Below are 113943 nucleotides of genomic sequence, written 5' to 3'. Positions count from 1 at the left end.
AGCTTCAATGCTGCGATCCAGAACCCGGTTGAGCAGGTTTTCGACAGACCAGGCAAGTTCTCCAATGACCAAAGCACGGACCATTCGCCCGCTGCCCTTGAGGGTATGGAAGGCACGCCGCACCTCGCCGAGCGCCTCCTTGTCCATGGGATCTTCACACCAGCGCGGCAGGTAATCACTGATGGTTTCGAGAACCTCGGCAGCCTCCTCGATGAACACCTCCAGCAAGTCATCATCAACTGCCTCTTCACCCTCAGGAGGCGGCAGAAGGCTTGGCGGAACATCCCGTGCAGGGGGATTGACGGAAGCAACAGGTGTTGCCAATACGTCCGCCACGGTCATGACCGGCTCGTCGTTAGCCGACTGAATCACCGGGTCGGGCAACAAGACTTCGGGCATATCGAGTGCCGTCATCTCCGCTTCGCACCAATCGACTTCGTAGCCGATCTCGTCATCGGCAGGCTGACCTTGGGAATCGCTCAACGTCTCGACAGTCTCAGTGCTAATCGCCTGCGAGGGCTCTGCCTCGGTCAGCTCGGCATCCTCTCCCGACCAGTCGAACGCTTCAACCTCAACGACATCGGCGACGTTCAACTCTTCGTCGTGGATCAGATCGACATTGGTCTGCGAGTCGAACCCGATCTGCGCAGGGTCTGACCAAAGCGAGCTCGCGTCCTGAGTCTCAGGGGTACTTATAGACTCTGATGCCGGTTCGAGAGAGAGCACTTCGATTTCATCGAGCGGATCTGACAGCTCGAAACTCGTCTCCGAGTCCGTTTGTTCAAACTGACTTGGAGCCTGCACGCTGAGCGGATAGCCCAACGCCTGCAAACTCTCTTCAGCCACATCGAGAATCAGGTCACCCTGTGAGCCGCAGTCTTCACTGAGGCGCTCCAGGTAGTATTCGACGCTGGTGATTGCATCAGCAAGCGTATCCAGGCTTTGCCAATCAGGGATTGCCTGTTTAGCTAGCAGCTGTTCTTGGATGTACTGGTTACAGGCATCCAGCAAGGCCGCGGCGCGGGCAAGGGGAACCATTGCAAGTCCGCCGCGGGATTGGGTCAGCAACTCCGGAACACGCGCCAGGTGTTGATGATTCCATTGGGAGGCAATGAACTCGATGATGGCGTCTTTCGCCTGCTCCAGCCCCGTACGCGCCTCGCGGATAACCAGGCGATGGATCTGCCCGACATCGGTGGTTGGGAGGTGACTGTCCTCGCCAATATGCTCAGCTGAAGTGCCGCCCACCATGCCGGCGAGCGTCGCTTCGACGTACAGCAGCGCGCCTGCGACATCCATCAGAGCTGCGTCGTCAGGCTGCTGGCGCCCATTCGCCAAACCTTCGACCAGGCTGATCTGGTCCAGAATGATCCGCCGTGGTTGACCGAAACCGAGCACAGCGAGCGTATCGGCTATCTGCTTGAGCGGCGACTGTAGCGCTCCGAGATCCGTGAGGCCCGTACGATCGCTGCGTACGAACAGATCCAAGCTGTCCTTTACCCGAACCAGCTCCTCGCACAATGCAGCCACCACCGAGCGCATGGCGCCGCGGTCCGGTCCAGCAAGCTGGGCCCGCTCTTCGTCGACCAGCGTGCTATCGGGTAGCGCATCATCCAGGCTGTACTCAGCCTTCAACGCCTGGATTCGCGGACTCTGGGCCGGCGCCTTGGCTATATAGAACAGAAGATTTTTGGTCAGCTCGTCAGGAGCTGCCTGATTGATGCCCTCAGCGCCCTCCGCGACCAGACGCTTGAGCTCTCTGTCTACCTGACGTAACAGGTTTCGAACCGTGGTGCCGTTAGCGACAGCGCCGCTGGCGAGCCCCTCCACCACACCGGATGCGATCTGCCATAGCGCGCCCAGGGGCGCATCCTTACAGAGCATTTCCAGGCGCGCAAAGACACGTGCCATGTAGCTTAAATTGGTGGATAGATCCTGGTTACGAATGACCCCGACCAACGCGACCTGCAACATCTGCCGTAGTTTTCGAAGCAGCGTTGGCAAATCCTCGGTCTGTCGCTGCGCCAAAAATTCGCCCGAAAGCGCCGGCGCTCGCACGGACATGTCTGGCGAAAACAGGCTGGTTTCTGACAACAGCTTCTCGCCACGTGCCGCTCGAAGATCGTTGAGCAGCGGCAGGACCACCATGGGTAGATCGCGCCGAGCACTCTGGATACGATCCAGATAAACCGGCATCTGAAGAATCGCCTGCATGAGCACTTCAAGCGCTTCGGTCTGGCTGGCGACGCTTTCATCCAATAGCGCACGAGCTAACTGCTCCATTTCTTCGGCAAGCAGTGCAGCGCCATAGAACTCAACCATCTGCAAGGTGCCATGCACCTGATGTACATAGGTCAGACAGAAGCGCATCCGCGTCGAGTCTTGCGGGTTTTCGACGAACGCTTCCAAGGCCTGCCGTGCCTGCTTCAGCGTTTCGGCAATCTCGCCTTTCACCCACTCCAGGGCGACATAATCGTGCCGATCACCCATAGCGACTCCGCTCATAAACATTTCCGGGTAAAGGCCAGAACCTGACTATCAGCCACCGGAACCAGCTCCGGGTGCTGCCAACCGACCACCTCACCCGCGCCAATAACCAGCAACCCTCCCGGCGCCAGGCGCTCGGCAAGACGATTGAGGATTTCGCGGCGGCGCCAGCGACGGAAGTAGATCAACAGGTTCTGACAAAAAATGACGTCCACATCGGACATTGGTGCACCGGCCAGCTCCAGCACGTTAAGTCGGGCAAAGCACACCCTCGCTGCCAGACTGGGTACCACCTGAAAACGATCACCCGCCAGTGGTTGGAAATACCGCTCGCGTAGGTCGGGGTCCAGATGTTCGAGTCGACGTAGACCATAGAGGCCCTCACGTGAACGGCTCAACGCACTGAGACTGATATCGCTTCCTATCACACCAAACTGTGTTTCGCCGTCGGTGCACTTAAGCGCCTCAGCTGCACAAATCGCCAACGAGTAGGTTTCCTCGCCGCTTGCACAACCAACGCTCCACAGCGACCAGGGCCGAGCAGCATTCCGCGACTCCACACGCTGCTGTATGTAATCGGAAAGCATTGCAAACGACGGCGGATGACGAAAAAAACGGGTCTCTTGTACAGTCAGACTGTCCATCAGGGTGGACCATTCAACAGCCCCTCTAGGACCGTCGGTGACCTGGCGGTAGTAACTCGCATAATCCTGCGCCCCGACTTCGCGCATGCGGCGGCTCAGATTGGTCTGGAGAAAGATCCGTCGTTGCTCGGTCACAACCAGGCCAGAACGTTCCTCGAGCAGGGTCTGCCAGTCATTGAATTCCGCTGCCGACATATCAGCCAAGGGTCTCAGTGACCAATCAACACCTGGCTGCATACCCTGCCCCTTATCCATGAAATTCCACAGCGGCCCGTTTCAGGCCGCCGCGCTCTCAAATCAGGCCTGATCCTGCGTTTCCGGCAGAGTAAAGCCGGATACCGAATGCCGCATCTCATTGGCCATCTTGGCTAGGTTACCGATGCTCTTCGCGGTAGCTGTGGTACCGGAAGATGTTTGCGAGGTAATTTCCTGAATGACGTTCATGGTGTTGGAAATATGACCAGCCGACGACGCCTGTTGGCGAGCCGCGTTGGAAATGTTCTGGATGAGCGCCGCAAGGCTCTTGGATACCTTTTCGATTTCCTCCAGAGCGACCCCTGCGTCCTGGGCCAGGCGGGCACCTCGAACCACTTCGGACGTGGTCTGCTCCATCGAGATAACCGCTTCGTTCGTGTCTGTCTGAATGGTCTTAACCAGCGCTTCGATCTGCTTTGTTGCAGCAGAGGAACGCTCCGCAAGACGCTGTACTTCGTCCGCAACGACCGCAAAGCCTCGACCGGCGTCGCCGGCCATGGAGGCCTGAATCGCGGCGTTCAGTGCGAGGATGTTGGTCTGGTCGGCGATGTCGTTAATCAGGCTGACGATATCGCCGATCTCCTGCGAGGACTCGCCGAGACGTTTGATTCGCTTAGAAGTGTCTTGAATCTGCTCCCGGATGTTATCCATACCGGTAATGGTGTTATGCACCACCTCGTTGCCCTTGTTTGCGATCGCTACCGACCGCTCGGCTACTGCCGAGGATTCGGCGGCGTTAGCCGATACCTGGTCAATCGACACGGCCATTTCATTGATCGCTGCGGACGCACCAGCAATTTCCTGAGCCTGGTGCTCGGATGCTTCGGCCAGATGCATTGCGGTTGCCTGGGTTTCCTGGGCCGCACCGGACACCTGTACGGCGGTCTGGTTGATCGTTTCAACCAGGTCGCGCAACTGGTCAATGGAGTAGTTGATCGAGTCAGCGATAGCACCAGTGAAGTCTTCGGTAACAGTGGCGGCTACCGTCAGGTCACCGTCAGCCAGGTCGCCGATTTCGTCAAGCAGACGCAAAATCGCTGTCTGGTTACGCTCGTTCTTTTCCGCGGTTTCGCTCAACCGACGACGCGTAACCTGAACCATGACCATGCCGATCAGCAGAATCGAAGCCAGTGCCAATGCACCAAGGACATAGCCAGCGAGGGTATTGACGTAACGGGCTTCGGCACGACTTTGAAGCCCCTGGGTCAGCTCGGACGTTTTGTCGAGCAGTGTCTGCGAAACCTCGAAGATGCTGTTCGATGACTCACGTACCTGGAACAGTTCCGGTGAGGTTTCCAGAATCTCGTCTACCGATCCGGAAACGAACTGGAACAACTCTGAAATGGCGGCCAACCGATCCAATGCTTCGACGTCGCTGACCCGGGTAATGCCCATGGCCTCGTTGCCTTCCAGCATGGCGCTGAGCACGCGACCGAACAGGCTGGCGTCGCGACCAAACATGTCTGCGGCCTGCACAGAGTCCTGATCACCGGAAAGCACCTTGTTGACCGACCCCAGGATACGTTCCGCGAGCAGCGATTGACGCTGGGCCACGGAAACCTGAGCGGCTGGAGCGCCACTTTCCAAAAGGATGTCCACGACCTCCTCATACTCAACCTGCAGCTGAGGGATCGTTTCGGCGAGGGTGGCTGCCACCTGATGCAAGGACAGTACTGTTTGTTCGCTGGCAAGGATCGCGTCGGTGTTCTGCCGCAGCGTATCCCAATCCTGCTGCACTGCTGCCACTTCGGATTGCAGCGCTTCAGGTACCGCAGGCAATCCGATGCGATCATCGCCAACCGAGAGGTAACTCCAACGCTCGCTAAAGTCGTTGCGAGCATCTTTCAGCGAGTCGAATGCCTCGGGGGTACCGGTGGCCGCCTCAACCGCGTTCTTCGCGATGCGCTGGGAGAGAACTCGCAGCTCACCTGCGTGTCCAACGTATTCGTTATCGTAGTCGGCCTGTGTATTGATGTACGCGAAGTTCACGAACAGCAACACCATCGAGACGATCAGAAGGATAAACAGGCCGGCGATCAACGTATTGCTACGTACCCCTGCCAGCAATGCATTCGCGTTCATTTTTTTCATTTTTCCGGCCCCCGCCTGGACCACCTGTACGTTTCCTTCCAAGAACCAAAAGGCCGGCATCAGCCGACCCCACCTAAATCAATACGCCACGTCCAGAAATTTCTGATGCGCAGCAAGCGCGTGCGGACTGAAAACCAGCCAGGGCTGCTCGCGCTGAAAGACACCGTGAATGAATGGCTGAATCGAGGCTTCGACAGGAGGCAACTGTTCGGAGAATGCATCTACCGGAAAATGCTGCATGCCGAACACTTCATCGACCGTCAGTCCCGCGAACACTTCCTGGTGGTCCACCACCAACACACGCCGCTGCTTGCGTAAAGGCGACAACTCGAGCCCTAGGTAGCCGCACAGGTCCATAACCGGCAAAAGCCTGCCACGGACGTTGGCCACTCCCTTTACCCACGCCTTCACACCGGGAAGCAGGGTATAACGCGGCTCATGGAGTATTTCGCCAACCTCTCCCATAGGCGCAACGAACAGTCGGCCTCCCATTCGGAAACCGATACCAGCCCATGTCTGGACAGCTTCTTGCTGCGACGGCAATCCGGCAGCCGAGGCCCTGCAACGGCTGTCGATATCCAGGAGTCGCTCAAAAGGCGTAGGCGTATCCGACATGCTGGTAACTTCCTTCGTCCGAATCCCGAAACCGCTAATCAACCGGTAAGTACGGCGCTCAGGGTCTTCAGCAATGTCGCTTCGTCCACCGGCTTGGTCAGGTAATCTTTGGCTCCCTGACGCTTGCCCCAGACCTTATCGGTTTCCTGGTCCTTGGTCGTCACAATGATCACTGGAATGTGACTGGTTTCAGCATCTTTGGTCAGTTGACGAGTCGCCTGAAAACCGTTCAGGCCGGGCATGACGATATCCATCAGCACCGCGTCTGGTTTCTCCTGGCGCGCAAGCGCTACGCCATCGGCGCCGTTTTCGGCCTTGAGAACGACGTGCCCGTGCTTCTCCAGCATGGCCGTCAGCTTGTACATTTCGGTCGGCGAGTCATCAACAATCAGAACGCGAGCCATGGTTTCTCCGTAGGAAAGGCTTCAGCGGCACAATGGGCCGGACTTCAGGATACTTGCTCTACCGGTGCAAAGTCAGGCACATGTGCTTTGATAGCACCGAGCAATTCTTCTTTGCTGAACGGCTTGGTGAGGTACTGGTCAGACCCCACAATCCGCCCCTTGGCCTTGTCAAACAAACCATCCTTTGAGGACAGCATGATCACCGGCGTGGACTTGAAAGAACTGTTGTTCTTGATCAGCGCGCAGGTCTGATAACCATCAAGCCTGGGCATCATGATATCGACGAAGATGATGCGCGGATGACTATCCGCAATTTTGGCAAGCGCATCGAAGCCATCCACCGCCGTGATCACATCACAACCTACTTTTTTCAGCAGCGTTTCGGCGGTGCGACGAATCGTTTTCGAATCGTCGATCACCATGACCTTCAAGCCCTCGGAGTGCTGTTCCATTTCGCCCTACCATCGCCTCGGTGAGTCGTAGTTTATCGTTATGTCAGTGCGCTGGAGGCCCTGTCATCGATGGGCTGCACCCAATCGCCGGACCTTTTTAGCACACTCCTTAAATGCAAGCTATCTGCCGCCGGAGCAGCGGGATTTTCCTTGACCCAGCGCACAACCGCCGCCAATCTGCGTCGGTATTTCAAGCCTCTGGCAGCGCTTGCCTGCCCCTCGTTGGAGACCACCACATGACTGTTCGCGTCGGGATCATCATGGACCCAATCGCGCAGATCGCATTCAAGAAAGACAGCTCCCTGGCCATGCTGCTGGCAGCCCAGGACCGCGGCTGGACGATCTACTACATGGAACAACGCGATCTCTACCAGCTTGCCGGCGAGGCGCGGGCCCGCATGCGCCCGATCCAGGTCTTCACCGACCCCCAGCGCTGGTACGAAACAGGGGAAGAAGTAGACAGCGCTCTTGCCGACCTCAATGTCATCCTGATGCGCAAGGATCCGCCCTTTAACAGCGAGTATGTCTACGCCACCTATCTGCTGGAGCTTGCTGAGCAGGCCGGCACACTGGTGGTAAATCGCCCGCAGAGTCTGCGCGACTGCAACGAGAAGTTCTTTGCCACCCAGTTTCCGCAATGCACCCCACCGACCCTTGTCAGCAGGCGGTCCGACATTCTGCGGGAGTTTGCTCGCGAGCAGCGTGACATCATTCTCAAACCGCTGGATGAAATGGGTGGCGCATCGATTTTCCGCCACCGCGAAGGCGACCCGAATCTTTCAGTGATCCTTGAGGTACTGACCGAGCATGGCGGCCGTCAGATTATGGCGCAGCGCTACATTCCGGCCATCACGGAAGGCGACAAACGCATCCTGATGATAGACGGCGAGCCGGTGCCCTACTGCCTGGCGCGCATACCCGCAGTAGGCGAAACCCGCGGCAATCTCGCCGCCGGGGGACGCGGCGTCGCGCAGCCACTTTCTGAGCGCGACAAGGAGATCGCCGCGATTGTGGGGCCGGAGCTGCGCAAACGCGGGCTGCTTTTTGTCGGCCTGGACGTGATTGGTGAGTTCCTCACCGAGATCAACATCACCAGCCCGACCTGCATCCGCGAGATTGACAGCGCCTTCGATACCCGCATCGGCGAGCGCCTGATGGACGCCATCGCAGCAAAACTGAGCGAATCCAACGTTTAGCCCAAATGCGGTTGGCGCAGTGCCAACCGCCTCTCTTTCAATTGCCTGCTTCGCTTCGGTCGACGCATCGCCGTAGCCACCCATCAAAGCTGCCGCCTGGTTCATAGACTTTTACAGTCACGCTGGGCAGACTGCGCGCACTTCAAGCCGACTGAAATGCGATGAACGCCGCTACACGCCAACCCTCTCTTGCCCCTACCGGAGTCCGTCCGGCAGACCGTCTCGGCTTTACGATATTTCTCGCAGCCGCGCTTCACGGTGCCCTGATTCTAGGGCTCGGCTTCACGCTCTCAGAACCAAAGCAGACCAGCAAATCGCTGGAAATCACTTTGTCCACGTTTAAGAGTGAAAACAAGCCAAAGGAAGCGGATTTCCTGGCTCAGGACAATCAGCAAGGCAGCGGCACGCTGGAGCACAAGGCCTCGCCAAAAACAACTGAGCAAGCGCCATTCCAGGACACCCAGGTAAGCAAGGTCTCGCCCGCTTCGTCGCCCCCGCCAAGCAACCCTAGCGAGGCGCCCAAGACAGCCGTAGCGACGCGCGCCCCGCAACCTGAAAAGACACCGGCCAAGCCACAAAAGAATAAGCCGCAGCCACAGGCGCAACCGGCTCCCGTCTATGACAGTTCGCAGCTCAGCGCAGAAATCGCCAGCCTCGAAGCCGAACTTGCCCAGCAGGTCGAGCAATATGCCAAGCGGCCTCGTGTCAGCCGCCAGAACAGCGCTGCCACCATGCGCGACATCAGTGCCTGGTACCGCGACGAATGGCGCAAGAAAGTCGAGCGCATCGGCAACCTGAACTATCCAGATGAGGCGCGCCGTCAACGCATCTACGGGAGTCTGCGAATGTTGGTCGTGGTTGACCGAAACGGCGCGGTACAGGAGCTCCGAGTACTCGAATCCTCAGGCCAGGCGATGCTAGACGAAGCCGCCATGCGCATCGTCAGACTTGCGGCGCCCTTTGCGCCTTTTGCCGGCGAGCTGGCGCAGAACTACGATCAGGTCGAAATCATCCGAACCTGGCGCTTCGAGCGCGGCGATCGCCTGTCAAGCCGCTGACAAGGGACGCGGGCGCCGCGTCGGATATGGCATTTGGTGCAGCCGCTTCACGGCTCTGGCCGCAACGCTTAAGCTAGCACCCATGAACGCGACCTCGCCCAGCTACCTCAAGCATCACTTTCTGATCGCCATGCCACATATGGCGGACCCCAACTTCGCCCAAACCTTGATCTATCTGGTTGAACACAACCGGGATGGCGCGATGGGGCTCATTGTCAACCGCCCGAGCGGATTGAACCTGGCCGACATACTTGAGCAGCTCCGCCCGGAGCAACCAGGAAATGCAAGCAGCCAGCACCTGACGATCTTTTCGGGCGGACCAGTACAGACCGATAGAGGCTTCGTGCTGCATGCTGCCGATGCGCAATTCCAGGCAACACTTGATCTGGGCCCGCTCGGTGTGACGACTTCCCAAGATGTGCTCTTCGCCATCGCCGACGGCTATGGCCCAAAACAGCAGTTTATTGCTCTCGGTTATGCGGGCTGGGAGGCTGGCCAGCTGGAAGCGGAGCTGGCGGAAAATGCCTGGCTGAGCTGCCCGGCGCAGCCTGAGATCCTTTTCGACCTGCCCTACGATCAGCGTTTGACGGCCGCTGCCGCATCGCTGGGTGTCGATCTCACGCTGCTCAGCAGCCAGGTCGGCCACGCATGAGTACGCTGCGACTACTGCTCGGCTTCGACTACGGCACCAAGCAGATCGGCGTCGCCGTCGGTCAGGCGGTGACCGGCCAGGCGCGAGAGCTCTGTGTGCTTAAGGCGCAAAACGGCGTACCTGATTGGACACAGATCGAAGCGCTGCTACGCGAGTGGCAACCGGATGCGCTGGTGGTCGGCCTGCCGCTAAACATGGACGGCAGTGGCAGCGAGATGAGCGCTCGTGCAGAAAAGTTCGCACGCCGCCTCAACGGTCGCTTCAACCTGCCAGTGCATACCCATGACGAGCGCCTCACCACATATGAAGCCAAAGGCGAGCGCCTGCGTGGCGGCCAGAACGGCGGTTACCGTGAACGCCCCGTCGATGCCCTCGCTGCGGCTCTTTTACTCGAAGGCTGGCTGAGTGCCCAGCAAACCGCCTGAAGCGGCCCCAGGAGAAATCATGACCCTGCCCAACCCCGACCAGTTGCTCCCAGAAATGGCTGCAACCCTGGATCAGCACCTCAAGAGCCGGAGCATAAGCGAGCCTCGTTTCATCGGCATCCGCACGGGTGGCGTCTGGGTCGCCCAGGCACTTCTTGAACAACGGGCCAAGAACGAAGCACTGGGGATACTGGACGTCTCGTTCTACCGCGACGACTTCACCCAAAACGGTCTGCATCCCCAGGTTCGCCCCTCGGAGCTACCATTCGAAATCGAAGGCCAGCATCTAATCCTGGTCGATGATGTGCTCATGAGCGGCCGCACCATTCGTGCAGCGCTGAACGAGCTGTTCGACTACGGCCGGCCAGCCAGCGTCAGCCTGGTGTGCCTGCTGGACCTCAATGCCCGCGAGCTGCCGATCAGGCCGGACGTGGTGGGTGCCACACTCTCACTGGCGCCCGAACAACGGGTAAAGCTCCTTGGCCCAAGCCCGCTAACGCTCGAACTCCAGACCCTCGCCTCCGCCAATTGAGACCCTCGCGATGACGCCTACCGACGCCAAGCGCCCGCTACAGCTGAACGATAATGGTCAGTTGCGCCATTTCCTCTCGCTGGATGGCCTGCCCCGTGCCCTGCTAACTGAAATCCTGGACACTGCCGATTCGTTCCTCGAGGTCGGCGCCAGAGCGGTAAAAAAGGTACCGCTGTTGCGAGGCAAAACCGTTTGCAACGTGTTCTTCGAAAATTCGACGCGAACGCGCACCACCTTCGAGCTGGCGGCCAAGCGGCTCTCGGCGGACGTCATCACCCTGAACGTCTCGACCTCCTCGACCAGCAAGGGCGAAACACTTACCGACACCCTGCGCAACCTCGAAGCGATGGCCGCCGACATGTTCGTAGTGCGCCACGCTGATTCGGGCGCCGCCCACTTCATCGCTGAACATGTGTGCCCGGATGTAGCGGTCATCAACGGTGGCGATGGGCGCCATGCGCATCCGACCCAAGGCATGCTCGACATGCTCACCATTCGCCGGCACAAGGGTGACTTCGAAAAACTCTCGGTGGCCATTGTCGGCGACATCCTGCATTCGCGCGTAGCCCGCTCCAATATGCTCGCGCTGAAAACACTGGGCTGTCCCGACATTCGTGTCATAGGCCCGAAGACGCTGCTTCCCGTTGGCCTGGAACAGTACGGCGTGAACGTCTACCACGACATGAACGAAGGCCTGCGTGACGTCGATGTGGTGATCATGCTGCGTCTACAACGCGAACGCATGCAGGGCGGCCTGCTGCCCAGCGAGGGCGAGTTCTATCGCCTCTATGGCCTGACCACCCAGCGCATGGCGCTGGCCAAACCGGACGCTATCGTCATGCACCCCGGCCCGATCAACCGCGGCGTCGAGATCGAATCGGCGGTGGCCGACGGTGCCCAGTCGGTCATCCTCAACCAGGTCACCTATGGCATCGCGATTCGTATGGCGGTGCTGTCCATGGCGATGAGCGGGCAGACCGCACAACGGCAACTCGAACAGGAATACGCGGCCGAGGAGCAGAACTGATGCCTACCCATATCCTCGGTGCTCGCCTGATCGACCCGGCCAATGGACGCGACGAAATCACTGATATTTACTGTCAGGACGGCAAAATCATCGCTCTCGGCCAGGCGCCTTCGGGATTCAGCGCGGCAAAGACCATTGATGCACGCGGCTTGATTGCTGCGCCCGGCCTGGTCGACCTATCGGTGGCACTTCGCGAACCGGGCTATAGCCGCAAAGGCAACATTGCCAGCGAAACGCTTGCGGCAACCGCTGGCGGTATCACCAGTCTGTGCTGCCCACCTCAGACCAAGCCGGTACTGGACACCGCAGCAGTTGCCGAACTGATCCTCGACCGTGCCCGCGAGTCCGGCCATGCCAAGGTTTTCCCGATCGGCGCACTGACGCGCAACCTGGCAGGCGAACAACTATCGGAATTGGTCGCCCTCCGAGACGCAGGCTGCGTCGCCTTTGGCAATGGCCTGGCCAATTTCACCAGCAACCGCAACCTGGGCCGAGCGCTGGAATACGCTGCAACATTCGACCTCACCGTTGTCATCCATTCTCAGGACAGCGACCTGTCCGAGGGTGGCCTGGCCCATGAAGGCCCCGCCGCGGCCTTTCTCGGCCTGGCCGGGATTCCCGAAACGGCGGAAACCATCGCCCTGGCTCGTAACCTGCTGCTGGTGGAACAAGCTGGTGTGCGCGCGCACTTCAGCCAACTCACCACGGCCCGCGGCGCCCAGATGATTGCCGATGCACAAGCTCGTGGCCTGCCGGTCACCGCTGACGTGGCGATGTATCAGCTGATCCTCACCGACGAAGCGCTGCACGGCTTCTCAAGTCTCTACCATGTGCAGCCGCCTCTGCGCAGTGCCGGCGACCGTGAGGGCCTTCGTCAGGCGGTGAAGAGCGGTGTCATCTCGGTGATCTCGAGCCATCATCAACCGCATGAAGCGGACGCCAAGCAGGCCCCGTTCGGCGAGACCGAGGCGGGCATCAGCAGCGCCGAGATTCTCCTGCCTCTCGCCCTGACCCTGGTTGAAGACGGCCTGCTGGACCTGCCGACCTTGCTGGCTCGCCTGAGCAGCGGCCCGGCCGCGGCGCTGAAGCTGCCGGCCGGCCAACTGTCGATTGGCGGAGCCGCGGATTTGGTCCTTTTCGACCCGAGCAGTTCGACCCTGGCCGGCGAGCGCTGGCACTCGAAAGGCCGCAATTGCCCGTTCATCGGGCATTGCCTGCCCGGGGCCGTGCGCTACACCCTGGTTGACGGCCGAGTCGCCTTCCAAGGCTAGGCCGCTTACCCAGCCGTTCGCAGCCGAGCAGGGCTGCGAACGGTAAGCGTCTGATCACCGATCAATGCGTTTTTCCATGTTCTGCATCGACACCTGACTGTTCAGCGTCCAGAAGTCATAAAGGATGCCGACGAAAAACAGCCCACCGGTGCAAAGATAAATCAGCCCGGTGATCCATTTGCCTTGGTACATCCGGTGCACGCCGAATATCCCCAGAAAGGTCAGCAGAATCCAGGCGACGGTGTAGTCGATCGGACCAGGCTGGAAGCGCATGTCCGCTTCACGATCCATTGACGGAATCAGGAAAAGGTCGATGATCCAACCTACAAAAAACAATCCGAGCGTGAAGAACCAAATGGTGCCGGTGATCGGCTTGCCATAGTAGAAGCGGTGCGAGCCAAGAAAGCCGAAGATCCACAAAAGATAGCCAATCAGGGTGCTATGGGTGTTTTGACGCATCTGAGCCTCGCAGTCCGGTTTGGGTATTTCGTGAGCTTATCCGATTCCCACTCAATTGCAGCGCCTGCCGAGCGGACACCACGCACCTGAGCCGCCATGATACTGTATATCCAACCAGCACCATGGTGATCTATGCAATTGATCGAGAAGCTCAGCGTCCTGGCCGACGCCGCCAAATACGATGTGTCCTGTGCCAGCAGCGGCGCGCCCAAACGCAGCTCAAAAGGCCGCAGCGGACTTGGCGCCACGGATGGCATGGGCATCTGTCACAGCTTCACGCCGGACGGTCGCTGCGTCGCGCTGCTGAAGATTCTGCTGACCAACTTTTGCCTGTACGACTGCCAGTACTGCGTCAATCGGCGCTCCAGCGATGTTCCGCGAGCACGCTTCACTCCAGAAGAAGTGGTAACGCTGACACTGGACTTCTACCGCCGCAATTGCATCAGCGGCCTGTTTCTCAGCTCCGGGATCATCCGCTCGGCGGACTACACCATGGAGCAGCTCAACCGTGTGGCCAGGCTGTTACGCGAAGAGCACGAGTTTCGCGGCTACATCCATCTGAAAACGATTCCCGATGCCGACCCGCAACTTATCGCGGAGGCGGGCCGTTACGCTGACCGCCTCAGCGTCAACATCGAACTGCCGACCGAGGCCAGCCTGATCCGCCTGGCGCCAGAGAAACAGGTGGTGACCATCAAGCAGGCGATGCACGCCATTCATGAAGGCGAGACTGAAGCCAAAGCAGAACAGCGCGCACCACGCTTCGCACCGGCCGGTCAGAGTACGCAAATGATCGTCGGGGCTGACGCCACCGATGACAGCACCATTCTGCACACCGCCCAATCACTGTATGGCGACTTCAGACTGCGGCGCGTCTATTACTCCGCCTTTAGCCCCATCCCACATAGCCCCAAAACCGTGCCGGTTGAGGCACCGCCACTGCTGCGCGAGCATCGCCTGTATCAAGCGGACTTCCTGATGCGCGGCTATGGCTTCAAGGCCAGCGAATTGCTGGCGGGCCCAGGCAACCTGCCGCTGGACATCGATCCGAAGCTGGCCTGGGCGCTGTCCAATCGTGAGCATTTTCCAGTTGACCTGAATAGCGCCGAGCCGACACTGATCGCGCGCATCCCCGGTATCGGGATCCTGAGCGCCAAACGGCTGGTCGCCCTGCGTCGGCAGAAGCGCATCCGCTTCGAAGACCTGACACGGCTTCGCTGCTCGCTTGAAAAGGCTAAACCCTTTGTCATCACACAAGACTACCGACCAAGCCTTGCCAATCGGGAGTCTGCGACCTTGCGCCGGAGCCTCAGTGACGGCCCGGTACAAATGGGCCTGTGGTGATGCAGGTGCGGTTTGATGGGGGCTTTGATGGCTGGCGCGACAGGGCCCGTGAACTGCTCCAAAGCGGCGTCGCGCCGCATCAAGTCGAGTGGCTTGGCAAGGACGAGCTAGGTGGCTTGTTCGATGAGCCAGATACGTCCGAACCAGTCGATGCCGGACCGCCAGTTCGCATTCCGCGACAGCTGATCGATGAGCTCGAAAGTGCTGCCCGCTTTCGTACGGCAGATCGGTGGAGCTTGCTGTATCGCGTGCTCTGGCGGGTCGCAAAAGGCGATCAAACAGCCAGGCTGGTCGGCGACATCGACGGAACTGAGCTGCACGCACGGATCAAGGCCGTGCGCCGTGAAGCGCACCACATGCATGCCTTTCTGCGGTTCAGCCCGACAGGCTGCGGCGAGTCGCCGAACTATGCCGCCTGGTTCGAGCCTGCCCATGATGTTCTCGTAAGTGCAGCACCACACTTTGCAGAACGGATGGGGCTAAATTCCTGGCTGATCGCAACGCCAATCGATGCGGTGCTTTGGGATGGAGTGGTCATGCACCATGCCGCCGCGTGCCCGCCCGCCTGGCGACGGCTTGCGCAAAATGCGCAGGATCCAGGGGCGGAGCTGTGGAGGACCTATTACGAAAGCACCTTCAACCCAGCGCGGTTGAACCGCAACGTCATGGAAAGCAACTTACCGGTCCGATTCTGGAAGAACCTGCCGGAGGGCGCCCTAATTCCTCAACTGATGAGCCAAGCGCGCGCCGGAGCACAACGTGACGGTCAGGCCGAGCGCGTGGCCAACCAGCCAGGCAAGCGAATCAGCCGGCCTGGCTAGCCATATCAACGGAAGCTGCGTCCCGGATCGTCGTCGCTGACTTCCAACGTCAGCCCTTGTGAAACGCTGGTGAGGTGTTCACCGTCGGTTTCCGACCCCAGCTTGATCATCAGTCGCAGATCGTTGGAGGAGTCGGCATGCGCCAAGGCGTCTTCGTACGTGATCTCGCCCTGGACATAGAGGTTGTACAGCGCCTGATCAAAGGTCTGCATACCAAGGTCGGTGGAGCGTTTCATCAGCGACTTGAGCTCGTGAACCTCGCCCTTGCGGATCAGATCAGCCGCCAGCGGCGTGTTGATCAGCACCTCGATCACCGCGCGGCGGCCTTTGCCATCGGGCGTCGGGATCAGCTGTTGGGCAACGATGGCTTTGAGGTTCAGTGACAGGTCCATCCAGACCTGCTGCTGCCGATCGGCCGGGAAGAAGTTGATGATTCGGTCCAGCGCCTGGTTGGCGTTGTTGGCGTGCAGGGTCGCCAAACACAGGTGCCCGGTTTCAGCGAAGGCCACGGCATAGTCCATGGTCTCGCGGGTCCGCACTTCACCGATCAGGATCACATCCGGCGCCTGGCGCAGGGTGTTTTTCAGCGCCACATCGAAGGAATCCGTATCGATCCCCACTTCACGCTGGGTGACGATGCAGCTCTGGTGCTGGTGAATGAATTCGATCGGATCTTCGATGGAGATGATATGGCCGCTGGAATTCTTGTTGCGGTAGCCGATCATCGCGGCCAGCGAGGTGGATTTGCCGGTACCAGTCGCACCGACGAACAGCACCAGGCCGCGCTTGGTCATCGCCAGCTTTTTCAGCACTTCGGGAAGTTTCAGGTCTTCCAGCGTTGGAATGTTGGTTTCGATTCGGCGCAACACCATGCCGGCGAGGTTGCGCTGATAAAAGGCGCTGACCCTAAAACGGCCGATACCGCGCGCGCTGATGGCGAAGTTGCATTCGTGGTTCTCAGCGAATTCACGGCGCTGCTGCTCGTTCATCACCGCGTGTACCGTTTCGCGGGTCATTTCGGGCGACATCGGCGTTTTGTTCACCGGAAGGATCTTGCCGTTGACCTTCATTGAAGGCGGCACACCAGCGGTAATGAACAGATCGGAGCCGCCCTTTTCGACCATCAGGCGCAACAGTTTCTCGAATTCCATCGTCGTTCTCGTAGTCCGGGCGTAGCCGCGCAATGCAAAGCGAAGGGACCCGGCATAGCGCCAAGCCCCGATAGGTTTTAGAAGTTTTCCGGCTGCTTGGCTTTTTCCTTGGCGCTGTCGCGGGAGACCAGCCCCTTAGCCAACAAGCCTTTAAGGCAGGCATCCAGCGTTTGCATTCCCAGCGAGCCGCCGGTCTGGATAGACGAATACATCTGCGCCACCTTGTCTTCACGGATCAGATTTCGGATCGCTGGGGTGCCAATCATGATTTCGTGCGCCGCCACCCGACCACCGCCGACCTTTTTCAGCAGGGTCTGGGAAATCACGGCCTGCAGGGATTCCGACAACATCGAGCGGACCATGGACTTCTCTTCAGCCGGGAACACGTCGACTACCCGGTCGATGGTCTTGGCCGCCGAAGTGGTGTGCAGGGTGCCGAATACCAGGTGGCCGGTTTCCGCTGCAGTCAACGCGAGGCGGATGGTTTCCAGGTCGCGCATCTCGCCGACCAGAATGATGTCCGGGTCTTCACGCAGCGCCGAGCGCAGCGCTTCGGAGAAGCCGAGCGTGTCACGATGCACTTCACGCTGGTTGACCAGGCACTTCTTCGACTCGTGAACGAATTCGATGGGGTCCTCGATGGTGAGGATATGGTGATACTTGGTGTTGTTCAGGTAATCGAGCATCGCCGCCAGGGTGGTCGACTTGCCCGAACCGGTCGGCCCGGTGACCAGCACCAGCCCGCGTGGTACGTCGGTGATCTTGCGGAAGACTTCGCCCATGCCGAGGTCTTCCATGGTCAGCACCTTGGACGGAATGGTCCGGAATACTGCACCAGCACCGCGATTCTGGTTGAAGGCGTTGACCCGGAAGCGCGCCACACCAGGCACCTCGAACGAGAAGTCGGTCTCGAGAAACTCCTCGAAATCCTTGCGCTGCTTGTCGTTCATGATGTCGTAGATCAGCGCGTGCACCTGCTTGTGGTCCATCGCGGGGAGATTGATCCGGCGCACATCGCCGTCGACGCGGATCATCGGCGGCAAGCCGGAAGACAGGTGCAAATCCGACGCACCCTGCTTGGCACTGAAGGCCAGCAGCTCTGTGATATCCATGGGACTCCCCAATTACAAGCAAGCAGGTAGAATGCCGCGCAGACCCTAAGGTGGCAGGCGCAGGTAATGTCCACGATAGCGACGAATATTGCAAAGGTCGGAACGCGCATCCGTGAGGCGGCGCAAGCTGCAGAGCGCGATCCCGACGAGGTGCTGCTGCTTGCGGTGAGCAAGACCCAACCGGCCGAGGCCATCCGTGAGGCCAGCGAAGCGGGCCTGCACGATTTTGGTGAAAACTACCTGCAGGAAGCGCTGGAAAAACAGGCCGAACTCGCCGACCTACCGTTGGTTTGGCATTTCATCGGCCCCATCCAATCGAACAAGACCAAGCTGATCGCCGAGCATTTCGACTGGGTGCACTCGGTGGACCGTTTGAAAATCGCCCAGCGTCTTTCGGATCAGCGTCCCGACCACCTGGCGCCTTTGAACCTCTGCCTGCAGGTCAACGTCAGCGGTGAAGCCAGCAAGTCCGGCTGCGACCCGCAAGAGGCTCACGAACTGGCCCAGGCGATCGCCGCCTTACCTCGCCTGCACCTACGCGGCCTGATGGCGATACCCGAACCAACTGACGATCCAGCCGAGCAGCGCGCAGCGTTCGCCCGCCTACGCCAACTGCAGTCCGAGCTGCCGCTGGATCTGGACACCCTTTCCATGGGCATGAGCCAGGACCTGGAGGCAGCCATTGCCGAGGGCGCCACCTGGGTTCGCATAGGCACTGCCCTGTTCGGCGCCCGTGCCTACCCCTCGCAGGTGGCTGCAGACGCCCCACCGCATGACTAACAAGGAATCCCACATGAGCACTCCCCGTATCGCCTTCATCGGTGGCGGCAACATGGCCGCGAGCCTGATTGGCGGCCTACGCGCCCAAGGCATCCCGGCCTCCTCGATTTGCACCAGTGATCCCGGCGCCGACAAACGCAGCGAACTCGAAGCCGCTCATGGCATCGAGGCTTTTACCGACAACGCCCAGGCTGTTGCAGGCGCGGACGTAGTGGTCCTCGCGGTCAAACCGCAGGTGATGCAGGCGGTCTGCCGCGACCTGGCTGCACACCTGCAAGCGAATCAGCTGGTCGTCTCGATTGCCGCGGGCATCGATTGCGCCAGCCTGCAGGCTTGGCTGGGTGACATAACACCACGGGCCATCGTTCGCTGCATGCCGAACACCCCATCCCTGCTGCGTCAGGGTGTGAGCGGGCTGTTCGCCAATGATCAGGTGACCGATACGCAAAAGCAGCAAGCCGAACAGCTGTTGTCGGCGGTTGGACTGGCACTCTGGCTGGACAAGGAGTCGCTGATCGACGCCGTGACCGCCGTGTCGGGCAGCGGCCCGGCGTATTTCTTCCTAATGATCGAGGCGATGACCGCTGCGGGTGAGCGTATGGGCTTGCCGCGCGATACGGCCGCGCAGCTGACCATGCATACCGCGCTGGGGGCTGCACGAATGGCCTGCGAAAGCGATGTTGGAGCGGCCGAATTGCGACGTCGTGTCACCTCGCCGAACGGAACCACCGAAGCGGCGATCAAAGCCTTCCAAGCGGGCGGTTTCGAAAGCCTGGTTGAGCGAGCGATGACTGCAGCCGCACAACGCTCGGCCGAACTCGCCGAACAACTGGGCAACTAAGGAGCCTTCATGTCGCAACTCTCGCAAGCCCTGATCCTGATCGTCCAGACGCTGGGCAGCCTGTACCTGCTGATCGTCTTGCTGCGTTTCATCCTGCAGCTGGTCCGGGCAGACTTCTACAACCCGCTTAGCCAGTTCATTGTCCGCGCCACGCACCCGCTGCTCAAGCCGCTGCGCCGCATCATCCCCAGTATCGGCGGGCTGGACCTGTCCTCGCTGGTACTGGCGATCATCGTCCAGATCCTACTGATGGCGGCGATCCTGATGATCGCGTTCGGCACCATCGGAAACCCGCTGCAGCTTTTGGTCTGGGCCGTCATTGGCGTGACCGGGCTGTTCATCAACATCTTCTTCTACGCGCTTATCATCAGCGTGATCCTGTCCTGGGTCGCACCTGGCAGTCACAACCCGGGCGCCCAACTGGTCAGCCAGATCTGCGAACCGGCATTGGCACCCTTCCGCCGTCTGCTGCCAAGCATGGGTGGGCTGGATATCTCGCCGATTTTCGCGTTTCTGGCGATCAAGCTGATCGACATGCTGGTCATCAATAACCTGGCAATGATGACCCACATGCCCAACATCCTGCGCTCGCTTATCTGAGCCTGAAACCGCCTTAAGCCTTGTGCAGGCTTTGGGCGGTGGTTCACAAAAGGCTTGATTGACCCGCATCGGGTGGCAGGGATAATCGCCTCCTACGCCTTTCAGGAAGCACCACGACCATGGAACGACTCGACCGGCAGGTGGATGCCTATGTCTCCTGGAAACGCGACCTTATCCGCGAAATAACCCGTTACCGCAGCTGGCTGGCGCACAACCGGCTGAACTCGGAGGTGGTTGAAACCCGCCTGGACCGTTCGCTGAAACTGCTGCGCACCGACCATATAACCCTCGCGTTTGTCGGCGAGTATTCCCGCGGTAAGACGGAGCTGATCAACAGCCTGTTCTTCTCGGAGTATGGCCAGCGCATCCTGCCGTCGCGTGCCGGCCGGACCACCATGTGCCCGACCGAACTGTTCTTCGATCCCCGTGCGGAACGTTCGTACATTCGCCTGTTGCCGATCGAATCCCGCCTTGAAGACACCAGCATCGCCCAGCTCAAGCGCGCCCCACGCTTGTGGACAAACATTGCGCTGGATCCCACGAATCCTGACGCCATGGTCGAAGCGTTCGGTCAGGTAGCTTCCGCGAAATCCATGCCAGCCGAGCAGGCTATCCAGCTGGGCTTCCACCCCGATGTGCTGGAAGCGTCCGAAGTCAGCGGTGAAGTCTTGGTGCCGGCTTGGCGACACGCCATGGTCAGCTTCGACCATCCGCTACTGCGCCAAGGCCTGCGCATCCTCGATACACCCGGCCTCAACGCGCTCGGCAGCGAGCCGGAGCTGACGCTGTCGATGCTGCCTAACGCCCACGCGGTAATTTTCCTGCTGTCGGCCGATGCCGGCGTGACGGCCAGCGACATGGGTATCTGGCAACAGCACATTCGCCAGCTCAACGACGGTGGGCGAAACCGTCTGTTTGCCGTGTTGAACAAGATCGATGTTCTGTGGGACGACGTCTCCGGTGAGACCTTTGTCAGTGAGGCGATTCAACGGATGCAGGCCGCTACGGCGCAACAGTTGGGCATCGCTGTGGAGGATGTGCTTCCCCTCTCAGCCAAGCAGGCCCTGCTGGCCAAGATTCGCGGCGATCAAAGTCTGCTCGAGCGCAGTCAACTGGTTGCACTGGAACATCTGCTCAGCGAGCGCATCCTTGCCCAGAAGGAGCATCTGCTGGAACAACAGGTGGTGCGCCAGGTGCTAGCCTTGCTGCAGAACAGCCAGCATATCCTGACCCAGCGGCTGGCCAAGGTTCGCGAGCAATGCCAACTGCTCGATAGCCATCGCCAGGACAGCGGCCAGATGCTCCTCGAGCTGACGGCCCGTACCCGCCATGACCATAACCAGCACCACAAGCGTCTGCTGCAGCTGAAAACCAACCAGCGTCTACTGCAACGCCAGGGCGAGCTTCTGCGTTCGACGGTGCGCCCGGACCGGCTCGAGGAACACCTCTCGCGCCTGCGACGCAGCCTGACCGGCAGCCTGACCACCCTGGGAATCAACCTCAGCATCGTGCATTTTTTCCGCTCGGTAGAACAGGATATCGCTGCGCTTGAGCACGAGGCGGCATTGGCCAACAAGATGGTCTCGGCCATCTACAGGCGCCATAACGACGAAAATCCGCTACACGGCGTGGACGCCCCGCTGTTCCGTCTGGCGCAGTACCAGAAAGAACTCAAGGATCTGCAAAGCAAGGCCGACCAGTTCCGCCTGCAGCTCAAGACGCTGCTCACCGAGCAGCGCACCTTGACCCGTCGCTTCTTCGCCACCCTTGTTCAGGAGGTGGTCGCCATGCATCAGCGCTTACGCCAGGAAGCCGAGCATTGGGCCAATGAAGCGCTGCTGCCGCTGATGCAGCATTCGCTGGAACACAAGCAGCAATTGGAAGCACACATGCTGCGCCTCAAGAGCCTGGCGCAGGATAGCCAGCAAAGCAGCCAGCGCGGGCGCGCGCTCGCGCGGTACAGCCTTGAGCTGGAGCAACAGCTGGCCCAGGCGGGTGAAATGCTGCGAGTGCTGCGAAAACCGGCACCGATTCGCCGCCAAGGCAAGGTCGTCAGCCTTACCAGCGCCAACTTGGGCTGACACCGGCGTTGCGATTGAGGATGAATTGAGGCGCGCTAACCTTTAGACTTTGCCGCCTTCTTCCAGTACGAGCCAGGGTCGATGCCCACAGCTATCCCAACCGATTCCGTTGGTCTGGTGAGTCCGAAGGTCGCGCATTTCGCCGAGCCGCTGGCACTCGCCTGTGGCCGCACGCTGAACGATTACCAGCTGATCTACGAAACCTACGGCGAGCTCAACGCCTCGTGCAGCAATGCCGTGCTCATCTGCCACGCGCTGTCAGGCCATCACCACGCCGCCGGTTACCATGACGCGGAAGACCGCAAACCGGGGTGGTGGGACAGCTGCATCGGTCCGGGCAAAGCCATCGACACCAACCGTTTCTTTGTAGTCAGCCTGAACAACCTCGGCGGCTGCAATGGCTCAACGGGCCCCAGCAGCATCAATGCAGCCACGGGCAAACCTTATGGCGCGGATTTCCCGGTTGTTACTGTCGAGGACTGGGTCAACAGCCAGGCCCGCCTGGCCGACATGCTCGGCATTGAGCAGTGGGCTGCTGTAGTCGGTGGCAGCCTAGGCGGCATGCAGGCCATGCAATGGACCATGAGTTACCCCGAGCGCGTGCGTAATTGCGTGGCGATTGCTTCTGCACCCAAGCTGTCAGCGCAGAACATTGCGTTCAATGAGGTCGCGCGCCAGGCCATCCTCTCCGATCCAGAGTTTCATGGCGGCCACTTTCAAGAGAAGGGCGTGATTCCCAAGCGGGGCCTGATGCTGGCACGCATGGTCGGCCACATCACTTACCTGTCCGACGACGCCATGGGCACCAAGTTTGGTCGTGGGCTCAAGAGCGAGAAGCTGAACTACGATTTCAACAGCGTAGAATTTCAGGTCGAAAGCTATCTTCGTTATCAGGGCGAAGAGTTCTCCGGCCGCTTCGATGCCAATACTTACCTGCTGATGACCAAGGCGCTGGATTATTTCGACCCGGCCGCAGCCTACGAAGATGACCTGGCCAAGGCCCTGTCGACGGCTAAGGCAGACTTCTGCGTGATTTCGTTTACCACCGACTGGCGCTTCTCGCCTGAGCGCTCGCACGAAATCGTCGACGCGCTGATGGCGGCGCGCAAAAACGTCTGTTACTTGGAGATCGACGCTCCTCAGGGCCATGACGCCTTCCTGATTCCGATCCCTCGTTATCTACAGGCCTTTCGCGGTTACATGAACCGCATCGCCGTATAAGGAACCCATATGCGCGCCGACCTGGACATCATCCAAGACTGGATCCCGGCGGGGAGCCGCGTGCTCGACCTGGGCTGCGGCAACGGTGACCTGCTGGCCTGGCTTCGGGACAACAAGCAGGTCAGCGGCTATGGCCTGGAAATCGACCCGGACAACATTGCCGCCTGCGTCGAGAAAGGTGTCAACGTCATCGAGCAAGACCTCGACAAGGGCCTCGGCAACTTCGCCAGTGATAGCTTCGACATGGTTGTCATGACCCAGGCGCTGCAAGCGGTCCACTACCCGGACAAGCTGCTCAAGGAAATGCTACGGGTCGGCCGCGAATGCATCATCACCTTCCCCAACTTCGGTCACTGGCGCTGCCGCTGGTACCTGGCCAGCAAAGGCCGCATGCCGGTGTCGGATTTTCTGCCCTACACCTGGTACAACACGCCGAACATTCACTTCTGCACCTTCGAGGACTTCGAGCGACTGTCCCACGAACTCGGCGCACGGGTGCTTGAGCGCCTGGCCGTGGATCGCCATCACAAGCACGGCATGGCGAGTCGCTTGTGGCCTAATCTGATTGGTGAAATCGGTATCTATCGTGTCACCGGAGCCGTCCGCTGACCGCTATTGCTGGAGGTAACTCATGAAATCTAGCTTGTTATGCCTGCTCGCCCTGCTATTCGCTTTGCCCGCCGTGGCCGAGCGCAAACACAGCGTCGGCGAATACGATGTGCACTACATCGCTTTCAATTCCGGCTTCCTGCAGCCTGACATCGCCGCCGCAGCTGGCCTGGTGCGCAGCAAGACTCAAGGCGTGCTCAACATATCGGTGCTCAAGTCCGGCAAACCGACCGCAGCGCAGGTCAGTGGCACGGTGAAAAACCTCCTCGGACAGGATTACACCCTGAACTTCAAGCAGTTGAAAGAAGGCGAGCAGGCCATCTACTACCTGGCTCAGTTCCCCTTCGACTCGCAAGAAACCCTGCGCTTCAACCTGAACGTGCAGCCTGCCGGCGCCCCGGCGATCAACTTCGACTTCAGCCAAGAAGTCTTCCCGGACGAATGATGCTTTTCAACGAACTGGTGCTGGCCAGCCATAACACCGGCAAGCTCAAGGAGCTGCAGGCCATGCTCGGCGACGCCGTGCGTGTGCGCTCGATTGGTGAATTCAGCGACATCGAACCAGAGGAAACCGGGCTTTCCTTTGTCGAGAACGCCATTCTCAAAGCACGCAACGCGGCGCGCATATCCGGCCTGCCGGCGCTGGCCGATGATTCCGGGCTGGCTGTGGATCATCTGGGCGGCGCACCCGGCATCTACTCGGCACGCTACGCCAATGGCCAGGGCGATGCGGCAAACAATGCCAAACTGCTCGATGCCCTGAAGGACGTGCCGGACGCCGGACGTGGCGCACAGTTCGTCTGCGCGCTGGCACTGCTGCGGCATGCTGATGATCCACTGCCGATTCTCTGTGAAGGACTCTGGCAGGGCCGCATTCTGCACAGAGCCCAAGGGGAGCATGGCTTCGGTTACGACCCGCTGTTCTGGGTGCCGGAACGTGACTGCTCCAGCGCTGAGCTGGCACCGAAGGACAAGAACCAGCTCAGCCACCGCGCCCGCGCCATGGCCCTGCTCAAGCAGCGGCTGGGGATCGCATGACCGCAGTTCCCAGCGGCGGCGCTCCGGAGCCGCCTGCGGCATCGCGCCTGGGATTGCCGCCGCTGGCGGCGTACGTTCACATTCCCTGGTGCGTGCGCAAATGCCCGTACTGCGACTTCAACTCCCATGCTGCCGGTGCCTCGCTGCCCGAGGACGCTTATGTCGACGCGCTGCTGGCTGACCTGGATGCCGATCTGGAGCAGATCCAGAGCCGCCGGCTGACGTCGATCTTTTTCGGCGGCGGCACGCCGAGCCTGTTCTCTGCCAGCGCACTGGAGCGAATCCTTGACGGCATGCGGCAGCGGGTCGGGTTCGCCGAGGACATCGAAATTACCTTGGAGGCCAACCCCGGCACTTTCGAACAGGCAAAATTCCGTGACTATCGCAGTCTGGGCATCAACCGCTTGTCGATCGGCGTCCAGAGCTTCCAGCCCGCCAAGCTGGAGGCCCTCGGTCGTATCCATGATGGCGACGAAGCGATCCGGGCCGCCGACATGGCGCGCGCGGCGGGCTTCGACAACTTCAATCTGGACCTGATGCATGGCCTGCCTGAGCAGAGCCTGGAGGACGCGCTGAGCGACTTGCGCATTGCCATTGCCCAGCAGCCAACGCACCTGTCCTGGTACCAGCTTACGGTCGAGCCGAACACCGAGTTCTGGAACAAGCCGCCCCGATTGCCGGAAGACGAAACCCTCTGGGACATCCAGGAAGCCGGACAGGCGCTGCTCGCCGAACACGGCTATCGCCAGTATGAAACCTCGGCTTATGCGCAACCGGGTCGGCAGGCGCGGCACAACCTCAATTACTGGACCTTCGGCGACTTCCTCGGCCTCGGTGCGGGTGCCCATGGAAAGTGGACCGCAGCAGACGGCGAGATCTACCGGCACTGGAAAACCCGCCTGCCCAAAGACTATCTCGACCCGGACAAACGCTTCCGTGCGGGCCACAAGCAGCTCGCACGGGACGAATTACCCTTCGAATTCCTGATGAACGTGCTGCGCCTCACCGACGGCGTGCCTTCATTGATGTTCACTCAGCGCACCGGCCTCTCGTTGGGCCTGCTGGCCGCCGGACGACTCGACGCTGAAGCGCGCGGCCTGCTGGAACCTGACCCGCAGCGGCTGGTGGCTACCGCCAAAGGCCAGCTTTTTCTCAACGACCTGTTGCAACTTTTCCTGCCCTAAGGACCCTGCATGGATCTCGTACTGGACCTCATCGCCACCTTGTCGCGCTGGAGTCGCCACCACCTGTTTGATATCTCCCTGGCGATCATGGCCACGCTGTTTGTCCTGTTCGGCCCCGCCTTGAATGCGTGGGTGCAGAAAAACATCGGCGGACTCAACTTCGTCCTTCGAACACTGGCCTTTGTGATCTTCTGCGCGCTGGTCTACGGTCTAGGCATCATCTATCTCAGCCCTTGGCTGGCTAAGGGCTTGGCGCAGTTCAACAACTACACCCTGGCGCCGGTACTGCTGCTGGTGTTGTTCATTATCGGCGTCGTCGCCGACCGCAACTGATCAAGCAAAGCCGCCAGATCCAGGCGCAAAAAAGCCGCCATTAGGCGGCTTCTTGTTTACTGGCACTCTGTCAGTTGCCACCACGACGCAGCGCTGCCGGCGAGAAGTCACGCGGACCAAGCCTGGCGCCGAAGTCATACATCGGCTCGTTGTTATCCAACCCATCGACGAAGTAGTTGCCCTCTTTAAGGTGGTATAGCGTTTCGACCGTGCTGTTGAACATCGGAAGCTCGTAGTAACTGATCGGATGGCTCTCCTGCAGGCCGATCAGCTCCCCCTGTTCGTCGTACAGGTCGACCGCCAGGATCGACCAGCTGTCCTCATCGACATAGAACCGGCGCTTGCTATAGGGATGGCTGTAGCCCTTGCGTAGAGTGGCATCGACGACCCAGACCCGATGCAACTCATAGCGCAGCAGTTCCGGATTCAAGGTACGCGGACCGACGATGTTGTCGTAGGGAATGCCCTGCTGGTGGACCGCGTAGCTGTTGTACGGCACCAGCATTTCGCGCTTGGCGACCAGCTTCCACTCATAGCGGTCCGGTGCGCCGTTGAAGGAATCCACCACATCCGCTGTGGCCAGACCGCTGGTGTCGGGCTGCAGCGAATCGTAAGCGAGCGACGGCAGCCGCCGAACGCGGCGGTCAGCCGGGCTGTAGCGCCAGGCCTTGCGCACCGCCAGGACCTGATCGAGCGGGTCCTGAACCACCAGAGCAGTTCCCGAGAGCTTGGCCGGCGCGGTCACACGGTATTTGTAGTACAGCGAAGTATTGTCCAGGTCGGCCTGGGTCATGCCTTCACGGTTGTAGACGTAGTAGATCTCGCGATCACGTTTGATATAGGTCGGGCTGCCGTTGATGACGACGGCCTGATTGTTGACGAAGTGAGTCTGGTCGCCTTTGTAGTGCAAGACATGGTTCCAGATCACTTCCATCCCGTCCTGAGGGATGGGAAATGGAATGCCAGCGAAGGCACCCTTGATCCCGTTGCCGTTGGCAATCAACTCGGCATTGACCGCGTTCAGCCGTGTAGCGTCATAAATGCGCTGCGGGTTGCTGGCGCTGCGACGTGTTGGAAATACCCGCAGGTGGAAGTCAGGATACTGTTCGACCAGCGCTCGCAGACCCTCTGGCAGCAAGGCAGCGTACTGCCCGACGTTGCTCTGATCCACTTGGTAGAGCACCGGGTCTGCCGCATAAGGGTCCGGGTGGTGCATGCCCACTTCGTAGCCTGCCGGTGGCTGCACGCCCCCCGTCCAGGCCGGAATGGTGCCAGCGGCGTTGCCAGCGCGCTCGGCACCCAGCGGGGTCAGATCCTGGCCGAGGCGCACAGCCTGCATGTCGTCGACCTTGGCTTGAGCCTGGCTGGCGCAGGCCGCCAGCAGCAGAATTCCGAATTTTCTGTACATCTGTTTGCTCCTTGCAGCGCGGCTGGCGCGGCAGATGACGGCTCTGACCCGCAGGCAGAGCGCTCGTTGAGGCGTTGGGAATCGTGCCTTCCTGGCATTTCTCGTTATTGGATCGTCCCTGGGCCGCTGGGTCGCGGCTCTGCCGGATGTAACGGTGACGCGTATTTCAATGGATCAGTCGATGCGCTCGAACTTGAGGTCCCAGACGCCGTGGCCTAGTCGCTCACCGCGCCGCTCGAACTTGGTCGTTGGACGCTCCGAGGGACGCTCGATGTAGCTGCCACTCGTGGCCTGGTTACGATAACCAGGTGCAACGCTCATGACCTCAAGCATGTGCTCCGCATAGGCTTCCCAGTCGGTCGCCATGTGCAACACACCACCGACCTTGAGTTTCTGCCGTACCAGTTCGGCGAATGCCGGCTGGACGATGCGCCGCTTGTGGTGGCGACTTTTGTGCCAGGGATCGGGGAAAAACAGCAGGACCCGATCCAGGCTGGCATCGGGGACGCATTCACGCAGCACTTCGAGCGCATCGCAACTGTAGATGCGTACGTTGTTCAGATTTTGTGACAGAAGTCCGCTTAGCAGCGCCCCTACGCCTGGCGAGTGCACTTCAACCGCAATGAAGTCCTGCTCAGGAGCCGCCGCGGCCATTTCCAGGGTGGAGTGGCCCATTCCAAAGCCGATCTCGAACGTACGCGGTGCCTGTCGCCCGAAGACCTCATCGAAATCTCGCAGGCCGTCCGCCAGCTCCAGACCGAACCGGGGCCAGCCCTGATCCAGACCACGCTGCTGCCCTTCGGTCATGCGACCTGCACGCATCACGAAGCTCTTGATGGTGCGCATGCGCCGTTGGCCCTCGGCTGGGGTTGGAATGTCACTCATGAACGAACCTACAGTTAAAAAAGGCTGGCCGCGTGATCGAGCGATCACGCGGCCAGAAACAGGAAAGGGAGAACTAGCGAATCAGGCCTTCCAGAGGCGAGGAGGCGCTGGCATAGAGCTTCTTCGGCATGCGGCCGGCCAGATAGGCCAGGCGGCCAGCGTCAATCGCGTATTTCATCGCCTCAGCCATCAGCACCGGATTCTGCGCATGGGCAATCGCGCTATTCATGAGTACGGCTTCGCAGCCGAGCTCCATGGCGATGGTCGCGTCGGAGGCAGTGCCTACCCCGGCGTCAACCAGAACTGGAACCTTGGCCTCTTCAAGAATGATGCGCAGGTTGTATGGATTGCAGATACCCAACCCCGTACCAATCAGACCAGCCAGGGGCATGACCGCGATGCAACCCATCTCGGCCAGCTGACGGGCGATGATCGGGTCGTCGCTGGTGTACACCATGACGTCGAAACCATCCTTGACCAGCACTTCCGCGGCCTTGAGGGTTTCAATCACGTTGGGGAACAGAGTCTTCTGATCCGCCAGTACTTCCAGCTTGACCAGCTTGTGCCCATCGAGCAGTTCACGGGCCAGGCGGCAGGTGCGCACGGCCTCTTCGGCGTCATAGCAGCCAGCAGTGTTCGGCAGGATCGTGTAGCGGTCCGGCGAGATCACATCCAGCAGATTGGGCTCGCCTGGGTTCTGGCCGATGTTGGTACGGCGCACCGCAACGGTGACGATCTGCGCACCGGAAGCTTCGATGGCGGCTCGGGTCTCGTCGAGATCTTTGTATTTACCGGTGCCTACCAGCAGGCGCGACTGATAGGTGCGGCCCGCAAGCGTGAAGGGTTTGTCGTGCGGAACTGGGCTCATGCGACCATCCTGTACAGATCAATGAAGCGTGAAATACGCCGCTGCACGGGCGACGTCCGGGAATTATCGACGCGGCGGGCTCGTCAGCCGCCGCCAATCGCATGTACGACTTCAATCTGGTCGCCCTCGACCAGCGTCGTCGCGGCATGTTGGCTACGCGGCACGATCTCGCGATTGAGCTCGACCGCCAGTCTGCGCCCAGTCAGCTCCAGGCGCTGCAGCAGATCGGCCACCGACTGACCGTCAGGGAGCTCGAAGCGCTCACCGTTCAACTGGATGTGCATAGTGATCGCCACCATTGCAAAAGGGCCAGCATTCTAGCCCGATCGACTCGGTCCACCAAGGCAGCCGCAGCCACCATTCATCTCCGCCGCATGCATGCGGTCCGCATTAGACGCGCAGGTTCCAGGCGGCCACCATCAAACAGATCCAGCCGGCCAGAAACGCCGTGCCACCGATGGGTGTGATGATTCCAAGCTTGCCGACGCCCGTCAGGGTCAGCAGATAGAGGCTGCCGGAAAACAGCAGGATACCCAGCGTAAACAAGCCTCCTGCGGCGACCAGCAGACGGCTCGGCGCATGCAGCGCCAGCAAGGCGATGCCGAATAACGCCAACGCGTGGATCAGTTGGTAGTGCACGCCGGTCTGAAACACGGCGAGGTAGTCAACAGCCAGACGACTTTTCAATCCATGGGCTGCAAAGGCGCCAAGCGCGACGCCAGTCAAGCCGAAGAATCCAGCTAGCATAAGAAACGGGCGAATCATTCGGGGGCCTTCCGGTCAGGGACTGTATGCACCGTTATAATGCCCGTTCTCCCCGGTTGCGACCACGCCCCATGCTTCGAGCCCTGCTACGCCGACTCACCAAACTGCTGCTATGGCTGACGGCTTTGTCCGTATTGCTGGTGCTGGTGCTGCGGTGGGTGCCGCCGCCCTTCACTGCGCTGATGGTTGAACGCAAGATCGAATCCTGGACCAGCGGTGAAAGCGTTGACCTGCAACGCAACTGGCGGCCTTGGAAAGAACTGCCGGACGACCTGAAAATGTCGGTCATCGCAGCCGAAGACCAGAAATTCGCCGACCACTGGGGCTTCGATATCGCCGCGATTCGCGCCGCATTCGAGCACAACGAACGTGGCGGCTCGCTCCGTGGCGCCAGCACCCTGAGCCAGCAAGTGGCGAAGAACCTGTTTCTCTGGTCCGGACGCAGCTGGCTGCGCAAGGGACTGGAAGTCTGGTTCACCGGCTGGATAGAACTGCTGTGGCCGAAACAGCGGATTCTCGAGGTCTATCTGAACAGCGTCGAATGGGGCAATGGGATATTCGGCGCCGAAGCCGCTGCGCAGCATCATTTCGGCATTGGCGCACCCTACCTGTCTGCCAGCCAGGCCAGCCAGCTGGCCGCTGTACTGCCCAATCCTCGCGAGTGGAATGCCGGTCGACCCGGTCCGCATGTGCGCAGTCGCGCCGCCTGGATACGGAAGCAGGTGAGGCAACTGGGCGGCAGCGGATACCTGAACAAACTATCAGCGAGTCAGTCACGCTGAAGGCAACCCGAAACATACCGTGACGGGCCGGCTTTAGAGCTCGCCCAGCCACCAAGGAAACAGCCGGTGCGCTCTGTCGGGGCGTTATGGCAGTACGCCATCCCAGCGAGTAAGCTGCGATGAATATATGGGATGAATGCCGGGCTACGCCCCGCATGTGAGGAAGGTCGCCGAACCAGGCGACGATACCTTCTCGCCATTCGTCACTCACGCACGGCAGATAGCATGAGCGAAACAAGTGCACCTTTCAGCAAGGTGCGGCAATTCTTTCACTGGCGTAACAGCATCGCGTGGCTCGTACTCGGGTTGGCGCTGTTGGTACAGCTGGCCCTTCTCAATCATCTGCAGATGAAAGAGGAGCGGGCCGCGCTCAAGCAATTCGACCTGTTGGTAAACACCACCATAGAAGCTATTCATAAACGCATGACGGACCACGAGCAAATCCTGCTCGGGGCGGCTGGACTGTTTGATGCCTCTGGAGAGGTCTCGCGCGCGGAGTGGCGTGAATACAACGAGCGACTGCATCTGGCCGAGCGCTACCCAGGCATTCAGGGGGTCGGCTTTGCCAAGGCGCTGCTGCCGTCTGATCTCGAGAACCATGTGCAGAGCGTCCGGGCTGAAGGCTATACCGACTACGATGTCTACCCGCAAGGGACGGACCGCTCGCTATACACCCCCATCGTCTTCCTCGAACCTTTCCGCGATCGCAACCTGGCCGCTTTCGGCTTTGACATGTTCTCCGAGCCGGTTCGCCGGCAGGCCATGCTCAGCGCTGCCGAAACCGGAACAACCCAGATCACAGGGAAAGTCACGTTACGCCAGGAAACTCACGGCAAGGTACAGGCGGGCATCCTCATGTATGTACCCTTCTACCATCCTGATGAGCCGTTAACGTCGGTGACTCAGCGTTTGCAAGCGTTGAAGGGCTTCGTCTACAGCCCCTACCGCCTGGACGACCTGATGCGAGGAATCCTAGGCGCAGCCAACCCCAACCTGAGCTTGCACATCTACGCAGGCGATACCGAGCAAGCCGAGCAGCTGATCTTTGCCAGTCAAGATGCCCCTGATATCGGGCAAGCCCAATACAGCAAGGTGGTAGAGCTGAATCTCTATGGCCAGACATGGACGCTGCGCCTGGAGAGCCGTCCGGCCTTCGAGCAGTTTTTCCATACCAACAAAGGACTGATAACGGGCCTCGGCACCGGCCTGAGCGCGCTGCTGTTCCTGCTGACGTTTTCGCTGCTGCTCAGACGCCGCCGTGCCGAAGCGCTGGCCCAGCAGATGACCGAAGACATCCGCGAAAACAAACGCGCCCTTCAGCTCAGTGAGGAACGCCTCAGCCTTGCCCTCAAAGGCAGCAATGACGGGCTGTGGGACATGAACTTGGAAGCGGGAACCTTCTATGCATCGCCGCGCGCCTGGCACATGCTCGGCTACCGTCCCGGCGAGTTGAGTTCGGATCTCAAGCTCTGGGAGCGACTCATCGTAGCTGACGATCTGCCTCAGGAGCGGACCCAACTGGCCCAGACCATGCTCTCGGCGGTTGATCACTTCACCACCGAGCTACGTCTGCAGCACAAAAGCGGCAAGATCACGCCTGTGCTCATCCGCGGTTACATCCAGCGCGACCGCGACGGCCAGCCGCTGCGAATCAGCGGCACCAGCATGGATCTGACCGAGCACAAGCGCATCGAACAAATGAAAGACGAGTTCGTCTCGACGGTAAGCCACGAGCTGCGCACCCCGCTGACATCGATCAGCGGTGCCTTGGGCCTGATCACCGGCGGCGCCCTGGGCGACGCTCCGCCTGCCATCCAGCAGATGCTGGAGATCGCGCACCGCAACAGCCTGCGGTTGGGTTACCTGATCAACGATCTGCTGGACATGGAGAAGATCACCGCAGGCAAGATGACCTTCGATATGCGCGAGCACTCGCTACGCCAATTGCTGGATGAGGCGATGACCAGCAACCAGGCCTTCGCCGCACATTTTGGGGTGGACTGCATACTGTGTGACCCGCTCAACGTGCAGGTATGGGTCGACGGTTTGCGCCTGCAGCAGGTTCTGACCAACTTCCTTTCGAACGCGATCAAATACACCCCGGAAGGAGGTCAGGTCACTCTGCATTGCAGCCAGCCTGACCCCACCCATGTTCGCATCAGCGTGACCGATCAGGGGCCGGGCATCCCGGTAAGCTTCCAGACGCGGGTATTTGAAAAATTTGCGCAAGCTGATGCCTCCGACAGTCGCCAGAAGGGCGGCACTGGCCTGGGGCTCGCCATTACCAAGGAATTCATCGAGCGGATGGGCGGCCGTGTCGGCTTCGATACAGCCGAAGGCCAAGGCACAACGTTCTGGTGCGAGCTGCCAATCCTCGAGTCGGCCACCATGGCGCCGGACCAAGGCCAGCCTCGCCTGCTAGTGATCGAAGACGAGCCGGACACTGGCCGGTTGCTACTGCTGATGCTGCGCGATGCCGGTTACGCGGTCGATCGCGTGCAGAGCCTGCATGCGGCAAGAGACAAGCTGGCGAGCACCCGTTACGAGGCCATGACGCTAGATTTACATCTACCTGACGGCAGCGGACGCGATCTGATTGACGAAGTGCGTCGCAACCCTGACACGCGTGACCTGCCGATTATCGTGATATCGGCGGCCAGCCATTTCGAGCAGAACGCCGAGGACACGGGGATCACCTGGCTACACAAACCCATCAGCGCGGCCCAGTTATTGATTGCCCTTACCGACAGCCTGGAGCACTCCAGGCACTGCCGCTGATGCCAGCGGTAATCCGAATTCGACCCCTTCCTTTCGGTCGACTATAAAAAAGGCGCTGCAGTTGCAGCGCCTCTAGGCTCGGGATGACGATTCAGGCTAGGACTATCAAGCCTGAATGGAACCCTTGAGCTTGTTCATCGCATTTTTCTCAAGCTGGCGAATCCGCTCAGCAGAAACCCCATACTTGGCAGCGAGATCATGCAGAGTCGCTTTGGTATCGCTCAGCCAACGCTGCTGAAGGATATCGCGACTACGCTCATCGAGCGTGTCCAGCGCTTCGTGCAGATTCGAATTGGAGTTATCGCTCCAATCGGCATCCTCGAGTTGCCGCGCCGGGTCATAGCGATGATCCTCGAGATAATGCGCTGGCGACTGATAGGCGCTGTCATCATCCGCATCGGCAGAGGGATCGAAAGCCATATCGTGCCCGGTGAGACGGCTTTCCATCTCGCGGACTTCGCGAGCCTCAACACCGAGGCTGTCGGCAACCCGCTCGACCTCGTCATTGTTCAACCAAGCCAGACGCTTCTTCTGACTACGCAGGTTGAAGAACAGCTTGCGTTGCGCCTTGGTCGTAGCGACTTTGACGATGCGCCAGTTGCGCAGGATGAACTCGTGGATTTCGGCCTTGATCCAATGCACGGCAAAGGAGACCAGACGTACACCCATTTCCGGGTTGAAGCGCTTGACCGCCTTCATCAGGCCGACGTTGCCTTCCTGAATCAGATCGGCCTGTGCCAGACCGTAGCCGGAATAGCTGCGGGCGATATGTACAACGAAGCGCAGGTGGGCCAACACCATCTGACGGGCGGCCTCAAGGTCCTGTTGGTAGAACAGACGTCCAGCCAAGTCGCGTTCCTGCTCGACCGTGAGCAGCGGAATGCTGTTGACCGTCTGCACATAGGCCTCGAGATTGCCTCCCGGGACCAGGGCTTGAACAGGTTGGAGATTAGATGTCATGCAGGTCCTCCAAAAATGAAGCTGCAGCAGTTTAGCACTGCCGCATGAGACTGCAAGCCTGTGGAAAAGTTTCCTTACAGCCTAATAATCCTATGCAAATCAACAGGTTAGCGGGGGGAAAGCTCACTCAGATGCCTCGCCACGGCTAGCCAGGCGCCTATATAACCCAGCAGCACGGCACCCAGCACGAGCGAGAGCCCGTCATCGGCTGGCACACCTGCCAGACCGAAGTCACTGTTATACAAGCCAGCCAAGCCTATAACCGCCTCGTTCAACCAGCCGAGGCCATAAGCCAACAAGACCCAGGCCATCAGCCCTGCTCCCAGCCCGTACAACGCGCCCATGTAGAGAAACGGACGCCGAACGTAGCCGTCAGTACCGCCGACCAGCTTCACCACTTCAATCTCGGTGCGCCGGTTTTCGATATGCAGGCGGATGGTATTACCGATGACCAGCAGCAGCGTCGCGATCAGCAACAGGCTAAGCCCGAACACGAACCGATCACCCAATTTGAGAATCGCGGTTAACCGCTCGACCCAGAGCAGGTCCAGCTGCGCCTGCTCGACGCCAGGCAACTCCGCCAAGCGTTGGCGCAGCGCCTCGAGGTTATCGCGATCAACTTCGTTGGGCGTCACCAGGATGACACCGGGCAGCGGGTTCTCCGGCAGTTCCCGCAAGGCCTCGCCGAGCCCCGACAGTTGTTGAAACTCTTCCAGCGCCTGCTCGCGACTGATCCAGCTGGCTTCGGACACGTCGGGCATTGCCAAGACTTGCTCGCGCAGCACCTGCCCTTGAGTCCCGTCTACATCCAGCTGCATGAACAGCGAAATCTGCGCCGCCCGCTGCCAGGAGCCGCCGAGCCGCTCGACATTGTCCAATAACAGCGCCAGCCCCATCGGCAAGCTCAATGCGACCGCCATGACCAGGCAGGTAAAGAAGCTACCGATCGGTTGCTTGATCAGCCTGCCAACGCTGTCCACCACGCTGGCTCGGTGGCTTTCAACCCAGGCATGAAACAGGGTGCTGAAGTCCGGCTCATCGCTCTTCGGCTGCTCGGGCTTGTTGCGTACACCGCCCGCGCGTTCTGCTGGATTCGGGTTCTGCTCGGGTGCGCTCATCGGGTGGCCTCCCCGTCGCCGATCAATCGGCCACGTTGCAGCGTGAGCATGCGGTGACGCATGCGGGCAATCAGCGCCAGGTCGTGGCTGGCGATCAGCACCGTGGTGCCGAGGCGGTTGATGTCTTCGAATACGCCCATGATTTCAGCCGCGAGACGCGGGTCGAGGTTGCCTGTCGGTTCGTCGGCAAGCAGCAATGCCGGGCGGTGCACCACGGCGCGAGCAATGCCGACCCGCTGTTGCTGACCGGTAGAGAGATCGGAGGGGTACTGCAGCGCTTTGTCCTTCAGACTGACGCGCTCGAGCGCAGTCATTACACGCTGGCCGATTTCGCGCTTGTTCAACCCGAGGATTTGCAACGGCAATGCGGCATTGTCGAACACGGTGCGATCAAACAGCAGTTGGTGGTTCTGGAACACCACGCCGATTTGCCGACGGAGAAACGGAATCTGCGCATTACTGATTCGCGACAGATCCTGGCCAGCCAATAGCAGCTTGCCACTGCTGGGCCTTTCCATCGCCAGCAGCAAACGCAACAAGGTGCTCTTACCGGCGCCGGAGTGCCCGGTAACGAAGAGGAACTCGCCGCGTTGCACATGGAAGGAAAGCTCGTGCAATCCGACGTGGCCGTTGGGATAGCGCTTGCCCACCTGCTCGAAACGGATCATGACGAGGCTCCGCCCGTCCCCTTCTCGGCAAACAGGGCATCGACGAAGGCGTCCGCCTCGAAGGTTCGCAAGTCATCTATGCCCTCACCAACGCCGATGTATCGGATCGGCGTGCCGAACTGTTTGGCCAGAGCAAAGATCACGCCGCCCTTTGCGGTACCGTCGAGTTTGGTCAGTGCCAGGCCAGTCAGCTCGACCGACTGATTGAACTGCTTGGTCTGGTTGATCGCGTTCTGACCGGTCCCGGCATCGAGCACCAGCAGCACTTCGTGCGGCGCAGTGTCGTCGAGTTTGCCTATCACCCGACGGACCTTTTTCAGCTCCTCCATCAGGTTGTCCTTGGTATGCAGGCGTCCGGCAGTGTCGGCGATGAGCACATCGATGCCCCGGGCCTTGGCCGCTTGCACCGCATCGAAGATCACCGAAGCGGAGTCCGCCCCCGTGTGCTGGGCGATTACCGCGATGTTGTTGCGCTCACCCCAGATCTGCAGCTGCTCGACTGCAGCCGCACGGAAGGTGTCGCCTGCGGCCAGCATGACTTTCTTGCCTTCGAGTTGCAGCTTCTTCGCCAACTTGCCGATGGTCGTGGTCTTGCCAACGCCGTTGACACCCACCACGAGGATCACAAACGGTTGCTTGCTGCCGTCAATCAGCAGCGGTTGTTCCACAGGTTTGAGCAGGCTGGCGAGTTCTTCCTGCAACGCTTTATACAGCGCACCGCTGTCAGCCAGCTCCTTGCGCGAGACTCGCCGCGCCAGGTTTTGCATGATCGCCGTGGTGGCCTCTACGCCAACGTCGGCAGTCAGCAGGCGGGTTTCCAGCTCATCAAGAAGGTCATCGTCGATGGCTTTCTTGCCGAGAAACAGACTGGCCATACCTTCGCCAATGCTGGCGCTGGTTTTCGACAGACCTTGCTTGAGCCGCGCGAAGAAGCCGAGCTTGGCTGGGGGCTCTTGGACAACCGGTGCCGGGGCAGGCTCGACGGCAATCTCGGCCAACACTGGCGATTCGGGCACTTCTTCTTCAGGCTGAACCAGCTCCGGCGTAGGCTCGGGCTCTGCCTCAAGCTGCAATTCAGCGGCCGGCTTGATCTGCGGCTCCTCTTCGGGCTCCGCCTGGGCAGGCTCCGGCTCCGCAGGCGAGGACTCTTCGACCGTCTCTGCCTCGTCGGGCAATGCGGTATCGGGCTCGTCGGCGAACGGCTGGCTGTCTTCCAGCGGCTCGGCAGGCGGCGGTTCGGCCGCTGGTGACTGCGGCTTCTTGCGAAACCAGCCAAACAAGCCTTTCTTCTCGCCAGCCTCGGCCGGCGCCTTCTTATCGTCGTTTGAACCAAACATGGAGAAGATTTTCTCAAGAGGGCGATACGCCGGTGGACATGCCACCAGCCAGACGGGCGCTATCCTAGCATTGAGCATCGCCCTTCGCTAAGCGTGGCCATCCGCCCAGCCTGCCGCACCGGCAAGCATCTCCATATGCCTTTGCCCTGACACAAGTGCCCCAGTACCATGGCCCGCGTGTCCTCACCAGCCAGCGTCCTCGCGGGCGGGATCGATCACTGAACGAGCCTTTCTTCTTATGCCTCTGATGCTACGCCGCGCCGCAGCCCTGCTACTCGGCACCCTGTACCTACCGCTGGTCATGGCTGCCGAAGCCCAGCCCACCCACGAGTTCTTTCTGGATAACGGCCTCAAGGTGATCGTCCGAGAAGATCACCGGGCGCCGATAGTGGTCTCCCAGCTCTGGTACAAGGTCGGCTCCAGCTATGAGTCGCCCGGACAGACCGGCCTGTCCCACGCCCTCGAACACATGATGTTCAAGGGCAGCCGCAAGCTTGGCCCTGGCGAGGCCTCGCGCATCCTGCGCGAACTGGGCGCCGAAGAAAACGCATTCACCAGCGACGATTACACCGCCTACTACCAGGTACTGGCGCGCGACCGCCTGGCAGTGGCCTTCGAACTGGAAGCCGATCGCCTGGCGACTCTCAAACTGCCGGCAGAGGAATTCGAGCGCGAAATAGAAGTGATCATGGAGGAGCGCCGCCTGCGCACCGACGACAAGCCCAGCGCGCTGGCTTTCGAGCGTTTCGAGGCCATGGCTTACCCAGCCAGCGGCTACCACATCCCGACCATTGGTTGGATGGCCGATCTCAAGCGGATGACCGTCGAGGACCTGCGCACCTGGTACGAGCGCTGGTATGCCCCGAACAACGCAACCCTGGTGGTGGTCGGCGACGTTACGGTCGACGAAGTCCGCACCTTGGCCGAACGCTACTTCGGGCCGATCAAGAAACAGGACGTACCCAATGCCAAACGTCCGCTGGAACTGGACGAGCCCGGTGAGCGCCAACTACGCCTGCATGTGCAAACCCAGGTCCCCAGTCTGATCATGGCTTTCAACACGCCGAGCCTGGCCACCAGTGAGAACCCAAGGCAAATCCATGCGCTGCGGCTGATCAGCGCGCTGCTCGACGGCGGCTACAGCGCGCGCCTGCCCCAGCAACTCGAACGAGGCGAGGAGTTAGTGACCAGCGCCTCGGCCTGGTACAACGCCTACGCCCGCGGCGACACGCTGTTCGCCTTGAGCGCCGCGCCAAACATGCAGAAAGGCCGAACGCTGGAAGAAGTCGAGGCCGGTCTCTGGAAGCAGCTGGAACAGCTCAAGGAGACCGCACCATCGGCCGAGGAGCTGGAGCGGGTCCGCGCTCAGGTCATCGCCGGGCTGGTGTACGAGCGCGACTCCATCACCCAGCAAGCGACCACCATCGGTCAGCTCGAAACTGTCGGGCTCTCCTGGCGGCTGATGGACGAAGAGCTCAGCGCCCTCGAAGCCGTTACGCCCGAGGACATCCAGCAGGCTGCTCGCACCTACTTCACTCGCTCGCGCCTGAGCGTTGCCCATGTTCTACCCGAGGAGTCCAGCGATGAGTGATCGCCACCTGTTGCGTCGCGGCCTGCTCGGCCTGGCGCTGGCGTCCTGCCTCGGCCTGGCCGCCTGCAACGAAGAAGCCGGCGATGCCGTCGCATCCATTCCGGTACCGACCGAAGAAACCGTCGCCACACCGGCCGAGTCCGGACAGGCCATCGCCATTGAGGCCAAAGAGGCCGAAGCCGCCAGCACAAAGCTCGAATCACTGGCCGAGCTCGGCGACAAGCCGCTGGCCCGTCGTGAACTCGACATCCAGAGCTGGCAAACCGACGGCGGCGCCAAGGTGCTGTTCGTCGAGGCGCATCAGTTGCCGATGTTCGACCTGCGCCTGACCTTTGCTGCGGGCAGCAGCCAGGATGATGGCGTGCCGGGCCTGGCCATGCTGACCAACGCCATGCTCAACGAGGGCATAGAAGGCAAGGACGTCACCGCGATTGCCGAAGGCTTCGAAGGCCTAGGTGCAGATTTCGGCAACGGCTCCTACCGCGACATGGCGGTCGCCAGCCTGCGCAGTCTCAGCGAGCCGGACAAGCGCGAGCCGGCGCTGCAGCTGTTCAGTCAGGTCGTGGGCCAACCGAGCTTTCCCGACGACTCGCTGCAGCGAATCAAAAATCAGGTCTTGGCAGGCTTTGAATTCCAGAAGCAGAACCCGGGCAAGCTGGCCAGCCTTGAACTCTTCGAGCAGCTCTACAGCGATCACCCCTATGCTCATCCCAGCGAAGGTACGCCAGAGTCGATCCCGGGCATCAGCGTCGCAGAGCTGCGCGCGTTTCATCAGAAGGGGTACACCGCCGGTAACGCGGTAATTGCGCTGGTTGGCGACCTCAGCCGCGAGGAAGCCGAAACCATCGCCGCGCAGGTCTCCGCAGCGCTGCCGCAAGGCCCCGCGCTAGCGCCCCCGCCGTCACCCAGCGAGCCAACCGCTGGCACTCAAAACATCGAATTCCCCTCCAACCAGACCCACCTGATGTTGGCGCAACTGGGCATTCCTCGTGGCCATCCCGATTACGCCGCGCTGTATCTAGGCAATCAGATTCTCGGCGGCGGCGGTTTCGGCACGCGTCTGATGGAGGAGGTGCGCGAAAAACGCGGGCTGACCTACGGCGTCTATTCCGGCTTCAGTCCAATGCAGGTCGCCGGCCCGTTCATGATCAATCTGCAGACCCGTGCCGAACTGGCTGAAGGCACGCTGGAGCTGGTTCAGCGTCTGGTGGCCGAATATCTGGAGAAGGGTCCAACCGACGCTGAGCTGGCGCGCAGCAAGCGCGAAGTCGCTGGCAGCTTTCCGCTGTCGACGGCAAGCAACAGCGACATTGTCGGCCAACTGGGAAGCATCGGTTTCTATGACCTGCCGCTGACCCACCTTGAAGACTTCATGCAACAGGTCCAGGCGCTGTCGGTCGAAGACGTCAAGGCCGCGATGAACAAGCATCTGAGCCCGGACGACTTCGTGATTGTCACCGCAGGTCCGCAGGTTGAGCAGAAGCCGCTGCCCCCGCCGAGCACGAAGCCCCTCGAACAACCCAGCAGCGTTCCGGAGCATTGATGGCCAATCCACCCGTCCGCCCGTCCGCCCATGGGGGCCAAGGCCAGTTGCGTATCATCGGCGGTGAATGGCGCAGCCGTCGCTTCGGCTTCCCCGACGCCGAGGGCCTGCGACCGACACCTGATCGCGTGCGCGAGACGCTGTTCAACTGGCTCGCGCCCTACCTCTCCGGTGCGCGCGTGCTCGACCCCTTTACCGGTAGTGGCGCGCTCTACCTAGAAGCCCTCTCGCGCGGTGCCAGTATGGCCCTCGCGCTGGATGTGAACGCCAATGCCATTGCCAACCTGCGTAAGCATCTCGACACGCTCAAGTGTGGCCAGGGTCAGCTGCTACAGAGCGATGCACTGCGCTATCTCGAAACCCAGAACCCGACCCCCTTCGACCTGGTGTTTCTCGATCCGCCGTTCAACAAGAACCTGCTGCAGCCCACCTGCGAACTGTTGGAGAACCGAGGCTGGCTGGCGAAGCACGCCTGGGTTTACACCGAGAGCGAAGCCGCCCCTTCCAGCCTCGGCCTGCCTGGCAACTGGCGTCTGCACCGCGAAAAACAGGCGGGCAAGGTGAACTACGCGCTGTGGGAGCGCACCGGCGAAGCGTAAGGCTCAGGCCGCGCCGTGGCCTGGTTGGACCCAGCAACCAGGCCGCACGGATCGCATTGCAATCGACCCAGGGTGATCATGTCCGCCACCATTCCCGATACAGACTTTGCACCTGAAATGGATTCCCCCTTCGCCCCGGCCTGGTGGTTGCCCGGCGGCCACCTGCAAACGCTATGGAACCCGTTCTGCCGCCGAACGCCTGTGCTTCAGCGCCGGCGAGAGCGGTTATGGCTGGCAGACGAAGACTTTATCGATCTAGATTGGCACGGGCCACATGATCCCGAGGCACCGCTCGTGTTGGTATTGCATGGCCTGACCGGCTCATCGAATTCGCTCTATGTGCTCGGCCTGCAACGGCAATTGGCGAGCCGAAACTGGGCAAGCGTCGCCATTAACTGGCGAGGGTGCTCTGGCGAGCCGAACCTGCTCCCGCGCGCCTATCATTCCGGCGCCAGCGATGACCTGACCGAAGTGATCGCTCACCTACAGGCCGCACGGCCATTGGCGCCGCTCTATGCCGTGGGTTATTCGCTAGGGGGCAACGTGCTACTTAAATACCTTGGCGAGACCGGCCGCGCCGCGCCGCTGCAAAGGGCCGTGGCGGTTTCCGTACCCTTTCGCCTGGACCAGTGCGCTGACCGTATCGGACTTGGCTTTTCGCGGGTGTATCAGGCGCATTTCATGCGCGAGATGGTCGCCTATGTCAGGGACAAGCAGCGACTCTTCGCAAGCACGGGTCATGACGCCCATCTCTCGGCATTGAAGCGCCTGGGATCGCTGGAGGGCATGCGCACCTTCTGGGACTTCGATGGCCGCTTCACCGCCCCGCTGCACGGCTATACGGATGCCCGCGACTACTACCGCCGGGCCTCGAGCCGCTATTTCCTGCCGGACATCCGCATCCCTACCCTGCTAATCCAAGCCGAGGACGATCCGTTTGTATTTCGCCACAGCGTGCCAGAACCCGATGAGCTTTCAGCCACCACCACGCTGGAACTGCATAAGACCGGCGGGCACGTCGGCTTCGTCGAGGGCTCGCCGTTCAAGCCAAGCTATTACCTGGAGCGGCGGATACCGGAGTGGCTGGAGCAGACATGACAGGCAAGACAGGTATCGCTGGCTGGCCGCTCAACCGTTCATGATCGGGGCGTGCAGTTGCGCCAACAAACTTGAAACGCCGAGGCGCGCAGCGTCTGTGACGAACCCCTCCTCTAGCGCCAGCAGCTGAAAGATCCCGCGACGGAGCATGTTTCTATCCATGCGTATGTCCTCGGAACCGTCCACGGTACAGAGAAAGGGCACCCATGACGTCATGATGATCCACGCATTGACGGCCAGTGCTTCTACCTGGGGAGGCGTCATCTGGAGGATTCCGGCATCGACGAAGCCTTGATAGATCCTCTGCGCACTCAGCAAATGGCGTCTGGCAAACAGCCGGTAGCGCTCGGCAAGCATGTCGTCGCCACTCAACAGATGCTCAAGATCACGGTGCACGAAACGGTAGTCCCACATTGCCGAGAGCAGCGCTTCGAGGTACCCGGTCTTGTCCTCGATGGTCAGCGCCCGGCCTTCCGGCAGTTGCAAAAATCCATCGACATTCCGCTCATAACGATCGAACAACTCGGCGATGATCGCCTGCTTGTTGCGGAAGTGGTAATAGAGGTTGCCGGGCGAAATCTCCAGGTGCGCAGCGATGTGATTCGTGGTCACACTGCGCTCGCCCTGGGCGTTGAACAGCTCAAGGCTGGCCTGCAGGATGCGCTCGCGGGTTCTTGGTTTCGGGGACATTGCGGAAAGCTACTTTCGTCGTGCTAGAGCCGGGACGCAAAGGTAACCCGACCGCCGTGAACGCGCACAGGTTTGACAGTTTAGAGTTTTTACTCTAGAAATCTCCGATCTGTCGCCTTTCCGGAGCATCGTTCATGCTTGCCGACGCTGTGTATTCGCATCCCACCCATCTCGAAACCGAGCGTTTGCAGGCGTTATTCGAGCGTCAGCGCAGTGCTTTTCAGGCCTATCCCAGCCCTACTGCAGCGGATCGTCTGCAGTGGCTAGAGGCGCTGCATGACTTGCTCTCCAGTCATCAGCAGCCGGTGGTTGATGCGATCAGTGAGGATTTCGGTAACCGCTCGGCTGACGAGACTCGACTCGCCGAGATCATGCCCAGCCTGCATGGCATTCGCCACGCCAAACGCCTCCTGCCGCGCTGGATGAAGCCTTCTCGGCGCAGTGTCGGGCTGGCCTTTCAGCCCGCCAGCGCCCGCGTCGTCTATCAGCCGCTTGGAGTGGTCGGCATTATCGTGCCGTGGAACTACCCGCTGTATCTGGCGATCGGCCCGCTGATCGGCGCGCTGGCTGCCGGCAACCGGGTGATGCTGAAGATGAGCGAGTCGACACCGGTTACCGGCCAGCTACTCAAGGACTTGCTCGCACAGATCTTTCCCGAGGACCAGGTCGCGGTTGTCCTTGGCGAGGCGGATGTGGGCATCGCGTTTTCCAAGCTGCCTTTCGATCACCTGTTGTTCACCGGCAGTACCAGCGTAGGCCGGCACGTCATGCGAGCCGCCGCAGAAAACCTGACCCCGGTGACACTCGAACTGGGCGGGAAATCGCCCGCTATCGTCTCGAACGACGTGCCGCTCGCCGACGCTGCCGAGCGCATCGCCTTTGGCAAGACGCTCAATGCCGGGCAGACCTGTGTCGCGCCGGACTACGTACTGGTCCCACGGCAGCGCATTGATGACTTTGTCGAGGCCTATCGAAAGGTCGTCCAGCGTTTTTATCCACAGCTGGCGGACAACCCGGACTACACCTCCATCGTCAACCGGCGGCAGCATGCCCGCTTGCAGGGCTATCTGGACGATGCCCAGGCCAAGGGTGCGCGCCTGCTCCCGCTGTTCGAACAGGGACAGGAACGGCGCATGCCGCACTGCCTGCTGCTCGACGTCACCGACGAGATGCAGGTCATGCACGACGAGATCTTCGGGCCGCTGCTGCCGGTGGTGCCTTATGACGGGATCGATCAGGCGCTCGCCTATGTCAACGCACGTCCACGCCCACTGGCGCTGTATTACTTCGGCTACGACCGGAGCGAGCAGCGCCATGTGCTGCGTCATACCCATTCTGGCGGTGTCTGCCTCAACGACACGCTGCTGCATGTCGCACAGGATGATCTGCCCTTTGGTGGGGTAGGCCCGTCAGGGATGGGCCACTACCACGGGCACGACGGATTCCTTACGTTCAGCAAGGCCAAGGGGGTATTCATCAAGCAGCGCTTCAATGCCGCCCGGATGATCTACCCCCCTTACGGCAAGGCGCTGCAGAAGCTGGTCTACAAGTTCTTCGTGCGTTGAAAAAGCGCAATCGGTGACAACAACAATGACCAGTACCGAGCGATCATTTTCCCGCCGCAGCCTTCTCAGGGTTGGGCTGTTTGGCAGCGCCGCCTTGGCCGGCGCAGGCCTGCTCGGCAGTTTGTCCGGCTGTCGTGCCGAGCGGTCTGCTGCGGGCTTCACGCAGTTGCGCGACAGCGACCTGCCGATGCTACAGCGCCTGATGCCAGTCCTGCTGGAGGGTGCGGTGCCGGAATCGAGCATGCCCAGCGCCGTGCAGGGCACCCTGACGAACCTCGATCAAGGGCTCGCCCATCTGTCGCCCGCCGTGTTGAAACAGGTGCAGCAGTTGTTTGATTTGCTCTCTCTTACCCTCACCCGCGGCCCGCTGACTGGCATATGGGGCGCCTGGGAACAGGCGCAGGATGGAGAGGTACAGGCGTTTTTACAGCGATGGGAGAACAGCTCGGTCGCACTGTTGCGCCAAGGTCATGCCTCACTTCAGCAGATGATCCTGATGGCCTGGTATGGCCGACCGGAATCCTGGCGTCACTGCGGCTACCCCGGCCCGCCGGTTATCTAGCAGTGAATGCAGTGACCGCTCGACCGCCTTGAGGAATCCGCAATGCCTGTTACCGACCCCTTTGCCGAAGGTATAGCCCGCGGCTGGAAGACCCATGACGGTTCGCAGCTCGAACGGGACCTTACACTCGACGCCGACATTGCCATCGTTGGCAGCGGGGCTGGCGGTGCCACCAGTGCAGAGCTACTCAGCGCAGCCGGCTACAAGGTACTGCTGATCGAGGAGGGCCCGCTGCGCAGCAGCCGCGACTTCGACATGCAGGAGCCGTCCGCCTACGCCTCGCTCTATCAGGAGGCGATCGGCCGTACCAGCAAGGACGGCGCCATCACCATCCTGCAGGGCCGCGCCGTCGGCGGTTCGACACTGGTGAACTGGACATCGAGTTTCCGTACCCCAGCTGCCACCCTGGAGCACTGGGCGCGCGAACATTCCGTCAAAGGGCTTTCCGAACAATCCATGGCGCCCTGGTTCGAACGCATGGAACAGCGCCTGGGCATCGAGCCATGGCCACTGCCGCCCAACGCCAACAATCAGGTGATCCGCGATGGCTGTTCAGCGCTCGGTTACAGCTGGGCGGTGATCCCGCGCAACGTGCGAGGCTGCTGGAACCTGGGTTACTGCGGCATGGGCTGCCCGACCAATGCCAAGCAGTCGATGCTGGTGACAACCATCCCGGCCACTCTGGATTCGGGCGGCGAGCTGCTTTACCTCGCCCGTGCCGAACGCCTTGTTCTGGACAAGTCGCGCGTCACCGCACTGGAGTGCCTCGCCATGGATGCGCGCAGCGTCGCGCCGACCGGCCACAAGATTCGGGTGCGTGCTCGCCACTACATCCTCGCTGGCGGCGGGATCAACACACCGGCAATCCTGTTGCGCTCAGATGCGCCCGACCCACATCAGCGCGTCGGTAAACGCACCTTTCTGCATCTGGTGAATTTCTCCGCCGCCCAGTTCGAGCAGGTGATCAACCCGTTCTACGGCGCGCCTCAGTCGATCTATTCCGATCAGTTCCAATGGGATGACGGCACCGCCGGGCGTATGTCCTACAAGCTTGAAGTGCCGCCCATCCACCCGGCCCTGGCCGCAACATTGCTCGGCCGCGGAGGGATCGACAATGCCCTGCGCATGGAGCAGCTGCCGCATACCAATGCCATGATTGCGCTGATGCGCGACGGCTTTCACCCTGACAGCGCCGAGGGCAGGGTTCTGCTACGTAGCGACGGCACCCCCACCCTCGACTACCGGATGACGCCCTACACCTGGGACGGGATTCGCCGCGCCTACCACAGCATGGCGGAGGTCCAGTTCGCTGCGGGCGCCAGAACCGTCCTGCCGCTGCACAGCGACGCCAGTCATGCCACCAGCCTCGAACAAGCGCGCCAGATGATCGATGGACTGAGTCTGGAGCTGTACCGCACCCGCCTAGGCAGCGCCCATGTGATGGGAGGCTGCGCCATGGGCGAAGACCCGCGTGAGGCGGTCACTGACAGCCTTGGCCGGCATCATCAGCTGGACAACCTGTCGATCCACGACGGTTCGCTGTTTCCCACCAGCATCGGTGCCAACCCGCAATTGTCCATCTATGGCCTTGCCGCGAACCTCTCGAGTCAATTGGCCGAAAGGTTGAAAAACCCATGAACGGCTTCGTTGTGCTGACATTCGGCAGCCATCCGCTTTGATGCTTTACGCTGCCGACACCGAGCCGCTACCATCCACCCCCCACGCAAGCGTCAGGACGCCGCGATGAATCGAGTGCTGTATCCGGGAACCTTCGACCCGATCACCATGGGCCATACCGACCTGGTCGAGCGCGCCTCGCGCCTGTTCGATGAAGTCATCATTGCCGTCGCTGCCAGCCCCAACAAGAATCCGCTGTTCCCGCTGGAACAACGCGTTGCACTGGCCAAGGAAGTGACCTCGCACCTGCCGAACGTCAAGGTGATGGGGTTTTCCACTCTGCTGGCGCACTTCGTCACCGAACAGAAAGCCAATGTGCTGCTGCGCGGTCTGCGGGCGGTTTCGGACTTCGAATACGAGTTCCAGCTGGCCAACATGAACCGTCAGCTCGTTCCGGACGTGGAGAGTTTGTTTCTGACGCCATCGGAAAAATTCTCCTATATTTCCTCGACCCTGGTCCGCGAGATCGCCCGGCTTGGGGGCGATGTCAGCAAATTCGTTCACCCCTCGGTTATGAAGGCGTTGACCGAGCGCTACGGCTCGCGCTGAAGCACTCCAGCCTTTGCGCGGCGGACACTTAGCGACAAAAGGGTGATCACTGCCGCGTGCACCGGGCGAGTCGATGCGGCAAAATTGGCGCGTCGTTATTACTTGCGCTGCGGCAGATGCCGCAGCTGGAGCCAGCTGGATGTCCCTGATAATCACCGATGACTGTATCAACTGCGACGTGTGCGAGCCCGAGTGCCCGAACAGCGCAATTTCCCAAGGCGAGGAAATCTACGTCATCGACCCGAACCTCTGCACCGAGTGCGTCGGCCACTACGACGAACCGCAGTGCCAGCAGGTCTGCCCGGTGGACTGCATCCCCCTCGACGAGAGCAATGTCGAGAGCAAGGACGAGCTGATGCAGAAGTACATGATCATCACCGGAAAGGCCTGATTCATTTTTTTCGACCTCACCCGAGCGGTGAGGTCAGCACCCCCTCTCGCCTTAAACTACAAACGACCTCACTACAGGCTGGCACTCACACGCCTGGCTACGCTTGCCGGCAATCCAGCGAAACAGAATCGAACGCCGGAAACAGCACGGCTCCGCACGCAGTGAAGCGGCGGAGCCGTGAATGGCAGGTCGTTGCAGTTCCGACCGGCTGGTGCTGGCCGGGGATTCAGTCCTGGCGGTTGTAGCCGACGCGGGTGCAGCCCAGGCAGCGAGCAAAGGCTGCAGCGCCTGGCTCGACGACCAGCGCATGACCCGCCTCTTTGATGCCGCCGCCCATGGCGCTGAACGGCAAGCTGACCACGAACAGCCCTGCGCCAATGGCGGTGGCTGCGATCAGCAACGGGCGCGCAATCAACAGATCGCCAACAATGGAAAAGGCTTTGGGAGCTTCGACGGTGTACATCGGATCGCCGCTGGCGTTCTGCTGTACCGATTGCGCCTGCACGGGCATCGTCAGCAGACCTGTGGTCAGAGCCAAGACAACAGCAGTGGAGCGAAACAGATTCATGGTGTGGTCCTTCAGCTGGGCGATACGAGGCAGGTAATTGTGGTGTTGGCCACTATAGCAGCGGCCGTCGGTTATTGATCGTGAACAACGTCAACGCCTGCGCACTCAGGCGAGATCATCGCTGGCAGCGTACGCAATAAACACTGGCCCGCTGACCGAGGCGAATTTCGCGCAAGGTCGAGCCGCAGCTCTTACAAAACTCCCCGCCTCGACCGTAAACGAACAGTTCCTGCTGGAAATAGCCCGGCTTGCCGTCGCCACCGACAAAATCGCGCAGCGTCGTGCCGCCGCGCTCGATGGCGTAGGCAAGGATGCGCTTGATCTCGACGGCCAGCTTCATATAACGCGCCCGGGACACTGCGCCGGCGGCACGCCGCGGATCGATTCCGGCAGCGAACAACGCCTCGCTCGCATAGATATTGCCGACGCCAACGACCACTGCGTTATCCATGATGAAGGGCTTGATCGCCATGCTGCGTCCGCGCGACATCTGGTACAGCCGCTCGCCATCGAACGCATCACTCAGCGGTTCCGGCCCCAGGCTGGCGAGCAGCACGTGACTCAGCGGATCATCGCTCCAGAGCAGCGCGCCAAAGCGCCGTGGGTCTGTGTAGCGCAGCGCCATGCCGGACTCCAGCACGATGTCGACATGCTCATGCTTGCCGACCGGCAGATCCGCCGGAACCAGACGCAGGCTGCCGGACATGCCCAGGTGTGCGATCAGGGTGCCGACTTCCGCTTTTATCAGCAGGTATTTGGCGCGCCGCTCAACGCCTTCGATGCGCTGGCCCGACAGCCGCACATCGAGATCGTCTGGAATCGGCCAGCGCAGCCGCCGCTCTCGCACGACGACCTGGCTGACACGCTGGCCGACCAGGTGCGGCGCAATACCGCGGCGGGTGGTTTCAACTTCTGGGAGTTCGGGCATCAGAGAAATATGCAGTGTGGACCGGATGGCGACCTTAGCAGCTAACGCGCAGCCGGGTCAGCCGACGCCCAGTTCGCGAATGATGTCGCGCTGGCATTCAAAATCGTATTCCGACAGGCCGACGTATTCGAGCACCAGCTGCGCCACGGCATCCCACTCATGGTCTTGCAGCTGCTCACCTAATACGCGATGACAGGCGCAGATGTGCTCGGCCATCTTCAGGATCGCCAATAGCGTCTTGATCTGCGGATCGCTCCACTCGTCGCGGAATAGGGCCATGGCGTTGTGGTGATTGGCGATGGCTTCACACAGGTGCTGCGGCAGCTTCCAGGAGCGCGCGACGAAATAACCCACCACGGCATGGTTGGTATTGAGCACCCGATTCTCGATGTCGGTGATGCGCGTCTCGGGACCAACGCTGGCGTAAGCCTCTTCCAGCACGGCCATATAGCCGGGGAAGCGGGTCAGCATCAGCGGGATGCCGCAGTTGTGAAACAGACCGAGGGTATAGGCCTCATCAGGCGCCGGAAGACCGATACGCTTGGCCAGCGCCAGACAGGTGCTGGCCACGTCCTGCGCCGAATCCCAGAAACGATTGAGCGTGACGATGGCGGCGTCGGTCAGCTCGCCGCGGATCGATTGCGCGTTGATCAAATTGATCACCGAACGGCAACCCAGCAAATTGACGGCCTGCTGAATCGAAGCGATGCGGTTGGCAAGGCCGAAAAACGGCGAGTTCACGGTTTTCAGCAAGGCGCCCGACAACCCCGGATCCTGGCTGATCAGCCGCGCAATCGCGCGCAGGTCGGGATCAGGCATGACCTGTTCCATCTGCAGGTCAACCATGATCTGCGGCTGCGGTGGAACACTGATCCCCTGCAGCACGCTGCGGATCTGTTCGTCGGTGAGTTCGATGGACATGAAGGCGGCCAGGCCTTGCGAATAGCACAAGGCCACTAAGTAAAGAGTGCGAACTTTGGCCGAGTTCATGGTCGGATTCAAGTAGATCACTTTGCAATCCGACGAGGAGGAAACAAGATGGCCGATTCGCTGAAAGGCAAACGCGTAGCGATCCTGGTAACCGATGGTTTCGAGCAGGTCGAGCTGACCGGCCCTAAGGAAGCGCTGGAAAATGCCGGCGCGACTGCTGAGATCGTTTCGTCATCGAACGGCGAGGTCACCGGCTGGAACCACACCACACCGGCCACCAAGTTTCACGTCGACAAGACCTTCGACAGCATTCGCATGGAAGACTATGACGCCGTGCTGTTGCCAGGCGGCGTGGTGAACTCCGACACCATCCGCACCGACGAGATGGCTCAGGCGCTGGTCCGCGACGCCGCGCGAGCAAACAAGACCATCGCAGTGATCTGCCATGGCGCCTGGCTATTGGCCTCGGCCGGTCTGGTCAAGGGCAAGAAGATGACCAGCTGGCCATCGCTGACCGACGACCTTAAAAACGCCGGCGCTCAGTGGGTCGACGAGCAGGTCGTGGTCGATGGTCATCTGATCAGCAGCCGCAAGCCGGACGATATCCCGGCGTTCAGCGAAGCGCTGGTCAAAGCCCTCGCCGCCTGACGTCAGCCTCGTCGCGCAGAGGCATCGCGAATCCGGTCGACGCGACCTGACCGATGCCTCATCAGACCCCACTGCTGGAAGCAACCGCGTCCAGCAACGTTGGACCAACCGGCTGCCCGTTCTGCATCCTGCCAGCGCTTTTGTCAGCCCGCTCGCCTATAATCGCGCCCTTTTCCCGGAGCCTCCCGATGAGCCTGCCCAGCCTGCGCCTCAAAGCCAATGCCGACCGCCGCCTGCGCGCCGGCCATCTGTGGGTCTACAGCAACGAGGTGGATACCGCAGCCACACCGCTGAGCGGTTTTGCTGCCGGTGATCAGGCCATTCTCGAAGCGGCTGGGGGCAAGCCGCTGGGCATTGTAGGCGTCTCGCCGAACAACCTGATCTGCGCCCGCCTGCTGTCCCGCGACCTCAAGCACAGCCTGGACAAGTCGCTGCTGGTGCATCGCATCCAGGTCGCCCTCTCGCTGCGTGATCGCCTGTTCGACCAGCCCTGCTACCGCCTGATCTACGGCGACTCAGACCTGCTGCCCGGCCTGGTGGTGGACCGCTTCCACGATCATCTGGTGGTGCAGCTGGCTTCGGCCACCATGGAGCGCAACAAGGACGCCGTACTCGAAGCGCTGGTACAGGTGCTCAAGCCGCGCGGCGTGCTGTGGAAAAACGATTCCAGCGCCCGCGACGCCGAAGGCCTTGAGCGCTACGTCGACACCGCCTTTGGCGTGGTCCCGGAATGGGTCGCGCTGGAAGAGAACGGCGTTAAATTCGAGGCCCCGGTGCTGCAAGGCCAGAAAACCGGCTGGTTCTACGACCACCGCATGAACCGCGCGCGCCTGGCGCCTTACGTCAAAGGCAAGCGCGTGCTCGATCTGTTCAGCTACATCGGCGGCTGGGGCGTGCAGGCCGCGTCCTTCGGCGCCAGCGAAGTATTTTGCGTGGATGCCTCGGCGTTCGCGCTCGATGGTGTCGAGCGCAACGCCGCGCTCAACGGCGTGGCCGAGAAGATGACCTGCGTCGAGGGCGATGCTTTCGAAGCGATGCGGGAGCTGAAGAACGCCGAAGAGCGCTTCGATGTGGTCATCACTGATCCGCCCGCCTTCATCAAGCGCAAGAAGGACATCAAGAACGGCGAAGCCGCCTACCGCCGCCTGAACGAAGCCGCCATTCGCCTGCTGAACAAGGACGGCATCCTGGTCAGCGCCAGCTGCTCCATGCACCTGGAAGAAGACAACCTGCAGAACATCCTGCTCGGCAGCGCGCGGCATCTGGACCGCAATATCCAACTGCTCGAACGCGGCAGCCAGGGGCCGGACCATCCGGTTCATCCAGCGATCCCTGAAACCCGTTACATCAAGAGCATCACCTGCCGCATCCTGCCCAACAGCTGATCAGTCTCTGACGACAGACGAAGCCCTCGCACCGAGACGCGTACGAGGGCTTCGACGGACGCTTACTCGATGCCCTTGCGCTGGTCGCTCCACAAGTAACTGGTGCACAACCCGCAGAAGCGACCATAGAAGGTGCTGCGGGCCGTTTCGTCATCCATCAGGTGGTAGCGAAACCAGGCCGTCGACGGTCCGCGGTACGCCCCGCCATCACCGACCGGCTCGAAGTGAGTGACATAACGCCGCTCTCCCCAGAACACTGGCACATTGGCCCGGGTATAGACCGGCTGCGCGTTCAGATAGGGAAAGGCAATGGTGTCGCCACCGCCGGACATCAGGAACATCGGGCCTTGCTGGTTCTGCTGTGACGCCGGGTCGTGCCCCAAGCCAATGGTGTAGGGCTGGATGGGCGCGGTCACGCTCACGCGATCATCCTGCCCGGCCATGATCGAACCACCGCCGCCCTGGGAGTGACCGGAAGTCCCGACGCGGCCAGTATTGAGCACGCCTGCGTAGGTACCGAAGCTGCGGTTGCTCTCCTGCACCAGATAATCGAGGCAGGCCAGCATGTCCTGCCCGGTTCCGGCGTTGGAGGTCTCTGCCGCGGCAACGACGAAGCCATGGCTGGCCCAATGCGACAACAGGCCCGAATACGCGGATGGCCCCGTTCCGGTCCCGTTGCCCCACAGCAGCACGGGATGCCGCACGCCGCCTTGCCCCAGAGTGGCGGGCCGATAGACTCGGCAGTTCGGGCCTTCGCTGCGACTGGTGGTGGCGTAGGGGCCGGAACGGTCGAAACTGGTCACGCCCGGAAACGGCGCTCCGGGTGTGTCCGGCAGCGAAGCAGCAATGGCAGACCCGCAAAACGCCAGGGCTAGCGCAGCGGCAATACCGCCGAGTTTGATGTCGAGCATGTGTATTCCTCTTCTTGTTCTATTTATCTGAAGCTACGTTGGCGCCTGCTCGAAATCCGAGCCGACGCAAGGCACCGCCCAGGCCACCCGCCCGAATCCTGAACTACGGGTGGCCAGCCAGCCCGAACCAACCCTAGCCAGCAAAACTCACTGCGCCACCTCAGGCACCGGTTAAGCGGATGAACGGCTTCGCTTGGCGCTGGCTGAATAACGCGTCATCAGCTCCAGTGTTGATGCGGTCAGCTCAGCCTGGTTGGGCGCCGGTAATCGCGCCGTTTGGCTCGCTGACAGTAACGCGCGTAGAATCGCCCGCATTCCTCGCCGCTATCCCCCGGCGGGCCATGAGCCCAGGCCGCCCGAGCGATACCCCGCCTCGATCCGGCCCCTGCGCACGCAAGGCTACCTGCCGTTGCATGCGGCACAGGTGACGCTCACCATTAGCACCACTCGACCAGCTGATTAGCCGCAGGAACCGTCATGCCCGATTACCGCTCGAAAACCTCCACGCACGGCCGCAACATGGCTGGTGCCCGCGCGCTGTGGCGCGCCACCGGCATGAAGGACGAAGACTTCAAGAAGCCGATCATCGCCATCGCCAACTCCTTCACCCAGTTCGTGCCAGGCCACGTGCATCTGAAGGACCTGGGCCAGCTGGTCGCCCGCGAGATCGAGAAGCACGGCGGCGTCGCCAAGGAATTCAACACCATCGCGGTCGATGACGGCATCGCCATGGGCCACGACGGCATGCTCTATTCGCTGCCGTCGCGCGAAATCATCGCCGACTCGGTGGAGTACATGGTCAACGCGCATTGCGCCGACGCCATCGTCTGCATCTCCAACTGCGACAAGATCACACCCGGCATGCTGATGGCCGCGCTGCGCCTGAACATCCCGGTGGTATTCGTCTCCGGCGGCCCGATGGAAGCCGGCAAGACCAAGCTGGCCAGCCACGGCCTGGACCTGGTCGACGCCATGGTCATCGCCGCCGACGAAACCGCCTCGGACGAGAAGGTCGCGGAATACGAGCGCAGCGCCTGCCCGACCTGTGGCAGCTGCTCCGGCATGTTTACCGCGAATTCGATGAACTGCCTGGCCGAAGCCCTGGGCCTTGCCCTGCCCGGCAACGGCTCGACCCTGGCGACCCACAGCGACCGCGAGCAGCTGTTCCTGCGCGCCGGCCGTACCGTCGTCGAGCTGTGCCAGCGCTACTACGGTGAAGGTGATGAGTCGGTTCTGCCGCGCAATATTGCCAGCCGTCGCGCGTTCGAGAACGCCATGACCCTGGATATCGCCATGGGCGGTTCCACCAACACCATCCTCCACCTCCTGGCAGCAGCTCAGGAAGCCGAGGTGGACTTCGACCTGCGCGCCATCGACGCCCTGTCACGCAAGGTGCCGCAACTGTGCAAGGTCGCACCGAACATCCAGAAGTACCACATGGAAGACGTGCATCGCGCCGGCGGCATTTTCTCCATCCTTGGCGAACTGGCCCGTGGCGGCCTGCTGCACACCGACGTGCCCACCGTACACAGCCGCACCATGGCTGAAGGCATCGCCCAATGGGACATCACTCAGACCCAGGACGAAGCCGTACATACCTTCTTCAAGGCGGGCCCGGCTGGTATTCCGACGCAGACGGCGTTCAGCCAGTCGACCCGTTGGGAGAGCCTGGATGACGACCGCGAAAACGGCTGCATCCGCAGCGTCGAGCATGCCTATTCCCAGGAAGGCGGCCTCGCCGTGCTTTACGGCAACATCGCTCTGGACGGTTGCGTTGTGAAGACCGCCGGCGTGGACGAATCCATCCATGTGTTCGAAGGCACGGCGAAGATCTTCGAAAGCCAGGACAGCGCTGTTAAAGGCATCCTCAATGACGAAGTGAAGGCCGGTGACATCGTCATCATTCGCTACGAAGGTCCGAAAGGCGGCCCCGGTATGCAGGAAATGCTCTACCCGACCTCGTACCTGAAGTCCAAGGGGCTGGGTAAGGACTGCGCGCTGCTCACCGATGGCCGCTTCTCTGGCGGCACCTCGGGCCTGTCCATCGGCCACGCTTCACCTGAAGCCGCTGCGGGCGGAGCCATTGGCCTGGTGCGCGATGGCGACAAGGTGCTGATCGACATCCCCAACCGCAGCATCCAGCTGCAGGTCAGCGATGAAGAACTGTCCCACCGCCGTATCGAGCAGGACAAGAAGGGCTGGAAGCCGGCTCAGCCACGCGCGCGCAAGGTGACCACCGCGCTCAAGGCCTACGCCCTGCTCGCCACCAGCGCCGACAAGGGCGCGGTGCGCAACAAGGCGATGCTGGACGGCTGATCGTCCGCGCTACAGCGGCAATGAAAGCCCGACCGTCGTGTCGGGCTTTTTTATGCCTGCTGTGCAGCAAGCGAGGCTCCAGCACTCGAGCCACCATCTGGTCCGCCGGGCACACGCCTACCGCCCCCAGTCGGCATGCACGGTGACCCAACGTCCCGACGGGTGCCTTTGCCGTGCTGTCGCAGTGGACTGCGGCCACCTCACGACGTGGATCGTTGCGGGTTACCGGCTGCTTGCCCTGTGCGAGACCGGCAGCGCTCAGTAGAATCGCGCTCCTTTTCAATCCGCAAGGATGCCCATGAACGCCCCCGAACAGCTCAACGCGAGCGACACGAACGAAGCGCTACTCTATGGCCTCGATGACCGGCCACGCCCATGGATTGCCTTTCTCGCCGCGCTGCAGCATCTGCTCGCGATCATCGTGCCGATCGTCACGCCCGGGTTGCTGATCTGCCAGGCCATCGGCGTATCGCCGCGCGACACCAACATCATTGTCTCCATGTCTTTGGTGATCTCCGGCATTGCCACCTTTCTACAGTGCAAGCGCTTCGGCCCGCTGGGCGCCGGGTTGTTGATCGTGCAGGGCACCAGTTTCAACTTTGTCGGCCCGCTGATCGCGGGCGGCGTGCTGATGGTCAAGCAGGGCACGCCGGTCGAAGGCGTGATGGCAGCGATCTTCGGCGTAGTGATCGCCGGCTCGTTCATTGAGATGGGCGTCTCGCGCGTGCTGCCTTTCATCAAGCGCCTGATCACGCCGCTGGTGACCGGCATCGTGGTGCTGATGATCGGGCTGACGCTGATCAAGGTCGGTCTGATCAGCATGGGTGGCGGCTACGCGGCCATGGGCGACGGTAGCTTTGCCAGTCGCGAAAACCTGCTGCTCTCCGGCGTGGTATTGGCCGCCATCGTCGTGCTTAATCGCCTGCCCATGCAGTGGATGCGCAGTTGCGCCATCATCATCGCGCTAGCCATCGGCTATGCGCTGGCCGCCTACTTGGGCCGGCTGGACTTCACCGGCATGCGCGAAGCCGAGCTGTTCGAGGTGCCGATGCCGTTGCACTTCGGCCTCGGCTTTTCCTGGAGCCTGTTCATTCCGATGGTGGTGATCTATCTGGTCACCTCACTCGAAGCCATCGGCGACATCACTGCCACCAGCAAGCTTTCGCGTCAGCCGGTGGAAGGCCCGCTATGGATGCAGCGCATCAAGGGCGGCGTACTGGTCAACGGCGCCAACTCGCTGCTGGCAGGCTTTTTCAACACCTTCCCCAGCTCGGTGTTCGCGCAGAACAACGGCATCATCCAGCTCACCGGCATCGCCAGCCGCTACGTCGGCATGTGGATCGCGGTGATGCTGGTGATTCTCGGACTGTTCCCGCCAGTCGCTGGCGTGCTGCAGGCAGTGCCCGAGCCGGTGCTGGGCGGTGCCGCCCTGGTGATGTTCGGGGCGGTGGCGGCCGCTGGCATCAATATCCTCGCGGGCATCAAGCTGGACCGTCGCGCGTTGCTCATCATTTCCGTATCGCTGGCGCTGGGCCTGGGCTTTTCTCAGGTGCCGGAGTTCCTCACCAATCTGCCGGTAGCGCTGCGCAACGTGCTGGAATCCGGCGTGGCCACCGGCGGCATCTGCGCCCTGGTGATGAACTGGTTCCTGCCCGAGTCGCCAGCAAGTGCGGAGCAGGATCCCGTCTGATCAACCGGTCCGCGCTTCCTTAGCGAGGCGCCGGCAGACCTCATCGGCAATCGCCAGGGCAGCCGTCAGTCCTGGTGATTCGATGCCGAACAGGTTCACCAGCCCCGCAATGCCATGCTCGGCAGGCCCGTCGATATAGAAGTCCGCTGCCGGCTCGCCGGGCCCGCTGATCTTCGGCCGAATGCCGGTGTACGCCGGCTGCAGCGCACCATCGGGCAATACCGGCCAGTAACGTCGTATCGCCGCGTAGAAGCTTTCAGCGCGGCTTTCATCCATCCTGTAATCGAGGCTGTCGACCCACTCCACGTCCGGGCCGAAACGCGCCTGCCCGCCGAGGTCCAGCGTAAGATGCACGCCCAGGCCGCCAGGCTCGGGCATCGGATAGACCAGATGGCGGAACGGCGTGGCAGTCGCCAGGCTGAAATAACTGCCCTTGGCGAAATAGCGCGGCGGCACCTTGTCGACAGGCAACCCTTTGGTACGCAACGCAATCGCAGGAGCTGCGTGGCCTGCGCAATTGATCAGCGTCTTGGCGAGCAAGGTCATCGGTTCAGCTCCGCCGACGTCCAGTTTCAAGCCGTCATCCATCACCTCAACAGCTTCCACTGGTGCCAGCAAGGCCAGCAACGCGCCCGCGGTTTCGGCATCACCCTGCAGCGCCAGCATCAAGGCGTGACTGTCGACGATCCCGGTGCTAGGCGACAGCAGGCCAGCCACGGCGTTGAGCTGCGGCTCCAATGCCTTCAACTCAGCGCCATTGAGCCGCTGCAGATCGTCTACGCCATTGGCCAAGGCGTGCGCCTGTAACGCATCTAGTCCCGCCAATTGCGAGTCATCGGTGGCAACGATCAGCTTGCCGCAGCGCCGGTAGGGAACGCCGTGGCTCTCGCAGAAGGCATAAAGCGCGTCGCGCCCGGCCACGCACAGCCGTGCCTTCAGCGAACCCTGCGGATAGTAGATGCCGGCATGAATGACTTCGCTGTTACGTGAGCTGGTGCCGGTGCCGATGGCCGCTTCGGCTTCCAGTATCAACACCTCGCGCCCGGCCAGGGCCAGTGCCCGCGCGACTGCGAGCCCCACCACGCCGGCCCCGATCACGACGCAATCGACCTGCTCCATTTGTTTCCCCTTCGTTTAGCCGAGCGCCAGACTGCCGCAAGATCGAACCAGGGCCAAGTCTCGCTTGCCCAACCCTCAGGCAATTTCGAAAACGGGAGCCACCATGCGCATCGGCGTCATCTCCGACACTCACGGCCTGCTGCGCCCTGAGGCCCTCGCGGCGCTACAAGGCTGCGAGCGCATCATCCACGCCGGCGACATCGGCAAACCCGAGGTATTAGAGGGGCTGCGCGCACTGGCGCCGCTCGATGTGATCCGCGGCAATGTCGACAGCGGTGACTGGGCGGCGGAGGTCCCGGAGCATCTGGACCTGGAAATCGGCGGCTTGCGCGTCTACGTCACCCACGACGTCAAGACGATGGGCATCGACCCGATTGCAGAGCAGGTCGACGTGGTGATTGCCGGCCATTCGCACCAACCAAAGATCGAGCAGGTCAACGGCGTGCTTTACCTCAACCCGGGAAGCGCAGGCCGCCGCCGCTTCACCTTACCTATCAGCCTGGCGCTGCTGGACATCGAGGACGGCCAGCCGCGCGCGCAGCTGGTGACGCTGGGTTAAGCGCTCAGCTCACGCCCGTGTAACGGTCGCTGCGGTGATTGATCGCCAGCACCAGATTCAGTGCCACCGCGCCCAGCACCGAGAGCGCAACCTTATCCAGCGGCACGATGAAGACCGCCGCCAGCACGATCAATGCATCGATGCCCATTTGAAAAGTGCCGGCGCGCAGGCCGATGCGCTCCTGCAGGAACAGCGCAAGGATGTTTACCCCGCCGAGGCTGGCCCGATGACGGAACAGCATCAGCAGCCCGACGCCCATGGCGAAACCGCCAAACAGCGCCGCGTAGTAGATGTTCAGCTCGGCAAAACGGATCCAGTTCGGGGTCAGCTCGGCCAGCAGCGACACCAGTCCCACCGCGATCACGGTGCGCAACGTGAAGCTCCAGCCCATGCGCCAGATGGCCAACAGATAGAACGGAATGTTCAGGGTGAAGAACACCAGCCCGAAAGGCCAGCCGGCGAAGTACTTGAGCAGAAAGGCCAGACCGACCGTGCCGCCGGTCAAGAGCCCGGCGTGGCTGTAGAAGGCGATCCCCAGCGCCACCATCGCGGTGCCCAAGAGCAGCGCGAGGGCGTCCTCCCAGAGCGGATGGCGGACGAATATCGGCGCAATGGTTTCCGCCTGCTCAGCGTCGCATTGCACTGGGCTCGGCTTGTCGTTGTGCATGGAAAGTGTCTCGTGTGGAGCGGACGGAAAGCATAAGCACTGACGCCAGGTCAGGACTTGGCGTCAGTCAAGGAAGCGTAGGGTGACGGGCTTAGCGCCGCTGCCAGGTCTCGAAGCGGTAAGCCGGCGTTTCACCCTCGGCCGGGTGTGCCTCACTGTCGACACGGTCCCAGTCAGCTTCGTCATAGACGGGGAAAAAGGCGTCGCCCGCGGGATTGGCTTCGATGCGGGTGAGATAGAGCCGCTGCGCCTGACCCAGGGCCTGGGTATAGAGCTGCGCGCCGCCGATCAGCATCAGCTCGTCGACGCCTTGCTCACGCGCCCACTGCTCGGCGCGAACCAGCGCAGCATCCAGCGTGGTGAAGGTTTCAGCACCTTCGACTTGCAGATCGGGCTGACGGCTGACCACCAGGTTCAAGCGCCCCGGCAGTGGGCGGCCAAGCGAATCCCAGGTCTTGCGACCCATGATGATCGGCTTGCCGAGGGTCGTGGCCTTGAAGTGTTTGAGGTCGGCCGGCAGATGCCAGGGCATCTTGTTGTCCAGCCCGATGACGCGGTTATCCGCCAGGGCTGCGATCATTGCGAGGGGAAGAGAGGTCTGATTCATGGCGGCGAGGATAGCAGAGCGCCCGCCGGGCAGTCAGCGCCGCCAGATACACGTCAGCATCATCGAACGGTCATATCCGGTTTACCGAAGCGTCAAGCTGTCGTCATTATCAAACTTCAGGCTAACCGCTCCCCTTCCATGGAGACGCCCGCAATGGCCCGCCACAGCCGCCTTACCCTGCGCCACCTGCTTGCCGCCTGCAGCCTGCTGCTGCCGGTCGCCGCGATTGCCGCCACACCCGATGCTTCGGTTGCCGCAAAGCACGGGCGCGATGAACCCCATCCGCTGATCATCGCCCACCGTGGCGCCAGCGGCTACGTGCCCGAGCACACGCTTGCCTCTTACGCGCTGGCGATCCTGCAGGGTGCCGATTACGTCGAACCCGATCTGGTGATGACCCGCGACGGCCAGCTGGTAGCCCGTCATGACAATGAGCTGGGGCTGACCACCGACGTGTCGCAACGCCCCGAGTTCGCCGACCGCAAGCGCACGCAGAGGGTGGATGGCGTGAATCTCACCGGCTGGTTCAGTGAAGACTTCACCCTGGCCGAGTTGAAGACACTGCGCGCCATCGAGCGCATCCCGACGATCCGTCCGGGTAACGCGCGAATGGACGGCAGCCTGGAAATCCCGACGCTGCAGGAAATCATCGATCTGGTGAAGACCCTGCAGCTGAGCGAGCGCCGCCGTATCGGCCTGTACCCGGAAACCAAGCACCCGACGCACTTCCAAAAACTTGGCCTGGCGATGGAAAAGCCGCTGGTCAGCATTCTCCATCGCAACGGCTACGCTGGCCGTAACGCGCCGGTCTACATCCAGTCGTTTGAAGTGGACAACCTGAAGACCCTCAGCGGCCTGACGCAGCTGCGCCTGGTCCAGCTGTTTGGCGGCGGTCAGCCTTACGATCAAAAGGTTCGCGGCAGCGACCTGACCTACGCACAGATGGCCACGGCCGACGGGCTCAAGGCGATCTCCCGCTATGCAGCCGGCGTCGGCCCGGAAAAGGGCTACATCATCCCGCGCGATGCCAACGGCAATCTCGGACAGCCCACCGACTTCGTGCCGAACGCCCATGCGGCGGGCCTGAAGGTGCACCCGTACACCTTCCGCGCCGAGAACGTGTTCCTGCCGACCAACCTGCGCAACGGCGACTCCCAAGCCGAGCGCGGCAATATCGAGGCTGACATCGAGGCCTTCCTCGACGCCGGTATCGACGGGCTGTTCATCGACCAGCCGGACATTGCCGTACGCCTACGCCAACAGCAGAACTGACCGATACAGCCACCGGTTGATCGCCCCTGGGCTGTGGGTAGGTGACAAGCAGCCGGTGTCAGCGGATGACGCCGGCTTCGCGCAATGCGTTAAGGCTGATTTGATCCTTACCCAGCACCCGCCCGAGCACCGAGTCGGTGTGCTCGCCGTGCAACGGCGGGGCCTTTGACGCAACCGTCGGCGTGCGCGACAGACGCAGCGGGCTGCGCACCATACGCACCTCGCCTGCCACCGGATGCTCGGCCGTGATCACCAGATCCCGGTAGCGTGCCGTTTCCGATTCAAGCGCGTGCGCGACATCCTTCACTTCGCCGACCGGGATCGCCTGCGCGCGCAAGGCTTCGATCAAAGCCTCGCTGGGCCACTGCGCGAACGCGTGCTGCAACAGCGGAATCAGCAGCTCGCGATGCTCAGTGCGGCCTTTGTTCTGGGTGAAGCGTGGATCACTGTGGAGTTCAGGACGCTTGAGTACCTCCAGGCACAAGCGCCGGTACTGCTCGTCGTTGCCCACCGCCAGGGCGATGCTGCCGTTCGCGGTGTTGAACAGCTGGTAGGGCACGATGCTCGCGTGGGCATTGCCGTAGCGCTGCGGCACCTTGCCGGTATTGAGATAGCCGGAGGCGACATTGGCCAGAAAATGCAGCGCACTGTCGGACAGGGCAATGTCCACGGACTGGCCGAGCCCGGATTTTTCGCGCTCGTACAGCGCCGCGAGAATGCCCTGAACGGCGTTCATGCCGGTCACCAGATCGATGAAGGCAACACCCAGGCGCATCGGCTCGCCCTCTTTCTCACCCGTGATCGACATGAAACCGCTCTCGGCCTGAATGATGAAGTCGTAGCCGGGACGGTTCTCCATCGGGTTACCGCGGCCATAGCCGGTGATCGAGCAATGGATCAGCCTTGGATTGATCGCTGCCAGTGTTTCGTAATCCAGCCCGAGGCGCTTGAGACTCGCCGGCAGGAAGTTTTCGACTACCACATCGGCCTGCGCAGCCAGGTCGAGGATCAACTGGCGGCCTTCGGGCTTGCGCATATCCACCGCCAGGCTCTGCTTGTTGCGATTGGCACTGAGGTAGTAGGTGGAGATGCCGGCCTTGGCCGGCGGCATCCAGCTGCGGGTGTCATCACCCTCCAGGCTTTCGATCTTCCACACCTCGGCGCCAAGGTCGGCCAGGGCCATGGTCGACCAGGGCCCGGCTAGGATGCGAGTCAGATCCAGTACCTTGATGCCTTGCAGAACGCTCATCGACTCTCCTACATATTTGAACGGGCGATGGCGACGAAATTGGCGCAAGCGGGTCGAAACCACAACAGATGGCCTGCAAACATCTGTGCGATTACCGAACCGTTTTTCGCTCATCGGACTCCCGTCAGGGTTCGATCCTTTTAAGGTGGCAGCGTCGGCTAATCGCTACACGTGCAGACTTACAACAACTACAAGAAGAGAACACCACCATGCCCCTGACTATGAAGCGCACCCTGAGCCTGTTCCTCCTGGCCGCCACGCTCCCCCTCGCCTCGCTGACCCAGGCCGCCGAATGGCCGACCGACACCGTTCGCCTGGTAGTGCCCTATGCGCCGGGCGGTACGACGGATGTGCTGTCGCGCAAAGTCGCCGATCTTTTGCAGCAACAGGTCGGCACGGTGGTCGTCGAGAATCGGCCGGGCGCCGGCTCGACCATGGCCACCGGACAACTGGCCCGCGGCGGGCGTGGCGCAGACCACACCATCCTGATGGCGTCTCCCGGGCATACCATCGGCCCGGTGATCTACAAGAAGCTGCCCTACGAGCCGGTAAAAGACTTCAAATTCATCCGCAACATCATCGAAATCCCCAACGTCATGGTGGTACCGGCCGACAGCCCGTACAACTCGGTTGAGGAATTCATCGAGGCGGCCAAGACCAAGGAGATGACCTTCAGCTCTGCCGGAATCGGCAGCTCGATTCACATGTCCGGCGAGCTGTTCAAGACCATGACCGGCACCAAAATGACCCACGTGCCCTTCCGCGGTAGCGGAGAAGCGCTGCCGGCGCTGCTCAGCGGCGACGTCGACGTCTCCTTTGAAAACATGCCGACCGTGCTGTCGCACATCCAGTCCGGCAAGCTCAAGGCACTGGCCGTGACCTCGAAAGAGGCCTCGCCCTACCTGCCCGATGTCGAGCCGCTGTCGAAGATCGGCGCGGACCTGGGTCTTGGCGAATTCGTCACCACCGCCTGGTTCGGGCTGATCGCCGATGACCAGATGTCCGACCAGGCCGTCGAGACGCTGCAGACCGCTCTGGACAAGGTCATGGACGATCAGGGCTTCAAGGATTTCGCCGCACAGATAGGCGGAGAGCCGGCGACCGAGGAAGGCGATAGCTTCCGCGACTACGTTGCTGAAGACGTTCAACGCTGGCAGCGCGTCGCAGGCCAGGCCGAGCTGAATTGACCGGAGGCCGGCCATGACCACCGACGCTGCGCTGCGCCGCCCGCGCTGGGCCAATCTCAACACATGGCTGGGCGCGCTCTGGCTGATCGCAGCGCTGGCATTTCTGTTCTATCTGGTGCCGAACCACATTGACGAAGCCCCCATGGTCGACAACCCCATGCAGTCGCCACGCTGGTTACCCAGCGTGGCGGGCTGGCTGATCGCGGCATTGTCGCTGGCATTGATCGTCGAGGGTTGCTTGCGGCCGCCGGCCCAAACGGCAGAGGACGAATCCGAACGTGCGCCGGCCCGGCGCTGGCTGCTGATGTTGGCCGGGCTGGGCGCTTACTGGGTGCTGTTCGACCTGCTCGGCGCCATCGCTGCTGGCATCCTTGGCACGCTCTTGTTGTTTGCCGCTCACCCTGTGCGCAAGCCCTGGCTTTACCTGCTGGCGATCGCGTTGCCGTGGCTGGTAAGCCTGCTGTTCATCCACGTACTGAATGTCCCGCTGCCCTCCGGCACGCTCTGGAACTGACAGCGCCCTCACGCGAGTAACCGAATGGAAGGTTTTTCCGAAGTCCTGGACTTGTTCCTCAGCGTCGACAATTTCATCGCTATCTTTATCGGCGTATTGATTGGGGTGGTCATCGGAGCGATTCCTGGCCTTACCGCGACCATGGCCGTAGCACTGGCCTTGCCCTTCACCTTTTCCCTGGAGCCGGTGACGGCAATTCTGCTGTTGGTCGGCATCTACAAGGGCGGCATGTACGGCGGCTCGATCACCGCCATCCTGATTCACACGCCGGGTTCTCCGGCCGCTGCCTGCACCCTGCTCGACGGCTATCCACTGACGCAACAGGGCAAGGCAAAGAAGGCGCTGCAGATGGCGCTTTACTCGTCCTGTATTGCCGATGTGCTATCGAACCTGGCGCTGATCCTGTTTGCCTCCTACCTGGCCAAGGTCGCGCTCAATTTCGGGCCGCCAGAGTTTTTCTGGCTGATCTGCTTTTCGCTAACCATCATCGTCTCCATCGCGGGCGACTCGCCAGTCAAGGGTCTGATCGCCGCCAGCTTCGGCGTCATCGTCTCCATGATCGGCATGGATGCGGTGTACGGCAGCCAGCGCCTGACGTTCGATAATTACAACCTGATGGACCGGGTGTCCTTCGTGCCGTTGCTGATCGGCCTGTTCGCCATACCCGAGGTGATCGACTTCTACCTGAAGAAGGCTGGCCCCCATATCCGCGCCGCTTCCAGCGGAGCAGGCCTGACGCTTGGCGAGCTCAAGTCCAGCCTGGTAACCATCGTGCGCGGCTCGTTTATCGGCGTGATCATCGGTGCCATTCCGGGCGCCGGCGCCACCGCCGCGTCATTTATTTCCTACAGCGAAGCCAAACGCCGATCGGCGAACCGGGCAAATTTCGGCAAGGGCGAGCTTGAAGGCGTCGCCGCGGCCGAGTCAGGCAACAACGGCGTGGCTGGCGCAACCCTCATTCCGCTGCTGTCGCTGGGCATCCCCGGCGACGTCATCACCGCGATCATCCTTGGCGCCTTCATGATCCATGGCCTCACGCCTGGCCCGGTGCTGTTCCAGGAGAACCTGACGCTGGTCTACGCGTTGTTCTGCGGGATCATGCTGAGCTCGGCGGTGCTGCTGTTCGTCGGTCACGGCGTGATCAAGTATTTCTCGCTGATCGCCGAGATTCCCAAGGCTATCCTGCTTCCCATCGTGCTGATGTTCTGCGTTTACGGTGCCTTCGCCGTGAACAACAGCCTGTTCGACATTGGCCTGATGCTGCTCTTCGGCGTGATCGGCTATCTGTTCAACCGTACCGGCTTCGCGACAGCGCCCTTCCTCCTGGGCTTCATTCTCGGGCCGATGTTCGAGGACAACCTGCGGCGCACGCTGCTGATCGGCCGCGGCGACCCCATGATTTTCTTCCGCGGCCCCATCACCTGGATCTTCATCGTGCTCACCGCGCTGTCGCTTTTCTTCGCGGTAAGGCGCTATTGGCAGGAGCGTATCCGGGCGCGCTGAGCTGTTCGCCCTTGTGGCCGGCACCGGTTATCCTCAGGACCGAGCCCTTCTCCGAGAAACCGCGTGCCCGCACCTCCTCCGCCATCACCGAATCCCCTTGACCGTCTCTGGCTGACCGAAGCCGTGCGGCTGCGCGAAGAACACGCCGGCCCGCTGGACGACGCCGAAGCCAATCGCCAGGCCCGAGCACAGGGCGGTGAACTGCCTGAACTGATCGAGCACCGCGCGCTGTGGCTGGCACGCCGTGACGGCCTGATCGACGCACTGCGCCATTGGCGTCAGGGCGCGCGGCTGGCGGGTTTCGCGCTGGTTCTGCTGGCGCTGTTGACCGGCGCCGGTCTGGCATTTGCAGCGCTGGGTGACGGTATTCGGCCGGTCAACGTGTTCTGGGCGCTGGGCAGCCTGCTCGGGCTGAACCTGCTGACCCTGCTGGGTTGGCTGCTGAGCTTCGTCTTTGCTGGCGATGCCGGCGGTGCGCTGGGCCGATTGTGGCTCTGGCTCAGCGAAAAGCTGGCCCGCGATGCCCGCGCCGTGCAGTTGGCCCCGGCGCTGTTGGCGGTGCTGGAGCAACGGCGTCTCGGACGATGGCTGCTGGGACTAGGGGTACACGGTTTATGGCTGATAGCGATGGCCAGCGCGCTGCTGACCCTGCTCGCGCTGCTGGCGACACGTCGTTACGGCTTCGTCTGGGAAACCACCATCCTCGGCGAAAACACATTTATCAGCCTGACCCAAGCGCTCGGCGCGCTGCCGTCGCTGCTGGGTTTCAGCGTGCCGGACATCGCTCAGATCCGCGCCAGCGGCGACCTTGCCAGTGGCGCGGAAAGCGCACGCCAGAGCTGGGCGGGCTGGCTGGTCGGGGTAATGCTGATCTACGGTCTGCTTCCACGCCTGCTGCTGGCGCTGTTCTGCCTCTGGCGCTGGCGGCGTGGACGGGCACAGCTGCAGCTCGACCTGCAGCTTCCGGCCTACCGCCTGCTGCGTGAGCGGCTTCAGCCACCCACTGAACGTCTCGGCATCAACGATGCTGCGCCGCCACAGCTGCATACGCCGAGCGCCGGAGCGCAACTGGACGGCAGCGAGGGCGCAGTGCTGGTGGGCATCGAGCTGGACCAGAGCCATCCATGGCCGCCCAAGCTGCCGAAAACGGTCGCCGATGCGGGCGTGCTGGATGATCGCGAGCAACGCCGACGGCTGCTGGAACAGCTGACCCGCTTCCCACCGCAGCGTTTGGCCATTGCTTGCGACCCGCGTCGCTCACCAGACCGTGGCACGCTGGCCCTTATCGGCGAGCTGAGCCGTTGCGCCGCTGAGAGTCGCATCTGGTTGCTGCAGCCGCCCACTGGCGAAGCGCTGGACAGCCATCGCCTGCAGGATTGGCACCAGGCGCTGGATGGCCTCGGTCTACCCCATTCGGGAAGCGCCCCAGTGAGCTGGCTGGAGACTGGCCATGATTGAGCTTGGCTCGATTCTGGTAAGGCCCAGCGTGCTGCCGATCAAAGCGGTGGCAACGTCGACGGCTTCGGCTTCACGCGGGCTATTACAACAGCAGCGGATGTCTGCTGGAGCCACTCTATTCGTCCCTTACCGCACCACAGCCAGACTGGAGTCTCGACCATGAGCGCACCGCTAAAACTCGCCCTGGTCGGCCACACCAATGTCGGCAAGACCTCGCTGCTGCGGACCCTGACCCGGGACGTCAGCTTTGGCGAGGTCTCGCATCGGCCGAGCACCACCCGTCACGTCGAAGGCGCGCGCCTGTCGGTCGATGGCGAACCGCTGCTGGAGCTCTACGACACCCCCGGCCTGGAAGACGCCATTGCCCTGCTCGACCATCTGGAGCGGATCGAACGCCCCGGCGAGCGACTCGACGGTCCAGCCCGCACCGCGCGGTTTCTCGACGGCAGCGAAGCACGTCAACGTTTCGAGCAGGAAGCCAAGGTGCTGCGCCAGTTGCTGGCCAGCGACGCCGGGCTTTACGTCATCGATGCGCGCGAGCCGGTGCTGGCTAAATACAAGGATGAGCTGGCGGTGCTGGCCGGCTGCGGCAAACCGCTGCTGCCGGTGCTCAATTTCGTCGCGCAGCCTGGCCATCGAGAGGAACAGTGGCGTGAAGCCCTGGCGCGGCTGGGCCTGCATGCGCTGGTGCGTTTCGACAGCGTGGCTCCGCCGATCGATGGCGAGCGCCGGCTCTATGAAAGCCTGGCGCTGCTGCTGGAACAGTCGCGGCCCAAGCTGCAGCGGCTGATCGATGACCATGAAGCCCAAGCCGCGGCGCGGTTGAGCGAAGGCAACCGCCTGATCGCCGAACTGTTGGTCGACGTTGCCGCCTGCCGCCGTAGCGTGGCGGCGCAGCCAGACCTCGAGCGCGGCGCCATCCGTGAGCTGCATGACGCGGTACGCGCCCGCGAACAGGGCTGCGTCGAAGCCCTGCTGCGGCTCTATGGCTTTCGCCCGCAGGATGCCGCGGCGGCCGATCTGCCCCTGCTCGACGGACGCTGGGGCGACGACCTGTTCAATCCCGAAACGCTGAAGGAACTGGGCGTAAAAATCGGCGGCGGGATGGCGGCCGGAGCCGCTGCCGGTGCCGGGGTTGACCTGATGGTCGGCGGCATCACCATGGGTGCCGCGGCGCTGCTGGGCGCACTTGCCGGCGGCGGTGCGCAGACCGCCAGGCACTATGGCAACCGGCTGCTGGGCAAATTCAAGGGCCAGCGCGAGCTGACGGTTGATGATGCGGTCCTGCGCCTGCTTGCCCTGCGTCAGCGCCAACTGCTGATAACCCTTGCCGCCCGTGGGCACGCCGCGATGGAGGCAATCCGTCTTGATGCACCGGACGACAAGACCTGGCGCGAAGGCAAGCTGCCCGAGGCGCTGCACCGTTGTCGCGCCCATCCGCAATGGTCATCACTGAATCCAGGCGCACGGTTGCAAGACAGCGAGCGACAGGTAGCGATTGAGGGACTACTAGCCAACCTACGCAAAGACTGAGCCCGGTTGGCGCCGTGAAGAGCGCTCGCCGGCAGGGCGGGGCCAGGCAGCGCTCCGCTTTAGCCCGCCGAACAGCGGTTTGGGGGCGATATGCTTCCGGGCGGTTTGTGGTGGGCTGAAGCCCACCCTACAAAGCGGAGCCTGCCGAGTGGGAGAAGACCAACCCGCGCCTGCAGACCAACCGCACCAATAGTGAATGGTGAATGGTCGTAGGGTGAATGGTCGTAGGGTGGGCTTCAGCCCACCGTTTGGCGATCAGTCCCTGCCGGTAACGCACCATCAACGGTAGACGAACGCGGCGCAGGCGAATCCGAACGGCTGAGCCACAAGGTGCCCAGTGTCGCAATCATAATCAGCAGCCCGCCAATCCATCCCTGCATGCCCAGTCGTTCGCCAAGCCAGAGCCCCGCGATGAGGGCGCCAAACAGCGGTTCCGAGCCCATCAGTAATGACACCCGCGTCGCGCTGGTACGGCCCAGCGCCAGGTTCTGTACATAGAGCGCAAACAAGGTTGCGAAGCCGACCAGATACAAGGTGGCGGCCCAGAACGCTGGGCTCTGCGGCAAGGCCGGCAGGCCTCCCGGCAACGACAGACCCAGCACCAGGCAACCCGATGCGACCACTCCACTCTGCACCGCCGTCAATGCCAGGGGCGGCACGTCGAGATTGGCAGTCAGGCGTCGCGTCAGACAGACCAGCACGGCGCGAAACAGCGCGGCTGCAAGCATCAGCCCATCTCCCAGATTGAGCGATATCGCCATGCCTCCGGTCAGCAACCAGACGCCGACCAGCGACAGCCCACAGGCGCCAAACAACAGATTACTCGGGCGCTGGCGCAGCATTGCCCATTCCACAAAGGGCGTGAACACCACGCACAAACTGATAAGAAACGCGGCATTGCTGGCCGTTGTCAGCATCACGCCCCAGGTCTCGCAAAGAAAGATGCACAGCATCATCAAGCCCAACGGCAAGCCCGGACGAATCGCGCGTAACCCTTCTCCGCGCAACTGCGGCAGCAGCAGGATGAAGGTCAGTCCGAAGCGAATGGCCAGAAACCCCAGCACCGGATAGAACCACAGCGCCTGCTTGGCCACCGCATAGCTGCTGCCCCAGATGATCGCCACCACCAGCAGCATGGCATCGGCCAGCCAGAGGTTGCGTCGCGCCATACCACTCAAGTTATGCATTTCGATTGCTCGTTTGAACCAACGAGTCGATTGTCCATTGCTACGCTGAGATCGATAATCCAGCGATTCGGAAAAGGACTTGTGCGTGATGAGAACGAATGACAGCGCCTCTCTGCTGCCGGGCATGGCGGTTTTTGTGCGCGTGGTCGAGGCCGGGAGTTTCTCCGCAGCGGCCCGTGAACTAGGCACCACCGCCTCGGCGGTCAGTCGCCAGGTAGCGCGACTGGAACACGCCTTGTCGCTACGACTGCTGGAGCGCACCACGCGCCAGCTGCGGCTGAACGAAGCCGGCAGTGAGTGCTATGCGCACTGCCGCACGATGCTGGACGCCGCCGACCAGGCACTGGCCATCGGTGAGCGCCTGATGAGCAGCCCGCGTGGGCTGGTGCGCCTAAGCGTGCCCAAGGCCTACGGCAAGTTCGTCATCAGCCCGTTGATGCCGGGCTTCCTGCAGCGCTACGGCGATGTCGATCTGCAGCTGCAGGTCAGCGATCAGAGCCCAGACCTGGTCGAGGATGGCTTCGACTTGCTGGTGAGGGTCACTGATCAACCGCCCCAAGGACTGGCTGGCAAGCCACTCGGAGCGGTGCATCAAATCCTGTGCGCCAGCCCGGCGTATCTCAGCCTGCACGGTGAACCCCAGCACCCGCAGGAACTGCTGCGCCATAGCTGCCTGTATCTGGGGGAGAGTGCGGGCGACAACCGCTGGCATTTCAGCTGCGGCGAACAGCAGGAAGTGGTGACGGTGCGGGGGCGCTACATCTGCAATCACAGCGAAGCGCGGCTGGAGGCGGCGCTGGGCGATATCGGTCTCACCGTACTGCCGCAGTTCACCGCAGCGCAGGCACTGGCGGAGGGACGCTTGCGTGAGGTGCTGCCACAGTGGCGCTACACCGGCTCTTACCAGGGCGCGGCCTGGCTGCTGTGGCGGCAAAACCTGCATCTTCCGCCCAAGCTGCGGGTGCTGATCGATTACCTGAGCGAGACATTGGCATCGCGCTGAGCACACGACGGCGGGCATGCCCTCGGTGGGCTGAAGCCCACCCTACCGGCGGGCGGTCGGACTAACGGACAGAATGAAGCCGAGCGCCCCGCCCCATCTTTCTTTCTGCCGTCGATACGCAACCAGCCACTGACTCAGACTCCATGTAGGGTGGGCTTCAGCCCACCAGCCAGGGCCGTCGAGCAATCAGATCAGCTGCGCTTGTTGGCCACTTCCTCAGCCATGCGGGTCAGGCCCAGGTGGCGCACGTCGGTGCCACGCACCAGGTAAATCACCATTTCGGCGATGTTGCGTGCGTGGTCACCGATCCGTTCCAGCGAGCGCAGCACCCAGATCACGCTGAGCACGCGGGAGATCGAGCGCGGGTCTTCCATCATGTAGGTGACCAGCTCGCGCAGTGCGGTCTTGTACTCGCGGTCGACGGTCTTGTCGTACTGCGCCACCGACAGCGCGAGATCGGCATCGAAGCGGGCGAAGGCATCGAGCGCTTCCTGCACCATGCGGCGCACCTGATCGCCGATGTGGCGCACTTCGACGTAACCACGCGGCGACTCGCCGTCCTCACACAGTTCGATGGCGCGACGGGCGATCTTCGTGGCTTCGTCACCGATGCGCTCCAGGTCGATGACCGACTTGGAGATGCTGATGATCAGGCGCAGGTCGGAAGCCGCCGGCTGGCGGCGCGCGAGGATGCGGATGCACTCCTCATCGATGTCGCGTTCCATGTGGTTGATCTGGTCATCTACGTCGCGCACCTGCTGCGCGAGCCCGGAATCGGCATCGATCAGCGCGGTGACCGCATCGTTGACCTGCTTTTCCACCAGGCCACCCATGGCCAGGAGATGGCTGCGCACCTCTTCCAGCTCGGCGTTGAACTGCTGGGAGATGTGTTGCGTGTGGCTGTCTTTGCTGATCATCTTTTCGCTCCGAGGAGGCTGCCGCTAGGCGGCTCTGGTGCGCCGCGCACCTGGAAATTGTCGAGTTAACGTTGAGGCCCTTGGGAAATCTTCACTGGCGCGGAGGGCGCGCGCTGACAGTACGAGTAGTACGGCAAGCGCGCCCGACAAAGCCAGAGGAGATTTCCCATGGCATCAACCGTAGCGGCCGGTGATGTAGTCTTCGGTCTGCTTCTTTTCGGGATTGGTGAACAGCGTATCGGTGTCGCCATATTCGATCAGCTTGCCCATGTACATGAACGCGGTGTAATCGGATACCCGCGCGGCCTGCTGCATGTTGTGCGTGACGATGACGATGGTGTACTTGGCCTTGAGCTCGTAGATCAGCTCTTCGACTTTCAACGAGGAAATCGGGTCGAGCGCTGAGCTGGGTTCGTCCAGCAGCAGCACTTCGGGCTGCACGGCGATGGTGCGGGCGATGACCAGACGCTGCTGCTGACCACCGGAAAGACCGAGGGCCGACTCGTGCAAGCGGTCCTTAACCTCTTCCCACAGCGCGGCACCCTTCAGCGCCCATTCGACGGTTTCGTCGAGCACGCGCTTCTGCTTGATGCCCTGTATTCGCAGGCCGTAGACGACGTTCTCGTAGATGCTCTTGGGGAACGGGTTGGGCTTCTGGAACACCATGCCGACCCGACGACGCAGGTCGGCGACATCTTCGCCCTTGCGGTAGATGTTGTGGCCGTCGAGGTTGATGGCGCCTTCGATGCGGCAGCCGTCGACCAGATCGTTCATGCGGTTGAAGCAGCGCAGCAGGGTCGACTTGCCACAACCGGACGGACCGATGAACGCCGTTACGCGCTGACGCGGAATGTTCATGCTGACGTTGTAGAGCGCCTGCTTTTCGCCGTAGTAGAGGCTCATGTCAGGCACTTCGATGGCCACGGCTTCGTTGGCCAGGCTCAGCGCGCGCTTGTCGCGACCCAGCGCCGAAATGTCGATGGAATGCGTCTTTGCTTGTGACATGGATGTCTCCGTATCGCTGGAGGCTAGAAGCGCGAGCTGCAATAGTGGCAGCGCCGGGCCTCCAGCGGGTCTGTCGGCTGTTAGTGGTCGAGCGCTTTGTATTTTTCGCGCAGGTGGTTACGGATCACGACCGCACTGAGGTTCAGCGTCGCGATCACCAACACCAGCAGCAAGGCCGTCGCATAAACCAATGGCCGCGCCGCCTCGACGTTGGGGCTCTGGAAGCCGACGTCATAGATGTGAAAGCCCAGGTGCATGATCTTCTGGTCGAGGTGCAGGTAGGGGTAATTGCCGTTGAGCGGCAGGCTCGGCGCCAGTTTGACCACACCCACCAGCATCAGCGGAGCCACTTCGCCGGCGGCACGGGCCACGGCGAGAATCAGGCCGGTCATCATCGCTGGGCTGGCCATCGGCAGGACCACCTTCCACAGTGTTTCGGACTTGGTCGCACCCAGCGCCAGCGAGCCCTCGCGAAGGATTCGCGGAATCCGCGCCAGGCCTTCCTCGGTGGCCACGATGACCACCGGCAACGTCAGGATCGCCAGCGTCAGCGAGGCCCACATCAGGCCCGGCGTACCGAATACCGGCGCAGGCGCTGCTTCGGGGTAGAAGATCCGATCAAGCGAACCACCCAGGACGTAGACGAAGAAGCCCAGGCCGAACACCCCGTAGACGATCGAGGGGACCCCGGCGAGGTTGTTGACCGCGATGCGGATGATGCGGGTCAGTACGCCCTGCTTGGCATATTCACGCAGGTAAACCGCGGCGATCACGCCGAACGGGGTGACGATCACCGCCATGATGATGGTCATCAGCACGGTGCCGAAAATCGCCGGGAAGATGCCGCCTTCAGTGTTTGCCTCACGCGGTTCGTCGCTGACGAACTCCCAGACCTTGGCAAAGTAGAAGCCCAGCTTGTCGAGCGTCGACATGGCGTTCGGGCGATAGGCGCGGACGATCTTGCCGAGGCTGATCTCCTTTTCCTGACCGTCCATGGTGCGCATGGTGATGCTGTCGCGATTGAACCCGGTGTAGAGCGAGGTCAGCTCGCCCTCAAGCGCCTTGTACTCGGCGTCCCACTGCGCACGCTCGGCATCCAGTTCGGCCTGGGCAGTCGCATCGAGCTGATCATCCAGTTCAAGCTTGCGGGTTTTCAGGCGCAGGCGTTCCAGACCATGGTTGATGCGGCCGATGTCGACCTTCTCCAACTTGGCAATGTCAGCATGCAGCTCGTCGATGCGGTCAATCCGCTTTTGCAGCTCTGGCCATGCCGCCTCGCCCTCGGCAACCAGCTGGCCACTCTCCTTGACGTTCAACAGCTCGCCATAGAAGTTGCCCCACTCGCGGCGCTCCAGTGCCACCAGATCGGCCGGCTTGCGCGAGTTGCTCAGCCACTCGCCAACGACCCAGGAGAAATCCGCGCCGTAAACTTCGCGGTTACCGACCTTGAGCAGTTCACGGGTCATGAACTCGCCGCCTTCGACGTCCACCGGCAAGCCGCTGGCCGCCAAGCGTGCACGCGGTACCTCTTCGGCCTGTACCACTTCACCGGCCATTACCCGCGGCTCGGCACCCGGAATCTGGTAGTCGGCGACGATAACGTCGTCCGGCCAGAAATGCTCCAGGCCGCGCACGGCGATCACCGCCAGCAGGCCGAGGGTCATGATCACAGCGATGGAAACGGCGCCGGCGTTCATCCAGACCCAGGGGCTGCCGCTCTTGATCCAGGTTTTCAGCGAATCCTTTTTCACGGATCGATACCTTTGTCGAAAACTTGTCGCAGCCGTCGCCGGCTGCGTTCTGTATTAGAGGCTGGCGTACTTGCGGCGCAGGCGCTGACGGATCAGCTCCGCCAGGGTGTTCATCACAAAGGTGAACATCAGCAGCACCATCGCGGCGAGGAACAGCACCCGGTAATGGGTACTACCCACTTCCGACTCGGGCATTTCCACCGCCACGTTGGCCGCCAGGGTGCGCATGCCTTCGAAGATGTTGGCTTCCATGATCGGCGTGTTGCCGGTGGCCATCAGCACGATCATGGTTTCGCCCACGGCACGGCCCATACCGATCATCAACGCAGAGAAGATGCCTGGGCTGGCCGTCAGCAGCACCACGCGGGTCAACGTCTGCCAGGGCGTCGCACCCAGCGCCAGGGAACCCAGGGTGAGGCTGCGCGGCACGCTGAACACGGCGTCTTCGGCGATCGAGTAGATGGTCGGAATCACCGCGAAGCCCATCGCGATGCCAATGACCAGGGCGTTGCGCTGATCGAAGGGAATGCCCATATCGTTGGACAGCCACAGGCGCATGTCACCGCCAAAGAACCAGTTCTCCAGGTGTCCACTGACCGCCAGAGAGCCCCAGCCCACCGCCAGGATGACGGGGATCAGCAGCAGGGCTTCCCAGCCATCCGGCACGCTCAGGCGAATATTTTCTGGCAACCGGCTCCAGAACCAGCCGGCCAGAAGGATGCCCACGGGCATCAGCAACAGCAGGCTGAAAATGCCGGGCAGGTGATTTTCCAGGTAGGGCGCGAGGAACAGGCCGGCAAAGAAGCCGAGGATGACCGTCGGCAGCGCCTCCATCAGTTCGATCACCGGCTTGACCTTGCGGCGCAGCGTCGGCGCCATGAAGTAGGCCGTGTACAGCGCGGCGCAGATCGCCAGCGGTGCGGCCAGCAGCATCGCGTAGAACGCGGCCTTGAGCGTGCCGAACGCCAGGGGTGAAAGGCTCAGCTTCGGCTCGAAGTCACCGGTCGCGGAGGTCGACTGCCAGACGTAGTCAGGCTCCGGGTAGCTTTCGTACCAGACCTTGCCCCATAGCGCGCTCCAGGAAATCTCCGGGTGCGGATTGTCGATCACGAAACGCTGCAGCTGGTCACCTGACTCGACCAACAGGCGCGTGGCCCGAGGCGACATGGCGGCGACGGCGGCGCCCTCGGCGACCTGCTCGGTCAGCAGCTCGCGATGCGCCGTGCTGTGGAAAATTCCCAGGGTGCCGGCGCTGTCGAGGGCAAGGAAACCCTTGCGGCGTTCTTCAGGAAGAATCTGCGTGATCGGTTGATCAGCCAGCTGGAAGTTGCGCACGTTCTTCAGCTCGGCCTGGCCATCACTGCTGCGCACCATGAACCACTGACCGATGCCGCCCGTCGAGTCGCCAACCATCAGCGAGATGCCGCCCAGCAGCGAGGCCACCGTGGTGATCTCACCTTTGCCGCTCAGCAACTTGTAGCGTCCATTGAGTTGCTTGCGGCGCACATCGAAGACATCGACGCTGGCGCGACCGCTCACCGCGAACAACCACATGTGCCGCGGGTCGATACGCAGCGCCTTGATCGGCTCGGAGAGTTGCGGCAGATCCATGCGCTCCTCTTCAAGCGTTGTTTCACCGGTCATCAGGTTTTCGGTGGATGCGATCTTCAAGGCATGCAAAGCGCCATTCGTTGCGCCTGCGACCATCAGGGTCGAGCCGTTGAGACTGATGCCGGCATGCTCGATGGGCCGCCCTTGCGGGTCGAGGTTCAGCGGCTCCTCACCGAAGGGATAGTCCAGCTGCGGCGTAATGGTCTTTATGCCTTCCGGGTAGCTGACTTTGTAATTGTGCTCGGCAACCAGCACCTGGCCGTTGCTCAGCCCCAGCACCATGCGGCGATTGCCAGGCGTGTCCTGGCCAACCGAGACGATCTGGCTGCCGGCCGGTAGTGGCAGCTCCACGGTGCGCAGCAACTCGCCTGTGGGTACGCTGAAGAAACGCACGGCGCCATCGCTACCCAGGCGCATCGCCACCTTGTTCTGCTCTTCCACAGCCAGCAGCAGCGGCTCGCTGGCGTCGGCCAGCCAGGCTGGCTGCTGCGCTTCACGCGCTTCCAGTTCGGCGCCCTGAAACATGGGCGCCACGACCTGGGCGAGATAAAAGAAAATCAGGGTGATGGCGCCGAGCACCGCGAGGCCGCCAATGGAGACATACCAGCGCGCCAGCTTGTCTTTCAGTGCGCGGATACGGCGCTTGCGTTGCAAGGCAGGGGTATTGAAATCCAGCCGTTGCACATCGGAATTCGCGCTCATGGTCTCGATATCGTTCATGCGAAGGCTCCTGGCCACTCAGGCCGCTTAAAACTGCTGCGCCGCGTTGGCGCGAGTCGTTTCCTGGCTTGATGGCCGGTAGGGCGCCTAATTTAATGCAGCTGTGTGACAGAAAAATTACAGCGAGGTGACGTGACGACGCCCGCCGGCGCAAGGTGCGTGGCGGGCGTCGTACTCAAGCCTTGCAGCGGTCGCTGCAGGCCTGAACGCTGCTGGGTTTAGTCGTTTTGCAGACCCAGGTCGCTGAGGGTCTTGTCGACGACTTTCTTCGGCAGCGGGATGTAGCCGTCCTTGACCACGACTTCCTGGCCCTGCTTCGACAGCACCAGTTTGAGGAACTCGGCGTCGATCGGGCTCAGCGGCTTGTTCGGCGCCTTGTTGACGTAGACGTAGAAGAAGCGAGCCAGCGGGAACTTGCCAGCCAGAGCGTTTTCTTCGTTGGCTTCAAAGGCTTCGCCGCCCTTGGACAGGGGCACAGCGCGGACGCTGGAAGTCTTGTAGCCAATGCCTGAGTAACCGATGGCGTTCAGGGTGCTGGAGATCGACTGCACCACCGAAGCGGACCCAGGCTGCTCGTTGACGTTAGGCTTGAAGTCGCCCTTGCACAGCGCTTCTTCCTTGAAGTAGCCGTAGGTGCCGGAGACCGAGTTACGACCGAACAGCTGGATCGGCTTGCTCGCCCACTCGCCAGTCAGGCCGACGTCACCCCAGGTGGTGATGTCCTTTTCGCCGCCGCACAGGCGGGTGCTGGAGAAAATGGCGTCGACCTGCTCGATGTCCAGGCTCTTGATCGGGTTGTCCTTGTGGACGAACACGGCCAGGGCGTCGATAGCGACCGGCACGGCCGTCGGCTTGTAGCCGTATTTTTCTTCGAAGGCCTGAATTTCGTTGTCCTTCATCGGACGGCTCATCGGGCCGAGGTTGGCAGTGCCTTCGGTCAGCGCAGGCGGTGCAGTGGAGGAGCCGGCGGCCTGAATCTGGATGTTGACGTTCGGGTAGGCGCGCTTGAAGTCTTCAGCCCACAGGGTCATCAGGTTGGCCAGGGAGTCGGAACCGACGCTGGACAGGTTGCCGGAAACGCCGGAGGTCTTCTCATAGGTCGGCAGTGCTGGGTCAACCGCGGCCACTGCGTTAGCAGCGCCTACACCAGCGGCAACAAAGGTCAGGGCCGCCATCAAACGATTCAGTTTCATTCCATGCTCCTAGCAGGGGTGTGTCAGTGTTTGGAACGGGGGCCATTGTCTGCAGGCCGTGTGAACACTCTATGAACTGAATATGACAATCTGGTGACGATACTGAACTTTAGGCCTGTCCGGTCGCTGTCCCTACCTACAGCCGCTATACTCGCCCCGCCCGCACTGCTGCGGGCTTTTTCGCGCAAGAAAAACAAACGCGCCGCGAGTCCAAGCGATGAACGAATACGAACAGGAAGACCCAATCCCGCAGGGCGACCTGGCCTTGCAGCTGACCGCCCTGCCGCGTGAGACCAACGGTTTCGGCGATATCTACGGTGGCTGGCTGGTGTCCCAGATGGATCTGGCCGGCACGGCCATGGCCAGCCGCGTCGCCGCGGGCCGTGTGGCCACGGTGTCCATCGACCGCATGGCCTTCATGGTGCCGGTGGCAGTCGGCGCGCAGCTGTCGTTCTACACCCAGACGCTGGATGTCGGCCGCAGCTCGATCCGCATGCTGGTCGAGGTATGGAGCGACGACCCGCTGTCCAGCGAATGGCGCAAGGTCACCGAGGCGGTGTTCGTCTTTGTGGCCATTGACGGCAGCGGACGCACCCGCCCGGTCACACCGCGCCGCTGAGCGACGGTCACCGCAGCACGTAGCGGTTCTTTCCATCCTGCTTGGCTTGGTACAACGCGGCATCGGCAGCCTGATAGAGCTGCTCGGCAGTCTGCCCAGGCTGCCACATTGCGATGCCAATGCTCGTCGTGGCGCAAGCGCCCTGGGCCGATGCGGGGTGCGGTATGCCACGTTCGGTAAATGCCGACAGCAGCTGCGCCGCTATGGCCTGCGCCGAACTCGCATCGCAGTTGAGCAGCAGCAAGGCGAATTCTTCGCCACCAACCCGTGCCGCCAGGTCCATCGGCCGCCGAGAGAAACGGCCCAATAGCTCGCCAAAGTCACGGATCAGCGCATCGCCAGCCGGGTGGCCCAGACTGTCGTTGTAGGCTTTGAAATTGTCCAGATCCAGCAGTATCAGCGCCAACGGTTGGCGGTCCCGACGGGCCTGCAACAGCGTCTGCCGCAAGGCTGTATCAAAGCTACGGCGGTTGGCCAGGCCAGTCAGCGAGTCGTGCTGAGCGACCCAGCCGAGGAGCTGGCGCACCAGGAACTGCTCACGCTGCGAGTACTCGTGGATATAGCGACTGATTGCTCCGATCAAGAGCAGCAGGACGTAATAACTGACCGCGATCCAGTGCACCTGCATTTCGCTAGACGACAGGATGAGCGCCGCCATCAGGATATCGATCACGATGATCGATGCCGCGCTGATCAGCGCGCGCCAGAAGGTAATGCCGAGAAAGAAGAACGAACAGACGATCAACAGACCCGCACCGTAGCGGAACGCCAGTTCTGGCTGGGAGACCTCGTAGTGGATATCGATGCGCGCAGCGACGATTCCGACCAGCACCAGCAGCAACGGGAACAGGCGGTTGGCAACCAGACGGATTCGCCAGTTAAACAGCGTCATCACGAGAATCGCGACGCCCGGTGCCGCCTCCACCAAGCGCAATAGCGCCAGTTCACGAAGCCACTGCGGATCCGACTCGGCATACAGCTGCCATTCGACATAGTGGTAGCCGGCAACCACGACCAGCAGGAGGCAGGCGCCCAGTACCTGTGCGAAGCGTGCCTGACGTCCCAGGTAACGACGAAACTCGCGCTCCAGGTCTGGCGCAAACAGCAAACCACGAAAGCCTCCGAGCAGCTGTCTGCCATGCGGGGTATCGCGGAAATCTTCAGCGGACTGCTGTTCTAGGGGTTGCATCAGGGTGGCTCATGGTAAGGCGCCGGCAATGATATCACTTGGACATCATCGCTACTGATTTCCCGATGAACGTGCAACAGCCGCTTTGACGCAGCGCCAGATACGCCGCGCGTCTCTTGCCGACACCGGCGCGAGGCGCCACTATCGAGTCACCTACATTGTTGGATGTATCGCGTGACCGCCCTTCTGCTCGCCCTCTGGCCTTTATTCGCCCTGATCATTGCCGGCTACTTCCTGCGACTGCGGGACTTTCCCAGTGAGGCATTCTGGCCAGGCGCCGAGCGGATCAACTACTTCGTACTGTTCCCGGCACTGCTATTCAGCAGCCTGGCCACCGCTCCGCTGGACAACCCCGCGCTGCCTCGCCTGGCCGGGGCAGTCATGCTCGCATTGGGGCTCGTGTGGGTGGCTTTATTGCTGCTCAAACGCGTACGCAGCTGGCCGGCGGCCCGCTTCGGGGCCTTTGCTCAGGGCGGCCTGCGTTTCAACACCTATCTCGGGCTGGCGGCGGTGGGCAGCCTGTTTGGTAAGGAAGGACTGGCGCTGGCAGCGCTGATGCTGGCGCTGATGGTACCCACGGTAAACGTGATGTCGGTGTGGGCGCTGACCGCCGAGCGCGGCGTCAGCGTGCGCTCGTTGCTGCTGCCGATCCTGAAAAACCCGCTGATACTCGCCTGCCTGACCGGCGCGCTGGTGAATCTCTCAGGCTTGGGGTTGCCCGGCGGCACCGATCGCTTGTTGAGCCTGCTCGCCGCTGCCAGCCTGCCCCTGGGCCTGTTGTGCGTCGGTGCAGCGCTGAAGCCGCGGGAGCTCGGTGGTGAAATCCCAGCGCTCGGCTGGAACAGCGCCCTGCGACTACTGGCGGTTCCACTCTTGGCTTATGCGGTCGCCAGGCTGCTCCATCTGCCCGCAATGGAAACAACCATCATCGTGCTGTTCTTTGCCCTACCCACGGCGCCCACCGCCTACGTGCTGACCCGCCAGCTCGGCGGTGACAGTCATCTGATGGCGGGCATCATCACCCTGCAGACGCTACTCGCCGCGGCCAGCTTGCCGCTGGTGCTGACGCTGCTCGAACGCTGACGTCTTTACCAAACACCCGTCATTGCAGCTGTCATTGCGCGGTCGTGGTGAGTTGGCGCCGGGAGACTTCGTCGGATGTGAACGACTCGATCAGCCGCTGATAGTCGCCGCTCTCCCGCAGGGCTTGAAGCCCCCGGTCAAAGCTTTCGATTAGTTGTGCGGCGTCTGGCCGGCTGCGCGGGACGATGAGATGCATCGTCTGACGGCTCAGCACCGAGCCGGAAACATGAAACCGCGACAGAGCCGCTCCGGTTGACTGCAAGGCATGGAGGCCCAGCTGAAGATCGGCCAGAAAGAAGTCATCTCGACCGAGCAACAGCAACAGTGCGCATTCGTTCAAACCCCGCGGCGAATGGCGGACCAGCACCCCCTGATCAACCAGCGACTGGACCGCGACTGGCAGCTGCCAGCCCAGGGGGAGGCAAAGCCGTCTGCCGCTGCTGCCGGCAAGTTCATCGACCTCGACCGCCTCCGTGGCGCGACTGAACAGGTGCTGCTCGGACACGTACAGCGGTGCCGAATAAAGAAACGCCTGCTCGCGCTGTTTGGCCCGGATATAGGGATATGTCGCGTCGTACTCGCCGCGCAGGGTCATCATGTAGCCCCGCTTCCAGGGCTGCCAGGCAAGCGACGACGCGGTCCCGCTGCGGTCGAGTGCCGCCTGCACCACCGCCGTCAGCATCCCGCCCCCGGACAGCGCTCGTCCTGTGAGCGGGGCGTAGTCATCGCCAGTCACTAGCTGCAGTTCCGTGCCATGCGCGCCGAAACAAACGGCCAGGCTTAACAGCAGAGTCCGGTTCCAAAATCCCTTCATCAACACCCTTGCCGCCCTTGCAAACGAATGGAGCGCAGCCTGCGCCACTATTGAAAGAAGCATCGCGATCAGCGAAGCGTATGCCGCTAGCGAACAACCTGGCCGCGCGACAGGCGCAACAGCAGCAGTGCCATGCCCACCCCGGCTGCAACCAACACAAGCATCGGGCCCAGGTAGCCGACCAGCTCCTGCAGCCATGCGAGCAGCGGGCGAACGATCATCAGGCGGGCTTCATCGCCATCATCCCTGAGCCCATAGGCCCCCGCCTGCCAGATCTCGTAAGCCGACCGAAGTGGCCAGAGACACAACGGCAGCAACAACAGGCACACCCAGAACCCGCTACGCCGCCGTGGCCCTAGCAGCCCCCAGGGTCGAAAGGCTGCACGAATCAGCTGGAAAAAGCAGAGGCTGTAGTAGGCGGGCAACAGCAAAGTTAACGCGTTGATCCAAGATGGGGCTAACCAGAGCTCGCGCGCCATGACACCGGTGGCCGTCAGACTGAGCAAGGCCCATACAATAAGAAAGAAACTTTTCATCGCAGGCCCCAGTTGTCGGTTGTCAGTTATCAGCGAATGCCCATCGGAACAGAATCCCTCAAGCCATACGCGCAACCGTTTCACGAAACCAGCTGAGAAGCGTCGCGAACGGGCCAGCTTCGAGCAGCCGCGCACGTATCAGAACAGGCTGAGCTGATCGGCCACCGGTTCGCTGATCGGCGATGGCTTGGCCACGGAAGCCGCTTCGGCTCTGTCCATTGCGTCGCTAGATGCCAATCGCTCGGAGAGCCCGGCGGCACGCTCCGCGCGGGTAATCACCGCTTCGGCCAGCCGCGCCGGCAGCGCCCAGATCTCCACCTTGCGCTTGGCGCGGGTGATACCGGTATAGAACAGCGAGCGCGTCAGCAGCGGGCTGGGTTGTTCCGGCAACGCCAGCAGCACTTCGGCAAACTCCGAGCCCTGGCTTTTGTGCACCGTCATGGCAAAGGCGCTGTCATGGCTCGGCAGGCGCGCTGGGGCAAAGCCGCGATAGCCCTCGTCACCTTCGAAAACCACCCGCAGACCCTGCTCGGTTTTCAGACACAGACCGATATCGCCATTGAACAGGCCCAGCGCATAGTCGTTCTGCCGGACCATCACCGCGCGGCCGGGATACCAGCGCTCGCGCGCCGGCACACCGAGGCGACGCTTGAAGCGCGCCTCCAGCGCCTCGTTGATGCCGGTGACGCCAAAGGCGCCTTCGCGCTGGGCGGTGAGCGCACGGAAGCCGTTGAAGGCCTCGAACGCGGCGGATGGAACGGCCTGGCGTACTGCCTGCAGATAGGGCGAATAGCCCTGCTCCAGTCGTTCGATCAGTGCGGCGGGATTGGGCGTTGCGCTCCAGGCGAGGTCCGCGCGCCCTTCCTGCAGCAGCGCGACCGTGCCCTTGGCATCGCCGCTATTGATTCGCCGCGCCAGCTCGCCGATGCCGCTGTCGCCGGCGAAACGGTGGCTGTGGGTGAGCAGCACCACCGCATCGCCAAGTCGCGAGCGCGGCGTCTCGACCGCTACGTTCTGCCCAGTAATGCGTTGCAGATCGGCCGCGGCCTGGCTATCGAAACCACGCCCTTCACACAGCTCGGCGAACACCGCGCCGGCTTCGACAGCGGCCAACTGGTCCTTGTCGCCGAGCAGGATCAGCCTTGCCTTCGGCGGCAGCGCAGCGACCAGTTTGGCCATCAACGCCAGATCGACCATTGAGGCTTCGTCCACCACCAGCACGTCCAGCGCCAGCGGGTTGGCCGCATCGTGGCGCACCTTCGGGCTGTCGCCGCGGCTGCCGAGCAGGCGGTGCAGTGTGCGCGCCTCGTCCGGCAGCGACTCCTTCACCGCATCACTGACCGGCAGATCGGCTTTGGCGTTGCGGATCGCTTCGGCCATGCGCGCCGCCGCTTTGCCGGTGGGGGCGGCAAGGCCGATAGCCAGGCGTTCGCCACCGGGCTGCTCCAGTAATGCCGCCAGCAGGCGTACCACGGTGGTGGTCTTTCCGGTGCCCGGGCCGCCGGAGATAACCGCCAGGCGGCGGCGTACCGCTTGAGCGGCGGCAAGGCGCTGCCAGTCTGGACTTTGCTGATTGAACGCAAACAAGCGCGCCAGACTGTCACTCAGTTGAGCGTCATCGACATCCGGTGCGTCCGCCGCGCGGGCCAGTAATTGTTCGGCCAGTTGCTGTTCATACGCCTGGTAACGGGCCAGGTAGAGCCGGTCACCGATCAGGGTCAGCGGCGCGTATTCGTCTGGCGCGCCAATCAACGGGGAAGCCTCAAGCTGCGTACGCCATTGAGCCAGCGACGGCAGGCTAAGATCGACCTCAGGCCAGGGGCGCTTGCCGGCGAAGCGTTGGAGCGGCAGGCAAACGTCACCCGATGCCAGCGCCTCGCAGCAGAGCGCGGCGGCGAGCAGCACCGGCTCGGGTGCCGCCGGTTCGAGCCGCTGCAGGCTGGCGACGAGTGCGCGCTCCAGCGGGCCGAGGGGTAGATCGGCAAGGGTCATATGTCGCTCCTGATAGGCAGGAAGGCGCTGCCACGCCCACATTCGCGGTCAATGCCGCCAAAGCGCACCATCACCGCCCCTCCTCAAACAACCGATCCAGCGCATCGAGCAAGGCATCATCCGGCCTCGCGAAATACACCCCGGCATCCGGCATGCCGCGCAGGAACAGGTAGAAGGCACCGCCCAGCTGATCGTCTTGAAAATCCGCCAGCCGCTGGCGCAGAAAGCGCCGTAGCGCCACCAGGTAGATCAGGTATTGCAGGTAGTAATGCTCGCCCGCCAGCGCTTGCAGCAGCCGTTCGCCGCCGTAGTAACCCGCATCCGGGCCGAGCCAGTTGGACTTGTAGTCGGCGATGTACCAGCGGCCGTCGTGCTCGAAGGTCAGGTCGATAAAGCCCTTCAGGAAACCCTTGAGGCTGTCGAACTCCAACCGTGCCGCCGCTTCGCGCAGCGGTTCGGCGAGACCGTTGGCCGGATCAACCAGCAGGCTGCGCAGCCGCGCTACGTCCAGGTCACGCACCGGAAAGGTAAAGCCCAGCTCCGGCAGCCGTCTGGCAGACTGCAACGCCGCAAGCGTCAGGCCGGCGCCATCCATATCGGTTTCGAGCACCTTCTGCAGATGGCTGATGGCGACTTCCTTCCACTCCAGCGGCAGACCGTAGGCCTGCAACGCAGGCTCGACGAGTTCCGCCAGCTCGCCTTTGCCCCGCGCCCAGTCTTCGAGGATCGCATGCAGGCAGGTACCGGCCCGCGCACCGCGGGGGAAAGCAAAGAAGCCGCTGCCCGGCTCGCCGGCATCAGGAATGGCCAGGGCATCACGGTCCGGCGCTTCCATATGCATGCCGGCTGCAAGGCCGGAGAAGCTGCCGATGCGCCAGGCGCTGTGCAGGCTGCGATTGAGCTGCGACAGCTGCTGAGGCGGCGCCGCTCGGCCGGGGCCTTGAGCACTGGCTTCGCGTGACTCCAGCGGCAGGCAGGCCATGTGGCCGTCGCTCCCCTGCACCAGTCGCTCGATGGCCAGGCGCAGGCTGCCGCCGTTGAGGTCAGCCAGGTAGTTGCCCAGCTCGCTCAGCGGTTGCTCACCTGGGAGTTCGCGCCCATGCAGCAGCCAAGCCAGGGCGCTGCTGTGCAGACCTTCGTCGGCCAGGCTGCCGTCCTTTTTTGGTTTGCAGAGATTTACAGGCCCCCAGTGCAACCAAAGCCGGTCGCGGGCGCGAGTCAGGGCGACATAGGCCAGGCGCAGCTGTTCGGCAAACACCTCCTGGCGGGCACGTTCGAGGTTGTCCTCCAGTTCATCACTGCCCAGGTCCAGCAACGGCTGGCCGCTGGCGTCGTGGCAGCGGGCGCTGTCGCGGTTCTTGCCGAGCAGCTTGCCGTCCCAGAGGAAGGGGCAGAACACCAACGGGTATTCCAGGCCCTTGCTCGTGTGGATGGTGACGATCTGCACCCGTTCGGCATCGCTTTCCAGGCGCAGTAGCGCTTCTTCGCCGGCGCCTTCGCTACCGCGTTGGGCGTTGAACCAGGCGAGCAGCGGCTCCAGCCCCGGCCGCAGCAGGCTTTCGGCTTGTAGCAGCTCGCCGAGGTGCAGCAGATTGGTCAGCCGACGTTCGCCGTCGACCCGCGCCAGCAGCCGTTCGGCCACCGCCTGTTCATCGAGCCAGGCACGGAACACGCGCATAAAGCCCTGCTGCTGCCAAAGTTGGTGATAACGCTCGGCGGCTTCGCGTTCGGCGTCCCATTGCTGCTGATCGTCCTGGCAGCGAGCGAGATCGGCGGCGCTACGGCCCAGCAGGCGCGTGGCCAGGGCATAGCGCAGCAAGCCTTCGCGACCGGGTTCAGCGTAGGCGGCCAGCACCGCGGCCAGCTCGCCCGCCTCTTCGCTGCGCCAGACACTGTCGCGCCCACGGCGCACGCTGGGCACGCCACGGGCGGCCAGCTCGTCGGCGATCATTCCGGCCTGGCGATGATTGGCCACCAGCACGGCGATATCGCCGCCCTTAAGCGGCGTGAACTGGCCGTCCTTGTCGAAACCGGCGCGTCCCTCGGCGGCAACGGCCAGCTGCAGGGCAATACGCCGTGCGGTGTCGCTCGCCGCCAATTGCCCGGCCTCACCCTTGCCCAGCGGATTGTCGCCGAGCCAGACAAGTGACAGCGGCGCCGCCTCGCCCTCCTCCACCAGCCGCAAGCTCGCACGCGGCTTGACGGCCGCACCTACAGCTGGATAGCGCAGATCAGATTGGGCAAACGGCTGCGGATGATCGAACAGCTGGTTCAACGCGGCGATCAGCTCCGGCGTCGAGCGGTAGTTGGTCGGCAGGTTGAAGGGCTCACGATCGGCCTGCTGCTTGGCCGTCATGTAGGTCGCCAGGTCCGCACCGCGGAAGGCATAGATCGCCTGTTTGGGATCGCCGACGAAACACAGCGACGCCTCGCTGGCCTTGGCATAAATGCGGTTGAAGATGGCGTACTGGATCGGGTCGGTGTCCTGGAACTCGTCGATCAACGCCAGCGGATAGGTGGCGCGCAACGAAGCCGCCAAGTCATGGCCGACCGGCCCTTGCAGCGCCTGATCCAGCCGGTTGAGCAGATCGTCGAAGGCCAATAGCCGTTGCGCCGCCTTGCGTTCCGGCAGCTCGCGGTTGAGCCGTTCCATCAGCGCGACCTGCAGGGCGATAAGCCGTTGCTTGCCGGCCGGCAGCGCTTCGGCGACCTGATCGGCCAGTTCATCCAGTGCATGGGCCAGCTCGCAGACCGGCGCGTCATAGCCCTTCTTACAGGCCTTGTTCAAAGCTCGAACGCCGAATTTGGCCGCGCCGTCGGGCAGGTCGAACATCACTGCCGGGTCGGAAAAATAGGCGTCCAGTTCCACCTGCCAGGGGGCGAACTTGATGTTCTTGTGGGTGCTCTGGCTGAGCCCGCCATGTGCCAGCAACTCGGCGACCCAAGCGCTGCCAGCTCGCTTCCACAATTCGGCAGCGCGCTGCCAGGCCGCTTCTACCGGACGCAGGTCGGCGGCAACGGGCGCCCCCTGCGGCTCGACGCGCAGATAGGGCTTGCCCAAATGGCTGCGCAGCCGCTGGCGCAGCCAGACGGGTGTGATTCGGCTCTTCGCCAGGAAGCGCGCCCAGGCTGAATCGGCGTCGGCCAATTCGCTGCGCCAGGCATCGGCGAGCAGCGCGTCAATAATCTCGCGGTCATCGGCGGTCAGCTCGCTGTCGAAATCTCCACCGGCCTCGAAGGCCGCATCCTGCAGCGCGCGCTGGCAGAAGCCGTGAATGGTGAAGATCGCCGCTTCGTCGAAGCCATGCACGGCCAACAACAGGCGGCGGCGCGAGGCTTCATCCGGGTAGCGCGCGTGCAAGCGGTTGAGGAAATCGTCGCTGCTCGGCGTGCCTTCATACACGGCAAGCAGATCGGCCAGCCGCGCACGGATGCGCTCGCGCAGTTCGGCCGTGGCTGCAGTCGTGTAGGTGACCACAAGGATCTGCCCCACCGACAACTGTCGCTCCAGCAGCAAACGGGCGTAAAGCGCCGTCAGCGTCCAGGTCTTGCCGGTGCCGGCGCTGGCCTCGATCAGCGAGCGGCCGTCGAAAGGCGAATCGAGCAGGTCGAGTTTCATTGGTCTTCCTCCTCATCGGCCAAGGCATCCAGTGCGGGACCTATTAGCTGTTGGGCCAGGGTTTCGAAGCGCTCATCCAGCGGATCACAGTCGCGGAAGGCCAAGGCGTTGCAAGGGTCTTCAGCCTCGGCAGCGATAGGGCTGAATTCCGCCCCCAGCCAGGCTTCACGGGCGCGCTTGCGGCCACAGTCGAGCGGTTCGCTGCCGCGGGCTGGCTTGCGATAACCCTTGGCGAAGGCATGGCTGCTACGCGGCAATAGCGACAGCGGCTCGCAGATGGCACTGCGATAGGCGGCGAGCCAGGGTTCGAGCAGCTCGGTGGCGTTCGCCAGCGGGCCCAGCTGCCAATCGCCTGCAGGCGAAAGCATCAAACTGCTGCGTTCGATACCCGACGTGGCGGACAGGTTGAGCAGCAGATGGCGCAGCCAGAACGGCGGCAGGTCCCACTCACCGAGACGGCCAAGCTTCCAGCCGAACAGCCCGGCCGGGGTCACGCCGTCCAGCCAGCCATGCACGCGCACACCGGCCAGGGTGATATCCACCGGCAGCGGCTCGGGCACCGCGTCCGGGCGCAGTTCGAACAGGCGCGGCGCGAAGGCACGCACCGGCCCGCGCAGCTTGCCCCACAGCGCCTGGCCAAGTTCGCCGGTCGGCAGCCAACCGGCAGCACAGGCCATGCGGCGTTCGTCTTCATCGCTCCAGCCGTGCTCCATCGCCTGCAGTGACAGGCGCCGCAGGCCGTTCCAGGCCGGCATCTCCAAGTCGAAGGGCTCGTCGCTGGCGAGCGATTCCTGATCGTCAGCCAGGCGCAAACCGAGGCGCTGCTCCAGCAGAAAACGCGCCGGATGGCGGAAACACTGCAACAGCTGCGACGGCTCGATGGTCAGCCAGGACTCGTCAGGCTCGGCGAGAAGGCTTGCGAACGGCTGCGGCTGAGGCTGCGGCGGCTCGGCCAGGCGCTGGGCGGCGCGGAACCAGGGCAGCGAAAAACCCGCACAGGGCGCGTCGCCGAAATTGCGTGGAGAAAACGGCTGTAATGGGTGGGCGACGAGTATCTTCTGGCTAACCGTCTTAGGCGCAGGCTCGTTGGCGCTCTTGGATGCCAGATCAGCAGGCGGCAACACGGCGGTCATATCGATCGCTTCGAGCACTTCGCTGAGCAACACCGAAGGTGGCAACACCGCGTTGTCACGCGGGTCACGGCCGACATAAGACAGGTACAGCGCCTCACGCGCCGAGAGCAGGGTTTCCAGCAGCAGATAGCGGTCATCGAGACGTCGTGCACGATCCCCGCGCCGTGGATGGCGGCCGATCAGGTCGAAGCCCGACGGCGGCGTGCGCCGCGGGAACGCACCATCGTCCAGGCCCAGCAGGCAGACCACGCGGAACGGCAGGCTGCGCATCGGCACCATGGTGCAGAAGGTCACCGCACCGGTGAGAAAGCCCGAGGCGCCGCCGCCCTGCTGCAGGGCGGCGCTGAGCTGCTGGTGCACCAGTTCCAGTTCGATGGGTCGAGTCAGGTCAGCAGCCTGGGCCTGTTCGCGCAAAGCAGCACAGGCCTGGGACAACAAGAGTAACGTGTCGCCGGCTTCGCGCTCGTCGAACAGGGTGTCGATCAGGATTTGCAGGTCATCGGCCCACTCGGACAACGGACGCGGCCGCGCCAGTTGATCGGCCAGCGTGCCGAGACGTTCGACAAATTCCACCAGCCGCCCCAGCAACTGCCCGCGCGCGCCTTCAAGCGCATCCAGCGGCCAGTGATCACCGAGCAGTGGCGCGTGGTCGCCAGCCAGTTGCGGCGGCGCGGCAAAGCCCAGCAGCAGACGGTCCAGCCCCTGACGCCAGGTAAAAGCCGATTCGTCCGGCAGGCCGAGACGGGCCCGCTGACTGCCGTCACGGCCCCAACGCACGCCGGCTTCGCGCAACCAGTCGCGTAGCAGCGGCAGGTCTTCGCTTTCGATGCCGGCGCGGCGGGCAATGGCCGGCTGCTCCAGCCAGGCGAGGACTTCTTCGGCGGTGAAACGGCTCTGCGCCAGCATCAGCAATTCGAGGAAGGCCTCGATCAGCGGCATCTCGGCGCGCAGGCTGCGGTCGGCCAGGCTGTAAGGAATCCGCGGGCTGCCCTCGCGGGGGGCGAACACGGCTTCGATAAAGGGTGCGTAGCGCTCGATGTCGGGGGTCAGCACCACCACCTGATCAGGCGTCAGCGCCGGGTTGGCGGCGAAGCGAGCCAGCAGCTGGTCATGCAGGATTTCCACCTCCCGCAGCGGCGAATGGGCGATATGCACTTCCAGCGAACGGTCACCGTCGCCCAGCGTGATGCGCTCATCCGGCAGGCGGGTGCGCAGGCGCAGGATGTCGTTCTGCAGGGCGTGCAGCAGGCTGTCGTCGCGCAGGTCTTCGTCTTCGGAATACAGGCCGAACTCCTGGCTGCCTTCGCTGGCGGTCAGGCTGAACAGCGAGTCGAAGAAGTCCCGGCCCTGCTTGCCAAGGCTGGCCAGCAACGGGTGACCCACGTCCAGGTACCAATCGTCAGCACCGCTCTCGGGCTGGCGCGCCAGCTCGCGGATATCACGAATCTCGCCCCAGGCCTCGCGGCTCGGGTTGAGTGCGCAGACCACCACGTCGATATGCTGCGCCAGGCCGTCGAGCACGCGCAGGTGGTGCGGTGGCAGGCTGCTGATACCGAACACCAGCAGACGCTCCGGCAGCCCCGGCAAGGGCTCGTCGCTGTAGAGCCGTTGCAGCAAGTCGCCCAGCAGCCGTGCCCGGTGCGGGTGGCCGTCCTTGGTCAGTTCGCGCCAGAGCAGCGCCTGCCAGGCTTCATCGGGGCCGAGATCGAAGGTTTCGCCACGCTCCCAGGCCGCCAGCCAGTCGTCGCGATAGAGCAGGTACTGGTCGAACACGTCGGCGATTTTCGCCGCCAGCGACAATCGTCGGCGCTCGTCACCGCCGTCGAGGTACTGCGCCAGACGTGGCGCCAGCTCAAGATTGGTTGGCTCGCAAAGCCAGCCATAGAGGCGCCAGGTCAGCGTGGTCGGGGAGAACGCCGATTGCTCCGGCAGGCTGCCCAGCACGGTGCGACTCAGGTCCCAGACGAACTTGGCCGGCAGCTGAATCTCCAGCTGCATGGCGATGCCCTGCTTGCGCGCCAGCTCCAGCGTCAGCCAGCGGCCCATGCCCTGGCTCGGCACCACCACCAGCGCCGGGGCGAAGGGGTCGGCGAGCGGCTGGGCGAGCAGGCGCGTGGCCAGTTCACCGAGGGTTTCAAGGTCAGGAGCGTGATAGAGGCTGAGCATCGGGGCGGCTTCGGTTGGGTCAGCGGGCAAGGGTAGCAAGTTAGGGTCGGCGCGCGGAGCGTGTCGTCCATCTGCCATGCGGCGATTGTTCCTACTCCTTTTGCAGGAAGCCAACGGTCCTTGTGATCAATATCAATGCCCCCACGGGCCGTAGGATATTTCATAGCAGGCAGTCCCCATGCACCTTTGCAGCCATCGCCTGCCTCAGGCTAGGAGCAACCGATGAAACTGAACCACCGGAACCTGCTGATTCTTTCACTGGGCGCAGCGCTATGCGCCTCACCGCTGGCGTATTCCGCCACTGATGGAGCCCAGGCCAAAGGCTCGGTAGAACGCAGCCATGCACGACAGGCCAACGCACTGCTTGATCGCGCCGCCACACACCTGCAGCAAGCGGGGCCAGAGCAAGCCCTTGCAGCCTTCAATGACCGTAAGGGCGGCTTCGTTGACGGCCAGCATTATGTGTTTGTTCTGGACACGGCCGGGACCATGCTCGCCAGCAACGGCGCTTCCCGTGCACTGGTCGGGCTCAACGTGATGGATCTAAAGGATGCCGCCGGCCAGCCCTTCATCCGCGAGATAGTCGAAGGGGCCAAGACCAGCGACAGCGGCCAGGTCAAGTACCACTGGCTGAACCCGGCCGACAACAAGGTCGAGAACAAGACCAGCCTGTACCGCAAGGTCGGCGATCAGATTCTGGTGGTCGGCTACTACATCCCCCGCTCCTCCGCCGAACACGCTCAGAAGATGCTCGACGAAGCCGTCTCGCTGGTGAAGCGCTCGGGCGAAGAGGCGGCCTATCAGGCCTTCAACGACCCTCAGGGTCGCTTCGTGATGAACGACGAGTACGTTTTCGTCATCGGCCTGGAGGACGGCAAATACCGCGCGAGTGGCGCTTCGCCCAACCTGGTGGGCGTCGACGTACGTGAAATCACCGACGCCGCCGGTACGCCGCTGTTCAAGCAGATGATCGAAATGGCCAAGGACAAGGGCATCGGCACCGTCGACTACGCGTGGCGCAATCCGGCCACCAATGCGGTGGAGAAAAAACACACCTTGATCCGTCGAGTCGATGACGTCCTGCTGGGCGTGGGCTACTACACACCTAAATGAGGCTGGCAGCTCGGCAATAGGCACCCGTGGCGTCATCACTGATGTCATTTTGGTGAACGGCCGGCTACCGGCGATGGTCAACGTTCTATAACTCACAGCTTTTTGTCCTCCCAGGTGCAGGGAGCTGTGGCCGTTGACCATCCAGAGCCGGAGGCCTTGCCCGATGCTGACGCTGTTGCATCTGCTGTCCTCCATCGCGCTTCTGGTCTGGGGGACGCACATCGTGCGCACCGGGATCATGCGGGTGTATGGCTCGCATCTGCGTCGGCTGCTCGGCCACAGCATGGCCAACGCGCCCATGGCCTTTACCGCCGGGATTGGCGTCACTGCGCTGGTACAGAGCAGCAACGCCACCGCCCTGCTGGCTATTTCCTTCGTTGCCCAGGGCCTGATGGCGCTGCCCACCGCGCTGGCAATCATGCTCGGCGCCGATGTCGGGACGGCGCTGATGGCGCGGGTGCTGACGCTGGACCTGGCTTGGCTGTCACCACTGTTCACCCTGCTTGGGGTCTGCCTGTTTCTTTCGCGCAAACAGACCCGCGCCGGACAACTCGGCCGGGTGCTGATCGGCCTCGGCCTGATCATTCTCGCGTTGCAACTGATTGTGGCCGCGGCCGCGCCCATCACCGAAGCGCGCGGCATGCGGGTGTTGTTCTCGTCCCTGGCCGGTGACACCTTGCTCGCAGTGGTCGTCGGCGCGTTGTTCGCCGTGCTGTCCTATTCCAGCCTTGCCGCCGTGCTGCTGACCGCAACCCTGGCCAGTGCCGGATTGATCAGCCTGCCGGTCGCCCTTGGCGTGGTTATCGGCGCCAATGTTGGCAGCGGTGTTCTGGCCTGGCTCAACGCCACGCCGCAACCTGCTCCGGCTCGTCGAGTAGCGCTCGGCAACCTGCTGTACAAGCTCGCTGGCCTGCTGGTGCTGCCGTTTCTTCCGATGCTGGTCGAGTGGATGGCGACGCTTGGCTTCAGCGCACAAACCCAGGTGATCGCGTTTCACCTGGCTTACAACTCGCTGCGCTGCCTGCTGTTGCTACCAACGGTGGGCCTGATGGCAGGGCTCTGCGAGCGACTGCTACCGGAGCGGGTTCAGGACAACGGCATTGCCCAGCCGCGCCATCTCGACCCCACTGCGCTGGATACGCCGACGCTCGCCTTGGCCAATGCCACGCGCGAAACCCTGCGTATTGGCGACCTGGTGGAAACAATGCTGGCGCGCCTGCTCGAGGCGCTGCGTGAAGACCGGCCGGAGCCCGGCGAAGACATACGTCGTCTGGATGATGACGTGGACGCCCTGTACAGCGGGGTCAAGCTCTACCTGGCACGCATGCCGCGTGACGATCTGGCCGAACAGGAGAGCCGGCGCTGGGCGGAGATCATCGAACTGGCGATCAATCTGGAGCAGGCCGGCGACATCATCGAGCATATGCTGGGCAAGGTGCAAAACCTGAAAATTTCCAAACGCCGCTCGTTCTCCGACAGCGGACTGGATGAGCTCAGCCAGCTGCACACCCTGCTCACTGCCAATCTCGGACTGGGCTTGTCGGTCTTTCTGTCTGGTGATTCACACAGCGCCCGCCAACTGCTGCAGCAGAAGCGCCAGTTCCGCAAGCTCGAGCGCGAGTTGGCCCACGCCCATGTCCATCGTCTGCATCAGCAGGTGGTGGAAAGCATCGAAACCAGCGCTGCGCATCTGGAGCTGATCGCCGACATGAAGCGGCTCAACTCATTGTTCTGCAGCGCGGCCTACGCGGCGCTGGAAGGCTCCGGCAACGGCAAACAACGCGCTACTGGCGAGACTTCGACTGCTCGGGAAACACCTACAACCGAGCACCTCCCCGGCAAGCCAGCCTAATCGGCGCAGTGACTAGGCCTGCCCGGCTCACGCAATTACAGGTCTCACAGCCAATAAAAACCCCGGCGATGCATGGCATGGCCGGGGTCTAGTCAGCGCTGCGGGATGGTCAGTCCAGTTTGCGCCGGCGCTGCATCCAGACCACCAGACCGAAGAGCAGCAGGGCCGGCAGCCACATCCACTCCTTCGGCAGGCGGTCAGTGGGCGCTCGCACCGCCAGGATTTCCTGGTCGAACTGCAGTCCCAGATCGGCCGCTGGACTACCGAAGGTCACACTGTCGATCAGGACCTTGCCCTCTTCCTCGTAGGTCATCACGCCGAGCTTCTCCAGCTTCTGTTCGCCGGTTTCGCCGTCAGGGATCGCCACCAGCAGGCTGAACTCGCGCATATCACCCACCGCGTCTTCGCCACGGATACGCAAGCGCAGCTGGCCATCTTCATCGACCGCTTCGAGCGCCTGGACCAGCTGGCTGGGCGGTATGTCCCGGTACGGGTCGTGGACGATATCCATCCAGAAGCCTGGCCGGAACAGCGTGAAGGCGATCAGCAGCAGCAGAATGCTTTCGTACCAGCGGCTACGGACCAGGAAGTAGCCCTGGGTGCCCGCCGCAAAGATCAGCATCGCCAGCGTCGCGATGACGAAAATCACCACGCCGTGCCAGAAGTCCACATCGATCAACAGCAGATCGGTGTTGAAGATGAACAGGAACGGCAGCGCGGCGGTGCGCAGGCTGTAGTAGAACGCCACCACACCGGTCTTGATCGGATCGCCCTTGGACACAGCAGCAGCCGCGAACGAGGCCAGCCCGACCGGCGGCGTGACGTCCGCCATGATGCCGAAATAGAAGACGAACAGGTGCACCGCAATCAGTGGCACGATCAGCCCGCTTTGCTGACCCAGCGCCACCACAACCGGCGCCAGCAGGCTGGACACCACAATGTAGTTGGCGGTGGTCGGCAGCCCCATGCCGAGAATCAGGCTGAGGAATGCCGTGAGCAGCAGCATCAGCATCAGGTTGCCCATGGACAGCAGCTCGACCAGGTCAGCCAGCACCAGGCCCACACCGGTCTGTGACACTGCGCCGACGATGATCCCGGCGGCCGCTGTGGCGATGCCGATACCGATCATGTTGCGCGCACCGGCAATCAGGCCTTCGCGCAGGTCAACCACGCCATCCATGAAGGTGCCGTGCTGGTGGCTGCCATCCTTGCGCAGCATCGAGAGCAGTGGTCGCTGGGTCAGCAGGATGATGACCAGCATCACCGAACCCCAGAAGGCAGACAGGCCGGGCGACAGACGCTCGACCATCAGGCACCAGACCAGCACCACCACCGGCAGCAGGAAATGCAGCCCTGAGAGCAATACCGGACGCGTCTGCGGCAGTTTTTCCAGCGGGGCGTCGGGATCTTCGGCGGGCAGCGGTGGGTTGCTCGCCGCGACCTTCAGCAGGGCCACATAGACCACCGCCAGCAAGACACCAATCACCCAGATGGCCGCATCGCCCAGCGCAGGCTTTAGCCAGCCCAGCCCGTAGTAGACCGCCAGCGACACACCGGAAATCAGTGCGGCGCCAAAGGCAAAGCCAATCAGCCGCTGCATCCAGGGCTTGGCCACGTTTGCGCGAGGCAACGCCGTAAGGCCGAGCTTGAGCGACTCGAGATGAACGATGTAGACCAGCGCGATATAGGAGATCAGCGCCGGCAAGAAGGCGTGCTTGATCACTTCAACGTAGGGGATGCCGACGTACTCGACCATCAGGAAGGCCGCAGCACCCATCACCGGCGGCATGATCTGGCCATTGACCGATGAGGCCACTTCCACCGCGCCGGCCTTCTCCGCAGAGAAACCCGTGCGCTTCATCATCGGGATGGTAAATGTGCCGGTGGTCACCACGTTGGCAATGGAGGAGCCGGAGATCAAACCGGTCATGCCCGACGCCACGACCGCAGCCTTGGCCGGACCACCACGAAAATGACCAAGCAAGCTGAAGGCCAGCTGAATGAAATAATGGCCTGCACCCGCGCGTTCGAGCAGCGCGCCGAACAGCACGAACAGGAACACGAAACTGGTTGAGACGCCCAGGGCGATACCGAATACACCCTCGGTGGTGATCCACTGGTGGTTGGCCAGTGCCGTGAAACTCACCCCGCGGTGCGCCAGCAGGCCGGGCATGTACGGGCCGGCGAGGCTGTAGCCGAGGAAGATCAGCGCTATCACCGCCAGGGCCGGGCCAAGGGCGCGACGCGTGGCCTCCAGCAGCAGTGGAATGCCGATGCAAGCGGTGACCAGGTCCATGGTGGTGAGGTTACCGGGGCGCTGTGCCAGCTGCTCATAGGCGATGAACAGATAACCGGCGCTGGCGGCAGCAATCAGCCCGAGCGCGATATCGATCAGTGGCACTCGGTCGCGCGGTGAGCGCTTGAATGCCGGATAGGCGAGGAACGCCAGCAGCAAGGCGAACGCCAGGTGAATCGAACGCGCCTCGGTGTTGTTGAACACACCGGTGCGCAGCATGAAGGGCAACGGCGAGGCGATCCACAGCTGGAACAGCGACCAGAGCAGCGCGAGGCCGGCGATCAGCTTGGCCATGACGCCTTCGGGCAGCCGCGCGCCGACGTCCTTGGCAATCAGCTCTTCAGTGGAAAGTTGGTTGTCTTGCATGAAATCTGGCCTGTTTTTTCAGGGAACGGAAACCGCGAAACCCGCGGCACAAGGCACGCGGGTTCTCAGGCGAAAGCGGACGGAGGACCGCCCACCATGATGCAGCGAGCCGTAAGGCCGTTACATCCAGCCTCGTTCCTTGTAGTAGCGCACTGCACCGTCATGCAGAGGTGCAGACAGACCTACCTTGATCATGTCTTCCGGCTTGAGGTCTTTGAAAGCAGGGTGCAGACGCTGGAAGCGCTCGATATTTTCGAACACCGACTTGACCAGCTTGTAGACCACTTCGTCATCGACCTTGGACGTGGTGGAGAGCACTGCCTTGCCGCCAATCGACTGCGTGGCGCTGTCATTGCCCTTGTACATGCCGCCCGGGATTTCAGCCTTGGTGTAGTAGCTCTTCTCGGACAGCAGCTTTTCGATCTCCGGGCCGGTGATCGGAACCAGAACGGCATCGACGGTGGTGGTCGCTTCCTGAATCGCGCCATTGGGGTGACCGACGAAATAGGTCATGGCATCGATGTTGTTGTCGCCCAGAGCGCTGGCTTGCTCAGCCGGCTTCAGTTCGGCAGCCAGCGAGAAGGCCGACTTGTCCCAGCCCTTCTCCTTCATGATTTCTTCAAGGGTGTCCCGCTGACCGGAGCCGGGATTACCGATATTGACGCGTTTGCCTTTCAGATCATCCAGGCTCTTGATGTTTGCATCACGGCGAGCCAGCACGGTGAAGACTTCGCTCTGCAGCGAGAACACGGCACGGATGTCTTCCATCGCGCCTTCGCTCTTGAACGGCTCCAAGCCTTCCATAGCCTTGTACTGGTGATCCGACTGCATGATGCCGAAGTTGAACTCGCCGCTGCGCAGCCCATTGACGTTCGCCACGCCGCCGCCGCTGGCTGGCGCGTTGCACTTGAGGTCCTCAGCGTTACGGTTGACGAAGCGGCAGATCGACTGACCCGCGACGTAGTAGACGCCCGTCTGACCACCGGTACCGATGGTGACGAATTGCTCTTGCGCCTGAGCCATACCGCTCAGACCAGTTCCCGCCAACGCGGCGGAAAATATCCATGCCAAGGATTTGCCTTTCATGGATCCACTCCTTATTGGTTGTTTTGGAATTGCCCTGCAGGCCTCGTGAGCCAAGCGGGACGTTTGGAGTCTAGCAGGCCGATGCCCCGCTAACAGCCCGGACGGCAACCTCAGCGCTTCATGGCCGCCCTATGACCCTGGCTATGACCGCTTTCGAGATAGAGGGTTGCTCGTCAAAGTGGATAAACCTGAAAAACCTATACAAATATATGTACAGGAATCTTAATTCGCATAAGATTTCTCATGGCACCGCGCCATTACCCGACTAATGAACTCGGTCTTTTGGTCGAATAGATGCCCGGATACCGTGATATCACAATGACATCACCCACATCATTGTTGCTGCCCTACGACCGGAGCTATTTGCGAGCCGCAGCGCTCCGAGGCCGACTGATGCAGGGTTCAGCGAGACCGAACAGGATCCGTTTGGAAGTCCGAGGATTTCACCGCAAGGTGGTTAGCAAGGTTGCGAGGTGCGCCAGTCCGGGCACCGGTCAAGACGTCCGTGCCGGAACAATTAGCTAGCTCCAGAGAACTTCACCATGCGCTTGAACTTACCGGTCACCGGACGCGACGTATCCTTCAGTGAGACAGCCAACATACTGTCCACCACCGATCTCAACGGTGATATCACCTATGTGAACCCCGATTTCATCAAGATCAGCGGTTTTGAAGAATGTGAATTGCTGGGTCAGCATCACAATATCGTCCGCCATCCCGACATGCCTCCCGAAGCATTCGGTGATCTCTGGTCCAGCGTTCGTGCTGGCAGATCATGGATGGGCATGGTGAAGAACCGTTGCAAGAATGGTGATCACTACTGGGTCAGCGCCTTTGTCACCCCGATCAGCCGCAACGGGAAGGTGGTCGAGTATCAATCGGTGCGGACCAAGCCGCAGGCCGCTCAAGTGGCAGCAGCCGAAACGCTCTATGCGCAGCTTCGGGAAAAGCGGCCACCAGCGGCTCTGCGTCGCGCGCCCCTCAGTGCCCGCAGCCGCGTGGCGCTTCTCGTCGCGCTCGGTGCTGCACCCTGCGCCATCGGGGCCGCATTGTTAGGTGGCGCAGGCCTTGTGGCCGCGCTGGGAGCAGCGGCGGCGGCAGCGATGGGTGGGAGCGTGCTGGCCTACGTTGCGCTGGCACCGCTGCAACGTCTCGCTGCTCAGGCTCGTCAGGTTGGAGACGATGCAGTCGGTCAACTGGTCTATGCGGGCCGCCGCGACGAGTTCGGTCAGCTCAGCTATGCGATGAAACTCCTGGAGACGGAAGCTGGCGCGATGGTTGGCCGAATTGGCGATGCTTCACGCCAGCTGAGCACGCATGCTCGGGAGCTGGTAGGCGCCATGGACAGCAGTGCACAGAGTGCATCGCGCCAACAGAGCGAAACCGACCAGGTTGCCACCGCCATCAACCAGATGGCGATGAGCGTGCAGGAAGTCGCCAACAACGCCCAGCGCACCGCCGAAGCGGCTAGCCGAGCGAACAGTGAAGCTGCAACCGGCACGGATGTGGTCAATCAGACGGGCGCAGCTATCGGCCGACTGGCCCAGGACATTCAGCACGCCGGCGATGTCATTCACGAGCTGGAGGCGCACAGCAACGATATTACCAAGGTGCTGGATGTCATCCGCGGCATCGCCGAGCAGACCAACCTGCTAGCACTCAACGCTGCCATCGAGGCCGCCCGGGCGGGGGAGCAGGGGCGTGGCTTCGCTGTGGTCGCGGACGAGGTTCGCAGCCTGGCGTCACGGACACAGCAGTCCACCCAGGAAATCAACGCCATGATCGCGGCGCTGCAGGGCGGCGCGCGTCAGGCGGTGCAGGTGATGCAACGCAGCCGAGATCAGGCCATGGAAAGTGTCGAGCAGGCCGAACAGGCGGCTCGCTCGCTTCAGGGCATCAACCATCGAGTGAACGAGATCAGCGACATGAGCCTGCAGATTGCCTCGGCGGTCGAGCAGCAAAGTGCCGTAAGCGAGAACATCAATCAGAACATCGTGAGCATTCGCAGCGGCTCCGACCACCATGTAGAAAGCGGACTGCGCAGCCGAGAGACCGCTTCGGGTGTCGCTCAGCTGGCTGACAGCATGGAAATGCTGGTACAGCAATTCTGGACTCGGCGACGCGGCTAGCCGGCCGAGAAGGCTCCGAGCCCCGTTCCGATGGATGGCCGAGCCGTTAGTAGCCTGGCAGTGGTATCAAAGCGACATTAGCCGTATCGTTTGAATGGCCAAACCACTGCCTGACCCTATCGGTTGCCTACGCGTCGCGACGGGTCGTTTGACGAGACCTTTCACCCGATGCGCTTCCGCCGGCTTTTACTCTGCCTTCTAACAGCCTTTGCCAGCCTCATGTCGGGCCAGGTAACCGCTGCTGTGGTTCCTGGCGTCGTCAGTAAAAGCGGTGCAGCACTCCAAGTGGGCGGGCTGGAGTGGGTATCCGGGCATTCGGACGCCGGCTTCGCGACGGCTCAAGCGGCCTCCTGGCAATGGCAGCCGTTGGCCAAGCCCAACCTCAAGAAACAGCCTGAAGGCGTTTGGGTGCGCTTCGACCTTGACAGCCGGGCAGCCAACGCCGACCGCTGGTACCTGAGCCTGCAATGGCCAATCCTGGACAATGTGCGTGTTCGCCTGTTCTACCCGGCCGAGGGCGAGTGGGGTCCGCTGATGCAGGCTGGCGATCACATACCCAAGAGCCATCAACCGCTGGCAGACCACAATCTGGTCTTCCCGCTGGAGCTGCGGGCCAATGATCGAGCCGTGGTGTACATGCATGTACAGGCGCACGAGCTGATGGCCTTGCCAATGGTCATCTTTGACGAGACGGCGTTCGCAGCAGGAAAGTTTACCGACATCGCGTTGATCAGCCTGTTCTTTGGCGGGATGCTGGTGATCCTTCTCTATAACAGCAGCCTGTTTGTGTTCACTCGGGACGTGGCCTATCTGCTCTATGTCCTCTATCTGCTCAGCGCGCTTTTTTACGTCCTTACGATCACCGGCTTCGGTCAGTTGTTTCTGTGGCCCGAAATGCCACAGATCGCCCGCCGTTTCTACGCGCTATCCGCGGCGCTGTGCTTTTTTACCCCGCTAGTGTTCGCCAGTCGCTTTCTCAAGATTCGTCGCTACGGCGGCTGGCCCTGGCTGGTCACCTGGGTGCTGATGGGCTACTGGGGCGTGGTGATTCTGGTCCTCTTGTTCGCGCCCTCGCTCGGACGCTATCTGATGGCCGAGCAGATCGCGCTGGTGCATTGCATCCTGACGATGGCCGCCGTCATCAATCTGTGGGTTCGCGGCAACAGTTCGGCAAGGCTGTTCACGATTGCCTGGTCGACACTGCTACTGGCGACCATCGTCCATCTGCTGGCGCTGGACGGCATGCTGCCGTTGAACCCGCTGACCCTGCACGGCCAGCTGATCGGTATGTTTGCCGAGTTCGTTCTGCTTTCCATGGCATTGGCGCAGCGCATCAATCAGGAGCGGGACCGCCGGGTTCTGGCTCAGCAGAGCGCACTGCAAGCATCTGAGGCGCTTGTTCATGAACGCGAACAGCGTCTGCAGGCGCAACAACAGGCCTTGGAGGCGCAGGTACGCGCAAACGAGGCGCTCGAAGCACGGGTCTACGAGCGCACCCGTGCGCTTGAAGATGCCAAGCGTGGCCTGGAAATGGTCAACGAACAGCTCACTCGTCTGAGCGTCACCGATGCGTTGACCCAGCTGTCGAACCGCGGCCATTTCGACGTGATGATCGACGAGGAAATCCGCCGCGCACAGCGCACCGAGACGCCGCTGTCGGTGCTGCTGCTGGACATCGACCATTTCAAGCGGGTCAACGATAGCTACGGGCATCCGTTCGGCGATGACTGCCTGCGACTGGTAGCCGATACGCTCAAGCAGTACGGTCAACGGGCGGGCGATGTGGTTGCACGCTATGGCGGCGAAGAATTCGTCATGGCGCTGCCTGGCATGAACAGCCGCGAAGCCTGCGAGCAAGCTGAGCGAATCCGCGCGGCGGTGGCAGCGCTGCGGCCTGTTTACGACGGGGAGCGCCTGGCGTTGACCATCAGCATCGGCGTCGCGAGCCTGCAGCCGCCGGCGAGTTGCACCTCAGCGCAACTGCTGGCGTCCGCTGACACGGCGCTCTATCGGGCCAAACACAACGGCCGTAATCAGGTGGCGATTGCCGAACCGGACGAGGCCACCGAGCTGTCAGTCAGCTGAAGCGGGAGCCGGTGGAGGGAAGCGCACCTTGACCTGCAGCCCGCCCAGCGCGCCCTGACCGAGCTCGACAGTAGCCCGGTGAGCACGAATGATTTCGCCGACAATCGCCAGGCCAAGCCCGGCCCCCTGCCCCTGCTGATGCACCCGATAGAAGCGCGCAAAGACTTTGTCGCGCTCAGGCTCCGGTATTCCCGGCCCATCGTCCTCGACCTCCAGCACGCCGCCTTTCGCTACCCGTAGCACCACGTTGCCATCTTTGGGTGTGTGCGCCAGGGCGTTATCCAGCAAGTTGCTCAGCAGTTCAGTCAGCAGCGTCGGCTCGCCATCGATCCAGACGGGCTGCTCGGCCTCCAGCGCCAGCGCGACGCCGCGCTTGTGCGCCAGCGCGGCCATCGCCAGCCCCAGCTCGCGTGCCAGCTGGCTGAGGTCGAGGCGCTGGGCGCCGCCTTCGGCAATCGATTGCGCACCGGTTTCGATGCGCGCCAGCGACAGCAGCTGATTGGCCAGGTGAATTACCCGGTCGGTATGCGCGCCAGCCTCTTCCAGGGTTTCCTGCCAGCGCTGCGGTTGCGCCTCACGTTGCCCGAGTTCGATACGCGCCTTCAGCGCCGCCAAGGGCGTACGCAACTCATGGGCGGCGTCGGCAATGAACTGCGCCTGCCGTTCGAACTGCCCGCGCAAACGCTCGGTGAATTGATTGAGCGCAGCAACCAGTGGTTTGAGTTCGCGCTGCACGGCAATCAACGGCAACGGCCGCAGATCGTCAGGCTGTCGCGCCTCGACGGCCTCGCTGAGTTTGCCCAGCGGCCGCAGCGCCGCGCTGACTGCTAGCCAGACCAGCAGCAGCGCGGTAACAGCCAGCAGACCGACTCGCCACAGGGTGTCGATCAACAGGCTGCGAGCCAGGCGCTCACGCGCGCCAAGCGTCTCGGCGACGCGAATTTCGGCGATGCCGTTGAGCTCCGGCTCGCTCACCGGCTGCAGCAGACTCACCAGCCGGACGCCTTCGCCGCGGAATTCTCCGTCATAGAAGCGAGCCAGCGCGGGATAGTCATCAGTGCGACGAATCTCGGCGCTCGGCGCCGGCAGATGCTCGTAGCCGCTCACCAGCCGCCCTTCGGTATCCAGCACCTGGTAATAGATACGCCCGGCGCTGTCGTAGGCAAAGGTGTCCAGCGCCACATAGGGCACATTCGCCCGTAGCTGCCCATCGCTGGCGACCAGGCCATCCGCTATGGCTCTGGCCGAGGCTAGCAAGGTGCGGTCATAGGCGGTGTCGGCGGCGGCGCGCCCGTTCCAGTAGGCGCTCCAGCCACTGAACAGCATCAGCAGGGTCAGCAGCATGGCCAGTCTGCGCAGCAAGCCACCGCGCAAACTGCCCGCGCGCGCGGGTAGCGCGTCAGGCATCCGCTGCCTCCAGCAGATAGCCCAACCCACGGAAGGTCACGATACGCACCGAGCTGCCTTCGAGTTTCTTGCGCAGCCGGTGGATGTAGATTTCGATGGCGTCGGCACTGGCGTCCTCGTCGAGACCGAATACCTGCGCCGCCAGTTGATCCTTGCTCATGACCCGACCGGGCCGGGTGATCAGCGCCTCGAGCACCGCCTGCTCGCGTGAGGTCAGGCTGAGCGGCTGGCCGCCGAGACTGAAACGCCGCGCATCCAGGTCATAGACCAGCGGCCCGCAGCTCTGCTGACGTTCGCCGGCGGCCACGCTACGCCGCAACAACGCTTTGACTCGTGCCTCAAGCTCGGAGAGTTCGAACGGTTTGGCCAAGTAGTCATCGGCACCCAGATTGAGCCCATGCACCCGATCGGTCACCTCCCCGCGCGCTGTGAGCATCAGCACCGGCAGGGTCTTGCCGCGTTTGCGCAGGCGCGACAGCACTTGAAAGCCGTCGAGCCTGGGCAGCCCGACATCAAGGATCGCCAGTGCGTAGTCCTCCGTCGACAACGCCAGATCAGCAGCCACGCCATCGTTGAGCAGGTCAACCGTCCATCCGGCCGCGCGCAACGCCTGCGCCACGCTTTCAGCCAACTGGGGGTGGTCCTCGACCAGAAGAATCCGCATTGCCTGTCCTCTGCCACACACGGAACGGGGCGCCAGTGTAGCGGCAAGGCACGCCACACGCTGCTTTCACCCCTGAAAGCCTGGCGAAAGTTTCGCCGCCTAGGATCGGGATCAGGTGGCTCGATCCACCTGGCGCGGCACAACGCCGCCACAACAAAAACAATAGTGGAGATTGAAGGATGCTGACTGTCGTCAGAATTAAACCCGCCCCTGCTCGTCTTGCCCTCGCCGTCGCGGCTGCCTCCCTGGCGCCCATGGCTCAGGCCGATTTCATCGAAGACAGCAGCGCGACTCTGCAAACCCAGAACATCTACCTCAATCGCGATTTCCGCGAAGGCTCCGGCCAGTCCAAACGTGAAGAATGGGCACAGGGCTTTCTGCTCAACATCGAATCCGGCTTCACCGAAGGCACCGTTGGCTTCGGCCTCGACGCCATGGGCATGCTCGGCGTCAAGCTCGACTCCGGCGGCGGCCGCGCCAACACCGATCTACTCCCTGTCCGCGACGATGGCAGCACCCCGGACGAATTCAGCCGCCTCGGCCTGACAGCCAAGGCGAAGATCTCGGAAACCGAACTCCGCTACGGCAGCCACATCCCGGAAACACCCGTGGTAAAAGCCAGTGACAGCCGCACCCTGCCCCAGGTCTTCGAAGGTGCGATCTTGGTCTCTCAGGACGTGACCGGCCTCACCCTGAGCGGTGGGCGCCTGGACAAGGTCATCGACCGTGCCTCGACCAATTCCCAGGAACTGCAGATCAACAACAAAAATGGTCGTTTCGACAGCGCGGCCGAGGCCGATCACCTGACCTTTGCCGGCGCGCGCTATGACTTCAACGAAAAGCTCATCGGCACCTACTACGCCGCCGAGCTAGACGACATCTACCGCCAGCATTTCTTCAATCTGCAGGCCGTGCAGCCGCTGGGCAAGAACTCGGCGTTGACCGCCGACCTGCGCCTGATGATCAGCGACGATACCGGCGCGGCCAATGCCGGCAAGATCGACAACCAGGCCTGGAACGGCATGGTGGGTTACAGCCTCGGCGGCCACAAGCTCAGCGTCGCTTATCAGCAGATGAATGGCGACACCGGCTACGCCTATATCGATGGCGGCGATCCCTACCTGGTCAACTTCGTCCAGATCAACGATTTCGCCAATGCCGACGAGCGCTCCTGGCAGGCGCGTTACGACTACAACTTAGCCTCCATCGGCGTGCCCGGGCTGACCTTCCTGACCCGCTATATTTCCGGCGACAACGCCGAATACAGCGGCGGCAGCAACGGCAGCGAGTGGGAACGCGACATCGAGCTCAAGTACGTCGTGCAAACCGGTCCGCTGAAGAATGTCGCCGTGCGCATGCGCAACGCCATGTTCCGCTCCGATTTCGCCCGTGACGCCGACGAAAACCGTCTGATCGTCAGCTACAGCCTGCCGATCTGGTAAAGCCGTCCACAATAAGAATCAAAGGAGACACCCATGAAGACTGCAATCCGCCGTATCGCCCTGCTTTCGTCCTGCCTGGTTCTGTCCAGCCAGCTGATGGCCGAGCCCAAGCGCCCCGAGTGCATCGCCCCGGCCAAGCCCGGCGGCGGTTTCGACCTGACCTGCAAGCTGGCCCAGAGCGGGCTGAAAGATTCCGGTCTGCTCGAATCGCCCATGCGGGTCACCTATATGCCTGGCGGTGTCGGCGCTGTGGCCTACAACGCAGTGATCGCCCAGCGCGCCGACGACCCGTCGACCATCACGGCGTTCTCCAGCGGCTCTCTGCTGAACCTCGCGCAGGGCAAGTTCGGTCGTTATGACGAAAGCGACGTGCGCTGGCTGGCCGGCATCGGCACCGACTACGGCGCCATTTCGGTACGCGCCGACGCGCCCTACAAGGACCTTGACGACCTCATCGCTGCGGTGAAGAAGGATCCGGCCAGCGTTGTCTTTGGTGCCGGCGCCACCATTGGTGGTCAGGACTGGATGCAGACCGCGCTGATCGCCCGTGCCGCTGGTGTTGATCCGAAGAAGCTGCGCTACGTCGCCTTCGAAGGCGGCGGTGAAACCCTCACGGCCATGCTGGGTGGCCACGTCCAGGTGACCAGCAGCGGTCTCGGCGAAGTCGCCCCGCAGCTCGAAGCCGGCAAGATTCGCGTGCTCGCCGTGCTGTCCGATGATCGCCTGCCCGGCAAGCTGTCGGATCTGCCAACAGCCAAGGAACAGGGCTACGACATCAGCTGGCCGGTGATCCGTGGCTTCTACATGGGCCCAGAAGTCAGTGATGAAGATTTCAACTGGTGGAAGACCCAGTTCGACACCCTGCTGGCCGATGAGAACTTCGCCAAGCTGCGCGAGCAGCGTGATCTGTTCCCGCTGTCGATGACCGGCGATGAGCTCAAGACCTTCGTCAACAAGCAGGTCGCCGATTACAAGGAACTCGCTGCCGAGTTCGGTCTGGTCAAGTAACACCCCGCCGCTCGCGGCTTTCGGTCCCGACGGACCGGTAGCCGCGGCCGGCTCCTCCCGAGGTATTCCATCATGTACGTTCGTGTCTTTGCCGCGGCCTGGCTGCTCGCCTGCGCCGGCCTCGCGCTGCTCGCCTGGGGGTTCGAGGCGCCCTTCGCTTACGACCCGGTCGGCCCGCGCGCCTACCCGCTACTGCTGCTGTTCCTGATGGCTTGCGGCGCGCTCTGGCTGCTCTGCAAACCACACGGCGAGCCGACGCCTCGTTTCGACTGGACGATGGCGCGGCGAGCCCTCTACTGCGTGCTGGTACTGCTGGCGTACGCAGTGCTGTTCGAGAAGCTTGGCTTTGTCATCACCACGGCGCTGGCCACCTTCGCCCTGGGCCTCTTGTTCAACGGACGCCTGCTGCCGTGCCTGATCAGTGGCGTGCTGATGGGCGTGCTGCTCTTTGGCCTGTTCGACCTGTTGCTTGATGTGCCGCTGCCGCTCGGTGTGCTGCGCCTGCTGGAGAGCTGAAAATGGAAACCTTGAACTTCTTGTGGCAGGGCTTCGATGTCGCCACGCGACCGATGAACCTGCTTGTAGCGCTGTTCGGCGCCTTTGTTGGCACCGTGGTTGGCCTGCTGCCTGGGCTTGGCCCGATCAACGGCGTAGCCCTGCTGCTGCCCCTGGCTTTCGCCCTGGGGCTGCCGCCAGAGACAGCGCTGATCCTCCTGGCTGCTGTGTATCTGGGCTGCGAGTACGGTGGACGCATTTCAGCCATCCTGCTCAACGTCCCTGGCGACGCAGCTGCAGTGATGACCACCCTCGACGGCTACCCCCTGGCGCGCCAGGGCAAGGCGGGCATCGCCCTGTCGCTGTCGGCGGTCAGTTCGTTCATCGGCAGCATCATCGCCACCTGCGGTGTGGTGCTGTTCGCCCCGCTGCTGGCGAAATGGGCAGTGGCCTTCGGCCCGGCTGAGTACTTCGTGCTGATGATCTTCGCCATCGCTTGTCTGGGCGGCATGGTCGGCGACAAGCCGGTCAAAACCCTGATGGCCGCATTGATCGGCCTGGGTCTGGCAACGGTTGGCGTGGACTCAACGACCGGCGTCTACCGGTTTACCTTTGGCAGCGTGAGCCTGTCCGACGGCATCCAGTTCGTGATCGTGGTGATCGGCTTCTTCAGCGTCAGCGAAGTGCTGTTGATGCTGGAAAAGACCCACAGCGGGCAAAAAGCGGTCAAGGCCAGCGGACGTCTGTTGTTCAACTTCAAGGAGTTCTGCCAGACCTTCTGGACCATGGTGCGTAGCGCTTGCGCGGGTTTCGTCATCGGCACGCTACCCGGCGCCGGTGCGACCATCGCCAGCGCCATGACCTACATGAGCGAAAAGCGCATGGCCGGTGACAATGGCAAGTTCGGTGAGGGCGACCTGCGCGGCCTGGCCGCACCGGAAGCCGCCAACAACGCCTCCGCCTGCGGCTCGCTGATCCCGATGCTCACCCTCGGTGTACCAGGCTCGGGCACCACGGCGGTGATGATCGGCGCGCTGACGCTATACAACATCACACCCGGCCCGCTGCTGTTCGAGCAGCAGCCTGACGTGGTCTGGGGCCTGATCGCCTCGCTGTTCATCGGTAACGTCATCCTGCTGGTGATGAACATCCCGCTGGTCGGACTGTTCTCCAAGATGCTCAGCGTGCCCAACTGGGTGCTGGTGCCTGCGATTACCGCGATCAGCGTGGTGGGCGTGTACTCGGTGCACAGCACCACGTTCGACCTGGTGCTGATGGTGGGTCTCGGTGTGTTCGGCTACCTGCTGCGCAAGCTTGAGTTCCCGCTGTCGTCACTGATCCTCGGCTTCGTCCTCGGCGAGATGATGGAAGACAACCTGCGCCGTGCGCTGTCGATCTCCGCAGGCGATCTGGGCATCCTCTGGGGCAGCCCGATCACCCTGGTGCTCTGGGCCATGGCCGCTCTGATGCTGGCGATGCCGGGCCTGCGCTGGTGGCGCCAGCTCCGCCGCGCCAAACTGAACGAGGCGCACGCCTGATATGCCGCGCCCGCTGCCGGGTTGGTGGGCGACGCCTCTGGTCGGCGCCCTCGGCGGCTGGCTGGCAAGCCTGGCGAACTGGCCGCTGCCATGGATGGTCGGTTCGCTGCTGGCGGTCATTGCAGTGCGCTGCAGCGGCTGGCTGGTCAAGGAAGTCCCGCACGGTCGACAGGCCGGGCAATGGTTGATCGCCAGCGCTATCGGTCTGCATTTCACCAGCGAGGTCATGCAGCAGGTGCTCCAGCACTTTGGAGTGATTCTCGCCGGTGCACTGTGCACCCTGCTCTTGAGCCTGATCGGCATCTTCATTCTGCTGCGAAGCGGCACCGACCGCGCCACGGCATTCTTCTCCAGCATGCCGGGCGGCGCCAGCGAGATGGTCAATCTGGCCAGCCGCCACGCGGCGCAGCCGGCGATGGTGGCCGCAGCGCATAGCATGCGTCTGCTGCTGGTGGTGCTGATCATTCCCGCGCTGTTTACCTGGAGCCTGCCCTCCGTTGACGCGCCGCCGCCGGCACCCGTCAGCTGGCCTTGGCTGGCTGTGCTATTACCGGCGGGCGGGCTGCTTGCGCTGCTCTGGAAGCGGCTCGGCCAACCCAACCCCTGGATGCTTGGGCCGCTGACGGTCTGTGCCGTCGCCAGTGCCACCTTCGATCTGCATCTGGGCATGCCTGAGGGTGTTGGCCAGCTTGGACAATGGTTGATCGGCTGCTCGCTGGGTTGTCACTTCGATCGACCGTTCTTTCGCAGCGCGCCGCGATTCATGCTGCGCATCTTGCTGTTTACGCTGTTGGCCATGCTCGCTGCAGCGGGCCTCGCAGAAGTGCTGGGATGGGCCGCGACACTAAACCAGACGTCGCTGATGCTGGGGATGATGCCAGGCGGGATTACTGAGCTGTGCCTTACAGCCGAAGCGCTGCAGCTATCGGTCGCGCTGGTCACCGCGCTGCAGGTGCTGCGGTTGTTCCTGGTGATGTTTCTCGCCGAACCGTTATTTCGGGTCTGGCAACGAGCCACGCTTTAACCCGCCGATTGGCGGGTTCTTTTTTAGCGCTACTCGAAACCCTTGCTTGCACCGGTCAACCGAAGAACCAGTAGCAGACCAGAATAGCCGCAACGATGCCGGCGAAGTCTGCCGCCAAGGCACACCCCACCGCATGCCGCGCCCGCTGGATGCCCACCGCCCCAAAGTAGACGGCCAATACATAGAAGGTGGTTTCGGTGCTGCCTTGTACGGTCGCGGCAACCAGCGCAGCAAAACTGTCCACGCCCTGACTCTGCATTGTCTCGATCAGCATTGCGCGCGCGGCGCTGCCGGAAAACGGTTTGACCAGCGCAGTGGGCAGCGCGTCGACGAAACGGGTATCCCAGCCCAACGCTTCCACCAGCCAACGGATTCCATCGAGTCCGAAATCGAGTGCGCCGGAGGCTCTGAACACACCGATCGCGCACAGCATCGCGATCAGATAGGGCAGCAGGCTCTTCGCAACATCGAAGCCTTCCTGCGCGCCCTCGACAAAGCTCTCGTACACCGGCACTTTGCGCAGCGCACCGATAACGAGGAACGCGATGATCAAGCCGAACAACGTGAGGTTGCCGAGCAGCGATGACAAGGATGAAAGCGCGGTGGCCGAAAGCCCGGCCAGCAACGCCATGAAGCCGCCCAGGAGCAGCGCCGCAGGAACCAGGTAGGCGAGAACGACCGGGTCCCAGAGACGCAGGCGCTGAACCAGCGCAACCGCGAAGAGGCCTGCCAGTGACGATGCGGTGGTGGCCAGCAGAATAGGCAGAAAGACCAGAGTCGGGTCTTCAGCGCCCTGCTGCACGCGGTACATGAAGATCGACACCGGCAACAGCGTCAGCGAGGAGGTGTTGAGCACCAGAAACAGGATCTGCGCGTTACTGGCGACCGTCTTGCTCGGATTGAGCTCCTGCAGGGCTCGCATTGCGCGCAGGCCGATGGGCGTGGCGGCATTGTCCAGACCCAGGCCGTTGGCAGCGAAATTGAGAGTGATCAACCCCAACGCCGGGTGCCCGGCTGGCACTTCCGGCATCAACCGACGGAACAGCGGCCCGAGCAAGCGCGCCAGTTGCTCGATCAGGCCAGCCTTCTCGGCAATGCGTAAAAAACCGAGCCAGAGCGTCAGCGTGCCGAACAGCACGATCATGATCTCTACAGCCAGCTTGGCCATCGCGAATAGACTTTCGACCAGGGCGGCAAACACAGCCGGGTCGTCGCCGAGCAGCCAGCGCCCGAGCGCAGCAACTGCCGCGACCAGAAAGAAGCCCAGCCATAGGCCGTTGAGCATGTGATTCTCCAACGAGTGACTGCGCGCGATGATAGCGGTGCGGCTGGAGAACAGCCATGAACCAAACAGGACGAGCGAAGGTGGGCGCAGAAATACGGAGGGAAGCGACAACGCGCTGAGGCTGGTTCAGCCGGGCTCGAATAGCCCTTGAAGTGAACAAATAACGCAGGACGTGAAGCGCTGGAGAAATCGCAAACCGAAGGTGGAGGTCCCACCTTCGGTTGGCACTCGCCGAGCCCGGTCCATGACGGAGGCACCCCCTGTACCCCTAGGTCGCTCCATCGAAGAGCGTCCCGACCCCTTGGCTCCCCCGCTGTAGGAGCTGATAGGTGATCCTCGGACGATTCACCTCAGTAACTAGCACTCCGCTTCCTGCGAAGGCTCAAATAAAGGCATCCAGCCGCTGTAACCTCCCTATGCCTGTGCAGCCGCCCTGACGGGCGGCGTTATGCATCAGGCTCGTGGGCCGCGGCCCCGTCCGAAAATCAGCGAAGCGACAAACAACACCAGGAAAACCACAAACAGGATCTTGGCGATGCCCGTTGCAGTGCCCGCGATACCACCGAAGCCCAGTACTGCAGCGATGATGGCAATAATCAGAAACGTGATAGCCCAACTCAGCATGGTGTAACTCCTCTTCGGTTCAGAACATCCTCAGCGAGACCTATCGCTACCGATCGGCTCGCCGAGCTCCAACTAGAAAACCCAACGTTGCTCAGACCGCACCTGCACATAATCAATCGTCTGCGGAGCAGGTCCGGTTTGCACAATCCCTACAGGTTGAGCGTCGTACATATGGATTCGTTCCGCTGACTCCTGCTGCGTTTGGCTGAGCGGCTCCGACATCGGATATTCGGCTCCAACGATCAGCGTGACCACAGCGGCGGTAAGGAAACCTTTTCCAACCAGTAGGAAACGTGCTTGACGATTCATCCTCAACTCCTTCTAAGCATGCGGGGCATGTCTGTCTTAGTGGTTATGTTGCAGGGCTCGTGCCACTCCTGAGATTTACGATTATTCCTTTATATTCAACAACTTATGCAATCAAAATGTCGCTGCGCCAATTTATATTGCACGATGCGCTTGCACCGCGCCGGGCGATTTGCACGACGGACTAATCCCTGCTGTCGTTGCCACGGTGATTGAGGGTGTGAATACGCTCATGGCAGGCCCGGATTTTCGGAAGCTCGATGGCCAGCAATGCCTTCACATCAGGGTCCGCAGTTTTCAATGCATCTTCGAAGGCGGCCAGGATGCGCTCTTCGGTTTGGTCAAGCTGGTCGATATACACCGCGTCACTGTCGCCCAACCGTGCCTTGGTGTCGGCGTACATTTCACGAAGCTTGCCAGCTGTAGTACCTCCCTGTGCGGGCTGTTCCTGATTGGCCGCAACCTTCACCGAGAGCGCCTGAATGATGTGCGTCTTTGCCTGAGCCATATCGCGGAATAGATGCTGCAGTTCGATATCTTTCACTTCTTCCAGCGCATGCTGATAGAAATGCTGACCATCGCGGGTGATTTCGATGAGCTCGTTGAGGTGGGTGATGTCTTGGTTCATGGAGGCCTCCTGATGCAGATGCGATGCGCCTCGACTGCTGCCGATACGCGCGTTACCGCTAAACGACCGCAAGCCCCGTGCCAGCCATAAAAACGCCTGAAACCTCTTATAATCAATGCCTTGCGCTTCATCGTCGTTTCAGCGCTGATTGCAGCCTGCAGGAAAGACGTTCATGCACCGTGCAACTTGCATGGCTTTGCGTAGACTAACGCTGGCGCCGGGCGACCTGGCGGCGATACAGCACCGGGATTTCCCCCAAACGACTCGCCATACATTTACCGCTTTTGCCTGACTGGAGCATTCATGGACCAAACGACCGACACCGGCGGCCGCATCCTTCTGGTGGACGACGAGGCAGCGATCCTGCGCACGTTCCGCTACTGCCTCGAGGATCGTGGTTATACGGTGGTCACGGCGGCCAGCGCGTCGCAGGCCGAAGCGATCCTGCAGCGACAGGTATTCGACCTGTGCTTTCTGGACCTGCGCCTGGGTGAAG

At 62.1% G+C, this 113943-nt stretch carries 101 protein-coding genes (2 of these 101 cut by a window edge); 54 read left to right on the top strand and 47 right to left on the bottom strand.

Annotated features, from left to right (window positions below):
• From ACSSNI_RS01205 to pilG, 6 genes are all read right to left on the bottom strand, one after another.
• Positions 1-2490, bottom strand: partial view of a hybrid sensor histidine kinase/response regulator gene (locus ACSSNI_RS01205; protein WP_448258961.1) — the 5' end (the start) only. It extends 4689 nt beyond the left edge of the window; 2490 of the gene's 7179 nt are visible here — the first part of the coding sequence; its start codon is at positions 2488-2490; its stop codon lies off the left edge, out of view.
• A gap of 11 nt (positions 2491-2501) precedes the next feature.
• Positions 2502-3368: a CheR family methyltransferase gene (locus ACSSNI_RS01200; RefSeq protein WP_148925964.1), complete on the bottom strand. Its 867-nt coding sequence runs from the start codon at positions 3366-3368 to the stop codon at positions 2502-2504.
• A gap of 60 nt (positions 3369-3428) precedes the next feature.
• Positions 3429-5477: a methyl-accepting chemotaxis protein gene (locus tag ACSSNI_RS01195; protein ID WP_148925460.1), complete on the bottom strand. Its 2049-nt coding sequence runs from the start codon at positions 5475-5477 to the stop codon at positions 3429-3431.
• Between the two features lie 78 nt (positions 5478-5555).
• A complete protein-coding gene (locus ACSSNI_RS01190; protein ID WP_148925461.1) occupies positions 5556-6092 on the bottom strand; it encodes a chemotaxis protein CheW in 537 nt (178 codons plus the stop codon).
• A 38-nt stretch (positions 6093-6130) separates the two neighbouring features.
• Positions 6131-6496 carry a twitching motility response regulator PilH gene (pilH, locus tag ACSSNI_RS01185; RefSeq protein WP_102836674.1) on the bottom strand — a complete coding sequence of 122 codons (366 nt, stop codon included), beginning with the start codon at positions 6494-6496 and terminating at the stop codon, positions 6131-6133.
• 44 nt (positions 6497-6540) lie between these two features.
• Positions 6541-6948 carry a twitching motility response regulator PilG gene (gene pilG, locus ACSSNI_RS01180; RefSeq protein WP_019339789.1) on the bottom strand — a complete coding sequence of 136 codons (408 nt, stop codon included), beginning with the start codon at positions 6946-6948 and terminating at the stop codon, positions 6541-6543.
• Positions 6949-7184: 236 nt separating this feature from the next.
• On the opposite strand from pilG, the gene gshB reads away from it, so the two are divergent.
• From gshB to ACSSNI_RS01145, 7 genes are all read left to right on the top strand, one after another.
• Positions 7185-8144, top strand: coding sequence for a glutathione synthase (gshB, locus tag ACSSNI_RS01175; RefSeq protein ID WP_200639968.1), 960 nt, complete (start codon positions 7185-7187; stop codon positions 8142-8144).
• A gap of 161 nt (positions 8145-8305) precedes the next feature.
• Complete coding sequence (locus tag ACSSNI_RS01170; RefSeq protein WP_200639969.1) at positions 8306-9202, top strand: energy transducer TonB; 897 nt, start codon at positions 8306-8308, stop codon at positions 9200-9202.
• A gap of 82 nt (positions 9203-9284) precedes the next feature.
• Positions 9285-9854, top strand: coding sequence for a YqgE/AlgH family protein (locus ACSSNI_RS01165; protein ID WP_200639970.1), 570 nt, complete (start codon positions 9285-9287; stop codon positions 9852-9854).
• Positions 9851-10279: a Holliday junction resolvase RuvX gene (ruvX, locus tag ACSSNI_RS01160; RefSeq protein ID WP_200639971.1), complete on the top strand. Its 429-nt coding sequence runs from the start codon at positions 9851-9853 to the stop codon at positions 10277-10279. Before ACSSNI_RS01165 ends, ruvX begins: the two co-directional genes overlap by 4 nt.
• A 19-nt stretch (positions 10280-10298) precedes the next feature.
• A complete protein-coding gene (gene pyrR, locus ACSSNI_RS01155; RefSeq protein ID WP_200639972.1) occupies positions 10299-10811 on the top strand; it encodes a bifunctional pyr operon transcriptional regulator/uracil phosphoribosyltransferase PyrR in 513 nt (170 codons plus the stop codon).
• Between the two features lie 10 nt (positions 10812-10821).
• Complete coding sequence (locus ACSSNI_RS01150) at positions 10822-11838, top strand: aspartate carbamoyltransferase catalytic subunit (RefSeq protein ID WP_148925467.1); 1017 nt, start codon at positions 10822-10824, stop codon at positions 11836-11838.
• Positions 11838-13109 carry a dihydroorotase gene (locus ACSSNI_RS01145; protein WP_200639973.1) on the top strand — a complete coding sequence of 424 codons (1272 nt, stop codon included), beginning with the start codon at positions 11838-11840 and terminating at the stop codon, positions 13107-13109. Before ACSSNI_RS01150 ends, ACSSNI_RS01145 begins: the two co-directional genes overlap by 1 nt.
• A gap of 54 nt (positions 13110-13163) precedes the next feature.
• On the opposite strand, the gene ACSSNI_RS01140 is transcribed toward ACSSNI_RS01145, so the two are convergent.
• Positions 13164-13568: an NINE protein gene (locus tag ACSSNI_RS01140; RefSeq protein WP_159966902.1), complete on the bottom strand. Its 405-nt coding sequence runs from the start codon at positions 13566-13568 to the stop codon at positions 13164-13166.
• A 132-nt stretch (positions 13569-13700) separates the two neighbouring features.
• Here ACSSNI_RS01140 and ACSSNI_RS01135 point away from each other — a divergent pair, with 132 nt between their 5' ends.
• Together ACSSNI_RS01135 and ACSSNI_RS01130 are read left to right on the top strand one after the other, a co-directional pair.
• Positions 13701-14912 carry a putative DNA modification/repair radical SAM protein gene (locus ACSSNI_RS01135; protein WP_200639974.1) on the top strand — a complete coding sequence of 404 codons (1212 nt, stop codon included), beginning with the start codon at positions 13701-13703 and terminating at the stop codon, positions 14910-14912.
• Positions 14909-15733, top strand: coding sequence for a TIGR03915 family putative DNA repair protein (locus ACSSNI_RS01130; RefSeq protein ID WP_200639975.1), 825 nt, complete (start codon positions 14909-14911; stop codon positions 15731-15733). Before ACSSNI_RS01135 ends, ACSSNI_RS01130 begins: the two co-directional genes overlap by 4 nt.
• Positions 15734-15738: 5 nt before the next feature.
• On the opposite strand, the gene ACSSNI_RS01125 is transcribed toward ACSSNI_RS01130, so the two are convergent.
• Both ACSSNI_RS01125 and ACSSNI_RS01120 read right to left on the bottom strand, forming a co-directional pair.
• A complete protein-coding gene (locus tag ACSSNI_RS01125; RefSeq protein WP_200639976.1) occupies positions 15739-16884 on the bottom strand; it encodes a PilT/PilU family type 4a pilus ATPase in 1146 nt (381 codons plus the stop codon).
• Positions 16885-16961: 77 nt separating this feature from the next.
• Positions 16962-17996, bottom strand: coding sequence for a type IV pilus twitching motility protein PilT (locus ACSSNI_RS01120; protein WP_102836663.1), 1035 nt, complete (start codon positions 17994-17996; stop codon positions 16962-16964).
• Between the two features lie 66 nt (positions 17997-18062).
• On the opposite strand from ACSSNI_RS01120, the gene ACSSNI_RS01115 reads away from it, so the two are divergent.
• The 10 genes from ACSSNI_RS01115 to ACSSNI_RS01070 all read left to right on the top strand — a co-directional run bounded on the left by ACSSNI_RS01115 (position 18063) and on the right by ACSSNI_RS01070 (position 26683).
• Positions 18063-18776, top strand: coding sequence for a YggS family pyridoxal phosphate-dependent enzyme (locus ACSSNI_RS01115; RefSeq protein WP_200639977.1), 714 nt, complete (start codon positions 18063-18065; stop codon positions 18774-18776).
• A 13-nt stretch (positions 18777-18789) separates the two neighbouring features.
• The gene (gene proC / locus ACSSNI_RS01110) at positions 18790-19617 is read left to right on the top strand and encodes a pyrroline-5-carboxylate reductase (protein WP_200639978.1); all 828 of its coding nucleotides are present in this window, start codon (positions 18790-18792) and stop codon (positions 19615-19617) included.
• A 9-nt stretch (positions 19618-19626) separates the two neighbouring features.
• Positions 19627-20217 carry a YggT family protein gene (locus tag ACSSNI_RS01105; RefSeq protein WP_102836660.1) on the top strand — a complete coding sequence of 197 codons (591 nt, stop codon included), beginning with the start codon at positions 19627-19629 and terminating at the stop codon, positions 20215-20217.
• Positions 20218-20336: 119 nt separating this feature from the next.
• Positions 20337-22298 carry a dynamin-like GTPase family protein gene (locus ACSSNI_RS01100; protein WP_200639979.1) on the top strand — a complete coding sequence of 654 codons (1962 nt, stop codon included), beginning with the start codon at positions 20337-20339 and terminating at the stop codon, positions 22296-22298.
• An 81-nt stretch (positions 22299-22379) separates the two neighbouring features.
• Complete coding sequence (gene metX / locus ACSSNI_RS01095) at positions 22380-23519, top strand: homoserine O-succinyltransferase MetX (RefSeq protein WP_102836658.1); 1140 nt, start codon at positions 22380-22382, stop codon at positions 23517-23519.
• 9 nt (positions 23520-23528) lie between these two features.
• Complete coding sequence (gene metW / locus ACSSNI_RS01090) at positions 23529-24128, top strand: methionine biosynthesis protein MetW (protein ID WP_159966896.1); 600 nt, start codon at positions 23529-23531, stop codon at positions 24126-24128.
• Positions 24129-24150: 22 nt separating this feature from the next.
• Entirely contained in the window at positions 24151-24573 is a 423-nt protein-coding gene (locus tag ACSSNI_RS01085) for a DUF4426 domain-containing protein (RefSeq protein ID WP_148925476.1), read from the top strand.
• A complete protein-coding gene (gene rdgB, locus ACSSNI_RS01080; protein ID WP_148925477.1) occupies positions 24570-25166 on the top strand; it encodes an RdgB/HAM1 family non-canonical purine NTP pyrophosphatase in 597 nt (198 codons plus the stop codon). Before ACSSNI_RS01085 ends, rdgB begins: the two co-directional genes overlap by 4 nt.
• Positions 25163-26350 (top strand): radical SAM family heme chaperone HemW, encoded by a 1188-nt coding sequence (hemW, locus tag ACSSNI_RS01075; protein ID WP_200639980.1) that lies wholly within the window; start codon positions 25163-25165, stop codon positions 26348-26350. The genes rdgB and hemW overlap by 4 nt, the downstream gene beginning before the upstream one ends.
• Positions 26351-26359: 9 nt before the next feature.
• On the top strand, positions 26360-26683 hold the full coding sequence (locus ACSSNI_RS01070) for a DUF3392 domain-containing protein (RefSeq protein WP_159966892.1): 324 nt from the start codon (positions 26360-26362) through the stop codon (positions 26681-26683).
• 70 nt (positions 26684-26753) lie between these two features.
• Here ACSSNI_RS01070 and ACSSNI_RS01065 read toward each other — a convergent pair whose 3' ends face one another.
• The 5 genes from ACSSNI_RS01065 to ACSSNI_RS01045 all read right to left on the bottom strand — a co-directional run bounded on the left by ACSSNI_RS01065 (position 26754) and on the right by ACSSNI_RS01045 (position 30609).
• Positions 26754-28091 (bottom strand): DUF1329 domain-containing protein, encoded by a 1338-nt coding sequence (locus tag ACSSNI_RS01065; RefSeq protein WP_200639981.1) that lies wholly within the window; start codon positions 28089-28091, stop codon positions 26754-26756.
• Positions 28092-28265: 174 nt separating this feature from the next.
• Positions 28266-28976, bottom strand: coding sequence for a tRNA (guanosine(46)-N7)-methyltransferase TrmB (gene trmB / locus ACSSNI_RS01060; protein WP_102836652.1), 711 nt, complete (start codon positions 28974-28976; stop codon positions 28266-28268).
• Between the two features lie 73 nt (positions 28977-29049).
• Positions 29050-29844, bottom strand: coding sequence for a thiazole synthase (locus ACSSNI_RS01055; RefSeq protein WP_073299185.1), 795 nt, complete (start codon positions 29842-29844; stop codon positions 29050-29052).
• An 83-nt stretch (positions 29845-29927) separates the two neighbouring features.
• A complete protein-coding gene (gene thiS / locus ACSSNI_RS01050; protein ID WP_148925481.1) occupies positions 29928-30128 on the bottom strand; it encodes a sulfur carrier protein ThiS in 201 nt (66 codons plus the stop codon).
• A gap of 106 nt (positions 30129-30234) precedes the next feature.
• Entirely contained in the window at positions 30235-30609 is a 375-nt protein-coding gene (locus tag ACSSNI_RS01045) for a DUF423 domain-containing protein (RefSeq protein WP_200639982.1), read from the bottom strand.
• A 71-nt stretch (positions 30610-30680) separates the two neighbouring features.
• Between ACSSNI_RS01045 and mtgA the strand changes: the two genes are divergently transcribed.
• Both mtgA and ACSSNI_RS01035 read left to right on the top strand, forming a co-directional pair.
• Positions 30681-31391, top strand: coding sequence for a monofunctional biosynthetic peptidoglycan transglycosylase (gene mtgA / locus ACSSNI_RS01040; protein WP_200639983.1), 711 nt, complete (start codon positions 30681-30683; stop codon positions 31389-31391).
• 225 nt (positions 31392-31616) lie between these two features.
• The gene (locus ACSSNI_RS01035; protein ID WP_200639984.1) at positions 31617-34169 is read left to right on the top strand and encodes a hybrid sensor histidine kinase/response regulator; all 2553 of its coding nucleotides are present in this window, start codon (positions 31617-31619) and stop codon (positions 34167-34169) included.
• Positions 34170-34274: 105 nt separating this feature from the next.
• On the opposite strand, the gene rpoH is transcribed toward ACSSNI_RS01035, so the two are convergent.
• The 4 genes from rpoH to ftsY all read right to left on the bottom strand — a co-directional run bounded on the left by rpoH (position 34275) and on the right by ftsY (position 38252).
• On the bottom strand, positions 34275-35129 hold the full coding sequence (gene rpoH / locus ACSSNI_RS01030; protein WP_102836648.1) for an RNA polymerase sigma factor RpoH: 855 nt from the start codon (positions 35127-35129) through the stop codon (positions 34275-34277).
• 107 nt (positions 35130-35236) lie between these two features.
• Positions 35237-36247 carry a permease-like cell division protein FtsX gene (gene ftsX / locus ACSSNI_RS01025; RefSeq protein ID WP_200639985.1) on the bottom strand — a complete coding sequence of 337 codons (1011 nt, stop codon included), beginning with the start codon at positions 36245-36247 and terminating at the stop codon, positions 35237-35239.
• The gene (gene ftsE, locus ACSSNI_RS01020; protein WP_073299191.1) at positions 36244-36915 is read right to left on the bottom strand and encodes a cell division ATP-binding protein FtsE; all 672 of its coding nucleotides are present in this window, start codon (positions 36913-36915) and stop codon (positions 36244-36246) included. The genes ftsX and ftsE overlap by 4 nt, the downstream gene beginning before the upstream one ends.
• Positions 36912-38252 carry a signal recognition particle-docking protein FtsY gene (gene ftsY, locus ACSSNI_RS01015; RefSeq protein ID WP_200639986.1) on the bottom strand — a complete coding sequence of 447 codons (1341 nt, stop codon included), beginning with the start codon at positions 38250-38252 and terminating at the stop codon, positions 36912-36914. The genes ftsE and ftsY overlap by 4 nt, the downstream gene beginning before the upstream one ends.
• A gap of 238 nt (positions 38253-38490) precedes the next feature.
• Between ftsY and ACSSNI_RS01010 the strand changes: the two genes are divergently transcribed.
• The 4 genes from ACSSNI_RS01010 to ACSSNI_RS00995 all read left to right on the top strand — a co-directional run bounded on the left by ACSSNI_RS01010 (position 38491) and on the right by ACSSNI_RS00995 (position 43083).
• Entirely contained in the window at positions 38491-39843 is a 1353-nt protein-coding gene (locus ACSSNI_RS01010; RefSeq protein ID WP_200639987.1) for a M16 family metallopeptidase, read from the top strand.
• A complete protein-coding gene (locus tag ACSSNI_RS01005; RefSeq protein WP_200639988.1) occupies positions 39836-41386 on the top strand; it encodes a M16 family metallopeptidase in 1551 nt (516 codons plus the stop codon). Before ACSSNI_RS01010 ends, ACSSNI_RS01005 begins: the two co-directional genes overlap by 8 nt.
• Positions 41386-41985 (top strand): 16S rRNA (guanine(966)-N(2))-methyltransferase RsmD, encoded by a 600-nt coding sequence (gene rsmD, locus ACSSNI_RS01000; protein WP_200639989.1) that lies wholly within the window; start codon positions 41386-41388, stop codon positions 41983-41985. The genes ACSSNI_RS01005 and rsmD overlap by 1 nt, the downstream gene beginning before the upstream one ends.
• A gap of 117 nt (positions 41986-42102) precedes the next feature.
• Positions 42103-43083 carry a hydrolase gene (locus tag ACSSNI_RS00995; protein WP_200640698.1) on the top strand — a complete coding sequence of 327 codons (981 nt, stop codon included), beginning with the start codon at positions 42103-42105 and terminating at the stop codon, positions 43081-43083.
• A 30-nt stretch (positions 43084-43113) separates the two neighbouring features.
• On the opposite strand, the gene ACSSNI_RS00990 is transcribed toward ACSSNI_RS00995, so the two are convergent.
• Positions 43114-43773 (bottom strand): TetR/AcrR family transcriptional regulator, encoded by a 660-nt coding sequence (locus tag ACSSNI_RS00990; RefSeq protein ID WP_200639990.1) that lies wholly within the window; start codon positions 43771-43773, stop codon positions 43114-43116.
• Between the two features lie 134 nt (positions 43774-43907).
• Between ACSSNI_RS00990 and ACSSNI_RS00985 the strand changes: the two genes are divergently transcribed.
• From ACSSNI_RS00985 to ACSSNI_RS00965, 5 genes are all read left to right on the top strand, one after another.
• Entirely contained in the window at positions 43908-45338 is a 1431-nt protein-coding gene (locus tag ACSSNI_RS00985) for a coniferyl aldehyde dehydrogenase (RefSeq protein WP_200639991.1), read from the top strand.
• Between the two features lie 25 nt (positions 45339-45363).
• Positions 45364-45900, top strand: a complete 537-nt coding sequence (locus ACSSNI_RS00980) for a twin-arginine translocation pathway signal protein (RefSeq protein WP_200639992.1) — start codon at positions 45364-45366, stop codon at positions 45898-45900.
• 42 nt (positions 45901-45942) lie between these two features.
• Positions 45943-47538, top strand: coding sequence for a GMC family oxidoreductase (locus tag ACSSNI_RS00975; protein ID WP_200639993.1), 1596 nt, complete (start codon positions 45943-45945; stop codon positions 47536-47538).
• Between the two features lie 105 nt (positions 47539-47643).
• Entirely contained in the window at positions 47644-48126 is a 483-nt protein-coding gene (gene coaD, locus ACSSNI_RS00970) for a pantetheine-phosphate adenylyltransferase (protein ID WP_029404817.1), read from the top strand.
• A 139-nt stretch (positions 48127-48265) separates the two neighbouring features.
• The gene (locus tag ACSSNI_RS00965; protein WP_045423623.1) at positions 48266-48517 is read left to right on the top strand and encodes a YfhL family 4Fe-4S dicluster ferredoxin; all 252 of its coding nucleotides are present in this window, start codon (positions 48266-48268) and stop codon (positions 48515-48517) included.
• A 226-nt stretch (positions 48518-48743) separates the two neighbouring features.
• Here the strand turns inward: ACSSNI_RS00965 and ACSSNI_RS00960 are convergent, their stop codons facing one another.
• The 3 genes from ACSSNI_RS00960 to ACSSNI_RS00950 all read right to left on the bottom strand — a co-directional run bounded on the left by ACSSNI_RS00960 (position 48744) and on the right by ACSSNI_RS00950 (position 50934).
• Positions 48744-49085 carry a multidrug transporter gene (locus tag ACSSNI_RS00960; protein WP_102836638.1) on the bottom strand — a complete coding sequence of 114 codons (342 nt, stop codon included), beginning with the start codon at positions 49083-49085 and terminating at the stop codon, positions 48744-48746.
• Positions 49086-49200: 115 nt separating this feature from the next.
• Positions 49201-50013, bottom strand: a complete 813-nt coding sequence (mutM, locus tag ACSSNI_RS00955; RefSeq protein WP_200639994.1) for a bifunctional DNA-formamidopyrimidine glycosylase/DNA-(apurinic or apyrimidinic site) lyase — start codon at positions 50011-50013, stop codon at positions 49201-49203.
• A gap of 57 nt (positions 50014-50070) precedes the next feature.
• Positions 50071-50934, bottom strand: coding sequence for an HDOD domain-containing protein (locus tag ACSSNI_RS00950; protein ID WP_200640700.1), 864 nt, complete (start codon positions 50932-50934; stop codon positions 50071-50073).
• A 117-nt stretch (positions 50935-51051) separates the two neighbouring features.
• Between ACSSNI_RS00950 and ACSSNI_RS00945 the strand changes: the two genes are divergently transcribed.
• On the top strand, positions 51052-51591 hold the full coding sequence (locus ACSSNI_RS00945) for a type 1 glutamine amidotransferase domain-containing protein (RefSeq protein WP_200639995.1): 540 nt from the start codon (positions 51052-51054) through the stop codon (positions 51589-51591).
• A 188-nt stretch (positions 51592-51779) separates the two neighbouring features.
• Positions 51780-52976 (top strand): class I SAM-dependent rRNA methyltransferase, encoded by a 1197-nt coding sequence (locus tag ACSSNI_RS00940; protein ID WP_200639996.1) that lies wholly within the window; start codon positions 51780-51782, stop codon positions 52974-52976.
• Between the two features lie 62 nt (positions 52977-53038).
• Here ACSSNI_RS00940 and ACSSNI_RS00935 read toward each other — a convergent pair whose 3' ends face one another.
• The gene (locus ACSSNI_RS00935; protein WP_200639997.1) at positions 53039-53887 is read right to left on the bottom strand and encodes a poly(ethylene terephthalate) hydrolase family protein; all 849 of its coding nucleotides are present in this window, start codon (positions 53885-53887) and stop codon (positions 53039-53041) included.
• 477 nt (positions 53888-54364) lie between these two features.
• On the opposite strand from ACSSNI_RS00935, the gene ilvD reads away from it, so the two are divergent.
• Together ilvD and ACSSNI_RS00925 are read left to right on the top strand one after the other, a co-directional pair.
• Positions 54365-56203 (top strand): dihydroxy-acid dehydratase, encoded by a 1839-nt coding sequence (gene ilvD, locus ACSSNI_RS00930; RefSeq protein ID WP_200639998.1) that lies wholly within the window; start codon positions 54365-54367, stop codon positions 56201-56203.
• Positions 56204-56501: 298 nt separating this feature from the next.
• Positions 56502-57893, top strand: a complete 1392-nt coding sequence (locus ACSSNI_RS00925; protein WP_200639999.1) for a uracil-xanthine permease family protein — start codon at positions 56502-56504, stop codon at positions 57891-57893.
• Here the strand turns inward: ACSSNI_RS00925 and ACSSNI_RS00920 are convergent, their stop codons facing one another.
• Entirely contained in the window at positions 57894-59012 is a 1119-nt protein-coding gene (locus ACSSNI_RS00920) for an NAD(P)/FAD-dependent oxidoreductase (protein WP_200640000.1), read from the bottom strand.
• Positions 59013-59115: 103 nt separating this feature from the next.
• Here ACSSNI_RS00920 and ACSSNI_RS00915 point away from each other — a divergent pair, with 103 nt between their 5' ends.
• Positions 59116-59571: a metallophosphoesterase family protein gene (locus ACSSNI_RS00915; RefSeq protein WP_200640001.1), complete on the top strand. Its 456-nt coding sequence runs from the start codon at positions 59116-59118 to the stop codon at positions 59569-59571.
• A gap of 4 nt (positions 59572-59575) precedes the next feature.
• Here ACSSNI_RS00915 and ACSSNI_RS00910 read toward each other — a convergent pair whose 3' ends face one another.
• Complete coding sequence (locus ACSSNI_RS00910) at positions 59576-60238, bottom strand: YitT family protein (RefSeq protein ID WP_102836629.1); 663 nt, start codon at positions 60236-60238, stop codon at positions 59576-59578.
• 91 nt (positions 60239-60329) lie between these two features.
• Positions 60330-60845 (bottom strand): dihydrofolate reductase, encoded by a 516-nt coding sequence (locus ACSSNI_RS00905; RefSeq protein WP_200640002.1) that lies wholly within the window; start codon positions 60843-60845, stop codon positions 60330-60332.
• Positions 60846-60998: 153 nt separating this feature from the next.
• On the opposite strand from ACSSNI_RS00905, the gene ACSSNI_RS00900 reads away from it, so the two are divergent.
• Complete coding sequence (locus ACSSNI_RS00900) at positions 60999-62117, top strand: glycerophosphodiester phosphodiesterase (RefSeq protein ID WP_200640003.1); 1119 nt, start codon at positions 60999-61001, stop codon at positions 62115-62117.
• Positions 62118-62175: 58 nt separating this feature from the next.
• On the opposite strand, the gene ACSSNI_RS00895 is transcribed toward ACSSNI_RS00900, so the two are convergent.
• Complete coding sequence (locus tag ACSSNI_RS00895) at positions 62176-63366, bottom strand: CaiB/BaiF CoA transferase family protein (RefSeq protein ID WP_200640004.1); 1191 nt, start codon at positions 63364-63366, stop codon at positions 62176-62178.
• 209 nt (positions 63367-63575) lie between these two features.
• Between ACSSNI_RS00895 and ACSSNI_RS00890 the strand changes: the two genes are divergently transcribed.
• The 5 genes from ACSSNI_RS00890 (at position 63576) to ACSSNI_RS00870 (ending at position 69561) form a co-directional block, all read left to right on the top strand.
• Positions 63576-64553 carry a Bug family tripartite tricarboxylate transporter substrate binding protein gene (locus ACSSNI_RS00890; RefSeq protein ID WP_200640005.1) on the top strand — a complete coding sequence of 326 codons (978 nt, stop codon included), beginning with the start codon at positions 63576-63578 and terminating at the stop codon, positions 64551-64553.
• 13 nt (positions 64554-64566) lie between these two features.
• Complete coding sequence (locus tag ACSSNI_RS00885) at positions 64567-65067, top strand: tripartite tricarboxylate transporter TctB family protein (RefSeq protein ID WP_200640006.1); 501 nt, start codon at positions 64567-64569, stop codon at positions 65065-65067.
• Positions 65068-65091: 24 nt separating this feature from the next.
• Complete coding sequence (locus ACSSNI_RS00880; RefSeq protein WP_102836623.1) at positions 65092-66570, top strand: tripartite tricarboxylate transporter permease; 1479 nt, start codon at positions 65092-65094, stop codon at positions 66568-66570.
• 63 nt (positions 66571-66633) lie between these two features.
• Entirely contained in the window at positions 66634-68028 is a 1395-nt protein-coding gene (locus ACSSNI_RS00875) for a DUF2868 domain-containing protein (RefSeq protein WP_148925502.1), read from the top strand.
• A gap of 159 nt (positions 68029-68187) precedes the next feature.
• Positions 68188-69561 (top strand): GTPase/DUF3482 domain-containing protein, encoded by a 1374-nt coding sequence (locus ACSSNI_RS00870; RefSeq protein ID WP_200640007.1) that lies wholly within the window; start codon positions 68188-68190, stop codon positions 69559-69561.
• A gap of 236 nt (positions 69562-69797) precedes the next feature.
• On the opposite strand, the gene ACSSNI_RS00865 is transcribed toward ACSSNI_RS00870, so the two are convergent.
• Positions 69798-70748: a DMT family transporter gene (locus tag ACSSNI_RS00865; protein WP_200640008.1), complete on the bottom strand. Its 951-nt coding sequence runs from the start codon at positions 70746-70748 to the stop codon at positions 69798-69800.
• An 88-nt stretch (positions 70749-70836) separates the two neighbouring features.
• On the opposite strand from ACSSNI_RS00865, the gene ACSSNI_RS00860 reads away from it, so the two are divergent.
• Positions 70837-71751: a LysR family transcriptional regulator gene (locus ACSSNI_RS00860; protein ID WP_200640009.1), complete on the top strand. Its 915-nt coding sequence runs from the start codon at positions 70837-70839 to the stop codon at positions 71749-71751.
• A gap of 191 nt (positions 71752-71942) precedes the next feature.
• Here ACSSNI_RS00860 and phoU read toward each other — a convergent pair whose 3' ends face one another.
• The 5 genes from phoU to ACSSNI_RS00835 form a co-directional block, all read right to left on the bottom strand.
• Positions 71943-72668 (bottom strand): phosphate signaling complex protein PhoU, encoded by a 726-nt coding sequence (gene phoU / locus ACSSNI_RS00855; RefSeq protein ID WP_200640010.1) that lies wholly within the window; start codon positions 72666-72668, stop codon positions 71943-71945.
• Positions 72669-72842: 174 nt separating this feature from the next.
• The gene (gene pstB / locus ACSSNI_RS00850) at positions 72843-73673 is read right to left on the bottom strand and encodes a phosphate ABC transporter ATP-binding protein PstB (protein WP_448258784.1); all 831 of its coding nucleotides are present in this window, start codon (positions 73671-73673) and stop codon (positions 72843-72845) included.
• A gap of 80 nt (positions 73674-73753) precedes the next feature.
• A complete protein-coding gene (pstA, locus tag ACSSNI_RS00845; RefSeq protein ID WP_325166595.1) occupies positions 73754-75424 on the bottom strand; it encodes a phosphate ABC transporter permease PstA in 1671 nt (556 codons plus the stop codon).
• Between the two features lie 54 nt (positions 75425-75478).
• A complete protein-coding gene (locus ACSSNI_RS00840; protein WP_200640011.1) occupies positions 75479-77755 on the bottom strand; it encodes an ABC transporter permease subunit in 2277 nt (758 codons plus the stop codon).
• A 218-nt stretch (positions 77756-77973) separates the two neighbouring features.
• Complete coding sequence (locus ACSSNI_RS00835; RefSeq protein ID WP_045423571.1) at positions 77974-78948, bottom strand: PstS family phosphate ABC transporter substrate-binding protein; 975 nt, start codon at positions 78946-78948, stop codon at positions 77974-77976.
• Between the two features lie 217 nt (positions 78949-79165).
• Here ACSSNI_RS00835 and ACSSNI_RS00830 point away from each other — a divergent pair, with 217 nt between their 5' ends.
• Complete coding sequence (locus ACSSNI_RS00830; protein WP_102836616.1) at positions 79166-79567, top strand: acyl-CoA thioesterase; 402 nt, start codon at positions 79166-79168, stop codon at positions 79565-79567.
• 7 nt (positions 79568-79574) lie between these two features.
• On the opposite strand, the gene ACSSNI_RS00825 is transcribed toward ACSSNI_RS00830, so the two are convergent.
• Positions 79575-80756, bottom strand: coding sequence for a GGDEF domain-containing protein (locus ACSSNI_RS00825; protein ID WP_200640012.1), 1182 nt, complete (start codon positions 80754-80756; stop codon positions 79575-79577).
• A 174-nt stretch (positions 80757-80930) separates the two neighbouring features.
• Between ACSSNI_RS00825 and ACSSNI_RS00820 the strand changes: the two genes are divergently transcribed.
• The gene (locus ACSSNI_RS00820) at positions 80931-81839 is read left to right on the top strand and encodes an AEC family transporter (protein WP_418952681.1); all 909 of its coding nucleotides are present in this window, start codon (positions 80931-80933) and stop codon (positions 81837-81839) included.
• 31 nt (positions 81840-81870) lie between these two features.
• On the opposite strand, the gene ACSSNI_RS00815 is transcribed toward ACSSNI_RS00820, so the two are convergent.
• The 5 genes from ACSSNI_RS00815 to recC all read right to left on the bottom strand — a co-directional run bounded on the left by ACSSNI_RS00815 (position 81871) and on the right by recC (position 92099).
• Complete coding sequence (locus ACSSNI_RS00815) at positions 81871-82575, bottom strand: substrate-binding periplasmic protein (RefSeq protein WP_448258781.1); 705 nt, start codon at positions 82573-82575, stop codon at positions 81871-81873.
• 164 nt (positions 82576-82739) lie between these two features.
• Positions 82740-83189: a hypothetical protein gene (locus tag ACSSNI_RS00810; RefSeq protein ID WP_200640015.1), complete on the bottom strand. Its 450-nt coding sequence runs from the start codon at positions 83187-83189 to the stop codon at positions 82740-82742.
• A gap of 138 nt (positions 83190-83327) precedes the next feature.
• A complete protein-coding gene (gene recD / locus ACSSNI_RS00805) occupies positions 83328-85181 on the bottom strand; it encodes an exodeoxyribonuclease V subunit alpha (protein WP_200640016.1) in 1854 nt (617 codons plus the stop codon).
• Positions 85182-85251: 70 nt separating this feature from the next.
• Positions 85252-88800, bottom strand: a complete 3549-nt coding sequence (gene recB / locus ACSSNI_RS00800; protein ID WP_200640017.1) for an exodeoxyribonuclease V subunit beta — start codon at positions 88798-88800, stop codon at positions 85252-85254.
• Positions 88797-92099 (bottom strand): exodeoxyribonuclease V subunit gamma, encoded by a 3303-nt coding sequence (recC, locus tag ACSSNI_RS00795; protein ID WP_200640704.1) that lies wholly within the window; start codon positions 92097-92099, stop codon positions 88797-88799. Before recC ends, recB begins: the two co-directional genes overlap by 4 nt.
• Before the next feature lie 222 nt (positions 92100-92321).
• On the opposite strand from recC, the gene ACSSNI_RS00790 reads away from it, so the two are divergent.
• Both ACSSNI_RS00790 and ACSSNI_RS00785 read left to right on the top strand, forming a co-directional pair.
• On the top strand, positions 92322-93212 hold the full coding sequence (locus ACSSNI_RS00790) for a cache domain-containing protein (protein ID WP_200640018.1): 891 nt from the start codon (positions 92322-92324) through the stop codon (positions 93210-93212).
• 163 nt (positions 93213-93375) lie between these two features.
• The gene (locus ACSSNI_RS00785; RefSeq protein ID WP_148925516.1) at positions 93376-95064 is read left to right on the top strand and encodes a Na/Pi cotransporter family protein; all 1689 of its coding nucleotides are present in this window, start codon (positions 93376-93378) and stop codon (positions 95062-95064) included.
• Between the two features lie 109 nt (positions 95065-95173).
• Here the strand turns inward: ACSSNI_RS00785 and ACSSNI_RS00780 are convergent, their stop codons facing one another.
• Entirely contained in the window at positions 95174-97726 is a 2553-nt protein-coding gene (locus tag ACSSNI_RS00780; RefSeq protein ID WP_148925517.1) for a TRAP transporter permease, read from the bottom strand.
• Between the two features lie 120 nt (positions 97727-97846).
• Positions 97847-98812 carry a TAXI family TRAP transporter solute-binding subunit gene (locus ACSSNI_RS00775; RefSeq protein ID WP_102836608.1) on the bottom strand — a complete coding sequence of 322 codons (966 nt, stop codon included), beginning with the start codon at positions 98810-98812 and terminating at the stop codon, positions 97847-97849.
• A gap of 542 nt (positions 98813-99354) precedes the next feature.
• Here ACSSNI_RS00775 and ACSSNI_RS00770 point away from each other — a divergent pair.
• A complete protein-coding gene (locus ACSSNI_RS00770; RefSeq protein WP_200640019.1) occupies positions 99355-100941 on the top strand; it encodes a methyl-accepting chemotaxis protein in 1587 nt (528 codons plus the stop codon).
• 219 nt (positions 100942-101160) lie between these two features.
• A complete protein-coding gene (locus ACSSNI_RS00765) occupies positions 101161-103026 on the top strand; it encodes a sensor domain-containing diguanylate cyclase (protein ID WP_234484679.1) in 1866 nt (621 codons plus the stop codon).
• Here the strand turns inward: ACSSNI_RS00765 and ACSSNI_RS00760 are convergent.
• Together ACSSNI_RS00760 and ACSSNI_RS00755 are read right to left on the bottom strand one after the other, a co-directional pair.
• Entirely contained in the window at positions 103015-104433 is a 1419-nt protein-coding gene (locus ACSSNI_RS00760; protein WP_200640020.1) for a sensor histidine kinase, read from the bottom strand. The genes ACSSNI_RS00765 and ACSSNI_RS00760 overlap by 12 nt on opposite strands.
• Positions 104426-105097 (bottom strand): response regulator, encoded by a 672-nt coding sequence (locus tag ACSSNI_RS00755; protein WP_102836604.1) that lies wholly within the window; start codon positions 105095-105097, stop codon positions 104426-104428. The genes ACSSNI_RS00760 and ACSSNI_RS00755 overlap by 8 nt, the downstream gene beginning before the upstream one ends.
• Before the next feature lie 179 nt (positions 105098-105276).
• On the opposite strand from ACSSNI_RS00755, the gene ACSSNI_RS00750 reads away from it, so the two are divergent.
• From ACSSNI_RS00750 to ACSSNI_RS00730, 5 genes are all read left to right on the top strand, one after another.
• Entirely contained in the window at positions 105277-106539 is a 1263-nt protein-coding gene (locus ACSSNI_RS00750; protein WP_200640021.1) for an OprD family porin, read from the top strand.
• Positions 106540-106572: 33 nt separating this feature from the next.
• Positions 106573-107547, top strand: coding sequence for a Bug family tripartite tricarboxylate transporter substrate binding protein (locus ACSSNI_RS00745; protein WP_200640022.1), 975 nt, complete (start codon positions 106573-106575; stop codon positions 107545-107547).
• Positions 107548-107619: 72 nt separating this feature from the next.
• Positions 107620-108063, top strand: a complete 444-nt coding sequence (locus tag ACSSNI_RS00740) for a tripartite tricarboxylate transporter TctB family protein (protein WP_102836601.1) — start codon at positions 107620-107622, stop codon at positions 108061-108063.
• 2 nt (positions 108064-108065) lie between these two features.
• Positions 108066-109580 (top strand): tripartite tricarboxylate transporter permease, encoded by a 1515-nt coding sequence (locus tag ACSSNI_RS00735; protein WP_448258775.1) that lies wholly within the window; start codon positions 108066-108068, stop codon positions 109578-109580.
• A 1-nt stretch (position 109581) separates the two neighbouring features.
• Positions 109582-110604 carry an AbrB family transcriptional regulator gene (locus ACSSNI_RS00730; RefSeq protein ID WP_200640024.1) on the top strand — a complete coding sequence of 341 codons (1023 nt, stop codon included), beginning with the start codon at positions 109582-109584 and terminating at the stop codon, positions 110602-110604.
• 55 nt (positions 110605-110659) lie between these two features.
• Here the strand turns inward: ACSSNI_RS00730 and ACSSNI_RS00725 are convergent, their stop codons facing one another.
• The 4 genes from ACSSNI_RS00725 to ACSSNI_RS00710 all read right to left on the bottom strand — a co-directional run bounded on the left by ACSSNI_RS00725 (position 110660) and on the right by ACSSNI_RS00710 (position 113447).
• Entirely contained in the window at positions 110660-111889 is a 1230-nt protein-coding gene (locus tag ACSSNI_RS00725; RefSeq protein WP_200640025.1) for a nucleoside recognition domain-containing protein, read from the bottom strand.
• A 453-nt stretch (positions 111890-112342) separates the two neighbouring features.
• The gene (locus ACSSNI_RS00720) at positions 112343-112513 is read right to left on the bottom strand and encodes a DUF1328 domain-containing protein (RefSeq protein WP_019341907.1); all 171 of its coding nucleotides are present in this window, start codon (positions 112511-112513) and stop codon (positions 112343-112345) included.
• Between the two features lie 72 nt (positions 112514-112585).
• Positions 112586-112822, bottom strand: coding sequence for a hypothetical protein (locus ACSSNI_RS00715; RefSeq protein WP_102836597.1), 237 nt, complete (start codon positions 112820-112822; stop codon positions 112586-112588).
• A 181-nt stretch (positions 112823-113003) separates the two neighbouring features.
• On the bottom strand, positions 113004-113447 hold the full coding sequence (locus ACSSNI_RS00710) for a ferritin-like domain-containing protein (RefSeq protein WP_200640026.1): 444 nt from the start codon (positions 113445-113447) through the stop codon (positions 113004-113006).
• Between the two features lie 303 nt (positions 113448-113750).
• Between ACSSNI_RS00710 and algB the strand changes: the two genes are divergently transcribed.
• On the top strand, positions 113751-113943 hold the start of the coding sequence (gene algB, locus ACSSNI_RS00705) for a sigma-54-dependent response regulator transcription factor AlgB (protein ID WP_102836595.1). It continues 1154 nt past the right edge of the window; the window shows 193 of its 1347 coding nt (coding positions 1-193); its start codon is at positions 113751-113753; its stop codon lies beyond the right edge, outside the window.

Source organism: Stutzerimonas tianxiuensis, assembly GCF_053470365.1.
The sequence above is the reverse complement of the archived record's forward strand: the minus strand, read 5'-3'. Positions and strand labels throughout refer to the sequence as shown.

What these genes read in the sequence shown, in the direction of transcription:
- ACSSNI_RS01115 (WP_200639977.1), top strand. Translation starts at nt 18,063, where the DNA reads ATGTCCACGATAGCGACGAATATTGCAAAGGTCGGAACGCGCATCCGT.
- pilG (WP_019339789.1), bottom strand. Translation starts at nt 6,948, where the DNA reads ATGGAACAGCACTCCGAGGGCTTGAAGGTCATGGTGATCGACGATTCG.
- mtgA (WP_200639983.1), top strand. Translation starts at nt 30,681, where the DNA reads ATGCTTCGAGCCCTGCTACGCCGACTCACCAAACTGCTGCTATGGCTG.
- ACSSNI_RS01195 (WP_148925460.1), bottom strand. Translation starts at nt 5,477, where the DNA reads ATGAAAAAAATGAACGCGAATGCATTGCTGGCAGGGGTACGTAGCAAT.
- ACSSNI_RS00775 (WP_102836608.1), bottom strand. Translation starts at nt 98,812, where the DNA reads ATGAAAGGCAAATCCTTGGCATGGATATTTTCCGCCGCGTTGGCGGGA.
- ACSSNI_RS00790 (WP_200640018.1), top strand. Translation starts at nt 92,322, where the DNA reads ATGAAACTGAACCACCGGAACCTGCTGATTCTTTCACTGGGCGCAGCG.
- ACSSNI_RS00730 (WP_200640024.1), top strand. Translation starts at nt 109,582, where the DNA reads ATGCCGCGCCCGCTGCCGGGTTGGTGGGCGACGCCTCTGGTCGGCGCC.
- ACSSNI_RS00780 (WP_148925517.1), bottom strand. Translation starts at nt 97,726, where the DNA reads ATGCAAGACAACCAACTTTCCACTGAAGAGCTGATTGCCAAGGACGTC.
- ACSSNI_RS00785 (WP_148925516.1), top strand. Translation starts at nt 93,376, where the DNA reads ATGCTGACGCTGTTGCATCTGCTGTCCTCCATCGCGCTTCTGGTCTGG.
- ACSSNI_RS01055 (WP_073299185.1), bottom strand. Translation starts at nt 29,844, where the DNA reads ATGAGCCCAGTTCCGCACGACAAACCCTTCACGCTTGCGGGCCGCACC.
- ACSSNI_RS00940 (WP_200639996.1), top strand. Translation starts at nt 51,780, where the DNA reads ATGAGCCTGCCCAGCCTGCGCCTCAAAGCCAATGCCGACCGCCGCCTG.
- ACSSNI_RS01125 (WP_200639976.1), bottom strand. Translation starts at nt 16,884, where the DNA reads ATGGAATTCGAGAAACTGTTGCGCCTGATGGTCGAAAAGGGCGGCTCC.
- pstB (WP_448258784.1), bottom strand. Translation starts at nt 73,673, where the DNA reads ATGTCACAAGCAAAGACGCATTCCATCGACATTTCGGCGCTGGGTCGC.
- ACSSNI_RS00975 (WP_200639993.1), top strand. Translation starts at nt 45,943, where the DNA reads ATGCCTGTTACCGACCCCTTTGCCGAAGGTATAGCCCGCGGCTGGAAG.
- ftsY (WP_200639986.1), bottom strand. Translation starts at nt 38,252, where the DNA reads ATGTTTGGTTCAAACGACGATAAGAAGGCGCCGGCCGAGGCTGGCGAG.
- ACSSNI_RS01085 (WP_148925476.1), top strand. Translation starts at nt 24,151, where the DNA reads ATGAAATCTAGCTTGTTATGCCTGCTCGCCCTGCTATTCGCTTTGCCC.
- ACSSNI_RS00935 (WP_200639997.1), bottom strand. Translation starts at nt 53,887, where the DNA reads ATGCTCGACATCAAACTCGGCGGTATTGCCGCTGCGCTAGCCCTGGCG.
- ACSSNI_RS01150 (WP_148925467.1), top strand. Translation starts at nt 10,822, where the DNA reads ATGACGCCTACCGACGCCAAGCGCCCGCTACAGCTGAACGATAATGGT.
- ACSSNI_RS01105 (WP_102836660.1), top strand. Translation starts at nt 19,627, where the DNA reads ATGTCGCAACTCTCGCAAGCCCTGATCCTGATCGTCCAGACGCTGGGC.
- ACSSNI_RS00740 (WP_102836601.1), top strand. Translation starts at nt 107,620, where the DNA reads ATGTACGTTCGTGTCTTTGCCGCGGCCTGGCTGCTCGCCTGCGCCGGC.
- rpoH (WP_102836648.1), bottom strand. Translation starts at nt 35,129, where the DNA reads ATGACATCTAATCTCCAACCTGTTCAAGCCCTGGTCCCGGGAGGCAAT.
- rsmD (WP_200639989.1), top strand. Translation starts at nt 41,386, where the DNA reads ATGGCCAATCCACCCGTCCGCCCGTCCGCCCATGGGGGCCAAGGCCAG.
- ACSSNI_RS00750 (WP_200640021.1), top strand. Translation starts at nt 105,277, where the DNA reads ATGCTGACTGTCGTCAGAATTAAACCCGCCCCTGCTCGTCTTGCCCTC.
- ACSSNI_RS01190 (WP_148925461.1), bottom strand. Translation starts at nt 6,092, where the DNA reads ATGTCGGATACGCCTACGCCTTTTGAGCGACTCCTGGATATCGACAGC.
- ACSSNI_RS00755 (WP_102836604.1), bottom strand. Translation starts at nt 105,097, where the DNA reads ATGCGGATTCTTCTGGTCGAGGACCACCCCCAGTTGGCTGAAAGCGTG.
- ftsX (WP_200639985.1), bottom strand. Translation starts at nt 36,247, where the DNA reads ATGAGCGCACCCGAGCAGAACCCGAATCCAGCAGAACGCGCGGGCGGT.
- ACSSNI_RS00910 (WP_102836629.1), bottom strand. Translation starts at nt 60,238, where the DNA reads ATGCACAACGACAAGCCGAGCCCAGTGCAATGCGACGCTGAGCAGGCG.
- ACSSNI_RS00960 (WP_102836638.1), bottom strand. Translation starts at nt 49,085, where the DNA reads ATGAATCTGTTTCGCTCCACTGCTGTTGTCTTGGCTCTGACCACAGGT.
- ACSSNI_RS01070 (WP_159966892.1), top strand. Translation starts at nt 26,360, where the DNA reads ATGGATCTCGTACTGGACCTCATCGCCACCTTGTCGCGCTGGAGTCGC.
- ACSSNI_RS01100 (WP_200639979.1), top strand. Translation starts at nt 20,337, where the DNA reads ATGGAACGACTCGACCGGCAGGTGGATGCCTATGTCTCCTGGAAACGC.
- ACSSNI_RS01200 (WP_148925964.1), bottom strand. Translation starts at nt 3,368, where the DNA reads ATGCAGCCAGGTGTTGATTGGTCACTGAGACCCTTGGCTGATATGTCG.
- proC (WP_200639978.1), top strand. Translation starts at nt 18,790, where the DNA reads ATGAGCACTCCCCGTATCGCCTTCATCGGTGGCGGCAACATGGCCGCG.
- ACSSNI_RS00905 (WP_200640002.1), bottom strand. Translation starts at nt 60,845, where the DNA reads ATGAATCAGACCTCTCTTCCCCTCGCAATGATCGCAGCCCTGGCGGAT.
- rdgB (WP_148925477.1), top strand. Translation starts at nt 24,570, where the DNA reads ATGATGCTTTTCAACGAACTGGTGCTGGCCAGCCATAACACCGGCAAG.
- gshB (WP_200639968.1), top strand. Translation starts at nt 7,185, where the DNA reads ATGACTGTTCGCGTCGGGATCATCATGGACCCAATCGCGCAGATCGCA.
- ACSSNI_RS00860 (WP_200640009.1), top strand. Translation starts at nt 70,837, where the DNA reads ATGAGAACGAATGACAGCGCCTCTCTGCTGCCGGGCATGGCGGTTTTT.
- ACSSNI_RS00895 (WP_200640004.1), bottom strand. Translation starts at nt 63,366, where the DNA reads ATGAGCGTTCTGCAAGGCATCAAGGTACTGGATCTGACTCGCATCCTA.
- pilH (WP_102836674.1), bottom strand. Translation starts at nt 6,496, where the DNA reads ATGGCTCGCGTTCTGATTGTTGATGACTCGCCGACCGAAATGTACAAG.
- ACSSNI_RS00985 (WP_200639991.1), top strand. Translation starts at nt 43,908, where the DNA reads ATGCTTGCCGACGCTGTGTATTCGCATCCCACCCATCTCGAAACCGAG.
- ACSSNI_RS00915 (WP_200640001.1), top strand. Translation starts at nt 59,116, where the DNA reads ATGCGCATCGGCGTCATCTCCGACACTCACGGCCTGCTGCGCCCTGAG.
- ACSSNI_RS00880 (WP_102836623.1), top strand. Translation starts at nt 65,092, where the DNA reads ATGGAAGGTTTTTCCGAAGTCCTGGACTTGTTCCTCAGCGTCGACAAT.
- ACSSNI_RS00745 (WP_200640022.1), top strand. Translation starts at nt 106,573, where the DNA reads ATGAAGACTGCAATCCGCCGTATCGCCCTGCTTTCGTCCTGCCTGGTT.
- pyrR (WP_200639972.1), top strand. Translation starts at nt 10,299, where the DNA reads ATGACCCTGCCCAACCCCGACCAGTTGCTCCCAGAAATGGCTGCAACC.
- ACSSNI_RS00835 (WP_045423571.1), bottom strand. Translation starts at nt 78,948, where the DNA reads ATGAAACTGAATCGTTTGATGGCGGCCCTGACCTTTGTTGCCGCTGGT.
- ACSSNI_RS01005 (WP_200639988.1), top strand. Translation starts at nt 39,836, where the DNA reads ATGAGTGATCGCCACCTGTTGCGTCGCGGCCTGCTCGGCCTGGCGCTG.
- ACSSNI_RS00980 (WP_200639992.1), top strand. Translation starts at nt 45,364, where the DNA reads ATGACCAGTACCGAGCGATCATTTTCCCGCCGCAGCCTTCTCAGGGTT.
- ilvD (WP_200639998.1), top strand. Translation starts at nt 54,365, where the DNA reads ATGCCCGATTACCGCTCGAAAACCTCCACGCACGGCCGCAACATGGCT.
- ACSSNI_RS00870 (WP_200640007.1), top strand. Translation starts at nt 68,188, where the DNA reads ATGAGCGCACCGCTAAAACTCGCCCTGGTCGGCCACACCAATGTCGGC.
- ACSSNI_RS01145 (WP_200639973.1), top strand. Translation starts at nt 11,838, where the DNA reads ATGCCTACCCATATCCTCGGTGCTCGCCTGATCGACCCGGCCAATGGA.
- ACSSNI_RS00920 (WP_200640000.1), bottom strand. Translation starts at nt 59,012, where the DNA reads ATGGAGCAGGTCGATTGCGTCGTGATCGGGGCCGGCGTGGTGGGGCTC.
- ACSSNI_RS00950 (WP_200640700.1), bottom strand. Translation starts at nt 50,934, where the DNA reads ATGTCCATCGAACTCACCGACGAACAGATCCGCAGCGTGCTGCAGGGG.
- ACSSNI_RS01165 (WP_200639970.1), top strand. Translation starts at nt 9,285, where the DNA reads ATGAACGCGACCTCGCCCAGCTACCTCAAGCATCACTTTCTGATCGCC.
- recC (WP_200640704.1), bottom strand. Translation starts at nt 92,099, where the DNA reads ATGCTCAGCCTCTATCACGCTCCTGACCTTGAAACCCTCGGTGAACTG.
- recB (WP_200640017.1), bottom strand. Translation starts at nt 88,800, where the DNA reads ATGAAACTCGACCTGCTCGATTCGCCTTTCGACGGCCGCTCGCTGATC.
- ACSSNI_RS00885 (WP_200640006.1), top strand. Translation starts at nt 64,567, where the DNA reads ATGACCACCGACGCTGCGCTGCGCCGCCCGCGCTGGGCCAATCTCAAC.
- ftsE (WP_073299191.1), bottom strand. Translation starts at nt 36,915, where the DNA reads ATGATCCGTTTCGAGCAGGTGGGCAAGCGCTATCCCAACGGCCACGTC.
- coaD (WP_029404817.1), top strand. Translation starts at nt 47,644, where the DNA reads ATGAATCGAGTGCTGTATCCGGGAACCTTCGACCCGATCACCATGGGC.
- ACSSNI_RS00995 (WP_200640698.1), top strand. Translation starts at nt 42,103, where the DNA reads ATGGATTCCCCCTTCGCCCCGGCCTGGTGGTTGCCCGGCGGCCACCTG.
- ACSSNI_RS00925 (WP_200639999.1), top strand. Translation starts at nt 56,502, where the DNA reads ATGAACGCCCCCGAACAGCTCAACGCGAGCGACACGAACGAAGCGCTA.
- ACSSNI_RS01035 (WP_200639984.1), top strand. Translation starts at nt 31,617, where the DNA reads ATGAGCGAAACAAGTGCACCTTTCAGCAAGGTGCGGCAATTCTTTCAC.
- ACSSNI_RS00900 (WP_200640003.1), top strand. Translation starts at nt 60,999, where the DNA reads ATGGCCCGCCACAGCCGCCTTACCCTGCGCCACCTGCTTGCCGCCTGC.
- ACSSNI_RS00830 (WP_102836616.1), top strand. Translation starts at nt 79,166, where the DNA reads ATGAACGAATACGAACAGGAAGACCCAATCCCGCAGGGCGACCTGGCC.
- hemW (WP_200639980.1), top strand. Translation starts at nt 25,163, where the DNA reads ATGACCGCAGTTCCCAGCGGCGGCGCTCCGGAGCCGCCTGCGGCATCG.
- ACSSNI_RS00865 (WP_200640008.1), bottom strand. Translation starts at nt 70,748, where the DNA reads ATGCATAACTTGAGTGGTATGGCGCGACGCAACCTCTGGCTGGCCGAT.
- ACSSNI_RS00890 (WP_200640005.1), top strand. Translation starts at nt 63,576, where the DNA reads ATGCCCCTGACTATGAAGCGCACCCTGAGCCTGTTCCTCCTGGCCGCC.
- ACSSNI_RS00735 (WP_448258775.1), top strand. Translation starts at nt 108,066, where the DNA reads ATGGAAACCTTGAACTTCTTGTGGCAGGGCTTCGATGTCGCCACGCGA.
- ACSSNI_RS00840 (WP_200640011.1), bottom strand. Translation starts at nt 77,755, where the DNA reads ATGAACGATATCGAGACCATGAGCGCGAATTCCGATGTGCAACGGCTG.
- recD (WP_200640016.1), bottom strand. Translation starts at nt 85,181, where the DNA reads ATGACCCTTGCCGATCTACCCCTCGGCCCGCTGGAGCGCGCACTCGTC.
- ACSSNI_RS00710 (WP_200640026.1), bottom strand. Translation starts at nt 113,447, where the DNA reads ATGAACCAAGACATCACCCACCTCAACGAGCTCATCGAAATCACCCGC.
- mutM (WP_200639994.1), bottom strand. Translation starts at nt 50,013, where the DNA reads ATGCCCGAACTCCCAGAAGTTGAAACCACCCGCCGCGGTATTGCGCCG.
- ACSSNI_RS01010 (WP_200639987.1), top strand. Translation starts at nt 38,491, where the DNA reads ATGCCTCTGATGCTACGCCGCGCCGCAGCCCTGCTACTCGGCACCCTG.
- ACSSNI_RS00965 (WP_045423623.1), top strand. Translation starts at nt 48,266, where the DNA reads ATGTCCCTGATAATCACCGATGACTGTATCAACTGCGACGTGTGCGAG.
- ACSSNI_RS01045 (WP_200639982.1), bottom strand. Translation starts at nt 30,609, where the DNA reads ATGATTCGCCCGTTTCTTATGCTAGCTGGATTCTTCGGCTTGACTGGC.
- ACSSNI_RS00715 (WP_102836597.1), bottom strand. Translation starts at nt 112,822, where the DNA reads ATGAATCGTCAAGCACGTTTCCTACTGGTTGGAAAAGGTTTCCTTACC.
- metW (WP_159966896.1), top strand. Translation starts at nt 23,529, where the DNA reads ATGCGCGCCGACCTGGACATCATCCAAGACTGGATCCCGGCGGGGAGC.
- trmB (WP_102836652.1), bottom strand. Translation starts at nt 28,976, where the DNA reads ATGAGTGACATTCCAACCCCAGCCGAGGGCCAACGGCGCATGCGCACC.
- ACSSNI_RS01140 (WP_159966902.1), bottom strand. Translation starts at nt 13,568, where the DNA reads ATGCGTCAAAACACCCATAGCACCCTGATTGGCTATCTTTTGTGGATC.
- ACSSNI_RS00810 (WP_200640015.1), bottom strand. Translation starts at nt 83,189, where the DNA reads ATGAAAAGTTTCTTTCTTATTGTATGGGCCTTGCTCAGTCTGACGGCC.
- ACSSNI_RS00825 (WP_200640012.1), bottom strand. Translation starts at nt 80,756, where the DNA reads ATGCAACCCCTAGAACAGCAGTCCGCTGAAGATTTCCGCGATACCCCG.
- ACSSNI_RS00770 (WP_200640019.1), top strand. Translation starts at nt 99,355, where the DNA reads ATGCGCTTGAACTTACCGGTCACCGGACGCGACGTATCCTTCAGTGAG.
- thiS (WP_148925481.1), bottom strand. Translation starts at nt 30,128, where the DNA reads ATGCACATCCAGTTGAACGGTGAGCGCTTCGAGCTCCCTGACGGTCAG.
- ACSSNI_RS00760 (WP_200640020.1), bottom strand. Translation starts at nt 104,433, where the DNA reads ATGCCTGACGCGCTACCCGCGCGCGCGGGCAGTTTGCGCGGTGGCTTG.
- ACSSNI_RS00725 (WP_200640025.1), bottom strand. Translation starts at nt 111,889, where the DNA reads ATGCTCAACGGCCTATGGCTGGGCTTCTTTCTGGTCGCGGCAGTTGCT.
- ACSSNI_RS00720 (WP_019341907.1), bottom strand. Translation starts at nt 112,513, where the DNA reads ATGCTGAGTTGGGCTATCACGTTTCTGATTATTGCCATCATCGCTGCA.
- ACSSNI_RS01120 (WP_102836663.1), bottom strand. Translation starts at nt 17,996, where the DNA reads ATGGATATCACAGAGCTGCTGGCCTTCAGTGCCAAGCAGGGTGCGTCG.
- ACSSNI_RS00765 (WP_234484679.1), top strand. Translation starts at nt 101,161, where the DNA reads ATGTCGGGCCAGGTAACCGCTGCTGTGGTTCCTGGCGTCGTCAGTAAA.
- ACSSNI_RS00990 (WP_200639990.1), bottom strand. Translation starts at nt 43,773, where the DNA reads ATGTCCCCGAAACCAAGAACCCGCGAGCGCATCCTGCAGGCCAGCCTT.
- ruvX (WP_200639971.1), top strand. Translation starts at nt 9,851, where the DNA reads ATGAGTACGCTGCGACTACTGCTCGGCTTCGACTACGGCACCAAGCAG.
- metX (WP_102836658.1), top strand. Translation starts at nt 22,380, where the DNA reads ATGCCCACAGCTATCCCAACCGATTCCGTTGGTCTGGTGAGTCCGAAG.
- ACSSNI_RS01135 (WP_200639974.1), top strand. Translation starts at nt 13,701, where the DNA reads ATGCAATTGATCGAGAAGCTCAGCGTCCTGGCCGACGCCGCCAAATAC.
- phoU (WP_200640010.1), bottom strand. Translation starts at nt 72,668, where the DNA reads ATGATCAGCAAAGACAGCCACACGCAACACATCTCCCAGCAGTTCAAC.
- ACSSNI_RS01065 (WP_200639981.1), bottom strand. Translation starts at nt 28,091, where the DNA reads ATGTACAGAAAATTCGGAATTCTGCTGCTGGCGGCCTGCGCCAGCCAG.
- ACSSNI_RS01170 (WP_200639969.1), top strand. Translation starts at nt 8,306, where the DNA reads ATGAACGCCGCTACACGCCAACCCTCTCTTGCCCCTACCGGAGTCCGT.
- ACSSNI_RS00945 (WP_200639995.1), top strand. Translation starts at nt 51,052, where the DNA reads ATGGCCGATTCGCTGAAAGGCAAACGCGTAGCGATCCTGGTAACCGAT.